We start from the raw sequence: 115,343 nt of genomic DNA, 5'->3' as shown, positions 1-115,343 counted from the left end.
ACAGTCGTAAGCACTCCCAATGACAAAGCCGCTCATGATGAAAAAGAGATCGACCGCCAGATAGCCGTGCTCGATGGCACGCACGTGGCACAGCATTGGAAAGTGTACGAAGACGACAAGCAGCGCAGCAGCGCCGCGCAGGCCATCTAGCGTGGCGTATCTCGATCCCGGCTGGGTACCCTGCATGACTCGTTCCCCTTGCGATTTTCTTATCGCTTGTGCTCGCAAGGGTATCTGCCCTGGGGATGGGGGGTGTGTTCGGTAACGAGCATATCCAGTGGAAACCGGGCTCAACGATTTCCGCCGACTCAGCGCGCATTGGGGTCAGGTATCTATTCGAGCGCGGTCGAACGCATTGAGCCGCGTTACAGACCGCGCCGAAGCATACGCGTGCGTTACTCGCGCACCTTGAACACGGAGACGAGTTCGGCGAGCGCCGCTGCATGATCGTTGAGCGCGGCGGCGGCGCGCTCGGCGTCGCCCACCAGCGCGGCGCTCTGCTGCGTCGCCGCGCCGATCTGCGAAACCGCGATATTGACCTGCTCGATACCGCCCGATTGTTCGCGAGAGGCCACGCTGATCTCGCCGATGATCGAGCGCACTTCATCCACGCGCGCGACGATGCCGCGCATGGTCGTGCTCGCTTCGCCGGCGATCCGGTAGCCCGTTTCGACCGTCGACGACGATTCGGTGATCAGCGCCGAGATTTCCTTCGCGGCCGCCGCGCTGCGCTGCGCGAGCGCGCGCACTTCGCTCGCGACCACCGCGAAGCCCTTGCCGTGCTCGCCCGCACGCGCGGCTTCCACGGCCGCGTTGAGCGCGAGGATGTTGGTCTGGAACGCGATGCCGTCGATCACACCCGTGATCTCGGCAATCTTCTGCGATGCGCGGCTGATGTCGTTCATCGTTTCCACGACGCGGCTCACGGCGCGCCCGCCGTCGAGCGCGGCTTCGGCTGCGCTCGTCACCACAGTGTTGGCGCGCGTCGCGTGATCGGCATTCTGCTGCACGGTGGACGTGAGCTCTTCCATGCTCGCCGCCGTCTCCTCCAGGCTGCTCGCCTGGCTCGCGATGCGCGAAGCGATCTCGCCGCTGCCTTGCGCGATGCGCGAGGTGTCCTCGCTCATCTGCGCGGTGGCGCTGCGCACCTGCGCGACGATCTGCGCGAGGCCCACGCCGATGCCGTCGATGGCGCGCGTGAGGCGGCCGATCTCGTCGGCACCCGCCGTGCCTTGCGCGTGCGCTGCATCGCCTTGTCCGATGCCGTTACGGCTGTCATTGCCGATGCGCACCGTGAGGTCGCCCGCGGCGAGCTGGCCGGCGGCGTGCGCGGCGGCGTCGAGCGGCCGGCTCACGAGGCGGCGCGCCGCGTAGATCGACAGCGCGGCGAACAGCGCGACCAGCACGAGGCCGATGGCCGCGAAGCGGTCGCGCGTGGCGTTCACGTCGGCCATGATTTCGTCGCGCACGGCGACGCCGCCCACGAGCCATTGCCACTGCGGCACGCTCACGAACGAGACGAACTTGGCGCGCGCGTCGCCTTCACCTCGCGTCGAGTCGGCGGAGGTGTAGTCGAGCGTGCCTTCGCGCGTTTCGAGCATGCGCGACCAAGGCGCGTCGGCGTCGTCGTAGTGTTTGCCGACGGCGCGCGGGTGGACGAGGAAGGTACCGCGCGTCGGGCCGTTCGAAGCGTCCATCACGAAGTAGTAGCCGCTCTCGCCGATCTTGAGCTTGGCGATCTCGCTCTTGAGCGCATCGATCTGCGCGCCCACATCCACGCCGACGAACAGCGCGCCGATCACGTGGCCGCTGGCGTCGAGAATCGGCTTGTACTGCGTGATGTACTGCTTGCCGAACAATTGGGCGAGGCCGGTAAAGGTGCGGTTGGCCATCACCGGGCCATACGCCGGGCCCTTGCGGTCGAGCAGCGTGCCGATCGCGCGCGAGCCGTCCTGCTTCTTGAGCGACGTGGTCACGCGCACGAAGTCGTCGCCGCTGCGCGCGAAAACGGTGGCGATTTCGCCGCTGCGCGCGAGAAACTGGTCGGGGATCGTGAAGTCCAGATTCAGCACGTGATCGCCGGACTTGAAGACCGGCGTGGCCTTGCCGGCAATGTCGACCGTTTGCGTGGGGTCGAGCGTGAAGGCGCCGGGCAGGAAGCTCTCGAAGAGCTGCATGGCACGGTCGACTTCGGTTTCGAGCGCGCCGTTGATGAGCGAGATCGACGAGGCGACCGCCTGATCCTTTTCGGCAATGCGCGAGCGCACCTGGTGGCCGACCTGCGTCGCCGCCGAATGCGTGATCGCCCACGTGAAGGCGGCAAATATGGCTGCGACGAGCACGCACGATAGCAAGGCGAGGCGCACGCCGACACTCGCGCGGCTTGATAAGCGTGAAAGCATGGATTCGGTTCCGGAAAGAGCTTGTAAAGAAGGAACCTGCGCCTTCGAGGCGCTGGCATGACGCATTACGGCGCGCGCGCGCGATCCTTTAGGGCTAGAACCGAAAAACCTTACAATCGCGTAAAGATTACCGATGGATTACGCCATTTTCGGTGTGCAGATTGTGGGATATTTCGGAACCCAAAATAACGTCGCCACAAGGAAAGGGCGCATGAAGCGCCCTTTCGTTATGTTTCGCGCGATACGTCGCTCGCGCTGTGCAATCCTCTGCGCGGCCGTCAGCGGCGGGCTCGCCACGTTCTGAGCAAGAGCGCGTTGGTCACGACGCTCACGCTGGAAAACGCCATGGCCGCGCCCGCGAGCATGGGGTTGAGCAGGCCGAAGGCGGCGAGCGGAATCCCGATCAGGTTGTAGAAGAACGCCCAGAACAGGTTCTGCTGGATCTTGCGCCACGTGCGCCGCGAAATATCGATTGCGGCGGCAACGAGCGCGGGGTCGCCGCGCATCAGCGTGATGCCTGCCGCGTGCATGGCGACGTCGGTGCCCGTGGCCATGGCGATGCCGATGTCGGCGGCGGCGAGCGCCGGCGCGTCGTTGATGCCGTCGCCGGCCATCGCGACGATACCGCCGCTCCTGATCTTGAGGTCGCGGATCGTGCGCGCCTTGTCGTCGGGCAGCACCTGCGCATGGACTTCGCGGATACCGAGCTGCGCGGCCACGGCCGCCGCGCTGCCCGCGTTGTCGCCGGTCACGAGCACGCTGCGGATGCCCATCGCCTCGAGGCTCGCAATGGCTTCGCGCGCCGTGGGCTTCACGGTGTCGCCGAAAGCGAGCAGGGCGAGCACCCCGCCGTGCGGCTCGAAGAGCCACGACACCGTATTGCCCGCCTCTTCGAGCGAACGCGCGCGGTCCGCGAGCGCGGGCGGTACGGCGAGCGCCAGTTCGTCGAGCCAGCGGCCGCTGCCGATGGCGAGGCGCCGGCCGTTCACTTCGGCCTCCACGCCGCGCCCCGGCACCGCGCGCGCATGGGCGGCGACAGCCAAAGCGGCTGACGCCTGGGCTTCGGCTTGGGCGTCATACGCCTGCACCACGGCCTTCGCGAGCGGGTGATCGCTGTGCCGCTGCACGGCGGCGGCGAGCGCGAGCGCCTCGCCATGCTCGAGGCCTTCGGCCGCATCGAACGCGGTGAGCGAGGGCTGGCCGAGCGTGAGCGTGCCGGTCTTGTCGAAGGCGACCACGCTCACGTTGTGGGCGGTCTCCAATGCTTCGGCGTCCTTGATGAGCACGCCGTGGCGCGCGGCCACGCCGGTCCCGGCCATGATCGCGGCGGGCGTGGCGAGGCCGAGCGCGCACGGGCAGGCGATCACGAGCACGGCTACAGCGTTGAGGATCGCCGTTTCGGCGCTCGCGCCCGCGAACAGCCAGCCGCCCAGCGTGATGGCCGCGATCACGAGAATCGCCGGCACGAACACGGCGCTCACGCGGTCGACGAGACGCTGGATCGGCGCCTTTTCGGCCTGCGCGCTTTCCACGAGGCGAATGATGCGTGCAAGCGTGGTTTCCGCGCCGATGGCCGTGGTGCGCACGGCGATCGCGCCTTCGCCGTTGATCGAGCCGGCTGTGACGGGATCGTCGGGCGCTTTCGGCACGGGCAGGCTTTCGCCCGTGATGAGCGATTCGTCGATGTGGCTGCGGCCTTCTAGCACGACCCCGTCCACGGGCACACGCTCGCCGGGGCGCACGACCACCACGGTGCCCACGCGAACCTGGGCGAGCGGGACTTCGCGCTCCTCTGCGTTGGCGCCATTTGCGCCATCGACGCGGATGCGCGCGCGATCGGGCCGCAGCGCATTGAGCGCGCGGATTGCGTCGGTGGTCTGGCGCTTCGCGCGCGCTTCGAGCCACTTGCCGAAGCGCACCAGCGTGATGACCACCGCCGAGGCCTCGAAATACAGATGGGCCATGTCGCCGGGGTGCGCGAGCATCGCATAGACGCTCACGCCATACGCGGCCGATGTGCCGAGCGCGACCAGCAGATCCATGTTGCCCGCACCGGCGCGCACGGCCTTCCACGCGGCGCGGTAGAAGCGCGCGCCGAACACGAACTGGACGACGCTCGCCAGCGCCAGCTGTGCCGCGGCGGGCAGCATCCAGTCGAGGCCGAGCCAGTGGCCGAACATCGGCAGCACGAGCGGGGCCGTGAGCACGGCCGAAATCAGCACGGCGCGCCATTCGCGGCGCGCTTCGTCGCTGGCGGCGGCGCCTTTCTGCGGGGCGGCGGCGCCTTCGTCGGCGGCGAGTGGCGTGGCTTCATAGCCGGCCTTTTTGACGGCGGCGACGAGCAGGTCCTGCAATTCGCCCGTGAGCGGCGAGCGGGTGTTGACGGTGGCCTGCTCGGTGGCGAGGTTCACGCTTACGCCAGCCACGCCGGGCACGCGCGCGAGTGCCTTCTCGACGCGGTTCGCGCACGACGCGCAAGTCATCCCGCCGATGGCGAGCGTCGTGGCTTCCGTGGCGACGGGCACGGCTTCATAGCCGGCCTTTTCGACGGCGGCGACGAGCGCGGCGGGCGCGACGCCGCCGCTGGCCTCGACGGTGGCCTTTTCCGTGGCGAGGTTGACCGAGGCGCGCGTGACGCCCGGCACCTTGGCAAGCGCTTTCTCGACGCGCATGGCGCACGAGGCGCACGTCATGCCGTGGACTTCGAGTTCGGCCACGGCGGTATCGGTGCGTTCTGCTACGAGGGGTTCATTCATGATGGGGTGCGAGCACTGGCTGTCATCGATGTTACGCAGTATCTACGTTCCCATCATGGGAAGGTCAAGGGGCGCGACACTACGCCCCTTTCGTTTCAGAGGGAAGTCCTGAGCGCAAGCTCTCTGCCTGTAAGGCAATATTCCACGCCACAGTCTTTTCAGGCCCATGCGCGAGCGATACGATACCAACCGGCGGCATTGGCGCCTTGCCGCGTGCATTTCACTACGGCCCTGGGGGGGCCGCGCGGAGTGGCCAGCCGGTCGACGTCACTTCATGGACCGCCCGCACCGAATACAACCAACAAATGACAACAATACATCGAGCATTCTCTACGTACCGTAGCTGCTCCGCGCTCGCCTGCCTTGCCCTCATTGCCGGATGCGCCTCGGCGCCGGGCGACGTTGCGCCGAAGAGCAACGGCTGGATGAAGGACGAAGTCTCCGACTCCTATGTGTTTGGCTATCCGCTCGTGCTGATGGACGTGGCGCGCGAATCCGCCACCGGCAGCGGGCCCGGCCAGGCCGCGCCGAACACGCTGCGCCACGCGCAGTCGCTGCCGCCCGTCGGGGCCTCGAGCCCGCTCGAACCCAACCTCGACACGCTGACTTCCAGCGGCTGGCTCGACGTATCGAGCGAGCCGGTGCTCGTCACGCTGCCCGACACGCACGGCCGCTACATGGACGCACGCGCGCTCGACATGTGGACGAACGTCGTCTGGTCGACCGCCGGCGCGCAGTCGGGTGAACGTGTCAGCGGACTGAAAGCGCAAACGATTGCATTTGTTCCGGCCGGCTGGAAGGGCACGCTGCCCGCGCGCGTGAAGCGCGTCGACGTGTCGACGCGCTACGTGTGGTTCCTCGCGCGCATCCAGACACGCGGCGGCGCCGACATCGCGGCCGTGCGGCGGCTGCAGCACGGGCTGCAGGTCACAGCGCTTTCCGGGTGGGACGAGCGCGGCGCGCGCGGCAAGGCCGGCGCTCGCGGCGGCCGCGGCAACGAGCCGACCGGCGCCACGCAGAGCGGCGATCCGGTGGCGCCGGGCACACCGTCCGCCCAGGTCGCGGCGCTCGACGCGCACGGTTTCTTCGACCGGCTCGCCCTGGCGCTGGAAGACAACCCGCCCACGGCAGACGACGCGCACGCGCTCAAGATTCTCGGCGACATTGGCGTGCACCCGGGCGACCCGGCGCAGTTGCCCTCGGGCGCGAAGGACGCCGCGGTCATCAAGGCGGGTCTCGCCGATGGCCGCACGCGCGCCGCGACGCCGCCGTCCAACCTGCTGGCGGGCAACGGCTGGCTCTGGGTGGGCGACGACGCAGGCAACTACGGCCCCGACTACTCGCTGCGCGCCTACGCGGCGTACACGTCGCCGGGTCTGCCGACGACCCGCGACGAAGTGCGCGCCCGCGTGAGCCAGGACAGCGACGGGCATGCGCTCAACGGCGCGAACCGCTACACGATTCACTTCACGGCGAAGCAGCTGCCGCCGGTGCGCGGCTTCTGGTCGATCACGGCCTATACCACCGACGGCGCGCTCGACGCCGACGCGCCCGTGCGCGTAGCGTTCGGCGACCGCAGCGGCGCACGGCGCAACCGCGACGGCTCGCTCGACGTGCAGGTGAGCGCCGAGCGGCCGCGCGGCGGCGCGAACTGGGTGCCGGCGCCGCATGGCGACTTCCGGCTCGTGATGCGCCTCTACGCCGCGAAGCCGCAAGCGACCGACGGCAGCTGGCAGCCGCCCGCCGTCGAGCGGCAGTAATCGCTGAACCGGCCTGAACGAAGCGTTGGCGGGGCACGGTCCCGCCAACGTTTTTTTTTGCGCCGTATAAGCCCGTTCGAGCGCGCCACGCCCGGCTTTTCCGCCCGCGTTTTCATGCATCGCGCAATACGCGCGGCGCACATTGCGCAATCGCCGGGCCATCGCCTTTGCGCTGTTACTTCTTGTTGCGCAATACCTGCGCCGCGGGCGGCGTTTTCCCGTCGTCCGATCTTCTATCGGACCTATACTTCCGGCTGTCGGCATCCCCGGATTTCCGACATCAGACCCACATCCCGCGGCGGGCCTGTTGCCGCCTCATCCGCAAGCAAGCATGGCAAGCCTCAACAAAGCGTCGCTCAACTCTTCCTTGCAGTCGGTGCGCGCGGTCGCGCGTGCGCCCCGCACCCGGCACATCCTCACGGGTGTCGTCATCTTTCTGATTGTGTTCGGTCTGGTCGGCTTCTTTGCCGCGCCGCCGATCATTCGCCATGTTGCCGAGCAGCAGTTGAGCAAGCAGCTCGACCGGCCGGTCACGATCGGCCGCATCGCGCTCAATCCGTACACGCTGCGCCTCGAAGCGGACCGTGTGCATATCGGCGAGCGCGGCGGCAACGGCGACTTCTTCGATGTCTCGCGCGCCGTCGTGCAGGCGTCGTGGTCGTCGATCTTTCGCGCGGCTCCCATCGTCGACGAACTGCGGCTCGACTCGCCGCGCGCCACGATCGTGCGGCTCGACGCGCAGCACTTCAACTTCTCGGACCTCATCGAGAAGTTCTCGACGCCCTCGAAACCCGGCAGCAAGCCGACGCAGTTTTCGGTTTCAAACATCCGCATCGAGAACGGCCAGATCACCTTCGACGATCGCCTGCTCAACGAAAAGCACGTGATCGACCGCTGGTCGCTCGGCATTCCGTTCATCGCCACGCTGCCTTCCAAGACCGATATCTTCGTTCAGCCGATGCTGCGCGCGCGCATCGACGGGGCGAGCACGCTTGCCATCGACGGCAGAACCAAGCCCTTTTCCGCGACGCGCGAGTCGGAAGTGGAGGTGCGCCTGACCGACCTCGATGTGCCGAAGCTCCTCACCTACGCGCCGACGAAGCTGCCTGTCACAGTGAAGAGCGGCAAACTCTCGACCAACCTCAAGCTCGATTTCGTGATGTCGGGCGAGAAGCCCACGCTGCGTGTGGCGGGCACGACCGACCTGAACGACTTCGACTCGACCGACAACGCCAATGCGCCGTTCTTCGGCGCGCGCAGTCTGCACGTGGGGGCAGCCTCGCTCGAACCGTTCAGCAACGTCTATCGTTTCGACGACATCCATCTCGACGCGCCCACCATGTGGGTCGCACGTGACAAGCAAGGCGTGCTGAGCATCGAGAAGCTGATGGGCGCGCCGGCCGCGCAAAACGCGCCGGCCGCGAACGAGGCCGCGAACAAGGCCGCGAGCGCCGCGCCGGCCTCGGGCGCCTCGGGTGCCCAGAGCGCGCAGGCGGCGCCCGAGGAAGCGAAGCCCGCGCCGCTCGATGTCTCGATCCGCCAGTTCGCGCTCACGAACGGCACCGTGCACATTGCCGACGATCTGCCCGCGCGGCCGGTGAACGTCGAACTCACGCAGCTTTCCACCACGCTTACGAACTTCTCGACGACTGACAAAGCCGGCGCGCCGTTCACGTTTGCGACGAATGCGACCGACGGCGGCACGATCAAGGCGTCGGGCACGGTGAGCCTCGCGGGCAAGAACGCCGAAGCCAACATCGCGCTCGAGCGCGTGGGTCTGCCGCAAGCGCAGCCGTATATCGACAACCTCAGCAGCGCGCAGATTCTGGACGGCAGGCTCAATCTCGCGTCCACGCTCAAGGCCGACTGGGCGCAGCAGCCTGCCGTCGTGCAGGTCGGCCAGAGCACGCTCGGCCTCGAATCGCTCAAGCTCGCTGCGCGCGGCGCGAAGGCGCCTGCCATCGCGCTCGACCGCGGCACGGTGCAGGTAAGCGGCATCGACCTCAATGCGCGCAAGGCGCAGATTGCATCGGTCGACGTGACCGGCCTCGTGGTGAACGCCGAGCGCCAGAAGGACGGCAAGGTCGACCTGGCGCAACTCGCCTCCACGCAGCAGGCGGTGCCCGAGCGCACGGCGATTCGCGCCGCGCAGAAGTCGGTGCAGGAAGGGCCGGCCTGGCGCTACACGATCGACGCTTTCACGCTGAACAACGGCACGATCAACTTTACGGACAATTCGACGCCGCGGCCGGTAAAGCTCGCCATTACGCCGTTCGACCTGAAGATCCAGCAGATCAGCGACGACCTGAGGCACCCGCTGCCGATCGACCTGAAGGCGACCGTCAACCGTAAGGGCACACTCGCGCTGAGCGGCAAGATCAACCCGACGCCGCTCACGGCGCAGCTGAAAATCGACGCGAACCGGCTCGACGCCGCCGCGTTCGAGCCTTATTTCGGCAATCAGCTCAACGCGGTGATCGCGAGCGCGCTGCTCAACATGAACGGGCAACTTTCTGTGGAGCAGGGCAAGGCGCTCAAGGCGAACTATCGCGGCGATGCGGCGCTCGTGGACGTGCGCATGCTCGACAAGGCCACATCCGGCCCGTTCGCGGGCTGGCGCTCGCTCGCGCTCACGAACCTGAAGGCGAACTACGACGACGCGCGCGGCACCGACGTGGACGCGAGCCGCGTGACGTTCGCAGGCTTCTATGGCCGCGTGCTGCTCGACGCGCAAGGCAAGCTCAATCTCAAGGACGTAGTCGCGCATCAAACGGGCGCCGCGCAGTCGCTCACGCAGGACAAGAGCGGCAAGCCTGGCGAGCGCGAGCCGGTGCCGCTCACGCCGCAGGCGGCGAGCGCGCCCGTGCAGACGGCTTCCGCACCGGCGTCGGCTTCCGCGCCGGCAACGGTCGTGGCCGCGCAGCCGCCGAAGAACCCCGTGCGCCTGCACTTCGGTGAGCTCGTGCTGCAGGACGGCCGCGTGAACTATACCGACAACTTCATCAAGCCGAACTACTCCGCCGATCTCGTGCAGATCCACGGCACGGTGGGCGCGTTCGGCACGCAGTCGACCACGCCTGCGCCCGTGGATGTCTCCGCGAAGCTCGCGGCGAACGGTCCGCTCTCGATCAAGGGCACGGTGAATCCGCTCATCGACAAGCCGTCGCTCGACCTCACGGCCAGCGCGCACGATATCGAGCTCACGAACCTCACGCCGTATTCGGCGAAGTACGCGGGCTACCCGATCACGAAGGGCAAGCTCAACGTCGATCTGCACTACCAGCTCGCGAACGACGAGCTCACGGCGAACAACCATATCTTCATCGACCAGCTCACGTTCGGCGATCACATCGACAACGACACGGCCACCAAGCTGCCGGTGCGGCTCGCGATTTCGCTGCTCAAGAACCGCAGGGGCGAAATCGATGTGAACATCCCGGTGTCAGGCTCGCTCTCCAACCCTGAGTTCAGCCTGGGCGGCCTGATCTGGAAGGCGGTGCTCAACCTCATCGCGAAGGCGGTGACCGCGCCGTTCACGCTGCTCGCCAATGCGTTCGGGGGTGGCGGCGAAGACCTGGGCTATGTCGAGTTCGCGGCCGGCACGGCAACGCTCACCGATGCCGACCAGAAGAAGCTCGACACGATCGTGAAGGCGCTCGACGACAAGCCTTCGATCAAGATCGATCTGATCGGCCGCGTCGATCCGGCCGTGGACACGCCCGCACTGCGCGAGCAATACGTGGATCGCCTCGTGCGGCTCCAGAAGGTGAAGGACACGGTGGGCAACGGCGAGAGCGTCGATACCTCGCAGGTCAAGGTGGACGACAAGGAGTACGAGAAGTACCTCGCCAAGGCCTATAAGGATGCGGACTTCAAGAAGCCGCACAACATGATCGGCCTCACGAAGACGCTGCCCGTGGACGACATGAAGCAGGCGCTGGCCGACCACGCACCCGTTGACGACGCCACCTTGCGCAATCTCGCTCAGGATCGTGCGCAGGCGGTGCAGCAGTACTTCGAAGGCAAGGTCGATCCGAGCCGCGTGTTCATCGTGGCGCCGAAGCTGGACGCCAAGGGCATCGACGACAAGGGCGCGACGACGCGCGTGGATTTCGGGCTGAAATAAGCCGTGGTTTGGCGATTCGATGCAGCGGCGCGTTTCGGTCTAACCGGCGCGCCGCAGCTTTTTCGGGCTCGCGAACGCGTGTTCCTCGATGACCTGCGCGAGCGTCGCAAAGGCCGGCGCGATCTCCTCGTGCGGCACGCACGCATAACCCGTTAGCAATCCTTTGCGGTCCTGGCGCACGCTATAGTAGGCCGCAAGCGGCCGCACGATCACGCCTGCGTCGTAGGCGGCCGCAGCGACGGCGCGGTCGTCGGCATGGTCGGGCAGGCCGAGCACGAAGTGCAGGCCCGCTTCGTCGCCCATAACGGGCAGCGCATCGCCGAAGTGGCGCGTGACCGCGTCGATCAGCAACTGGCGCCGCTCGCCATAGAGCGTGCGCATGCGGCGCACGTGCGAAGTGAGATAGCCATCCATGATGAACTCGGCGAGCACGGCCTGCTGCATGAGCTGGCCTTCGCGATACAGCTCCGCCACGCCCGTGCGGAATGTGGCGGCGAGCCGCTCGGGCACGACCATGTAGCCGATGCGCAGGCCGGGAAACAGCAGCTTGCCAAGGCTGCCCACGTAGATCACGCGGTCCGATTCGTCGAGACCCTGCAACGAGGCGAGCGGCCGGCTGCCGTAGCGGAACTCGCTGTCGTAGTCGTCCTCGATGATCCACACCTTGTGCTGGCGCGCGTATTCGAGCAGCGTGCGGCGGCGCGCGAGGCTCATGACCATGCCGAGCGGATATTGATGCGAAGGCGTGACGAGCGCGATGCGCGGCGGGTCGCGCAGGTCCTGCTCACGCGGATTGAGCCCTTCGTCGTCGACGGGAATCGGTGCGAGCTTCAGTCCCGAGGACTGCAGCACACTGCGCGCGCCCCAGTAGCACGGTTCTTCGACCCACGCCGTGTCGCCGTGGTCGGCGAGCAGCCTCACAGCGAGATCGATGGATTGGTGAATACCCGTAGTGATGATGATCTGGTCCGGCGTGCAGCGCACCGAGCGTGCCACGCGCAGGTAGTCCGAAAGCGCGCGCCGCAGCGGACGGTAGCCGCCGCCGGGAGCGTAGGTAAGCAAACCATGATTCGCCGATTTCCACAGGCGGGCCTGCAGGCGGCTCCACGTGCGCGCCGGAAACTCGGCCACGTCGGGCACGCCCGGCATGAAGGCGCCCCACTGCCTGGCGGACACGCCCGCCTCGTCGATGAGCCGTTGGCCGCGCATCGACATGTCGCCGCGCGGGGAGGCGCCGTTCTCCTCGTCGTCCTCGTCGGCGGGGGCGGCCGCTGGCGTCGGCGTGCTCACGGCGGCCGAGTCGGGGCGCGTGTCGGCGACATAGGTGCCGCTGCCCGTGGTCGAGATCACGTAGCCCTCGGCGCTCAGCTGGTCGTAGACGTGCAGCACGGTGTTGCGCGCCACGCCGAGGTCGACCGCGAGCGTGCGCGAGCTGGGCAGCTTGGTGCCGGGCGCGAGCCGACCCGTCAGGATGGCCTGCTGCATGAGCTGGAGCAGCTGACGGTAGGCGGGCTCGGCGCTTTCCTTGTCGAGTTGCGCAGCGAGCCATTCGGACAGGATGACCATGGCCAAGTGGTTCCATCGATAATAATGAAATGGCTCCATTGAATAGAGCCGGGACCATCTATAGTAATTCGCACGTCAGGTTCGGTTAATGCCTGTGACGTATTTATTTAATCGCGTCAGAAGGCCGGCCGGGAAAAGAGCAAGCAAAGGAGACAGGGCGAATGAAGACCTCGGATGTGATCGTCAGCTTTCGCGGCGTGCGCAAGACCTACGACGGCGAAACACTGGTCGTCAAACAACTTGACCTTGATATCTACCAGGGAGAGTTTCTGACGCTGCTCGGGCCGTCCGGCTCCGGCAAGACCACCTGCCTGATGATGCTCGCCGGCTTCGAGTTTCCCACCGGCGGCGAGATCCGTCTCGAAGGCAAACTGCTCAACAACGTGCCGCCGCACAAGCGCGACATCGGCATGGTGTTCCAGAACTACGCGCTCTTCCCGCATCTCACGGTCGAGCAGAACGTGGCCTATCCGCTGGGCGTGCGCAAGGTGCCGACCGCCGAGCGGGCGCAGCGCGTGAACGACGCGCTCAAGATGGTGCGCATGGAAGGTTTCGCCAGGCGCTATCCCGCGCAGCTCTCGGGCGGCCAGCAGCAGCGCATCGCGCTTGCCCGCGCGCTCGTCTTCCAGCCCAAGCTCGTGCTGATGGACGAACCGCTCGGCGCACTCGACAAGCAGTTGCGTGAACATATGCAGTACGAACTGAAGTCGCTGCACGAGAAGCTTGGCGTCACATTCGTCTACGTCACGCACGATCAGGGCGAGGCGCTCACGATGTCGGACCGCGTGGCGGTGTTCGACAAGGGCATCGTGCAGCAGCTTGACAGCGTGGACCGGCTCTACGAGTCGCCGTGCAACGAGTTCGTGGCGAACTTCATCGGCGACAGCAACCGGCTGCGCGGCACCATTGCCGCCGTGGATGGCGAGTACTGCGAAATGCATCTCGCCGACGGCACGCGCCTGAAGGGCCGCAATGTGGCGGGTGCGCAGGCGGGCGCCTCAGCCATCGCCTGCATTCGCCCCGAGCGCATGAAGCTCGCGAACGGCTCGAGGGGTAACGGTGCGAACGCGCTGGCGGGCGAAGCGCGCGGCCTGATCTATTTCGGCGACCACGTGCGCATGCGCTGTGGCTTGCCCCAGCAGGACGAGTGCTTCGTGAAGGTGCCGCTCGGCACCGAGGCGCTCGACGGTTTCGCGCCCGGTCAGCCGGTCGCACTCGAATTCGCGCCGGAGCATCTGCGCGTGTTCGCTTGAGGCGTGCGGGCGCGGCGCGCAATCTCGCGCGCCGTCGCCTCGCGAAGCAGGCGTCTCGACGATCGGGCCACGTTTCTCGCATCGAAGGGCCCGGCAAGACAAACCACCAAGGAGAAGGGACTCAACCATGAAGCAGATCGGCAACATGCGCGTTGCAGCGGTCGCGGCCGCGCTCGCACTCTCATTCGGCGTGGCGGATGCCGCGGAGCTCACCGTCGTGAACTTTGGCGGCGCCAATGGCAATGCGCAGAAGGCGGCGTTCAACGAGCCGTTCCAGTCGCAGACGGGCAACAAGATCACCGCCGTCGAGTACAACGGCGAGCAGGCCAAGGTGAAGGCCATGGTCGACGCGAAGCACGTGGACTGGGACGTGGTGGAAGTCGAAACCGGCGACATCGCGCGCGGTTGCGACGAAGGTCTCTACGAGAAGCTCGACTGGGCCAAGCTCGGCAACAAGGGCGACTTCATGAAGGCCGCGCAGCAGCCCTGCGGCGCAGGCTTCTTCGTGTGGTCCACGGCGCTCGCCTATAACGCCGACAAGCTCAAGACCGCGCCCACGAACTGGGCCGACTTCTGGGACGTGAAGAAATTCCCGGGCAAGCGCGGCATGCGCAAGGGCGCACGGTACAACATGGAATTCGCCCTGATGGCCGACGGCGTGGCGCCGCAGGACGTCTACAAGGTGCTCTCGACGAAGGCCGGTCAGGACCGCGCGTTCAAGAAGCTCGATGAGCTGAAGCCGAACATCCAGTGGTGGGAAGCCGGCGCGCAGCCACCGCAGTTCCTGGTCGCGGGCGACGTGGTGATGTCCACGGCGTACAACGGCCGTATCGACGCCGCGCAGCGCGAAGGCAAGAACCTCAAGGTAGTGTGGACCGGCAGCATCTACGACCTCGACTACTGGGCGATCCCGAAGGGCGCGCCGAACAAGGCGCTGGCCGAGCAGTACATCGCTTACACGCTTTCGCCGAAACCGCAGCAGGAGTATGCGCAGCACATCGCGTATGGCCCGGTGAACGCGAACGCGATCAAGGCGCTCGATGCGAAGACGCTCGCCAACCTGCCGAATTCGCCGGCCAACGGCAAGAACGCCATCCAGGAGAACCTCACGTTCTGGACCGACCACGGCGACGAACTGGAGCAGCGTTTCTCCTCGTGGGCCGCGAAGTAAGGGTGGACTAGACGCTCCGGCGTGCGAGCGCCGGAGCGTTTTGTAGCATGGCAGGGGGAGACCAGGTGTGACTACGATGACGACCGTGACCAACGTTGCCGGCGCGGCACGCGAGGAGACCGCGCGGCTGAAGCGCGAACTGCGCGTGGCGCAAGCGAAGAAGCGCACGATGGCGCTCATGCTGATCGCGCCGCTCGCGATCTTTCTGCTGCTGATTTTCGTGGTGCCGATCGCGGCACTGCTCACGCGTGCGGTGCAGAACCCCGAAGTGGCGACAGCGCTGCCGCATACCATCGCGGCGCTGCGCGGCTGGGACCGCAAGAGCGCGCCACCCGACGCGGCTTACGCTGCGCTTGCGCAGGACCTAACCGTCGTAAAGGAAGGTGATGCGATGGGCGCGCTGGCGCGCCGCCTGAACGTGGAAATCGCGGGCTTCCGCTCGCTCGTCGCGAAGACGGCGCGCGCCATGCCGCTCGCCGACGACGACGGCAAACCGCTTACGCTCACTCCCGCGCAAACGCGCGCCAAGATCGTCGAACTCGACGACCGCTGGGGCGACGTGACCTACTGGCAAGCCATTGCGAAGAACAGCTCGCGCATCTCGCCGTTCTATCTGCTCGCCTCGCTCGATCATCGTCAGGATGCGTTCGGCCGCATCGTGGCCGCCGATCCCGAGCAGCAGATCTATCTCGACGTGTTCGCGCGCACCTTCGTCATCAGCGTGTTCGTCACGGTGTTCGCGCTGCTGCTCGGTTACCCGCTCGCTTACTGGATCTCGACGCTCTCCGAGCGCCGCGCGAATCTCGTGATGATCCTCGTGCTGATTCCGTTCTGGACGTCGATTCTCGTGCGCGTGGCGGCGTGGATCGTGATCTTGCAGGGCGAGGGCCTCGTCAACAAGGCGCTGATTGGCTCGGGCCTCATTTCGCATCCGCTCGCGCTGCTGTTCAACCGCGTGGGCGTCTACATTTCGATGACGCACATCCTGCTACCGTTCATGGTGCTGCCGCTCTACAGCGTGATGAAGTCGATTCCGCCGACTTACCAGCGCGCGGCCGTGTCGCTCGGCAGCCATCCGTTCGCGGCCTTCTGGCGCGTGTATGTGCCGCAGACGTACCCCGGCGTGGGCGCGGGCGTGCTGCTCGTGTTCATTCTCTCGATCGGCTACTACATCACGCCGGCGCTGCTCGGCGGCCCGGGCGACCAGATGGTCAGCTACTACGTGGCGTACTTCACCAACGTGTCGATCAACTGGGGCATGGCCTGCGCGCTCGGCGCGCTGCTGCTCGCGGCGACCACGGTGCTCTATTTCGTCTACGGGCGCTTCACGCGCACGCAACTGAGTCTTGGCTAAGGGAGGCGCGATCATGAAATTTGCCAAGCCGCTGTTTGCGCCGCATACGTCGGCCGTCGAACGCGTGTGGTACTTCGCGCTGCGCGCGCTCGTCGTGCTCACGCTGCTGTATCTGATCCTGCCCGTGCTCGCGATCGTGCCGCTGTCGTTTTCGTCGAGCACGTTCCTCGTCTACCCGATTCCGGGCTGGTCGCTGCGCTGGTATGAAAACCTCGTGATGTCCGACGAATGGCGCATGGCCGCGAAAAACAGCTTCATCGTGGGCCCCGCCGCCACAGTCGTGGCGACCGTGCTCGGCACACTCGCGGCCATCGGCATCACCAAGGCCGATTTCCGCGGCAAGACACTGCTCATGGCCGTGCTCATTTCGCCGATGATCGTGCCCGTGGTGGTGGTGGGCGTGGGCATGTATCTGTTCTTCGCGCCGCTCGGCCTCGCCAATACGTATCTCGGCCTGATCCTCGCGCACGCGTCGCTGGGCGTGCCGTTCGTCGTGACGACGGTGGCGGCAACGCTGCAGGGGTTCAATCACAATCTCGTGCGTGCGAGCCTTTCGCTCGGGGCCAATCCGGTCACGACGTTCTTCCGCATCACGCTGCCCGTCATCGCGCCGGGCGTAATTTCGGGCGCGCTGTTCGCGTTCGCCACGTCGTTCGACGAAGTCGTCGTGACGCTCTTCCTCGCGGGCGCCGACCAGACCACCTTGCCGCGTCAGATGTTCACGGGCATCCGCGAGAACATCAGCCCGACGATCGCTGCGCTTGCCACGATCCTGATCGTGTTCTCCACGTGTCTGCTGCTCGCGCTCGAATGGCTGCGCGGCAGGAATGCAGCGCGCGCGGTGAAGGCGTGATGGCTTGAGATGTCGATGAAAAAAAGGCAGCGCCGTGGCGCTGCCTTTTTTTGCCTCTGCGCACTACGCCTGCAGCAGCGGCGGCACACGCCGCTTGACCCACTGCGTGGCCTGATCGTACGCGTGGGCGAGTTGCAGCACCGAGAGGTCCGCCTGCGGCTTGCCGATCACCTGCAGCCCCATCGGCAGGCCTTGCGCATTGAAGCCCGCGGGCACGCTAATGACAGGCAGCCCCGCGAGACTGCCGCCGATCACGACTTCCATCCAGCGGTGATAGGTATCCATCGTGTGGCCCCCGATCGACTTCGGCCAATGCTCGCTCGCGTCGATCGGGAAGAGTTGGGCGCTGGGCAGCACGAGATAGTCGTAACGCTCGAACAGCGCTAGCAGCGCGTTGTACCACTGGCTGCGCGTGACCGAGGCGTTCCACACGTCTTCGCCCGAGAGCTTCAGGCCGCCCTCGACTTCCCATTGCGCTTCCGGTTTGAGCAGCGCGCGCTTTTCCGGGTCGCGATAGAGCGCGCCCAGCGTGCCCGCGCACGAGAAATGGCGCAGCGTGAGCCACGTCTGCCACACGCGCTCCATGGCGAAGTCGGGGCGGGCGGCTTCGACCTTGCAGCCTAACGATTCGAAGTCCTTGAGCGCCGTTTCGCAGAGTGCGAGCACGCCGTCTTCCATGGGCAGATAGCCGTCGTAATCGCCGAGCCAACCGATGCGCGCGCAACCAAAGTCGCGCTCGAGCGAGCCCGCGAACTGCGCGGGATCTTCGGCAATGGAAAGCGGCGCGCGCGCGTCGTAGCCCGCCTGGGTAGAAAGCAGCCTCGCGAGGTCGGGCACATTGCGGGCCATCGGTCCCGCGTAGCCGAGCTGGTGAAAGAACAGCTCGTGCGCCGGCACGGAGGGCACGCGGCCCTGCGACGGACGAAAGCCGAACACGTTATTCCAGCCCGCGGGATTGCGCAGCGACCCCATCATGTCGCTGCCGTCCGCCACGGGCAGCATGCGCAGCGCCAACGCCACGGCCGTGCCGCCGCTGCTGCCGCCCGCGCTGCGCGTGGGATCGTAAGCATTGCGCGTGGCACCGAAGACCGTGTTGTAGGTGTTCGAGCCCAGGCCGAACTCCGGCGTATTCGTCTTGCCGATGAAAATTGCGCCCTGTGCGCGCATGCGCGCGGCCATCAGGGAATCCGCTGCGGGCACTTCGTTGCGGAACAACGGCGAGCCTTGCGTGTACGGGATGCCGGCCGTAGGCGTGAGATCCTTCGGCGCTTGCGGCATGCCGTGCATCCAGCCAAGGTACTCGCCTCGCGCGAGCTGGGCGTCGCGTTCGCCTGCTTCAGAGAGCAATGTGGCGCGCTCGCGTAGCGAGACGATGGCGTTCGCCGGCGTATTCACGCGCTCGATATGGTCGAGAAACGCCGTCATCACTTCGCGGCAGGACACCTTGCGCAGGCGTATCCATTCCGAAAGCTCAAGCGCGTCGGCCGCGACGAGATCGTTGGGGGACAGACTTGCGGGGGACAGCGATGCCTGGTTCATACGTGTCTCTCGTTTGCGGATGGAGCAGGGGGAGGGTCATTGTCGCGCAGGCGCGGTGCAAGCGAAAGGAAACGAATGGTTGCCGCCGCGAGTTGATGGTTGCCGCGTGGGGCGGCCAGGTTACCGGACGGTCGCGGCAGGCGCCGATGTGTCGTTGCCTTGCCCTGGCGGCGCGGTGCCGGGGAGCGGGGCGCCACCGAGGGCTTGATAGAGCGCCGCGGTGTCGGTCAGGCGATCCGCATGAACGCGCGAGCGGTCGAGCGTGGTCTGGAGTGCCTGGCGTTGCGCATCGATCAGCGAAAACTCGCTCACGCCGCCTGCGTTGTAGCGCGTTTGTGCGATCGCCGCGTTGGCCTGGGCCTCGCGAGCGGCGTCGTCGCGCGCCTGCAGTTCGGTCGCATCGTTCTGGAGCGCCTGCAGCGAGTCGGCGACCTGCTGCAGCGCCTGCAGAACGGTCTGCCGATAGTCGGCGAAAGCGGCTTCATAGGCGGCTTCTGACGCGCGTTTCTTCGCGCGCAATTCGCCGCCATGGAACAGCGGCTGCGTGAGGCCGAGCCCGACGTTCCAGATGTTCAGTCCGCTGATGACGTCCTCGATACGCGTGCGCTCCGACCCGATACTGGCCGAGAGCGAGATCTGCGGAAAAAGATTCGCCGTCGCTACGCCCACGTTCGCGCCGGCCTGATGCAGCAGCGCCTCGGCGGCGCGTATGTCGGGACGCTCGCGGGCCAGCGTGGAAGGCACAGTGAGCGAAACCGTATCGGGCAGATGCAGCGTATCGAGAGAAAGGGCATCGAGCGGCGCGGCGAACCGCGCGGGCGCGACGCCCAGCAGGGTGGCGAGCTGATGCTCGGCAGCCGCGCGCTGCGTTTCGAGCGGCGGCAGCGAGGCGCGCGTTTGCGCGAGCAGGGTGCGCTGGCTGCGCAGGTCGATCTGCGCCACACCGCCGGCCGCGTAGCGTGCCTGCATGATCGCGAGCTGGCGCGCCTGCGTCTGCGCGAGTTGCGTGGTGAGATCGATCTGGCGTTGCAGCGATGCGCGGCGGATGGCGGTGGACACCACGTTGGCGGCCACCGAAAGTCGCGCAGCCTCCATTTCGTACGCCTGATAATCGACCTGCGCGAACGTGGATTCCAGCGCGCGACGGTTGGCGCCGAACAAGTCGAATACGTACGAGACGCTGACCGAAGCGTTGTAGAGCGTAAACGGCGGCGGATTCGGCACTTGCGTAATGCCGAAAGCGGCGAGATCGACTTTCTGGCGCGTGCCGGAAAGTTTCAGATCGACAGAGGGAAAGTTCGTCGCGCCTGCCTGCGCGTTGTAGTTTTCGCGCACTTCCACGAGCCTGGCGCGCGCCGAGTCGAGCGTGGGACTCGCGCGCAAGGCCTGATCGACGAGTTCATTCAACTGCGCGCTGCCATATTGTTTCCACCAATCGTTTGAGGCGTGTTCCGCGGCCGTGAAGGTCTGCGCGCCGCCGCCGGGGCCGGTGGCGCTGGCGGTGGATGCCGGCACGGGCTCGCGCGTCCAGCCCGTGGCATCGGGCGCGGCAGGCGGGTGGAAATCGGGGCCAACGGTGCAGCCCGCGAGCATGAGCACAAGCAGGAGGGCAACGGTGGCGTCGCGCGTCATGGTCGTGTGCCTCGCGCTAGTCGAGCGTGCGCCGGTAAAAGCGCACGGCGATCGCCATGACCGCGACCGTAAAGACGGCGAGCGGCCAAACCGCCGGCCACAAGTCGGTCCAGCCGTTGCCCTTGAGCAGGATGCCGCGCACGAGCCGGTTGAAATACGTGAGCGGCAGCAGATTGCCGAGCCATTGCGCCCAGCGCGGCATGCCGCCGAACGGGAACATGAAGCCGGAGAGCAGCAGGCTTGGCAGAAAATAGAACATCGTCAGCTGCATGGCCTGCAACTGGTTTTGCGCGAGCGACGACAGCGTGATGCCCACCGTGAGATTCGCGGCGATGAACAGCAGCGCCGAAAGATAGAGCGTGACGAGACCGCCCGCGAACGGCACGTGAAAGACGTAGCGCGCGGCGAGCACAATGATGGTCGCCTGGATCAGCCCGATCGCCACGTACGGAATGATCTTGCCCGTCATCACCTCGATGGGCAGCACAGGCGTCGCGAGCAGGTTCTCCATCGTGCCGCGCTCGCGCTCTCGCGTGATGGCGAGGCCCGTCATCATCACCATTGTCATCGTGAGGATCACGCCCATGAGCCCGGGCACGACGTTGTATTGCGTGATGCCCTCGGGGTTGTAGAGCCGGTGCACCTGCACGTCGAACGCGGCGGGCGTGCCGTTCAGATGCGCGAGCGGGCCGGTGAGGTCCTTCGCAGCCACCGGCGCGACAAGCCCGGGCAGCGCGGCGAGCGCGGTGGTGATGGCGGTGGGATCGCTCGCGTCGGCTTCGACGAGCAGCGAGGGTCGTTCGCCACGCAGCAGGCGCCGCGAGAAATCGACGGGAATGCTGAGCACGAACTGCACCGTGCCGCGCGCGAGCGCATGACGCGCCGAGGCTTCGTCAGGCAGCGTTTCGATCACGTCGAAATAGGCGGAGTTACGCATGCCGGCGACGAAGCTGCGCGCGAACACGCTGTCTTCGCGCACGACGATGGCCGTGGGCAGGTGCTTGGGGTCGGTGTTGATCGCATAGCCGAACAGCGTGAGCTGGATGATCGGCAGGCCCACGATCATCGCGAACGTGATGCGGTCGCGCTTGAGCTGCAGGAACTCCTTGAGCACGATGCTCCACCAGCGCGCCACGGAAAACGGGAACGAGGCGCTCACGACGTGACCCCGTAATTGTCCTGAGCATGGCTCATCAGGTAGATGAAGACATCTTCGAGACCGGTGTCGATGCGTTCCGCGCGCAGCGGCTGGCCTTCTACGGCACGCTCGACCGCCTTGGCGAGCGCTGCGTGATCGCGTCCGCTCGCATGCAGCGCGGAGCCGAACACCACCGTCTGGTCGATTCCCGGCGCGTCGCGCAACTGCGCGGCGAGTGCGCTGAGCCGCTCGCCATGAATCGCCCACGTTTCGAGGTTCTGTTCAGCGATCACCTCGGCCGCGGTGCCTTGCGTGAGCAGCTTGCCGTAGGCGATATAGGCGAGCTTGTGGCAGCGCTCGGCTTCGTCCATGTAATGCGTGCTCACGAGCACCGAAATGCCCCGCGCGGCGAGCCGGTGCAACTCCTCCCAGAAGTCGCGGCGTGCGGTGGGATCGACGCCCGCTGTCGGTTCGTCGAGCAGCAGCAATTCGGGCTCGTGCAGCATGCAGGCCGCGAGCGCGAGCCGCTGCTTCCAGCCGCCCGAAAGCGCACCCGTGAGCTGGCTCGCGCGGCTGGCGAGCCCGAGCGATTCGAGTGCGCGGTCGACGGCTTCGCGCCGGTTCGGCATCTCGTAGATGCGCGCGACGAAGTCGAGGTTCTCGCGGATCGTCAGGTCTTCCCAGTACGAGAATCGCTGCGTCATGTAGCCGACGTGACGTTTGATTTGCGCGCTCTCGCGCAGGATGTCGTAGCCAAGGCAGGTGCCCGAACCCGAGTCGGGCGTGAGCAGCCCGCACATGAGCCGGATCGACGTGGTTTTGCCGCTGCCGTTCGGGCCGAGAAAGCCGAAGATCTCGCCGCGCGCCACACGCAGCGACACGTCGTTGACGACATGCTTGCTGCCGAAACGCTTGTTGAGATTGCGCACGTCGATGGCGTAGTCGCCGGCGGATCGATCAGGTGTGCTCATTGAAGCGTCACCTCGACCGGCTGGCCCGGATGCAGCTTCACGGCGTCTTCTGCGGAAGGCCGCGCCTCGATCATGAAAACGAGCTTCGCGCGGTTCTCGTTGCTGTAGATGACGGGCGGCGTATATTCGGCGGCGTTCGATATCCACGTGATGGTGGCGGGCACCAGGGCGGCGCAGCCGTCGCAGCGCACGTTCACCTTGCGACCGGGCGCGAGCGATCCGACGATCGTTTCCGGCACGAAGAAGCGCACCTTCACGTTCTGAGGCGGCAACATCTGCACGACGGGGTTGCCCGCCTGCACCCACTCGCCTACACGAAATAGCGTGTCGTAGACGAGGCCGCCGCTCGGCACACTCACGCGCTTCTGGTCGAGCCGCCACTGCGCCTGTGCGAGCGAGGCGCGCGCGGCCTCGACGTCGGCTGCCTGGGCGGCGATTTGCGCGCTACGTCCCGGCAGATTCGCCACGCGCACCTGGTTTTGCAACTCGCGCACCTGGGCGGCCGTGGAGGCAGCCTGCGCGCGCGAATCGTCGAGCTGCGCCTGCGCAATACCGCCCGCGCGAAGCTGTGTTTCGTCGCGAGTGAGCTGGAGCGCGGCCTTGCGCGCGTTCGCCTCGGCCTGCGCGAGCTGTGCCTCGGTCACGCGCACTTCGGGCGGACGCTTGCCCGTCTGGAGGTCGGCGAGCTGCTGCTGTGCGGCCGTCAGCCGATGCTGCGCCTCGTCGCGCGCAGCCGCTTCCTCGACGGAGTCGAGCGCGAAGGCGGGCGCATTGGCGGCGACAGTCTGCCCGCGTTGCACTTCGAGGTGTGTGAGCGTGCCCGGCTGCGAAGAAGCGAGATAGACGTACTCGCCTTCGGCATAGCCCTGCCAGCCAGCCGGTCCGTGCCTGGAACACGCGGCGAGCACGAGCAACGCGGTGCATATGACGGCAATGAGGCGCTTCATGACGCGTCCCCCTTGCGGCTCCCCGTCGAGCCCGTCGTGCGGCGCGCGCGCGTGGTCTGCGGCGCGGGCCGCAAGGCCGCGCTCAACAGCGCGCTCACATGGCGATGCAGTGCCTCGCGCTCGATCTTCGGAAAGCCGCGCACACTTTGCCAGAGCTTCGAAGTGGCGAGCGGCAGCATGACGAGCGCGAGAATCGAGATGAACAGCAGCGGAGCTTCCAGTTCGGCGTTGACGCTGCCATCGCGCTGCGCCTCGTTGACGCGCGCGGCAAAACGTTGCAACTGCTCGGTGGGCAGACGCTTGAGCATGCGCTCGCGCAGCAGGCCGCCTTCGTTGACGATTTCGCGCAGCCAGAGCGGCGGCAGCCAGGGCATGCGCGCGGTGACGTCGAAGAGCCGCGCGACTAGTTCTTCCACGAGCGCGTGAGGATCTTGCGAGAGATCACTGTCAGCGCTATCCACACTCTCCCACACGAAGGCAATGGAGCGCGCGATGCGCTCCTCGACCACGGCGTCGAGCAGCTTTTCGCGATTCGTGAAGTAGTAGTGAACCATCGCGGACGTCACGCCGGCGGCCTCGGCGATCTGCGCCATGGTGGTGGCCGCGATGCCTTGCTCGCCGAACAGTTGCGTGGCGCTGGCGAGCAGCCGCTCGCGCATGTCGAGGTCGGCGGCGGCGGGGCGCCGGCCTCGCGGGCGGGCCGCAGCAGCAGCGGTGCGGGTGCGCGTGATCATCGTTCTACTTTAATTCACGCGTTAGTTAAATTCAAACTATGAGAGCAATGGGTTAACCCTGCGACAGTTTCTTGCGGGTTCTTTCAGAACTTTCCTATACACAATTGCCGGCATGTCGTTCAGGCTGTGAGATTCACGCTGAAGGGTCAAACGAATACGCCACCATGGAACAAAAAATGAAACGCGTCGTCGTCATCGACGACCATCCGATCGTGCTGAAGATGCTCGCCAACGTGCTCAATACGGAGTACGAACTGGTCGGCGAGTGCAGCGACGGCGAAGCGGGCCTGCGCCTCGTCCAGCAACTGCATCCCGATCTGGTCATTCTCGACCTCGAGTTGCCGAAGCTCGACGGCCTTTCCGTGATCCGCGGCGTTCGCACGACGCAGCCCGGCGCACGCATTCTCGTGCTCTCTGCGAAGCCCGAGCTGGTCATGGCCAATCACACGCGCGTCGCGGGCGCGAACGGCTATGTCAACAAGAATCGCGGTGTGGAGGAACTGTGCGGTGTGGTCAAGGCGGTCTTGCTCGGCTACGACTGCTTCCCGGCGGGTAGCTGCGGCGGCGGACGCGACGTCGCGCTCAACGGGCTGTCGCCTCGCGAAGTCGAAGTCCTGCAGTATCTAGCGCGCGGTTTGAGCAACAAGGGTATCGCGGCACGGCTTGGGCTTTCCGATAAAACCGTCAGCACCTACAAGACCCGCGTACTGGACAAGCTCGGCGTGTCGTCGCTTGCGGCGCTGATCGAGTTTGCGACGTTGAACAAGCTGATCGAATAGCTCGACCCGGAGCCCAGTCGAAAAAAAAGCCCGACTTGCGTCGGGCTCCAAGTGTGACCGCACCCGTTGCCGGGCGCGGCACCTGCAAAAAACTGCGTACTTACGCCGCGAGCAGCGAGCGCAGCACGAACGGCAGAATACCGCCGTGCTTGTAGTAGTCGACTTCGATCGGCGTGTCGATGCGCAGCAGCACCTGCACGCGCTGGTCCTTGCCGTCCTTGTGGTGGATCACGAGCGTCAGGTCCTGTTGCGGCTTGAAGTCGTCCGTCAGGCCTTCGATGTCGAACGTTTCTTCGCCGGTCAGGCCGAGCGACTGAACGCTGTCCGAACCCTTGAACTGCAGCGGCAGAACGCCCATGCCAACGAGGTTCGAGCGGTGGATACGCTCGAAGCTGCGTGCGACCACGGCCTTCACGCCCAGCAGCTGCGTGCCCTTGGCTGCCCAGTCACGCGACGAACCCGTACCGTACTCTTCGCCTGCGAACACCATGGTCGGCGTGCCGGCGTCGATGTACTTCATCGCTGCGTCATAGATCGAGAGCTGTTCGCCGCTCGGCTGATGGATCGTCAGGCCGCCTTCCACGCGCGTGCCGTCGGCCTTCGCCGGGATCATCAGGTTCTTGATACGCACGTTCGCGAAGGTGCCGCGCATCATCACGTCGTGGTTGCCGCGGCGCGAGCCGTAGCTGTTGAAGTCGGCCTTCTGCACGCCGTTTTCCTTCAGCCACTTGCCTGCGGGCGAGTCTTCCTTGATCGAGCCAGCCGGGCTGATGTGGTCGGTCGTGACCGAATCACCGAAGATGCCCAGTGCGCGCGCGCCCTTGATTTCGGGCACGCCCGAGGACGGCGTCATCGAAAAATCGCTGCCGAAGAACGGCGGCTCGGCGATGTAGGTCGACTTCGGCCAGTCGTAGACCTGACCTTCTTCGCCTTCGATCTTGCTCCACAGGTCGCCCTTCTTCGTGAGCTGGCTGTAGTTCTTCTGGAACGCGTCCGGATCGAGCGCGAACTTGAGCAGCGCGTTGACTTCGTCGCTCGTCGGCCAGATGTCGCCGAGGTAGATGTCACGGCCGCCGTTGCCCTTGCCCACCGGTTCCGTCATCAGGTCGCGCGTGATGTTGCCCGCGATCGCGTATGCGACCACCAGCGGCGGCGAGGCCAGGAAGTTCGCGCGGATGTTCGGGTGGATACGCGCTTCGAAGTTACGGTTGCCCGAGAGCACCGCAGCCGCGACGACGTCGTTCTTGACGATCGATTCGTTCAGTTCGGGCGTCAGGTCGCCGGCGTTGCCGATACAGGTCGTGCAGCCGTATGCCGCGAGTTCGAAGCCGAGCTTCGAGAGGTATGGCAGCAGGCCCGTTTTCGTCAGGTATTCGGTGACGATGCGCGATCCCGGCGCGAGCGACGTCTTGATGTGCGGCGCGACCGTCAGGCCCGCTTCCACGGCCTTCTTCGCGAGCAGACCGGCGGCCAGCAGCACGCTCGGGTTCGACGTGTTCGTGCACGACGTGATCGCGGCGATCAGCACGTCGCCGTTGTGCAGCTTGACCTTGTCGCCCGCCGCGTATTCGGCGGAGAGGTCGGCGGCCTTCTTGTTGAAGCCGTTTTCCGCGACCGGCTTCGAAAACAGGTCCGTGAAGGTCGACTTCACGTTGCCGATTTCGATGCGGTCTTGCGGGCGCTTCGGACCGGCCAGCGACGGTGCGACCGTGCCGAGGTCGAGGACGAGCGTCTTCGTGTAGTCGATGTCGCCGGCCTTCGGCACGCCGAAGAGGTCCTGCGCCTTGAAGTAGTTCGCGAACGCCTCGATTTCGGCTTGCGTGCGGCCCGTGCCCTTGAAGTAGTCGATCGTCTTTTCGTCGACGGGGAAGAAGCCCATCGTCGCGCCGTACTCCGGCGCCATGTTGCCGATCGTCGCGCGGTCGGGCACGCCGATCGACGCCGTGCCTTCGCCGAAGAACTCGACGAACTTGCCGACGACCTTCTCCTTGCGCAGCATTTCGGTGATGGTCAGCACGAGGTCGGTTGCCGTGCAGCCTTCGCGCAGCTTGCCCTTGAGCTCGACGCCCACCACATCAGGCGTGAGGAAGTACACCGGCTGGCCGAGCATGCCGGCTTCCGCTTCGATGCCGCCCACGCCCCAGCCCACCACGCCGATGCCGTTGATCATCGTGGTGTGGCTGTCGGTGCCGACGAGCGTGTCCGGGTAGTAGACGGTATCGCCGCCTTCGGCCTTCTTGTGCACGCCGCGCGCGAGGTATTCCAGGTTCACCTGGTGGACGATGCCGATGCCCGGCGGCACGACCTTGAACGTGTCGAACGCCTGCATGCCCCACTTCATGAACTGGTAACGCTCGTTGTTGCGCTGGAATTCCAGTTTCATGTTCAGGTCGAGCGCGTCTTTCTGGCGGAAGTAGTCGATCTGGACCGAGTGGTCGACGACGAGATCCACCGGCACGAGCGGCTCGATGACCTTCGGGTCCTTTCCGACCTGCTTGGCCACGCCGCGCATGGCGGCGATGTCGGCGAGCAGCGGCACGCCGGTGAAGTCCTGCAACACGACGCGGGCGACCACGAACGGGATCTCGTCGACGCGCGTGGCGTTCGGCTTCCAGTTCGCGAGTTGCTCGATGTGCTCTTCCGCGATCTTCTTGCCGTCGTAGTTACGCAGCACAGACTCGAGCACCAGACGAATCGAGACCGGCAGACGATTGATCTTCACGCCAAGCTGCTTGCCGAGTTGCGGCAGCGAGTAGAACTTGCCTTTGCCGGAACCGCTGTCGAATTCTTTTAGCGTTTTGTGGAGATTGTGGGCCATAGTGTTTTCCTTCGTTTAATCGCGGAAATAACGCTTACTGCTCGTTTGCTGCTGTCACTGATACCTGCCTGATTGCTCAGATCACATACATGTCGACGTACTCGTTGACGGGCAGGGCGCAAAGCCGCGCCTCGTCGAGCGAGACATCGAGAATCGCCTGCTGCTGCTTCGCGGGGAAGCGGCGCGCGAGGTTGATTCGAAACTTCTCGATCAGCAGCGGAATGCCTTCTTCGCGGCGCCGCTTGTGGCCGATCGGGTACTCGACTACGACCTCGTCGAGCGTCGTGCCGTCGATGAGCTCTATGGTGAGCGCATTCGCGATCGAGCGCTTGTCCGGATCGTGATAATCCTTCGTAAATTGCGGGTCTTCCACGCATACCGTCTTCGCGCGCAGCGCGTCGATGCGCGGGTCGCTCGCGACGTCGTCTTCGTAGTCGGAGGCGGTGAGGCGGCCGAAGATCAGCGGCACGGCGACCATGTACTGGATACAGTGGTCGCGATCGGCCGGGTTGGCAAGCGGGCCGCTCTTGTCGATGATGCGGATGGCCGCTTCATGCGTGCGGATGGTGATGCGTTTGATGTCCCCAGCCGTCTTGCCGCGTTGCGCCAGCATGCCGTGCAGCGTCATCGCGGCTTCGGCAGCGGTCTGCGCGTGGAATTCGGCGGGGAACGAAATCTTGAACAGCACGTTTTCCATGACATACGTGCCGTAGGGGCGCTGAAACCTGAACGGCTGTCCCTTGAACGAGACGTCGTAGAAGCCCCACGTTTTTGCCGTGAGCGCCGAGGGATAGCCCATCTCGCCCGTTTTCGCCATGAGCGCTAGGCGCACGGCGCGCGAGGTGGCGTCGCCTGCGGCCCACGACTTGCGCGAGCCCGTATTGGGCGCGTGGCGGTAGGTGCGCAGCGACTGGCCGTCGACCATCGCGAGCGAAACGGCGTTGATCAGCTCGTCGCGCGTGAGCCCGAGCATTTGTCCGACCACGGCGGTGGAGGCGAGCTTCACCAGTAGCACATGGTCGAGACCGACCTGGTTGAACGAGTTTTCCAGCGCAATGCAGCCCTGGATCTCGTGCGCCTTCACCATGCCTTCGAGCACATGCTGCATGGTGAGCGGCGACTTGCCCTGGGCGACGGCGGTGCGCGAGAGCCAGTCGGCGGTCGCGAGGATGCCGCCCAGGTTATCCGACGGATGGCCCCATTCGGCGGCGAGCCAGGTGTCGTTGAAGTCGAGCCAGCGGATCATCGCGCCGATGTTGAACGCGGCCTGAACCGGATCGAGCTGGAATGGCGTGCCGGGCACTTTCGCACCGTGCGGGACGATCGTGCCCGGCACGATCGGTCCCAGCAACTTGGTGCAGGCGGGGTAGGAGAGCGCCTCGAGTCCGCAGCCGAGGGTATCGATCAGGCAATGCCGGGCCGTCGTCAGCGCGAGCGCGCTGTCAACCCCGCCTTTGGCAAACCCGCCCAGCACGTAGTCGACGATATCGACCAGTACCTGGTCCGGCTGCGGCCTGACGTTGGAGATCAGGGCGGACATCGAGGCGATCCTGCGGTCCTTACTGGCCCGCGGCGCCGCTGGCGGCTGCCGGAGCGCGGTTAGCCGGGTTCAGCGCTTGAGCCTGGGTCGGCGCCATTGCGCCCTGCTGCATTGCAACAGTCTTGCACTCGTCGGCCAGACGCGAGCTGTCCTTGTCCGAGAACAGCATGGCCTTCGTCGGGATCACGACGAGGTCGAGGCCGGTAGCGGCGTCGTGGAAGCGGTCGGCGCCCGTGGTCGTGACCTGACGCGGCAGGTTGTAGTTCTTGTTCGCCCAGTGAACGGTGACGATCTGGTCACGCGCCATGTCGCCCTTCAGGTCGAATTGTGCGCCTTCAGCGCAACTCCAGTGCTCCGAGCCTTCCGGGACCGGATCCATCTTCGCTTCCTTGGCCGGGTTGGCCTTGCGCTTGATGATGCGATGCTTCGGAGCCGGCTTCTTGGCGGTCGTGGTCGACGTGCCTTGTGCGGCGGCGTCGGTGGCAGCCAGCATCAGCGTCGAGGACAGCGTGCCGATGACAGCGGCGATCAGCAGTTTCTTCATGAGTGTCAAACCTTTATCTATCTAAAAGCGGTTGATCAGTGCGCGGTTGAACAGGCAACCGCCGTTTGCACTGCGCGCGCCCCGAAAGCGCGCAGCGGACGCTATTTTCACCTATTTATCGCCATGAACTTCAATTTCTCCGGCCCGGTGTTGTTTGCGCCGTGGTTCGCAAGTAACTGCCTGTAACTGTCCGTGACTGCCGTCGCTGCGCCAGGTGGCGCGCGATGCGCCTGTTTGCCTTGGCGCAGTATGTTGAAAACGTTTTCTGCGTCTTCCCGGCGCGCATTCATGCCGACTCCCGCGTCGGCTCCCCGCTCGCGAACAGCGGCGCCGCTTCGGCCGGCACGGCGCGGCCCGTGGCGCGCGCGCGGCGCAGCACGGACCAGTAATAGCGATAGCTCGCGCGGTCGTGCAGCGTGTCGCCGTGGCGTGTCGGACCCCATTGTGCGTGCTGCGCGGCCAGCAGGATTTCGGCGGCCAGCGCGATTTCTTCGTCGCGCGGCGCGAAAGCGGCCACGATTGCGGGAATCTGCGCCGGGTGAATGCTCCACATGCGCGTGTAGCCGAACTCGTTGCGTGCGCGGCGCGCGTCGTTCGCCACCACGTCCATGTCGCGCACTTCCGTACTGACATTGTGCGAGGGCACGCGGCCGAACGCGTGGCACGCGGCCGCTATTTCAAGCTTTGCGCGGCGTACGAGCGGGTGGTCGAACTGGCCGGGCGAGCGCATGGCCGTATCGGGAATCGCGCCGTCGTGCGCGGAGACGAAATCCATCAGCCCGAAGCTCAGCGACTCGACCCCGCGCAGCGCGGCGAGGTCGAACACGCGCGCGAGTGCGCCGTGCGTTTCGACGAGCAATTGAACGGGTATGGGCCTGTCGATGCCCATCTCGACGCGCGTGGCCTCGATGAACGCCGTCATTTCGGCGGCGTCGCCCACGGCGCGGATCTTCGGCACGGTGATGAAGGCCGGCGCGCGCTTCGCGGCGCGCAGGATCATGCGCACGTCGTCGCGCCAGTGCGGGTGATGGAAATCGTGGATGCGCACGCCGACGCGGCCGAAGCGGTCGTGTTCGCCGCCGATGAACGACGCCACGAGTTCGGCGTGTTCGGCTTCGCGGCCCACCTGCGCGCCGTCTTCGCAATCGAGCGTGATGTCGAATACCGGGCCCAACTGCTGCTGCAGCGCGAGCGATTTGAGCATCAGCTTCTCACTGCCCGCGTAGTGGTCGCATGCGGGCAGGATGGCGGGCGGCGCTTCGCCGTCAAACAGCACTTCGGCTGGCAGAATGGCGCGCATCTTCGGCGTCGGGAGTCGAGTTTTGTAGGAGATACCGGATCCGCATGCGCCCTGCCGGCAAGGCGCATGCGGATCGGGTCGAGGCGGGCCGCGGAGGCTGCCCCGCGTGCCATAAAGCAGAACGGAACGGGCGTCAAACGCGCGTTCCGTTCGTCCAGCTGGCTTACTTGCCGAGCAGGTGAGCGACGCCTTCGCGCTCTTCGAGCAGCTCAGCCAGCGTGCCGTCCATCTTCTCGCGCGAGAACGCGTCGATTTCGAGGCCTTCCACGCGCTTGTATTCGCCGTTTTCGCAGGTCACCGGCACGCCGTAGATGATGTCTTCGGGGATGCCGTACGAGCCGTCCGACGGGATACCCATCGTGACCCACTTGCCGTTCGTGCCGAGGACCCAGTCACGCACGTGGTCGATTGCAGCGTTGGCGGCCGAAGCTGCCGACGAGAGGCCGCGCGCTTCGATGATCGCCGCGCCGCGCTTGCCGACCGTCGGGATGAACGTGTTGCGGTTCCATTCGTCGTCGTTGATCAGCTTGGTCAGCGACTGGCCTTCCGCCGTTGCGACACGGAAGTCGGGGTACATCGTCGGCGAGTGGTTGCCCCACACGGCGAGCTTCTCGATCGAAGCGACCGGCTTGCCCGACTTGGCGGCCAGTTGCGAGAGCGCGCGGTTGTGGTCCAGACGCAGCATGGCGGTGAAGTTCTTCTTCGGCAGGTCCGGAGCCGACTTCATGGCGATGTAGGCGTTCGTGTTGGCCGGGTTGCCGACGACCAGCACCTTCACGTCGCGGCTGGCGACGTCGTTCAGCGCCTTGCCCTGAACCGTGAAGATTTCCGCGTTGGCCGAGAGCAGGTCCTTACGCTCCATGCCCTTCGAGCGCGGACGTGCGCCGACCAGCAGGGCGACGTCGGCGTCCTTGAACGCGACCTTCGGGTCGTCGGTGATGACCACGCCCGCGAGCAGCGGGAATGCGCAGTCGTCCAGTTCCATCACGACGCCCTTGACGGCGGCTTGCGCTTGCGGCAGGTCGAGCAGTTGCAGGATGACGGGCTGATCCTTGCCGAGCAGGTCGCCATTCGCAATGCGGAACAGCAGGGAGTAAGCGATCTGACCTGCGGCGCCGGTGACGGCAACGCGCTTTGCGGGCTTAGCCATTGAAAATCTCCAGGAAGATGCGTTAGACGCCAGGGTAAAACGCCATTCTATATGCGCGATACACGAAGCGTAGGTGAAACAGGCGGTCTTGATCGCCGGCGTGCGCGCTTCACTGGAACGACCATGACTGACAAGCCGTGAAGCGTGCGCCGCCGGCACGGACCGCCGTGCCGGTAACCTGTGCAACATGGCAAGAGGTGAACGGGGCGCCCTTCGAGGGACGCCAGACGCTGGCCGCTTCGCGTGTGCCGACTCCTGCAACAGCTCGCTCGGGCTCTCCCACAGACGCGCGGCGCGCAACGACTCACGCGTGCCGGCTGGGCGGATCGAAACCTTTACTGCGTTTACTGCGTGAGGGAACAGCATCGTGCAAGGCGGCTCGCGGCGCATTCGCCACGAGGTGGATGCAGCCGGCGGCGCCTCTTCGTCATGCCGTTTTCATGTCCTGAAATTAGCATGCAGGCCGCCCGCAAACCCTTGCTCGATCGGGAGTGTAGGAGTCGTCAGGGTCAAAGTCAACAGTATCTTATGTCTTATATAAGACATAACTATTGCAGGCAAAATGCTTGATGCGTAGGGGGCTTTATGTTGAAATGCGCGCCATGAGTGCAAACCCGGCCAGCAACGCGAATTCCACCGCTCCCGAGAGCGGGGCTCAAGTGTCTGCGCCCGCGGTTCCGCCGTCCCCGACCTTCAGTCCGCTGTACCAGCAGATCAAGGGGCTCATTACCCAGAGCCTCGAGTCCGGCGAATGGAAGCCCGGCGAAATCATCCCCAGCGAAGTCGAACTGGCCGCCCGTTACAAGGTGAGCCAGGGGACCGTGCGCAAGGCGATCGACGAGCTGGCTGCCGACAATCTGCTGGTGCGCCGCCAGGGCAAGGGCACGTTTGTTGCAACGCACAACGAAGAGCGCGCCCAGTTTCGCTTTCTTAGATTACTCGCCGATGACGGCGCGGAGCACCCGCACGTGAGCAAGCTGCTCGAGTGCCGGCGCTTGCGCGCTTCGGCTGAGATCGCTCGCCAGCTCGACCTCAAGCCCTCGGACCCAGTTGTACTGATCCGGCGTCTCTTGCAGTTCGACGGCGAGAGCACCGTGCTCGACGAAATCTGGCTGCCCGGCGGGGTGTTCCGCGGGCTCACGAGCGAGCGCCTCGCCGAGTACAAAGGCCCGCTCTACGCCATGTTCGAGGCGGAATTCGGCACGCGCATGATTCGTGCAACCGAGAAGATCCGCGCCGTGGCCGCGGAGCCCTCGGTGGCCGATCTTCTCAAGGTGCCCGCAGGTTTTCCTTTGCTGTCGGTCGAGCGCGTGTCCTATACCTATGGAGACCGGCCGGTCGAGGTGCGCCGCGGATGGTATGTCACAACCGGGTACTACTATCAGAACGATTTGAGTTGACGGGCGACCGCGCAAAAGGCGCGGAGCCTTCCCCAGAGTGCCTTTGCTTGCGCGCACCACCAGCCGTACCCGACGTGGATTTCGCTGCAGCGCGATATGAAAAGGCGCTAAAATTGCGAATTAGTGTTAACACATAGTAGGGGTCTAGCATGGCAGAAGCCGCAAAAAAACCGAGGCCGGAATACCGGAACATCGGGCTTGGGCAGATATTGTTCGCATACCGCCTGCCTCTGGCCGGTCGTGTGTCGATCGGCCACCGCGTCAGCGGTGCGTTGTTGTTCCTGTTCCTGCCTTTCATCTTGTTCCTGTTGGACCAGAGCCTCACTTCGGAGCTTAGCTTCGAGGTATTCAAGGGCTTCCTCTCCAATATCATCGTCAAGCTCATCGTGCTGGTCCTCGGGTGGGCGTTCCTGTTTCACTTCTGCGCTGGCGTGCGTCACCTGTGCATGGACTTCAACCATGGCCTCGTGAGCAAGGAAAAAGGCAAGTCGACCTCCCTCGTCGTCGTGATCATCTCCACGGTCCTCACGATCGCCTTTGCGGCAAAACTCTTCGGAGCGTTCTAAAAAATGTCGGCTAATAACGGTATCGGTCCGAAGCGCCTTGTCGTCGGCGCTCACTACGGCATTCGCGACTGGATCGCGCAACGCGCCACCGCCGTGATCATGGCGATCTACACGATCGTGCTGCTCGTGCTGTTCTTCGGCGCGCACGACTTCTCGTATGACGGCTGGGCCTCGATCTTCGCCGCGCAGTGGATGAAGCTCGCGACGTTCGTCACCCTGATCGCGCTGTTCCTGCACGCGTGGGTCGGTGTGCGTGACATCTGGATGGACTACATCAAGCCGGTCGGCCTGCGCATCACGCTGGACGTCCTCACGATCGCATGGCTGCTGGGCAGCCTCGGCTACGCCGCTCAGATTCTCTGGAGAGTGTAAAAGAATGGCTGCAATCAAGAATTCATTGCCGCGTCGCAAGTTCGACGTGGTCATCGTCGGTGCTGGCGGCTCGGGGATGCGCGCTTCGCTGCAACTCGCGCGCGCTGGCCTGTCGGTTTGTGTGCTCTCGAAGGTATTCCCCACGCGTTCGCACACGGTGGCGGCACAGGGCGGCATCGGCGCCTCGCTCGGCAACATGAGCGAAGACAACTGGCACTACCACTTCTACGACACGATCAAGGGTTCCGACTGGCTCGGCGACCAGGACGCGATCGAGTTCATGTGCCGTGAAGCGCCGAACGCCGTGTACGAGCTCGAACACATGGGCATGCCGTTCGACCGTAACGCCGACGGCACGATCTACCAGCGCCCGTTCGGCGGCCACACGGCCAACTACGGCGAGAAGCCGGTTCAGCGCGCCTGTGCTGCTGCTGACCGTACCGGCCACGCGCTGCTGCACACGCTGTACCAGCAGAACGTCGCGGCGAAGACCACGTTCTTCGTCGAATGGATGGCGCTCGACCTGATCCGCGACGCCGACGGCGACGTGCTCGGCGTGACCGCGCTCGAAATGGAAACGGGCGACGTCTACATCCTCGAAGGCAAGACCACGCTGTTCGCCACGGGCGGCGCGGGCCGGATCTTCGCGGCATCGACCAACGCGTTCATCAATACCGGTGACGGCCTCGGCATGGCGGCCCGTTCGGGCATCGCGCTGCAGGACATGGAGTTCTGGCAGTTCCACCCGACCGGCGTGGCCGGCGCGGGCGTGCTGATCACGGAAGGCGTGCGCGGCGAAGGCGGCATTCTGCGTAACTCGAACGGCGAGCGCTTCATGGAGCGTTACGCGCCGACCCTGAAGGACCTGGCGCCGCGCGACTTCGTTTCGCGTTCGATGGACCAGGAAATCAAGGAAGGCCGCGGCGTGGGTCCGCACAAGGACCACGTGCTGCTCGACCTTTCGCACATCGGCGCCGAGACGATCATGAAGCGTCTGCCGTCGATCCGCGAAATCGCGCTCAAGTTCGCGAACGTGGACTGTATCAAGGAGCCGATCCCGGTCGTGCCGACCATCCACTACCAGATGGGCGGTATTCCGACGAACATCAACGGCCAGGTCGTTGGCACGCCCAAGGGTCACGAAGAAGTCGTCAACGGCTTCTACGCCGTGGGCGAATGCTCGTGCGTCTCGGTGCACGGCGCAAACCGTCTCGGCACGAACTCGCTGCTCGACCTCGTGGTGTTTGGCCGTGCGGCTGGCAACCACATCGTCAAGCATGTCAAGGAGCTCAAGGACCACAAGCCGCTGCCGGCCGACGCCGCCGACTTCGCGCTCTCGCGCCTTGCCGAGCTCGACAAGTCGACCTCGGGCGAGTACGCGCAAAGCGTCGCGAACGACATCCGCGGCTCGATGCAGAAGCACGCAGGCGTGTTCCGCACGTCGAAGCTGCTGGCAGACGGCGTGAAGGACATCGCGGAGATCGCTGAGCGCGCGAAGCACATTCACCTGAAGGACAAGTCGAAGGTGTTCAACACGGCGCGCGTGGAAGCGCTCGAAGTGGCGAACCTTATCGAAGTTGCACGCGCAACGATGGTTTCGGCTGAAGCCCGTAAGGAAAGCCGTGGTGCACACGCACAGAGCGACTTCGAACACCGCGACGACGAAAACTGGCTGCGCCATACGCTCTGGTTCAGCGAAGGCGACCGACTCGATTACAAGCCGGTCCACATGCAACCGCTGACCGTCGAGTCCGTGCCGCCGAAGGCGCGTACGTTCTAAGGCACACGCCAGTCAAAAGGAATTGGAAATGGCCAAACGCATTTTTGAAGTCTATCGCTACGACCCGGACAAGGACGCGGCGCCGCGCATGCAAACGTACGAGCTGGAACTCACGCACGAGCGCATGCTGCTCGACGCGCTGGTCAAGCTCAAGGAACTGGACGAGACGCTGTCGTTCCGCCGTTCGTGCCGTGAAGGCGTGTGCGGTTCGGACGCCATGAACATCAACGGCAAGAACGGTCTCGCGTGCCTCACGAACCTGAACGACCTGCCGGCGAAGATCGTGCTGCGTCCGCTGCCGGGCCTGCCCGTCGTGCGCGATCTGATCTGCGACTTCACGCAGTTCTTCAACCAGTACCACTCGATCAAGCCGTACCTGATCAACGACACGCCGCCGCCCGAGAAGGAGCGTCTGCAGTCGCCTGAGCAGCGTGACGAACTCGATGGCCTGTACGAGTGTATTCTGTGCGCAAGCTGCTCGACTTCGTGCCCGAGCTTCTGGTGGAACCCGGACAAGTTCGTCGGCCCGGCAGGTCTGCTGCAGGCTTACCGCTTCATCGCGGACAGCCGCGACGAAGCGACCGGCGAGCGCCTCGACAACCTCGAGGACCCGTACCGTCTGTTCCGCTGCCATACGATCATGAACTGCGTCGACGTTTGCCCGAAGGGCCTGAACCCGACGAAGGCGATCGGCAAGATCAAGGAACTGATGTTCCGCCGCGCGGTTTGATGTTGTTGTTCTGAAATGGAATCGCACCAGTCTGACCCCCATCGCCGCGCGCGCCTTCGCTGGCGCGCGCGGCGCGGCCTGCTCGAAAACGATCTGATTTTTGAGCGGTTTTTCGAGCGCTATGAGCATGAACTCAGCGACGCCGACGTGGGCGCTCTCACGCGCCTGCTCGAGCTGAGCGATAACGACCTGATGGACTTGCTGCTCGCGCGCAAGGAACCAGAAGGCGACCTTGCCGACCCGGACGTGAAGCGGGTGCTGGAGCTGCTTCGGAACGTCTGAGCGCGGCGGCAATATGGAGGCGCCGCGCCCGACGTACAAAACTATCGAATCCCGTGTTTATCTTCGATTGAGGATGTGCTATGACCCCGTCTGATGTAAAAGCCACGCTATCGTTCAGCGACAATTCGCCGAGCGTCGAACTGCCGATCTACAAGGGCACGATGGGCCCGGATGTGATCGACATCCGCAAACTGTACGGTCAGACCGGCAAGTTCACGTATGACCCGGGCTTCATGTCGACGGCCTCGTGCAACTCGGCGATCACGTACATCGACGGGGACAAGGGCGAGCTGCTTTACCGCGGCTACCCGATCGACAACCTCGCGCAAAACGCCGACTTCCTCGAAACCTGCTACCTGCTGTACCGCGGCGAACTGCCGAACGCGGCGCAGAAGGAAGAGTTCGTGAGGACCGTCACGCAGCACACGATGGTTCACGAGCAAATGCAGTTCTTCTTCCGCGGCTTCCGTCGCGACGCGCACCCGATGGCGATTCTGGTCGCCGCAGTCGGCGCGCTGTCGGCGTTCTATCACGACTCGCTCGACATCAATAACCCGAAGCATCGTGAAGTTTCGGCGATCCGTATGATCGCGAAGCTGCCGACGCTCGTCGCCATGGCGTACAAGTACTCGATCGGCCAGCCGTTCGTGTATCCGCAGAACAATCTGTCGTACAGCGCGAACTTCATGCGCATGATGTTCTCGAACCCGTGCGAAGAGTACAAGGTCAACGACGTGCTCGTGCGCGCCCTCGACCGTATCCTCATCCTTCACGCCGACCACGAGCAGAACGCTTCGACGTCTACCGTACGTCTGGCCGGTTCGTCGGGTGCGAATCCGTTCGCGTGTATCGCTGCGGGTATCGCCTGTCTGTGGGGCCCGGCGCACGGTGGTGCGAACGAAGCCGCACTGAACATGCTGGAAGAAATCGGCTCGCCGGACAAGATTCCTGAGTTCATCAAGCAGGTGAAGGACAAGAACTCGGGCGTGAAGCTGATGGGTTTCGGCCACCGCGTGTACAAGAACTACGACCCGCGTGCGAAGCTCATGCGCGAAACGTGCTACGAAGTGCTCAACGAACTGGGCCTGCACGACGATCCGCTCTTCAAGCTCGCCATGCAGCTCGAAAAGATCGCGCTGGAAGACGAATACTTCGTGTCGCGCAAGCTGTACCCGAACGTCGACTTCTACTCGGGTATCGTGCAGCGCGCACTGGGCATCCCGACCTCGATGTTCACGTGTATCTTCGCGATGGCACGTACGGTGGGCTGGATTGCGCAGTGGAACGAAATGATCGCCGACCCCGAGCAGAAGATCGGCCGTCCGCGTCAGCTGTTCATCGGCGAAACGCCGCGCGAAGCGAAGCCGATCTCGCAACGCTAAGCAGTTTCGCTTTGCCACGCCGCGCGCTCGATGGCGCGCCGCGTGCGAGCTCTCATGCAAACGCCCCGACGGGTTATCGCCCGTCGGGGCGTTTTCTATTTGAGGCCGCGGCCGCGCTCAAATCCAGCCGTCGATCTTCAGCCCGCTCGCCGCTTCCGCCTCCTCGCGCGTGACCTCGCGCACCGTCTCGCCGAAGCTCCATACGTGGCCTTCGGGGTCGCACGCCACATAGACGCGGTCGCCGTAGAACTGGTCCGCCGGCTCGCGGATGATCTTTGCCCCGGCGGCGCGGGCGCGTTCGCAATGCGCGTCGAGGCCGCTTTTCAGCTGCACGTGGACCGACTGCGTGTTCCTGCCTTCCAGTTCGGCGGGGCTCGTGTAGGGCATGCCGGGCCAGCCGCCGCAAATCATCACGTAGCCGTCGCCAAAGCGCATTTCCGAGTGACCGAGCTTCCCGTCCGGCGACGTGACGACGAACTGGCGCGTAAAGCCGAACGCCTTTTCGAGCCAGTCGAGCGCGGCGAACGGATCGCGATAGTAGATGGCAGACCCGAAGGCCGGACGCGGCGAGATGTTGCTCATGCTTGTCTCCCAGGCAGTACGTGTGACGAATCTAGCACCAGCGTGGTGCGATTGCGCGCAGCGCGCTCACGCCCGGCCTTTACCTCCCACGTAATCGTCAGCTCGCACGGCATCGACGACGATGTCGCTCATCGGCACACCCCACCCGCAAGGAGCGACGACCATGGCAACTCTCAACGCCCGCCAACCCGGCTACATCCGCATCGACGACGATACCGCGCTGCACTATCGCGACTGGGGCGACGGCGCACCGCTCGTGTTCCTCTCGGGCTGGACGCTCAACGCCGACATGTGGAACTACCAGTGCGCGCCGCTCGCGGCCGCGGGGTTTCGCTGCGTGACCTACGACCGCCGCGGGCATGGCCGCTCGAGCGACCCGGGCCGCGGCTACGACTACGACACGCTCGCCGACGATCTCGAAGCTGTCCTTGCCGCCCGAGGTCTGGAACGCGCCACGCTGGTCGGCCATTCGTTCGCGAGCGGCGAGATCGTGCGCTATTTGAGCCGCTACGGCTCGCGCCGCGTGGCAGGCATTGTGCTGCTTTCGCCGGCGTCGACGCCGTGCTTGCTCAAGACTGCTGACAATCCTGGCGGCCTCGATGCGAGTCTTTTCGAAGCGTCCATCGAAGAGATGCTCACGTCGTTTCCCGACTGGATCTCGCGGCGCGCCGAGGCTTACTTCAGCCCCGGTACATCGCACGCGGTCATTCAGTGGACGGCCGACATGATGCTGAACGCGTCGCTGTACGGCGCGGCGCAGCTGTCGCGCGTGCAGATGGTCACCGACTTTCGCCGCGAACTGGCCGCGATCGACGTGCCGGCGCTCGTGCTGCACGGCGACTGCGATGCCTCGGCGCCGCTCGAGATAACCGGACGTCCCACGGCGGCCGCGCTCGAGCACGCGACGCTGAAGGTCTATGAGGGCGGCACGCACGGCATGTACTTCAACCACGCCGCGCGTGTGAACGACGATATCCGGGAGTTCGTCAAGCGGTGGCAGGCATGAAACGTGACACGGTCAGTTAGCGGAACCACGTCGCGGATACAAGTCGTAATCAGGGCCTGGCCGCTCGCGCCGGGCGCAAAGGAATAGCGCCCCCGCGCCCCTCGTTTTGCAGTTGACATGCGGCCGGCGCGAGCCCGCTCACGCGCCGCGTGCCAGGCGTACCGATGGAGTCTTCACGGCCGAGGCGCACAGCCCGTGCGCTGCGAGGCCGGTCCGTCGAGAGAGGCGACATCATGCGCAAACTTCTCGTCTTCACAGCGCTGGCCTGTCTGGGCGCCTGCACGACACCGGCCACGTCACAGCAGCCTGCGGACGCGTCGTCTTACCCGCCGCCCGACTGCCGCACCGTCACCGGCACTGCCGAGATCGACGGCGCGCCGCAGGTGATCAGCGGTCTCGCCTGCCTGCAGCCCGACGGCACCTGGCAGATCGTACAGGGTAACGACGGCACGCTGGTCTACCCGGTGGCATGGACCGACGCGACGACCTGGTACGCCGGTCCATGGTACGGCTGGTGGCCGCCGGTGTTCGTGGGCGGCTCGTTCGTGTTCGTCGATCACTTCCATCACTTTCATCACATGGATCACGTCTTTCCGGGCGGGCCGCATATGCATCCGGGGCCAGGCATGCACGGCGGATTTCATGGCGGTTTCCACGGTGGTCACGGCGGCGTCTGGAGCGGGGCGGGTGGCATGCATGGCGGCTCGCATCGCTGAAACATACCGCACGGCCTGATTTGCGCTACGGCGAATCCTTTATGATGGTGCGCGCCTTCCCACCCGAGACGCTCCATGTTTTTTGCCGCGCATTCCCTGCATCGCCGCCTGAGCATTGCGATCGGCACGCTCGCGATCCTCGTCGGCGTGCTGGGTGCGCTCGGCACCTTCCTCGTCGTGCGCAGTCTCGCCGCCGAGTTCAACACGACGCTGCGCGATGCTGCCGCGCACGTGCAGACCGGCGTGCCGCATCGCGCGATCGAGCCGCGCGGCGACAGCGACGCCGCCGACAATTTCGTCGTGCAGATCTGGTCCGCCGACGACGGCGAAGGCCCGAGCCGTACGAGCAACGCGCGTGTCGCGCTGCCGCGCGCGCCAAGCGGCTTCTCGTCGGTCGAATACGACGGCGAGTCATGGGACGTGTTCGCACTCGCCGCCGGCGACGAATACATTCAGGTGGCCGAATCGCGCAGCATGCGCAATCGCAACGCCTTGCGCGTGGCGTTCTGGAGTCTGTTGCCGGTGCTCGCGCTGCTGCCACTGCTCGCGCTCACGATCGCGGTGACGGTGCGCGTTTCACTGCGGCCGCTGGAGCGCGTCGGTCGGCGCGCGGCGAAGGTCGATCTGCACGATCTCAAGCCGCTCGAAGTGGGGCAGGCACCCGTCGAGCTGCGGCCCTTCGTCGAGTCGATCAATCGCATGATCGAGCGCCTTTCCGTGCTCGTGAATGCCGAGCGCATGTTCATCGCCGATGCCGCGCACGAACTGCGCTCGCCGATCTCCGCCATGCAGTTGCAGATCGACAACCTGCACAACGCGCCGCCCGAACAGTACCCGGAGCGCTTCGAGGAACTGCGCCGCGGCATCGTGCGCACCGGGGCGCTCGTTTCGCAGCTGCTCGGTCTCGCGCGCGCCGAAATCGGCAGCACGCAACGCGTGCTGGCGGAGGTGCCGCTCGCGCAAGTCGTCACTGACGTGCTGGCCGACCTGCTGCCGCTCGCCGACGCGCGCGGCGTCGATCTGGGCGTGACGCGCCTCGACGACGTGACGATGCGCGCAACCGAAACAGACATGCGCGTGCTCGTGCGCAATCTCGTGGACAACGCGATTCGCTATAGCCACGCAGGCGCGAACGTTGACGTGGCGGTGCGTCGCGAGGACAAAAGTGTCGTCATCGACGTGATCGACAACGGACCCGGCATCGCCGAGGCCGATTTGCCGCGCGTGTTCGACCGGTTTTTTCGCGCGGGTGGTCATCGGGGTGACCCGCGTGGTAAGCACGACTCGCACGGCAGCGGCCTTGGTCTCGCCATCGCGCAGGCGGTAGCGCGCAGCTATCGCGGGTGCGTGACGCTCGCGAACCGGCGCGATGGGCAAAGCGGAATCGTCGCGCGTATCGAATTACCGCGCGAGTTGCCGCGCGCGTGAGCACCGCGTCGATCTAGCGAGCACAGGTCAGGCAAATCCGGGGAAGCATGCGAAACAAGGGACAGACACGATGCGCATTCTGCTGATCGAAGACGATCTGCTGATCGGCCCAGCGTTGCTGCGCGCGTTGAAGGACGCGTCATACAGCGTCGACTGGGTGCGCACGGGCGAGAGCGGTCGCGGCGCCATTCGCGACGGCTCGTATACGGCGGTGCTGCTCGACCTCGGTCTCGGCGATATGAGCGGGCTCGACGTGCTGCGCACGCTGCGCGAGTCGCAGGACGCCACGCCCGTGCTCATCATCACCGCGCGCGACGACGTGGACACGCGCGTGGAAGGCCTCGATCTCGGCGCCGACGACTATCTCGTGAAGCCATTCGAGAGCAAGGAGTTGCTCGCGCGCATCCGCGCCGTGGTGCGACGCAAGTCGGGCTTTGCCTCGCCGACCATGGGCAGCGGCCGCGTCACACTCGACATGAACGCGCGCCGCCTCACGTTCGACGGTCAGTCCGACGATCTCTCCGCGCGCGAATACGCGCTCATGCTCGCGTTGCTCGAGCGGCCGGGCGCGATTCTGTCGCGACAGCAAATCGAGGAGCGGCTCTATGGCTGGGGTGAGGAAGTGGAAAGCAACGCGGTCGACGCCGTAATCTACAGCGTGCGCCGCAAGTTCGGCCACGCGGTGATCCGCAATGTGCGCGGGCTCGGCTGGGCCGTGTGCGTGTGAGCGTCGGCGCAATCGAAGAAAAAAGCGCGCAAAAAGCTGCGCGCTGTAAAAACCGCGGCGGGCGCGGGGCTCGCCGCGTGGCGCGATGCGCGGGGGAAGGTCACGCATCGCGCTCGAACTTACGCCAGCAGGCGCTGCCAGGGTTCCTTCTGCCACGCACGGCTAAGCGAGGCGAGCAGCGCGGCTTCGCTTTCGGCCACGTGCCGGTCCGAATACACGGCCACATGGCACAGATTCAGCACTTCGGCACGCAGCGCGGGATCGTCGAGCTCGCGCATCACCTGCTGTATCACGTCGGAGTCGAGCTTGCACGCATCGCTCCAGTTCAGGTGCGAAGTGGTCTGCAAGTCTTCGCAGAGGCCCTTGAGTATGTCGCCGAATTCGCCGGGCGCAAGGCCGAGCCGGTCGGCCAGGCGCGCGCGATGGACGGCTGCAAGCTCCTCGCTGCTCAGGTGGCCGTCTGCGAGCAGCGCGACGGCGACGATCCGGCCCGCGGCTTGCGGGCTGTTGCAGGTATAGGTACGCATGGTCAGGAATCCTCTTCAAACGTGATGTCGATAAAACGGCAGGCGCAGCAGCGGCTCAGTCGAAGATGTCCTGCAGCCACGACTTGCGACGGTGGCTGTTGCCGCGGTAGCTTTCGTGAGCGCGGCGCGGGGCATAGTCGCCGTGTTGCGCGCTGTGCTTCGAGCCGTGCTGGCGGAATGCCTGTGCATCGCCTTCGTTGCGATAGTGCCGGTTGCCGCTGCGTTCGATCAGCTTGTCGAGTTCGCCGCGATCGAGCCAGACGCCGCGACACTGCGGGCAGTAGTCGAGTTCGACGCCCTGACGCTCAGTGAGCGAGAGGGTGACGTCAGGGCAGTTGGGGCATTTCATGATGCGCTCCGTGATGAGTGACAGGTCATCGAGGCCCGTGCCGTCTTGACTGAAGGGCAGTGCGGCCTCGATGGAAACCATCCTGACAGAGCAAAATGAGCGAAGAATGAGGAGCGGGGCGGCCTGACGCCGGTCAGGCGGCCGGCCACACTAGAACTGGTAATTGATCGAGACGTCGCAAACGCCGCCCGTCTTCGACTGGATGATCGGGCTGTGCGAGGCGCTGCCGAGCAGGCGCTTGATGGCGCCGTCCGCGCTCACGAACCAATGTTTGTTGACGAAGTAGACCATCGTGATGCCGAAGCCGGCCGACTTGAGGCCCGCGCTCGCGTCGTACTGGCGGTAACCCGACGCGGCCGCCTGCTGCGGCGTCACGCCAAACCAGCTCTGCATGTAGTTCGAGTCGGCGAATGTGACCGAGGGGCCGGCGAACCAGTAGAAGTTCTGGTTGCTGCCGGGCAGCGGCATATAGGCGCCGAGATCCGCGGTCCAGCCGTTCGAACCGCCGAAACTGCGCGTGAAGGCGGTGCGGAACACGAGCGGAAAGTCCTTCGAAATCACGTACTCGCCGGCGATCTTCAATTCGGGCGCCGGGTTGATGTTGCCCATGCCGTGCAGCCGCGTCGGGTCGTCCTGGCCGCGACGTCCGAGGTCGTAGGCCCCGGCGACGCTCACGCGCCAGTTCGGGCCCTGCAGAACGTTGACGCCGAAGCCTTCGCCCGTCGAACCGAACAAGATGTCCTTGTAGCGCAGATCGATGCTCGGCCCGACCAGCGTGTGATAGCGGTCCGAGCCGTCGTAGCGCGGTTCGAAGGTGGCGCCCACGCCGAGCCGCGCCTCGAAGTCGGGACGGTTCGGCTGAAACATCTTTTCCAGCGGAATGCCCGCGGAATATTGCCATTCGCCGAGCGGCGAGGGGGTCTGCGCCTCGGCACGCGGGGCGAGCGCGGCGAGAGCGCATGCCGCAGCGGCGAGAGACACACGCTGCGTGGCCCGCGAGCGGCGCGGCGCCGATGGTTTTATTCTGTTTTTTCGTTGTTGCGCAGTGCGGATTGCGAGTGGCATGAAGCCTCCGGGTTTGCCTGGTGAGCCGCGGCGTCGTTCGTTGAGTGCGACGCACTCACAATGGAACTCCGCGCGGCCGGGCTCGTCGAGCAAACCTCGTGCCTGGCTTGTCCATGACCGGGCGGCGTCCGCCCCGGCGACTCGCCGCGCCCCCCGGTGGCGATGGCCGTCGAAAGCGTGAAACGAGTCTTGATAATCAGGAAACCTAATTGAATTGCGAAAGCTCCACGCACCGTTCTGGAGCGCCGCAATCACCCGATTAAACCTTGGCGCCGATTTGCCGTTAGACAGCTATGGACCTCGGCGATGCGGCCCCCCTGTGTCGCGGAACCCGAAGCCCATGTTGCACCGTTCTCACAGCGGTCACCAACTTGCGCCGGTCGTGGTCGGGCCGGCGCATCCTCTTTTTTGTATCCCGAACCCTTTTGACGCACGGCCGAGCGGCGCCCGCTACGGCGTGGCGCCCCTGCGCGCCGACGACGCGCGCGCCGGGTAACGCTGATACAGGTATCGCGACTACCACCCAACTCCCTGTTTTTTATCGCTTTTTTTCGGAAGGGTCCTGTGGTGAGCGGGTTTCGCGTGGCATAATCGATTCACACTGTATTGCCCCGCAGTCAAACATTTCCCCGCACATCATGGCAAAGACGCTCTACGACAAATTGTGGGACACCCATGTGGTCCACACGGAAGACGATGGCACGACGATTCTCTACATCGACCGTCATCTGTTGCACGAAGTCACCAGTCCGCAGGCTTTCGAAGGCCTGAAACTGCACGAGCGCCCGGTGTGGCGCATCAGCGCGAACCTGGCCGTTTCCGACCACAACGTGCCGACCACGGACCGCAGCCACGGCATTGCCGATCCGGTCTCGAAGCTGCAGGTGGACACGCTCGATTCGAACTGCGACGCCTTCGGCATCACGCAGTTCAAGATGGCCGACCAGCGTCAGGGCATCGTGCACATCGTCGGTCCGGAGCAGGGCGCAACGCTGCCCGGCATGACCATCGTCTGCGGCGACTCGCACACGTCCACGCACGGCGCGTTCGGTGCGCTCGCGCACGGCATCGGCACGTCCGAAGTCGAGCACGTGCTGGCCACGCAAACGCTCCTGCAAAAGAAGAGCAAGAACATGCTCGTGAAGGTCGAGGGCCAGCTGCCGCGCGGTTGCACCGCGAAGGACATCGTGCTCGCCATCATCGGCAAGATCGGCACGGCGGGCGGCACGGGCTACGCCATGGAGTTCGGCGGCTCGATGATCCGCAGCCTCACGATGGAAGGCCGCATGACCGTGTGCAACATGGCGATCGAAGGCGGCGCGCGCGCCGGCATGGTCGCCGTGGACGACACCACGATCGAATACCTCAAGGGCCGTCCGTACTCGCCGCAAGGCGCGGAGTGGGATCAGGCCGTCGAGTACTGGAAGAACTTCCGCACCGACGAAGGCGCGCACTTCGACCGCGTGGTCGAACTGAGCGCGGCCGACATCGTGCCGCAGGTCACGTGGGGCACGTCGCCGGAAATGGTCACGGCAGTCGACAGCCGTGTGCCGGACCCCGAGCGCGAGAAGGACCCGGTCAAGCGCGACGCGATGGAACGCGCACTGCAGTACATGGCTCTCGAACCGAATACGCCGATCGAGTCGATCAAGCCGGACAAGATTTTCATCGGCTCGTGCACGAACGCACGCATCGAAGACCTGCGCTCCGCCGCTTACGTCGTGAAGAAGCTCGGCCGCCGCGTGGCGCCGAACATCCGCCTCGCGATGGTCGTGCCGGGCTCGGGTCTCGTGAAGGCGCAAGCCGAGCGCGAAGGCCTCGACAAGGTGTTCACCGAAGCCGGTTTCGAATGGCGCGAGCCGGGCTGCTCGATGTGTCTCGCGATGAACGCCGACCGGCTGGAGCCGGGCGAGCGCTGCGCGTCCACGTCGAACCGCAACTTCGAAGGCCGTCAGGGCGCGGGCGGTCGCACGCACCTCGTGAGCCCGGCCATGGCAGCCGCCGCGGCAATCGAAGGCCATTTCGTCGACATTCGCAAGCTGGGCTGAGCTGAGGCTACACGGATCATGGAAAAATTCATCGTACACACCGGCGTCGTGGCGCCGCTCGATCGCGAGAATGTCGATACCGACGCGATCATTCCCAAGCAGTTCCTCAAGTCGATCAAGCGCACCGGCTTCGGCCCGAACGCCTTCGACGAATGGCGTTACCTCGACCACGGCGAGCCTGGCCAGGACAACTCGAAGCGCCCGCTCAACCCCGACTTCGTGCTGAACCAGCCGCGTTATCAGGGCGCCTCGGTGCTGCTCACGCGCAAGAACTTCGGCTGCGGCAGCTCGCGCGAACACGCGCCGTGGGCGCTCGACCAGTACGGCTTCCGCGCGATCATCGCGCCGAGCTTCGCGGACATCTTCTATAACAACTGCTTCAAGAACGGCCTGCTGCCGATCGTGCTTTCCGAAGCGGATGTGGATCACCTGTTCAACGAGACGTATGCGTTCAACGGCTTCCAGCTCACGGTCGATCTGGACAAGCAGGTCGTGCGCACGACGGACGGCTCGAAGGAATATCCGTTCGAAGTGGCCGCGTTCCGCCGCTACTGTCTGCTGAACGGCTTCGACGACATCGGCCTCACGCTGCGTCACGCCGACAAGATCCGCCAGTACGAAGCCGAGCGCCTCGCGCGCCAGCCGTGGCTGAACAACCGCGTGCTCTGATAACTGCACATACGCACACTGAACAAACAGCGAGGAATCACAGGATGAAGATTGCAGTGCTGCCGGGCGACGGCATCGGTCCCGAGATCGTCAAGGAAGCCGTCAAGGTGCTCAATGCACTCGGCGAAAAGTTCGAGCTGGAAGAGGCGCCGGTTGGCGGCGCGGGCTACGAGGCTAGCGGCCATCCGCTGCCCGAGGCAACGCTCGCGCTGGCGAAGTCGGCCGACGCGATCCTGTTCGGCGCCGTGGGCGACTGGAAGTACGACAAGCTCGAGCGCGCGCTGCGTCCCGAGCAGGCCATTCTCGGCCTGCGCAAGCATCTGGAACTGTTCGCGAACTTCCGCCCGGCGATCTGCTATCCGCAGCTCACGGGAGCGTCGTCGCTGAAGCCGGAAATCGTTTCGGGCCTCGACATCCTGATCGTGCGCGAACTGAACGGCGACATCTATTTCGGCCAGCCGCGCGGTACGCGCGAAGCGCCGGACGGCAACTTCAAGGGCGCGCGCGAAGGCTTCGACACGATGCGCTATGCAGAGCCCGAAGTGCGCCGCATCGCTCACGTGGCGTTCCAGGCGGCGCAAAAGCGCCAGAAGAAGCTCACTTCTGTCGACAAGGCCAACGTGCTCGAAACGTCGCAGTTCTGGAAGGACATCATGATCGATGTCTCGAAGGAATATCCGGACGTCGAGCTGTCGCATATGTACGTCGACAACGCGGCCATGCAGCTCGTGAAGGCGCCGAAGGCGTTCGACGTGGTGGTGACCGGCAACATGTTCGGCGACATTCTCTCGGACGAAGCCGCGATGCTCACGGGCTCGATCGGCATGCTGCCCTCGGCCTCGCTCGACAAGAACAACAAGGGTCTGTACGAGCCGTCGCACGGTTCGGCACCGGATATCGCGGGCAAGGGCATCGCCAATCCGCTCGCCACGATCCTTTCGGCTGCCATGATGCTGCGTTACTCGCTGGGCCGCCCGGAACAGGCGGACCGCATCGAGAGCGCGGTGAAGAAGGTGCTGGAACAAGGCTATCGCACCGCCGACATCGTCACGCCGGACTGCAAGCAGGTCGGCACGGTGGCAATGGGCGATGCGGTGATCGCAGCGCTGTAAAGCCGCACGAAGGGCATGCCGTTTCAGGCGTGCCCTTTTTTGTTTCGCGCGCCTGAACGGGCGTCCAAATAGCGGAAAGCATGGTTTTTCCGCGCAAATTAACTGTTTCGTGTATATTGCTTCGATGGCGAAGATCTCCCAGATCACGACTGTTACGAACATCCACGGCATGAAAGCCCGTGCGATTTCGCTCGCCATCACCACGAAAACGACGATTATCAAAACGATCACCATTCGTTGATCGCTCGTCGTGCCCGCTCATCTTCCCCGCGCGGCCACGCCGGGCGAGCGAAGCGGGGAAGTGTCCATCTCAAGGGTTAGTCATGAACGTAGGTCTCGTAGGTTGGCGCGGCATGGTCGGCAGCGTGCTGATGCAGCGCATGCAGGAAGAACGCGATTTCGACCTGATCGAACCGGTGTTTTTCAGCACCAGCAACGCAGGCGGCGCGGCTCCGTCGTTCGCCAAAAACGAGACGAAGCTCAAGGACGCGAACAGCGTCGACGAGCTCAAGAAGTGCGACATCATCATCACTGCCCAAGGCGGCGACTACACCAACGAGGTGTATCCGAAGCTGCGCGCGGCAGGCTGGAACGGCTACTGGATCGACGCGGCCTCGGCGCTGCGCATGAAGGACGACGCCGTCATCATCCTCGACCCGGTCAACCTCGATGTCATCAAGGACGCGCTGGTCAAGGGTCAGAAGGACTTCGTCGGCGGCAACTGCACGGTCAGCCTCATGCTGATGGCGCTGGGCGGCCTGTTCCGCGAGAACCTCGTCGACTGGATGACGGCCATGACGTACCAGGCCGCTTCGGGCGCGGGCGCGCAGAACATGCGCGAACTGCTCTCGCAGATGGGCGCGCTCAACGCATCGGTTGCGGGCGATCTGGCGAATCCGTCGTCGGCGATCCTCGACATCGACCGCAAGGTGCTGGCCACCATGAACAGCGATGCCATGCCGACCGAACACTTCGGCGTGCCGCTCGCGGGCTCGCTGATCCCGTGGATCGACAAGGATCTCGGCAACGGCATGTCGAAGGAAGAGTGGAAGGGCGGCGCGGAAACCAACAAGATTCTCGGCAAGCCGGCCATGGGCCAGCCGGGCTCGATTCCGGTCGACGGCCTGTGCGTGCGTATCGGCGCGATGCGCTGCCACTCGCAGGCGCTCACGATCAAGCTGAAGAAGGACGTGCCGCTCGACGAGATCGACGGCATCCTCGCTTCGGCCAACGACTGGGTCAAGGTCGTGCCGAATCAGCGCGAGGCGTCGATGCGCGATCTGTCGCCGGCCGTGGTGACGGGCACGCTGTCGGTGCCGGTTGGCCGTCTGCGCAAGCTGGCCATGGGCGGCGAGTATCTGTCGGCCTTCACGGTGGGCGACCAGCTGCTGTGGGGCGCGGCTGAACCGCTGCGCCGCATGCTGCGCATTCTGCTCGACAAGTGAATGAATTAAACTACGCGGCTAATGACGCGTAGACAGGGTGAAAAGCGCCGCGCCAGTCGCGGCGCTTTTTTTTGTTGCATGCTTTTTATTGCATGCATCGATGCAATCGCCCCGAAGCACACACCTATTTGATCGACAGCCGCAAGAGCGGTATGCCAGGGCAACTGATGATCGTTCGATTTGATTCTGTTTCCGCCGCGCCTCGCGCGAAGCGCGCCCAAGGGCGGCGCGCCATCCGCGCCACCGTGGCGGCGGCGAGCTTCCTGTTCTGCGGCCTCGCCGCTGCGCAGGGCGGCGCGAGTGCGGCGCAAGGCGCGGCAGGTGCCAGTGCCCCCAGTGCTGCATCGTCCACCGCGGCGGCGGTGAGCATCGCGGGGCAATACACCGTTCGTCCCGGACAGTCGTTGCATGACGTGGCCGTCGACCTCACGCAGTCGCACGACAAGGGCACGCTCGCACGCATGAGCCACGCGCTCTTCGATGCGAACCCCAGTGCGTTCATCAAGCAGGATCCCAGTCGCATGCGCGTGGGTGCGACGCTGAACGTGCCGGCCACGCCGGACGTTTCGAGTGCGCCGCAGGGCATGACGGCGGCATCGGGTGGGGCTGCAGCTTCGGCTGCCGCCAGCGCTGCCGCCACGGCGGCCGCACCTGCTGCACCTGCCAGCACCCCGGCCGCTGCTTCGAGCGGCGCTGCCGAGGCGGTAGCGGCTGCATCGTCGGCGGCTGCTGCCGCAACGGGCGGCGCGAGTTCGGCAAGTGCTGCCGCGACGACTGCGGGGGCTGCCTCGGCAGTCGCAGCGAGCGGCCCCGAAGCGCCGGCGCCAGGCGCTTCTGGTGCCGCTGCCATGGGCGCCAGCGCCGCGGCGCCGGCGTCGGCGGGCAGCGACTCGCACGTATGGAGCGGTGCGGTTCAGCAGGCCCCGGCCAGCAGCGCATCGGCACAAGGCGCGAAGGCGCCCGTGACCGTCTCCAGCCTGCAGCAGCTCCTCGCACTGAAGAACCGCGTGCTGATGGCGTTGCAGCAGCACGGCATCGGCAAGCCGGCGCAAACGGCGGGCGGCGCGTCCGCGGGTGCGCCTGCTACCCAAGGCGGCGCGCCTGTGCAGAACGGTGCGGCGAACGCCGGCCCGGCCGGCGGTCAACCGGAAGTCTCGCCGATCGCCATGGGTGCCGTGGCGGCGATCGTCGTCGCGCTGCTGGCGTTGTTCGTGCGCCTGCTTACGCGCAAACGCAAGAAACCGCCTGAGCAGGCGCCTGAGGTTTCGCCCGAAGCGCACGAGCCGACACCGTCTGGGTCGGCTGCCGCCGCCGTTGCCGCCGCACCTGAGGCCGAAGAGCCACCGGTATTGCGCGAGCCGATTTCGCACGCCGGGGATGAACCGGGCGTGAACGAAGTCGCGCCTCTCGAGGAAGCGGAGTTTGTGCCGCCGGTTGCGCCGGCTGAACCCGCTGCGAACGAAGTCGCGATCACGCCGGTGCCCACCCCAGCCGTGACTGCCGCGCCGCTCGAACACGACGAAGCGCTGCCGCCGACGCTCACCGACACACTGCACCCGGCCCCTGCGCAAGCGCCTTCGGCAGCGCAGGAAGCTCACGCGGCCCCCGAACTGCCGCACGACGTCGAACCGGCGGAGCCGCAGACGCTTGCCGACGCGACCAACGCGGCCAGCCTCGCCGCAGCGGCGGAGTTGGGCGCGGATGCGCTGCCGCCCGAAAGTCTCGGCGCGCCGCGCACAGCCGAAGACGCCGAAGCGCTGGCGCGCACGCTGGAGGAACCGGCGCACGCCCAAAAGCCTGCTACGCCCGATCTCGCGCTCGACTTCGGCGACGGCGCACCGCAAGCCGCGCAACCGCAGCAAGCCGCGCAGGCGCCGCAGGCCGAATCGCCCGTCGCGACACCGCCCATCACCGAAGCCTTCGAGCGCCCGCCGGCGCCGCTTACCGCACCTGAAATCCCGTCAGCACCCGCAGTCACCGCGAAGGACATGAGCTACGCCGAAGTCCCGATCGCGTTCCCGCAAGATGCAGTAGACGCGCTGGGTGGCCTCGACCTGCCCCTGCCGCCGCGTATCGGGGAGCCGGTCATGCCCACGGCGCCGCTCTCGACCGAGCCGGCCGCCACACCCGAGGCGTCGGCGCGTCTTTCTTCGCCGTTCTTCGACCCGCCTCCGCCGCTGGCGGGCCAGGCCATCGAAGCGGGTACGGCGGGCGCAGGCGCGCTCGCGGGCCTCGGCGCGCCGCGCTTTGGCGCGCTCACGCTCGACTTCGACCTGAACCTGCCGCCCGATTCGGCCGAGCCGCTGCCGGTCTTCACACCCGAGCAGCTCGCACGCATCGCGCGCAACAAGCTCGACCTCGCGCACGAGTACATCGCGCTTGGCGACGTGTCCGGCGCCCGCTCGCTCATCAACGAAGTGATCGAGTCGAACGACCCCGCCACGCGCAGCGACGCGCAGGCGCTGCTGTCGACGCTCGCTCCGCTTTCGTGACGCTGCTGCAAGCCGTATGCGTATCGCGCTAGGAATCCAGTACGACGGCGCCGCGTTCTGCGGCTGGCAGTCGCAGCCGCACGGCAAGACGGTGCAGGACGCGCTCGAACGCGCACTGCGCGAGTTCGCCACCGTGCCGCTGTCCACCATCGTCGCGGGCCGCACCGACACCGGCGTGCACGGCCTCGGCCAGGTGGTGCACTTCGACACCGACCTCGACCGCACCCCGTTCTCCTGGGTGCGCGGCACCAACGCGTTCCTGCCCTCCACGGTGGCGGTGCAGTGGGCCAAGCCGATGCCCGACGCATTCCACGCGCGCTTCGCGGCGTTCGAGCGCACCTACTACTACGTGCTCTACGTGAACCCGGTGCGATCGCCGATGCTGGCGGCCCGCGCGGGCTGGATCCATGCGTCGCTCGACGTCGATGCCATGCGGGAGGCGGCGGCATGCCTCATCGGCGAGCACGATTTTTCGTCGTTCCGCTCGTCGGAATGCCAGGCGAAGACGCCGGTCAAGCATCTGTACCAGATCGACATCCGGCCGCAGGGCGACTTCATCCACTTCCGCTTTCGCGCCAACGCGTTCCTGCACCATATGGTGCGCAACCTCATGGGTTGCCTCGTGGCCGTAGGGCGAGGGCGCTATCCGGCCGCGTGGATGGCCGAGGTGCTGGCGGGCCGCGACCGCACCGTCGCCGCGCCGACTTTCATGCCCGATGGCCTCTATCTCGCCCAGGTAGGCTATCCTGATGAGTTCGCGGTACCCGCGCCGCATACTGCGAGCGTGCCGTGGAGCGCGGTCTGGAGCGACGCGCCCGAAGGCCGTGCCTGAAGCGGCCCGCACCGCGAATCGCCCCAGTCAATCACGTTGCGATCGAAGCATCGAGACCAACACCGCATCCAGAACCATGACGTCAGCCGAGCAACTCGCCCCCGCGCACCGCACCCGCATCAAGCTGTGCGGACTTTCGACGCCCGAGGCGGTTGCGCACGCCATCGACCTGGGCGCCGACGCCGTCGGTTTCGTGTTCTATCCGCCCAGCCCGCGTTCGGTGAGCGTGGCGCAGGCGGTCGAGCTCACGCGCGACCTGCCGCCGTTCGTCTCGGTCGTGGGCCTCTTCGTGAACGCCACGCCGCAGTGGATGAGCGAAGTGGCCAGCAATGTCTCGCTCACCATGCTGCAGTTCCACGGCGACGAAACGCCCGAGCAGTGCGAGTCGCTGGCTTCCGTTGCCGGTTTGCCCTGGTTGCGCGCGCTGCGAGTCGCGGCCGATACTCGGCAGGCCGATTTGATAGAATCGGCTAATCGTTATTCATCAGCCAGCGGCCTGTTGTTCGACACCCATGTCGAAGGTTACGGCGGCGGCGGAAAGGTCTTCGATTGGTCACTTATTCCCGCAGGGCTCGCGCGTCGGGCCGTTTTGAGTGGTGGCTTGAACGCGCAAAACGTCAGTGATGCGATACGCCAGGTGCGTCCGTTCGCTGTCGATGTCTCCAGTGGCATCGAAGTGCCGGGCGCAAAGGGCGTGAAGGATCACGCCCGCATGGCGGCGTTCGTACGCGCGGTGCGCGAAGCGGACGCGGGATGAAATCCGGGGCGCATGCCCCTTTGGCCGGGACGGCCCGCGCAACGCGGGTCCTTCCAAGCCCGGCCGAGCGAGTGACTTATGTACAATTTGCCAGATGAACGCGGCCACTTCGGCCCTTATGGTGGCGTATTCGCTGCCGAAACCCTCATGCAGGCGATCGACGAACTGCGCGACGCCTACGCGAAATTCAAGGACGATCCCGACTTCCGTGCCGAATATGAGCGCGAGTTGAAGCATTTTGTCGGCCGTCCGTCGCCGATTTATCACGCACAGCGGTGGAGCGAGCTGCTGGGCGGCGCGCAGATCTATCTCAAGCGCGAAGACCTGAATCACACCGGCGCGCACAAGGTGAACAACGTGATCGGCCAGGCGCTGCTCGCCAGGCGCATGGGCAAGCCGCGCGTGATCGCCGAAACCGGTGCAGGCCAGCACGGCGTGGCCACCGCAACGATCGCGGCGCGCTTCGGCATGGAGTGCGTGGTCTATATGGGCGCCGAGGACGTGCGCCGTCAGGCCGCCAACGTCTATCGCATGAAGCTGCTGGGCGCCACTGTGGTGCCGGTCGAGTCGGGCTCGCGTACGCTCAAGGACGCGCTCAACGAAGGCATGCGCGACTGGGTCACCAACGTCGAAAACACCTTCTACATCATCGGCACCGTGGCGGGCCCGCACCCGTACCCGATGATGGTGCGCGACTTCCAGCGCGTGATCGGGGACGAATGCCGCGTGCAGATGCCCGAAATGACGGGCCGCCAGCCCGACTCCGTGATCGCCTGCGTGGGCGGCGGATCGAACGCGATGGGGATCTTTTACCCGTATATCGACGACACTTCGGTGCAGTTGATCGGCGTCGAGCCTGCCGGCGACGGCATGGACACGGGCCGTCACGCCGCCTCGCTCGCGGCGGGCACCGTGGGCGTGCTGCACGGCAACCGCACGTACCTGCTGCAAGACGAGAACGGGCAGATCATCGAGACGCATTCGGTTTCGGCGGGCCTCGACTACCCGGGCGTCGGTCCTGAGCACGCGTGGCTCAAGGACAGCGGCCGCGCGCAGTATGTCACCATCGACGACGAGGAAGCGCTCAAGGGCTTCCACGACTGCTGCCGCATCGAAGGCATCATCCCCGCGCTCGAATCGAGCCACGCGCTCGCGTACGCGGCGAAGCTCGCACCGACGTTGCCGAAGGAGAAAATCCTGCTGGTGAACCTGTCGGGCCGCGGCGACAAGGACATGCACACGGTCGCTGAGCGATCGGGCATCCAGTTCTGAGCGCCCGGAGCGACGCAAGCGATGCGTGACGAGTTCGACGAGCCGCAGATGCCGGCGCCCGTGGGCGAGGTGAACGCCGAAGCGGCTGCTCTGGAGGCCGCAGAGGCGGTCGCCAACGCGGCCGCCGAGTTACCCATACTCGCCACGGTGCCGGAGACCATCCGGCTCCTGAACCGCGATTTTCTGACCGATGCAGCCAACCTGCCCGACGCCTCGATCGATCTGATCGTCGCCGACCCGCCCTATGGGCTTGGCAAGGACTACGGCAACGACTCCGACATGCGCTCGGGCGAGAACTTCCTCGCCTGGACGTATGAATGGCTCGACCTGGCGATTCCGAAGCTCAAGCCCACGGGCTCGCTCTACGTGTTCTGCACGTGGCAGTACGCGCCCGAGATCTTCGTCTATCTCAAGTCGAAACTCACGATGATCAACGAGATCGTCTGGGATCGTCGCGTACCCAGCATGGGTGGCACGACGCGCCGCTTTACCTCGGTGCACGACAACATCGGTTTCTTCGCGGTGTCGAAGAATTACTACTTCGATCTCGATCCTGTCCGCATCCCGTATGATGCCGCCACGAAGAAGGCGCGTTCGCGGAAAATATTCGAAGGTAGCAGGTGGCTGGAGCTCGGCTATAACCCCAAGGACGTCTGGTCCGTCTCGCGGCTGCATCGCCAGCACGCGGAGCGCGTGGATCATCCCACCCAGAAGCCCCTGGAGATCGTCGAGCGCATGGTGCTCGCGAGCTGCCCGCCGGGCGGCCGCGTGCTCGACCCGTTCATGGGCAGCGGCACCACGGCAGTCGCTTGCGCACGTCAGCAGCGCGAATTCGTCGGCTATGAAATTAACGAAAGTTACTGCGCGATCGCGCGCGAACGCGTCAGCGCGGCCGCCGCAAGCGCCGTTGCGGCCGGCGCCTGATGCGCCGCCGCCGGACCCACGCGCAGTAACGCCTAAAAGCTGAGGACCCTGAAATGTCCCGTATCAAGACCACGTTCGAGGCGCTTGCCGCCCATGGCCGCAAAGGCCTGATCCCGTTCATGACGGCCGGCGACCCCGACCCCGCGCGCACCGTCGAGTTCATGCATGCGCTGGCCGCAGGCGGCGCCGACGTCATCGAGCTGGGCGTGCCGTTTTCCGACCCGATGGCCGACGGCCCCGTGATCCAGCAATCTTCCGAGCGCGCGCTCGAGAAGGGCGTGACGCTCAAGAGCGTATTCGCCGACGTAAAGCGCTTCCGCGAAACCGACGACAAGACGCCCGTCGTGCTGATGGGCTACGCGAACCCCATCGAGCGCATGGGCGCCGATGCGTTCGCGCAGGCCGCGAAGGAAGCGGGGGTGGACGGCGTGCTCGTGGTGGACTACCCGCCCGAGGAGTCGGTCGAGTTCGCGGCGAAGATGAAGGCCGCCGACATCGATCCGATTTTCCTGCTCGCGCCGACTTCGACCGATGAGCGCATCGCCGAAGTAGGGCGCGCCGCGAGCGGCTATGTTTACTACGTCTCGCTCAAGGGCGTGACGGGCGCCGCGAATCTGGACGTTTCGAGCATCGCGGGTAAAATCCCGGCGATCAAGAAGCATGTCTCGCTGCCCGTGGGCGTGGGCTTCGGCATTCGCGACGCGCAAACGGCCGCTGCCGTCGCGCAGGTTTCGGACGCCGTGGTGATCGGCAGCCGAATCGTTCAACTGCTCGAACAGGCCGCGCCGGAGACGGCCGCCGATACCCTCACGGAGTTCATCACGGGCATTCGGTCGGCGCTGGACGAAGGCTCCGCCGGGTAGAGCTGGCAGGCTAGCGTAGTTGGCTAGATTCGAGACTGCTGTAAAATCCACTTTTCGCCATGCGCGGTCGGGGTCGGAACCCGGTCGGTTTTACCGATCGGGCGATGAAACGGTCCGCCGCGCCCGCGCATCACGAAGGTCAAGGAAGGAACATCAATGAGCTGGCTCGATAAACTGCTGCCGCCCAAGATCAAGCAAACCGATCCGAAGAGCCGCAAGAGCATTCCGGAAGGGTTGTGGATCAAGTGCCCGTCGTGCGAAGCGGTTCTGTACCGCAACGATGTCGAGGCAAATCTCCACGTTTGCCCGAAATGCGATCACCACATGCGCATCAATGCGCGCGAGCGTCTTGACGGCCTGCTCGATCCGGAAGGCCGCTACGAGATTGGCCAGGAGATCCTGCCGGTCGACGCGCTCAAGTTCAAGGACAGCCGCAAGTACCCGGACCGCCTGAAAGAGGCGATGGACGAAACCGGCGAAACCGACGCCATGGTGGTGATGGGCGGCGCGATCCGCACGCTGCCCGTGGTGGTGGCCTGCTTCGAGTTCTCGTTCATGGGCGGCTCGATGGGTTCGGTGGTGGGCGAGCGCTTCGCGCGCGGCGCGCAAAACGCGCTCGAGCAGCAAGTGCCGTTCATCTGCTTCACGGCTTCAGGCGGCGCGCGCATGCAGGAAAGCCTGCTTTCGCTCATGCAAATGGCCAAGACCACGGCCATGCTGACCAGGCTGGCCGAAGCCAAACTGCCGTTCATCTCCGTGCTGACCGACCCGACGATGGGCGGCGTTTCGGCGAGCTTCGCGTTCCTTGGCGACGTGGTCATCGCCGAGCCGAAGGCGCTGATCGGCTTTGCCGGTCCGCGCGTGATCGAGCAGACCGTGCGCGAAAAGCTTCCGGAAGGCTTCCAGCGCGCGGAATTCCTGCTGCAGAAGGGCGCGATCGACATGATCCTGGACCGCCGCAAGCTGCGCGACGAAATCGCGCAAATGCTGGCGCTGCTGCAGCGTCAGCCTGCCGACGCGGTGGCTTGAACCCGGCTTTGAGCGATCTGCGGCGCTGCGTGCGCCGCAAGCCGCAACGCTTTACCCGACGCGCCGCGAGCGAAAGCAAGCGGCGCGTTGTCATTTCCGCGATAATGCCGTTCTTTCGAAGCGGATCATTCGCGTGAACCCTCCGCCGTTGGCGGCGTCTCACGCGCAGCACCTGGCAATTTCTATCCTGATGAGTACCTTTCCCACCCTCGACGCGTGGCTCACGCACCTCGAAACTGCGCATCCGGTCGGCATCGACATGGGGCTGGACCGCATCCGTCAGGTGAAGGACGCGCTGGACCTCAAGTTCGACTGCCCGATCATCACGGTGGGCGGCACGAACGGGAAGGGCTCGACCTGCGCGATTCTCGAAACGATCCTGCTCAAGGCGGGCTATCACGTGGGCTGCCACACCTCGCCGCATCTGCTCGAGTTCAACGAGCGAGCGCGCGTGGACGGCCAGCAGGCCAGCGACGCCGAGCTGCTGCCGCACTTCGAGGCCGTGGAAGCGGCGCGCAATTCGCTCGCCACGCCCGTTACGCTCACGTACTTCGAGTTCACGACGCTCGCGATCATGCATCTGTTCGCCTCGCGCGGGCTCGACGCCGTGATCTTCGAGGTGGGTCTGGGCGGGCGTCTGGACGCCGTCAACGTGCTCGACACCGACTGCGCGATCATCACGAGCATCGACCTCGATCACACCGAATACCTGGGCGACACGCGCGAGAAGATCGCGTTCGAGAAGGCCGGCATCTTCCGTGCGGGCAAGCCTGCGATCTGCGCCGATCCGATGGCGCCGCAGTCGCTCATCGACCATGCCGAGGCGATCGATGCCGAACTTTGGCTCTTCGGCCGCGATTTCCGCTACGAAGGGCAGCCCGGCAACGAGCGCCAGCAGTGGAGCTACGTGGGCCCGACGATGCGGCGCTCGGCGCTCGCCTATCCGGCGCTGCGCGGCGCGAACCAGCTGATCAACACCTCGGCCGCGCTCGCGGGCCTCGAGTCGCTGCGCGACCGCCTGCCGGTTTCCGCGCAGGACATCCGCCTCGGCCTCGCCAACGTCGAACTGCCTGGGCGCTTCCAGGTGCTGCCAGGCAAGCCTTCGATCATCCTCGACGTCGGCCACAACCCGCACGCGGCGGCCGTGCTCGCGCAAAACCTCGGCAGCATGGGCTATTTCCCGTACACCTACGCGGTGTTCGGCGCGATGCGCGACAAGGACATTGCGGGCGTGATCGAGCACCTGAAGGGCGAGATCGACCACTGGTGTGTCACCGACCTGCCGCTGCCGCGGGCGGCCACGGCCGAACAGCTCGAAGAAGTGCTGCGCGATGCGGGCGTGACGGACGGCGCCGACAGCAGCGTCACACGCTATGAAAATCCCGCTGCCGCCTTCCAAGATGCGCTAAAACGTGCAACCGAAAATGATAGAATTATTGTTTTCGGAAGTTTTCTGACGGTTGCCGGGGTGATGGCCTGGCGAAAGTCGCAGCAACACTGACCGCCCGGCACCCGCACGCCGCCCACGTAAGACAGGCCAGGTAGGCCAACAGCAAGCCATACATGGGAATTTTCTCGTTCGGCAAGAAAGATGACGCTGACGCGCCCCGCCGGCGCGGCACCGAGTCCGGCTCCAGCCGGCGCAGCAACCAGAGCACGCGCGTGGAACGGCGCAGCCGCCGGCCGGACCGGTCGGGCGACGCCGAGGCGATGCTGCTCGACCCCACACTCCCTGAAAAGCAACGCGCGCGCCGGCGTCTCGTCGGCGCGATCGCGCTCGTGCTCGCGGCCATCGTGATCCTGCCGATGGTGCTCGATTCGCACCCGAAGCCCGTCACCGACGACATCGCCATCGACATTCCAAGTCGCCCGGTCGACAAGGCCGCCGCGCGCCAGAACGACGCCGAAGACACGCAGGCCGGCGTCGCGCCCGACAATCCCGCAGCCGCTGAAGCGACGCCAGGTGCGTCGGGCCTCGCGGCCGCTTCGGGCGCCGCGGCCACGCAGAGCGCCCAAAGCACGGTCAACACGCCGGCACCGGCTGCCAAAAGGCCCGCACAGGCGGCAGCCGCTCCGGCCCAGTCGACGCAAACCGCCCAAACGCAAAAGCCCGCTGCCAAGCCGGCCGCGTCGGCCAGCGCGACCGTCGCCGCGAACAGCAAGCCAACGACTGCCGCAAACGACGCCGCCGACACCGGCGGCGCAAATGACGCGAAGGCCGAGTCCAGCGCCCCGGCGACGCCCCCGGGCGCGCGTTTCGCGGTGCAGCTCGGCGCGTTCTCGAACGGCACGACGGCGAACAATTGGGTAACGAAGTTGAAAGCGGCGGGAGTACCCGCATATACCGAACAGCGTAAGGAAGCAGACGGCACGACGCGCACGCTGCTGCGCGCGGGCCCGTTCCCGGACCGCGCCTCGGCCACGGCGGCGATTGCCAAGGTGCGTGGCGCCGGCCTGATGGCGGGCTCGAACGCCAACGCGGAATAAGCCGTCGATGTTCACCGCATTCGACTACGCTGTAATGGCGGTGATGGGCCTGTCGGCGCTGCGCGGCGCATGGCGGGGCTTGATCGGCGAGATTTTTGGATTGATTGGCTGGATCGCGGCGTTGCTCGTGGCCTGCCGCTACGTGGATCACGTAGTGCCCTGGATTCCGGCGAACTGGCCGGGCGGGGCGCTGACCCAGTGGCTGATCGCCTTCGCGCTGATCGTCATTGCCGTGGTGCTCGTGGCCGGCGTGGGCAACGCATTGATCGGCCGTCTGGTGCAGGTGAGCGGATTGTCCGGCGTGGACCGTTCGCTCGGGATGATGTTCGGCCTCGTGCGAGGCGTCGTGCTGGTGCTGATCCTCGTCGTCCTCGGCGGGCTGACCGAGCTGCCCCAGCAGGACTTCTGGCGCCACGCGCTGCTTCGGCCTTATGCCGTGCAGGGCGTGCTCGAACTGAAACCGTTGTTGCCCGAGGCGCTCGCGGCCTACGTTCACGTCTGATCAGAAACTGATCGGACGCGATGCGAGGCGCAGCTTCCCGGCAACACTGCCCATTTGCGGCGATCGACCGGTGTGAATGAAGCCGGGTGACCCGCGACCGATTTCGCTTTTTTGAAGGACCTGCCATGTGCGGCATCGTAGGCGTAGTTTCCCGCTCTCCCGTCAACCAGCTCCTCTATGACGCGCTGCTGCTGCTGCAGCACCGCGGTCAGGACGCGGCCGGCATTGCCACCGCGAACGGCAGCACGTTCCACATGCACAAGGCCAACGGCATGGTGCGCGACGTGTTCCGCACGCGCAACATGCGCAGCCTCCCCGGCACCAGCGGCATCGGCCAGGTGCGCTACCCGACGGCCGGCTCGGCGTCGAGCGAAGAAGAAGCCCAGCCGTTCTACGTGAACGCGCCGTTCGGCATCGTCCTCGCTCACAACGGCAATCTCACGAACTGGCAACAGTTGAAGGAAGAGATGTTCCGTGTGGATCGCCGCCACATCAACACGCATTCCGACACCGAAGTGCTGCTCAACGTGCTCGCGCACGAAGTGCAGCTCGCGACCTCGGGCCTCGAGCTCGACCCGGCCGCGCTCTTCAAGGCGGTTGCGGGTGTGCACCGCCGCCTGCGTGGCTCGTACGCGATCGTCTCGCTGATCTCCGGCTACGGCCTGCTCGCGTTCCGCGACCCGTTCGGCATTCGCCCGCTGTGCATCGGCAAGATGGAAACGCCGGAAGGCACCGAATGGATGCTCGCATCGGAATCGGTGGCGCTCGAAGGCATCGGTTTCGAGTTCGTGCGCGACGTTCGCCCGGGCGAAGCGGTGTTCATCGACTTCGACGGCAACCTCTACTCGCAGCAATGCGCCACGGCGCCGACGCTCAACCCCTGCATCTTCGAACTCGTGTATCTCGCGCGTCCGGACTCGGTCCTCGACGGCGTGCCCGTGTACAACGCGCGTCTGCGCATGGGCGACTATCTCGCCGAGAAGATCAAGCGCGAGCTGCCCGACGTGAAGATCGACGTGGTGATGCCGATTCCCGATTCGTCGCGCCCTGCGGCCATGCAGGTCGCGAACAAGCTCGGCGTGGAATATCGCGAAGGCTTCTTCAAGAACCGCTACGTGGGCCGCACCTTCATCATGCCGGGCCAGGCCATGCGCAAGAAGTCGGTGCGCCAGAAGCTCAACGCCATGGGCATCGAGTTCAAGGGCAAGAACGTGCTGATCATCGACGACTCGATCGTGCGCGGCACCACCTCTCAGGAAATCGTGCAGATGGCGCGTGACGCCGGCGCGACCAAGGTGATCTTCGCTTCGGCGGCGCCGCCCGTGAAGTACCCGAACGTCTACGGCATCGACATGCCCACGCGCGGCGAGCTCGTAGCGCACGGCCGCACCGATGACGAAGTGGCGCGCATCATCGGCGCCGATTACCTCGTGTATCAGGACGTGGACTCGCTCAAGCAGGCAGTGCGCGACATCAATCCGGAGTTGAAGCAGTTCGAGGCTTCGTGCTTCGACGGCGACTACATCACCGGCGACATCACCAGCACTTACCTCGACAACATCGAGACCGCGCGCCTCGCGCCCCAGGCGCAATCGGACCGCGACGCCGCGAGCGACGCGATGGACGGCGGCTCCCGCTCGCAATTGCACCTGCAGCTCTCGGTGGAGTGATCCCTTCGGCAAACGCGAGCGTGAGGCTCGCGTTTGCGCCGATTCCGAAAGCCCGCTTTCTGCCGACGCAAAAGCGGGCTTTTTTGCGCCTGCGCGTGCAGGATCGAAGCCTGATTGTTCAGCACACGGAGAACACGAACATCGACGACACCTTGGCTCGCGGACGATCTCGCACGCGGGCTCGATGCGGCGCAGTAAGTAGTTTTAAGCAGGGGTTGTATCATCGTGGGTCGGGCGCTGCCCGGCCCATTTCCTTTTTTCTTTCCCGTGAGTTCACCATGCCCATTGTCCGTGCGTTGTTCGTCTATCCCGTGAAGTCATGCGGCGCGATCGCGCTCGACGATGCGCAGCTCGGCCTGAAGGGCATCGAGTGGGACCGCCATTGGATGGTCGCCGACGAGAACGGCCGGTTCGTCACGCAGCGCCAGTACGCCGCCATGGCGCGCATCGTGCCCGCGTTCGTCGAAGACGGCGTGCGCCTCACCATGGAAGGCATGAGCGAAGCGCTCCATCTGCCGTTCGCGCAGCGCGGCGGCGAGGCGCGCGTGCCGGCGACGGTCTGGGACGACGATTTCGAGGCGCTCGACGAAGGCGATCACGCGGCGCAGTGGTTCACGCAGGCGATAGGCGTGCCGGTGCGGCTGCTGCGCTTCGCGCATGACGTGACGCGTCTCGCGAGCAAGAAGTGGACGAACGGCGAAGACGCGCCCACGCAATTCGCCGACGGCTTTCCGATTCTCGTGACGAGCGAGGCGTCGCTCGCGCAACTCAACGAGCGCCTCGCGGCGAAGGGTGCGCCGCCCGTGCCGATGGCGCGCTTTCGTCCGAACATCGTCGTCGGTGACATTGGCGACGCATTCGAGGAAGACTTCATCGACACGCTCACCATCGAATCGGCTACAGGCGGCGAAGAGGTCGTGCTGCGTTTCGTGAAGCCCTGCGCGCGCTGCCCGATCACGACGATCGATCAGCTATCGGGCGAGCGCGACGCGCAATGGCCCACCGAACCGCTCGACACGCTGGCCGTGTTCCGCGCCGATCCGCGCGTGGACGGCGGCCTCACATTCGGCCAGAACGCGATGGTCGTGACGGGCGCGGGCAAGCACGTGACGGTGGGCGCACGCGCCGAGTGGGAATACCGCTTCGACGATTGAGGGGCGCTTGCGCGCTCAGTGTGACGGCAGCGCGCGCCACTGACCGGGCGCGAGCCCAAAGCGGCGCGTGAATGCGTGCGTGAACGCGCTTTGGTCGCCGAAGCCGACTTCGAGCGCGATGTCGGTGAGCGAGGCGCGCGGGTCGGCGAGCAGCGTGAGCGCCGTGTCGAGCCGCAGCCGCTGTAAATAGCGATGCGGCGTCTCGCCGAACGCTTCGATAAAAAGCTGATGAAAGCGCCGCATGCCGAAGCCGCAATGCGCGGCGAGATCGGCAATACGCAGCGGCTGGGCGAGATGCGCGCGCAGCCACCGGTCGATGCGCGCGAAGTCCAGCCCGGCAGCCGCGCTGAACTGGGCGCTGGCTGCCACGCCGGTTTGTGCAATGAAAGCCGCGCACAGACGCGCCGAGGCGTCCCAGTGAAAGCGGCGCGCGCGCAGGTCGGCACTGTCGCGCGGCGGCGTGGCTGCGGCGGCGCGCTGCGCGATCTGATTCACGAGCTGCGTGAGCGCGGGGTCGAGGCGCACGGCGCGCGCGGTGTCGAACAGCCGTTCGGGCACCGCGAGCGTTGCCGCGGGCAGGTCGAGCACGAGCTGGCGGTTATCGCCAATACCCATGTAGTCATGCCGAGCGCCCGCCGGAATGAGCCACGCGGAACAACTGTCGATGCGCTCGCCCCGGCCGTTCACGGTCATCTCCATTTCGCCGTCGAGACCGAGCACGATCTGGTGAAAATCGTGCAGATCGGTTTCCTCGATCGCGCCGTAGCGGCGCAGTTCGACGCCGGGCGCGGTGACGGGAGCGTGGTGATGCGGATTCATGATGACCGGTTGCGATTGCAAATAAGGCGAGCGCCGTGAAGCGTCAAGCGGGCATCAGACGTCGAGCAGTTCGACTTCGAACACGAGCGTCGCGTTCGGCGGAATCACGCCGCCCGCGCCGCGCACGCCGTAGCCCAGTTGCGGCGGAATCGTCAGCTTGCGCACGCCGCCCACCTTCATGCCCTGCACGCCTTCGTCCCAGCCCTTGATGACCATGCCGCCGCCCAGCACGAACGCGAACGGGTCGTTGCGGTCCTTGCTCGAATCGAACTTCTGGCCGTCCGTCAGCCAGCCGGTGTAGTGCACGCTGACGGTCTGGCCGGCCTTGGCTTCGGCGCCGGTGCCTTCGGTCAGGTCCTCGTACTTGAGGCCGGATTCGGTGGTCACGATAGACATGGAAAAACTCCTGATTCGGATAGGTTGGACCCGTTATTGTAGGCGCTTTGCAGGGCCGGGCGGGCGGCGGCTCGTCGGGCACGCCGGTTGCTCACTACGCGCTGCCTATAATGGGGACCGCTCGCCCGGCTTGTGGCGAAACACGAGGAATCAGATGTCGACTTCGCAAAACCGTACCGAGCGCACGGCGCGCCTGTGCGCCGAAGCAGCGCTGTTCATGCGCGACCACGTGCTCTCGCGCGTCTCGCATGATCTGCGCAGTCCGCTCAATGCAATTCATAGCTGGGCTTACGTGCTCGAACGCAAGATCGACAACGCCGACGCCTCCGCGCAACGTGCGCTCGGCGGCATTCGCACGGGCGTGGAGCAGCAGGTCCGGCTGCTCGAAACGCTCGTCGATACCACGCGCGCGCAGACGCGCAAGCTGCGTATCGAGCGCGCGCCGTTCGCCGTCGCGGCGCTGCTCGGCGAAGCCGCGGATGACGCCCGCGCCGCGCTCGGCGATGCGCGCGGCGTGACATTCGCCGTGCAGGACGCGACAGGCGCGGCGACGCTCGACGGCGACCGGGAGCGCATTGCGCAGGCGCTGTGGCTGATGCTGGTGTTCGCGGCGGAAACGAGTGCTCAGGGAGCCAGCGTGACGCTCGCGGCGAGCGCGAGCGCCACTGCCGCCCAACTCGAAGTGCAATGGCGCGCCACGCGTGCGGCGCTCACCGACGGCGCGCTGGCGCACGTGCTGGAACCGTTCGCGCGCGCCCAGGCGAGCGAGCAGCAGGAAGCGGGTCGCTACGCCTGGGTGCTGGCGCTGTGCCATCGCGTGGCCGAGGCGCATGGCGGACGCTTCGAGGCGCCGGCTCTCGTGGGCGAGGGCGAGGAGATGGTGCTCGTACTGAATGTGCCGCTGAGCGGCGCGTGAGCAGGGTCGAGCCGGATCGCACCTGACCGACTGCCGCGTGAGCGTCGGGCCGGATTGAGCCCGCCGCATCTTTCATCAACCTTGCACCCTTATACTGAGCGCTTCGTCCCTCGGAGCCTTGTGTCTTGATCCAGCTTCTCGCCCTCATCGGGGCGTTCCTGCTCGTTGCCCTCAACGGTTTCTTCGTCGCGGCCGAGTTCGGCCTCGTCAAGCTGCGCGCCACGCGCGTGCAGGCCCTCGCTCAGCAGCACGGCTTGCGCGGCCGCCTGCTCGCCAAGGTTCACGGCCAGCTCGATGCCTATCTTTCCGCGTGCCAGCTCGGCATCACGCTCGCTTCGCTCGGCCTCGGCTGGATCGGCGAGCCGGCGTTCGCGCAGTTGCTCGCGCCGGTGTTCGAACTGCTCGGCGTGCAATCGGCGGAACTCGTGCACGCCATCTCGCTGGTGTTCGCGTTCACGGTCATTTCGTTCCTGCACATCGTGGTGGGCGAGCTTGCGCCGAAATCGCTCGCCATCCGCCAGTCCGAGAAGATTTCGCTGTGGACGGCCATGCCGCTCTACGGCTTCTACTGGACCATGTATCCCGCGATCTGGGTGCTCAATACGAGCGCGAACGCGGTGCTGCGTCTCGCGGGCCTGTCGTCGGAGCACGGCCACGACACGCACTATTCGACCGACGAACTCAAGCTGATCCTGCGCAGCCGCCGCGCCGCCGCCCAGGCCGAGGCCGAGGCGCATGACGCGACGCACGAGCCGCGCGGCGCAAAGAGTGCAAACGGCGCGGTGCCGCTGCTGCCCGCACCCGCCGCGAACGCCTATAGCGCCGACGAATGGAACACGCTTGCCCATTCGCTCGACTTCTCGCGCCTCACCATTTCCGACCTCATGCGGCCGACGCACGAGATGGTGGGCCTGCGCCGCGACCTGTCGCTGCGCGAGAACATGCAGATCGTGGCGCGCCATCGTTTCAGCCGCTACCCGCTGTTCGAAGACGCCGCGGGCGAGCGCGTGGCAGGCCTCATCCACCTGAAGGACCTGCTGCTCGCCCGAGAGGCGGGCAACGCCCTCAGCGATCTCGGCAAGTTCGTGCGCCCCGTGCAATACGTGCGGCCCGAGACGCCCGCACTGGCATTGTTTCGCCGCTTTCGCAAGGGCGCGCCGCATTTCGCGCTGGTGGGGCACAAGAACGCGCGCCCCGTCGGCTTTCTCACGCTCGACAACCTGCTCGGCGCGCTCGTGGGCCAGATTCACGACGAGTTTCACCAGGCCGACACCGACTGGACCCGCATGGACGACGGCACGCTGATGGGCCGCGGCAGCCTGCCGGTGGTGTCGCTGGAGCAGGCGCTCGGCATCGATATCGACGAAGGGCGCGCGGAGTCGGTGGGCGGCCTCGTGATTCATGCGCTCAACGACCTGCCCACCGAAGGGCAGCGCGTCGGGTTCGACCGCTTCGATATCGTCGTGAAGAAAATGAAGGGGCCGCGCATCGTGCTCGTGCGCGTGTATCCGAAAGATCTCGAGGACGAGGGCGGCTGAGCGCGCCTCGCGTGCAGCCTAGCTGCGCGCGAGTGTGGCGAGCACCGCGACGGGCATTGCGCCCAGGATGTCGCGCAGTGCGAGCGTCCCGCCTTCGCGCACCGTGTGCGTGGCGTCGCTGAGCCAGTCGTGCAGCGTGGCTGGCGCGCATCCTTTGGGCAACTCGACGGTCGTATCTTCCCAGCGTTCGGGCGCGACGAGCGGGGTGTCGCCATCCAGCAAGCCCGCCGCGAAGCGTGTGCCGATCACGATGGCCCACGCGTCGCCGTGATGGCGCGCGAAAGCGATCACATGCGAGGCCTGCGCGCCGCTCACCGTAAGCGGCAGATAGTCGCCTTCGCGCAGCAGTTCGGGTGCGCGCGCTCGCAGCGCGAGCAGGCGGTGCACGGTGGCCAGCTTCACCTGGGCGTTGCGCCAGTCCTTCAGCTTCGCGGCGGGCGCCTGCTCATCGAGCGCGGCCGCGCGGGCGGCGTAATCGACGGGCCGCCGGTTATCCGGATCGACGAGGCTGAAGTCCCAGAGTTCGGTGCCCTGATAGAGGTCGGGCACGCCCGGCGAGGTGAGCCGCAGTACCGTTTGCAGCAGCGTATTGAGTGCGCCAGCGGGCGCCACACGCGCGACGAATTCGGCCAGCGCCTGCAGAAAGCCGTCGCGCCGTTGCGGTGCGAGGATATCGAAGAGAAATGCCTGGCACTCCGACTCATAGGTTTCGTCGGGCGAGAGCCAGTTCGTGCGCAGCTTCGCTTCGCGCAACGCCTTGAGCAGCCACGTCGAGACGCGCTCCGCCAGCGCATGCACGCCCGCTTCGTCGCCCGGGTCCAGTTTGGGCGGCCAGCAGCCCACCAGCGTTTGATACAGCATCGCCTCGGCGGCCGGTCCCGGCGACCATGCCGCGCCGGCCGTCCCTTCGTTGCGGCGATGCGTCTGGTTCAGCGTCGACCAGGCGCGCAGCGTGGCACTCCAGTCGAGCGCTATCTCGCTCAATACGGCGAGCCGCGCCCGCACGTCCTCGCCGCGCTTGTGGTCGTGCGTGGCCGTGGCGAGCAGCCCATAAGGACGACGCTGGCGCAGCCGGTTCGTCGCGTGAAAGTCATGCAGCGTGCGCGCGAAATCGTCGGGGTCCGCGCCCACTTCGTTACGCGAGAGCAGGCGGCCGTAGCGATAGAGCGCCGTGTCCTCCGTGGCCTTCGCCGCGAGCGGCGCGGTGAGCTGGGAGAACAGCGCGAGCGCTGTGCGCTGCGCGATGAGCGCGTGGCTGAGCGGCGTATTCCCCTGGTTGCCGCCCGCACCCGCGTTCGCCCCGGCTGGCGCGGCGCGTGGCGTCCTGGCGGCGCTGCCTCCACTGTTGCCGCCGCCGCCGCTGGCGTTGTTCGCGGCAGGTTCGGGGGCGCGACCGCCGAGCCAGCCGTCGACGAGGTCGAGCGCCGCGAGGCTCGCGCGCGGCAGTGCACGGCGCGCGGCGTCGAGCGCAACGTCGAAATAACGGTTGTCGAGCGCGCTGCGCAAACCGTTCGCCGGATAGATCCGGTAGATCGGGAAGTACATGGCCAGATGGGCAGCCACGCGATGCACCGACGCATAGGTGGTGTCGCGCGTGCCCGGGAGTTCGCGCGCGATGCGGTGCAGCGCACGCGTCACGTGGTCGAGTTCCGCGGGCAGATAGGCGGCCAGCATCTCGCGGCGCGCGTCCAGCGCGTAGGCCGCGAACGGCCGGTCGTCGCCGGAGATGGCGGCCCACGCCTCGGCGAGCGGCGCTGCGCCTGCAGGATCGTGCAGCAAGGCGCCCACGTCGTTCATGAAGTCGTAGCCGGTCGTGCCTTGCACGGGCCAGTCGTCGCGCAGCGTTTCGCCTTGCGCGAGGATCTTCTCGACCACGATGTAGGGCGGCGTGGCGCGCAGCGAGGCGAGCCGCTGCCGCAGGCGTTCGCAGTACTCGCGCGGGTCCGCGAGCCCGTCGATATGGTCGATGCGCAGGCCGTCGATCACGCCGTCGGCGTAAAGGCGAAACACGAGCTTGTGCACGGCCTCGAACACGTCGTGACGTTCCACGCGCACGCCGGCGAGCGCGGTGATGTCGAAGAAGCGCCGCCAGTTGATCTCGTCGGTGGCCGTGCGCCACCACGCGAGCCGGAAGTGCTGGCGCTCCAGCAGGCGGTGCAGCCGCTCGCGCGGCACCGGGTCGCCGCTTGCATAGGATTCCAGAACGAAGTCGATGGGGTCCGTGCCGACCCGCTCGACGAACGCGCGCAGCGCGTCGCGACCGGCGCTGGCGCGCGCCTGGTCGTCGGGCTGGGTCGTGAGGCCCTGGAATGGTCCGGCGAGCGTGTTGAGATCGGCGCGGTTCGCGGACTGCAGGAGCGTCGCGTAATCGGTCGGGCAGATCGGGCACACGTGCGGCCCGTACTGCACATAAAAGCGCGCGGCGGCGGGATCGAACTTCAGCTCGATGCGGCCTGCGGCGAGTTCTTCGCCGTACTGGGCGCCGAGAAACGGCATCAGCACCTTGCCGCGCAGGGCGGGGTCGGGCGAGTGCCAGTCCACGTCGAAGTGGCGCGCGTACGCGCTGTGACGTCCCCATTCGAGGATGTCGAGCCACCAGGCGTTGTGGCCGCCGCCCACGCCCATGTGATTCGGCACGAAGTCGGCGATGATGCCCATGCCGCGCTCGTGCACTTTCGCGGCGAAGCGGCGCAGCGCGCCTTCGCCGCCCAATTCCGCGCTCACCGTGCCGTAGTCGACGGTGTCGTAGCCGTGCATCGAGCCGGGCTGCGCGGTCGTGACGGGGGAAAGGTAGAGATGGCTCACGCCGAGCGCGGCGAAGTAGTCGAGCTGCGCGAGCGCGTCGGCGAACGTGAAGCCGTGATGGAGCTGCAGGCGCAGCGTCGCGCGAGGGTGTGTCATGGCGTCGGCTTCTTTTCGGTCGCACCTGGCGCCGAGCTGGCGGTTGAGTTCGCGGTTGAGTTGGCGTCGCTCGCGCCTGCACCGGCGCTCGGCTCGGCGCGCGTGCGCGCAACGGCCTCGCGTGCGCGTACGACGGCTTCGACGCGCGCGGCGACGGCCGGATCGGCGAACAGCGTCTCGACGGGCAGCGGCAGGCGGCGGCGCCAGTTCGGATGCTCGTCGATCGAGCCGGGCAGATTCGGCTGGTCGGACAACGCGAGCAGGTCTTCGAGCGGGCAGGTGACGAGCGGGCTGTGCGTTGCCGCGACATAGGCGAGCGCGGCATTCACGGGCGGCTCGTCGGCCGGCGGCGGTTCGGTGTCGCGCGGCGCGAGCCCGCTGTGCTGCAACGCATGCCAGAGCGCGACGCGATCCGTCGCGCGCCGCGCGCGGTCGAGCGCGACGGGGTCGCGTCCGTCGGCACGCGGGAGCGTCTGGCCGATGCGGTTGCGCCAGTCGATGTCCGCGCCGCTCCACCAGCCCGCGACGGTCGGCAGATCGTGCGTGGTGGTCGTCGCGACGCCATGCGGGTCCCAGCGCGCGGGCGCGAGAAAGCCCTTGCCGTCGTGCTCGAACCACAGCACGCGAATGCCATACAGGCCGTGCGCGGCGAGCCGCTCGCGCAGCCCCGGCGGCACGGTGCCGAGGTCTTCGCCGATCACGATCGCGCGATGCCGCCACGATTCGAGCGCGATGAGCCGCACGAGGTCGTCGAACGGATAGCGCAGATACGCGCCGTGGCGCGCGCTTTCGCCTTCGGGCACGAGCCAGAGCCTGCGCAGCCCGAGAATATGGTCGATGCGCACACCGCCCGCATGGGCGAAGGCCGCGCGCAGCATGTCGATGAACGCGCGGAAGCCGTTGTTGTGCATGGCGCGCGGCGAGAACGTCGTGAGCCCCCAGCTTTGCCCGGCCTGGTTGAAGATGTCGGGCGGCGCGCCGACCGAAACGCGTTGCAGCATGTCCTGCGGCAGCGACCACGCGTGCGAGCCCGCGCCGTCGCAGCCCACGGCGAGATCGGCGACGAGGCCGATCGCCATGCCGGCCTCGTGCGCGCTGCGCTGCGCGCCCGAGAGCCCGAGCGCTGCGAGCCATTGCAGGAAGCGGTGAAAGTCGACTTCGCGCCGGTGCTCCTGCGCAAACGTCGCCACGTCGGCGCTGCGCGGGTCGCGCAGCGGCTCGGGCCAGTCGCGCCAGTGGCGCTCGCCGCCGGGACCATGCAGCATGGCTTCCTGCAGCGCCTCGAAACGCGCGTGGTCTTCGAGCGCCTCGCCGCCCTGCGCACAGAACGCGGCGAAGGCGGCGGCACGCGGCGAGCCGCTCGCGCGCTCGTCGGCGTCGAAGCGCTCGAACAGCGCGCGCAGCACCTTGAGCTTGAGCGGCAACGCACGCTGCCAGTCCACGAGCGGCGCGGCTTCGAGTTCGCGCCACGCGTCGAGCGCATTCGCGGCCGCGCTCGCGTCGTGCGCGGCCTTGGCGCCGAATTCCGCAGCGGGGTCGATGTGCGCGACATTGACCCACAGGCGCGACGACGGCGAATAGGGGCTGAAGTGACCCGGCTCGGCGCTGAACATTGCGTGGGTCGGGCTCACCGCGAGCGCCTGCGCGCCGCGCCGCGCGCTTTGCGCGGCGAGCGCGGCGAGCGCGCTGTAGTCGCCGATGCCGCCGTCGCCGTTGCGTCGGAGTCCGTACAATTGCGCGGCGAGGCCCCACAGCGGCGGCACTGAGCCGCTGTCGCCGTGACGTGCGCGCCAGGCGTCGGCGACGGTATGGCAGTGCGGCGGCGCGACCGCGATCGTCAGGCGATGGTCATTGACGGTGAGCGTGTGATAGCCCGGCTCCGCAAGCGGCGCGAGCAACGCGCTCTCGCCGCGCGGCGAGGTGAAGCGGCCCTCGATATGCTCGCCGCTTTCGAGGTCGATCCGATAGTGGCTCCCCGCGCGTACGGCAGAAGGCGGCAGTTCGATCGCGCTGTCGTATTCGGCGGTGATGAGCGGCGGCAGTCGCCGCGTCGACTGTTCCGCATTGAGTGCGGAGGTGCTCTGCCGGATTTGCGTGGCGTTGGCGCAAGGCAGGCCCGCGCATTCCAGCAGAGCGGAGAGCGTGCTGTCGGGCACGCGCTGCACGGCGCCGTGTGCGTCGGTCCATTCGACCTCGAAGCCCGCGCGTGCGGCGAGTGTCGCGAGCGTGTCGCTGCGGCGCGCCGTGCTCATGCGTTGGGCTCCTCGCGATGCACGATGCGCGCGTCGTGTTCGCTCGAGTACTCGGGCACGTTGCCGGTGAGCCATGCAACGCACGCGCTCTCGGGCAGCAGGCCATTGCCGGCAAGGTCGCGCGCACGTGGCGGCGTTTCGAATATCACCATGCCTTCGGGCCGCGGCTCGAGCGGGACGCCGTCGCGGCCCAGGTTCAGCGCGATCGTGAGCGTTTCGCCATCGTCGAGGCGCCAGCGCGCGACGAGCGCGGCGAGACCGTTCGCAGCGTCGTCGGCGAGCACGGTTGCGCCGAGCGCGCGCGCGTGGCGCAAGCGCGGCATGAGCAGGTGCGCCCGCACGCATAGCGCCGACTTATAGAAGTGCATCCATTCGAGCCGTTCGCCGTCGAGCGGCGCGTCGGCCAGCGGCGACGAATTCACGAAGGTCTGCAGATCGTTCGGATCGGGAATGCGCGCCCGGCTCGCTTCGTCGTTGAACGCGCTGAATGCCTTGAATTCGCTGCGGCGGCCTTCGCGTACCGCATCGGCCAACTGGCCGGTGAAGGCGGTGAAAAACTGGAACGGCTGCGTCGAGCCGTATTCCTCCTCCATGAAGAGCAGCGGAATTTGCGGCGAAAGCAGCAGCATTGCCGTGGCCGCGCGCAGGGCGTCGTCGTCGGCCAGCGTGCGCAGCCGGTCGCCCATTGCGCGGTTGCCGATCTGGTCGTGGTTCTGCAGGAACATCACGAACGCGGTGGGCGGCAGGTGCGCACTCGGTTCGCCGCGCGGCTTGCCCCCGTGCACGGGCGACGGGTCGCCCTGGTACACGAAACCTTCGCCGAGCACGCGCGCGAGTTTGCCGATGGGCGAATCCTCGAAGGCGCGATAGTAGCCTTCCGACTCGCCGGTGAGCAGCACGTGAAAGCAGTGATGCGCGTCGTCGTTCCATTGCGCGCTGAAGTGCGATTCGAGCAGATTGGCTTCGTTGTGCTCGTTTTCGAGCACCAGGTGCACATGGCGGCCGGACTCGACACGCGCCTTCACGTGGTCGGCCAGCTCGCGCAACCAGTCGGTGTTGCCGATCGCATGTGCAGCGTCGATGCGCAGACCGTCGAAGCGATATTCCGTGAGCCAATAGAGCGCGTTGTCGCAGTAGAAGTCGCGCACTTCGAAGCGGTCGAAGTCGAGCGCTTCGCCCCACGGCGTCTTCACGTCCTGGCGGAAAAACGGTTTGGCGTAGAGGCCGAGCCAGTTCCCGTCGGGGCCGAAGTGGTTATACACGACGTCGATGAACATCTGCAGTCCCAGCCCATGCGCGGCATCGACGAGCGCTTTCAGTTCGTCAGGACTGCCATAGGCCGCGTGCGGCGCGTAAGGCAGCACGACGTCGTAGCCCCAGCCGCGCTCGCCCGGATAGTCGTTGAGCGGCATGAGTTCGACGGCCGTCACGCCGAGCGCCGCCAGCGCGGGCAGACGTTTCATTACACCCTGATAGCCGCCCAGCGCGCCCACGTGCAGCTCGTAGATCACGGTCTCTTCCCAGGGGCGTCCTTGCCAGTGCGCATGCTGCCAGGCGTACGCGCGCGGGTCCAGCACTTCGCTCGGCCCATGCACGCCCTGCGGCTGGAAGCGCGATGCGGGGTCGGGTACGCGTTGCTGGCCGTCGAGGCAGTAGCGGTACAGCGTGCCCGGCCCGCACGACGCCTGCGCTTCGAACCAGCCGTTACCGGTCGGCGTCATGTCGAGCGGCGGCGCGTCTCTCACGTTCTCGAACACGACCTGCACCGTTTGACACGACGGCGCCCAGAAACGAAAGCGCGTATGCGGCTGCGAGTGCGCCGCGCCGATCAGCTGCGCGCCGAACGGCAGGCAATGCATGTACTGGCGGGCGTGCGGATCGTGCGAAAGCGGGGACATGGTGGATTCCTGGTTGCGTCCTGTTCCTATCCAGCGGCGGCTTGGTCCGGGCCCGCGGGGGCGCCCGACCCGGAGGCGCCCGGCGTGCGGCGCGGGTCCGGCGTGGCCGCGTCGCCGCGCGTGCCCGCTGGCCGGTGCGTGTCGGCACGCGCCGGACGGGCGCAGAGCACGGCGAGCGCGCGCGCGGCCAGTTCGTACGTCGTGTCGGGCAGCGCGTAGGGCACTGCGTCGGGCCGCGCGGTATCGAGCAGCACCTCCCATGCCATGCGCGGAGCGGGCGCGATGAACGTCACCGCGCCCTGCGAGGCGTTCAGCATCATTAACAATACTTCCATTTGGCCGTGGAGTCCCGCTCCGGCGCGTCGCATGGTGAACGCGCTCGCTTCCGGGTCGTGCCAGGCCTCGGGCGAGAGCGGCTCGCCGCGTTCGTCGAACCAGTCGATGTCGTGCACGCCGGGCATCAGCTCGCGCTCGCCGAACAGAAAGCGCGTTTCGTGCAGCAGCGGATGTTCGCGGCGCAGCGCGATCACGCGCGCGGCGAAACGCGTCATGGCCTTGCCCTGGGGCGTTTCGGCGAGCGCCCAGTCGAACCACGAAATGTCGTTGTCCTGGCAGTACGCGTTGTTGTTGCCGCGTTGGGTGCGGCAAGCCTCGTCGCCCGCGAGCAGCATGGGTGTGCCGAGCGCGATGAGGAGTGTGGCCATCATCGAGCGGCCCACGCGTGCGCGCGTGGCGAGGATTGCGGGGTCGTCGGTCGGGCCTTCCACACCCCAGTTCGCGCTCCAGTTTTCATTGTGGCCGTCGCGGTTCTCTTCGCCGTTCGCTTCGTTGTGCTTGCGCTCGTACGAAACGAGATCGGCGAGCGTGAAGCCGTCGTGCGAGGTGACGAAATTGATCGACGCCCAGGGCCGGCGCTTGCGTTTGTCGAACAGATCCGCGCTGCCGGTCAGCCGCGCCGCGAGGTCGGCGCGCTGGCCCGGCGCGCCGCGCCAGTAGCGCCGCACGCTGTCGCGAAAGCGATCGTTCCATTCGGAAAAGCCGGGCGGGTGGTTGCCAAGCTGATAGCCGCCCGGGCCCACGTCCCACGGCTCGGAAATCAGCTTGCATTGCGAAAGCACGGGGTCCTGGCGCAGCACGTCGAAAAAGCCGCCGTTCGGGTCGAAGCCCGCGGGCTCGCGCCCGAGCGTGACGCCCAGGTCGAAGCGAAAGCCGTCGATGCCATATGACGTGACCCAGTGGCGCAACGAATCGGCGACCATCTGCAGCACGCGCGGATGCGAAAAGTCGAGCGTGTTGCCGCAGCCCGTGTCGTTGATGAAGTGGCGCTCGTCGCCAGGCACGCAGCGGTAATAGCTGGCGTTGTCGAGGCCGCGCCACGAGACGGTGGGGCCCATTTCGCCGCCTTCGCAGGTGTGGTTGTAGACCACGTCGAGAATGACTTCGATACCCGCCGCATGAAGCTGGCGCACGGCAATGCGCATTTCGTCGGTGTCATAGCCCACGAGGTAGCTGGGCTCGGGCGCGAAGAACGCGGCCGAGTTGTATCCCCAGTAGTTGCGCAATCCGCGGTCGATCAGAAAGCGCTCGGAGAGAAACGCGTGTACCGGCAGGATCTCGATGGCCGTCACGCCGAGGTTGTGCAGATGGTCGATGAAACGCGGCGCGGCCAGCCCGGCAAAGGTGCCCCGCATGTGCGTGCGCAAATCGTAACGCTGCATCGACAGACCGCGCAGATGCGCCTCGTAGATGATGGTGTCGCCCCACGGTGTGTTGGGCCGCCGGTCGCGCGACCAGTCGAAGTTGTCGTTCACGACCACGCACTTGGGCATGGCCGGCGCGGAATCGCGCCGGTCGATCGAGAGGTCCACGCGGTTCGAATGCGCGCGGTAGCCATAGAGCGTGTCCGACCAGCGGAACTGCCCGATGAGCTGCTTCGCGTAAGGGTCCAGCAGCAGCTTGTGCGGATTGAAGCGGTGCCCCAGATGCGGCTGATAGGGACCATGCGCGCGCAGGCCATAGACGGTGCCGGGATGCGCGCCCGGCAGATAGCCGTGCCACACCTCATCGGTGCATTCGGGCAAGGTGTAGCGAATGCGCTCCTTGCGGCCGGTGGGGTCGAAGAGGCACAGCTCGATGCGCCACGCGTGGGCCGAGAACACGGCGAAATTTGTGCCGAGTCCGTCCCACGTCGCCCCGAGCGGCCAGGGGGAGCCGGGCAGCAGGCGCTCAGGCGGACCGTTTGCCATGACGATGCTCCATCTGTTGTTCTTCGTTTTGCATCGGGTTCCTGATCAAATCCCGCCGCTGCGCCGCCTTAGCGGCGCAGGCGCAGGATTAGCGTGCCGAGCGGCGGCAGGACGAGTGCGGCCGACTGCGGCTTGCCGTGGCTCACCACGCTCTCCGTGCTGACGAGGCCCCCGTTGCCTATGTTCGAGCCGCCGTACACTTCGGCGTCGGTGTTGAGCGCCTCTTCCCACTGTCCCGGCTGCGGCATGCCGATGCGGTAGCCGTGGCGCGGCACCGGCGTGAAGTTGCAGATCACCACGATCTCGCGGCCCGATCCGTCCACGCGGCGCCACGCGAGCACGCTGTTTTCGCTGTCGTCGGACACCAGCCATTCGAAGCCGCCGGGTTCCGAGTCGAGCGTGTAGAGCGCGGGCTCGCTCGCGTAGAGGTGGTTCAGGTCGCGCACGAGCGTTTGCACGCCGCGGTGCAGCGGATCGTCGAGCAGGTTCCAGTGCGGCGTGCCGTCGTGATCGAATTCGGCCATCTGCCCGAACTCGCCGCCCATGAACAACAGCTTCTTGCCGGGGTGCGCCCACATGAAGCCGAAATACGCGCGCAGGTTCGCGAACTTCTGCCAGCGGTCGCCCGGCATCTTGCCGAGCAGCGACCCCTTGCCGTGCACCACTTCGTCGTGCGACAGCGGCAGCACGAAGCGTTCGGACCACGCGTAGACCATCGCGAACGTCATCAGGTGATGGTGATAGCGGCGATAGACAGGGTCTTCGTGCATATAGTGCAGCGTGTCGTGCATCCAGCCCATGTTCCACTTGAACTGGAAGCCGAGGCCGCCATCCTCGGGGCGCGCCGTGACGCCCGGCCATGCTGTGGATTCCTCAGCAATGGTGATGACGCCGGGGCGTTGCGGAACATATTGCGTTTCGTGATTGAGGCGCTTGAGAAACGCAATCGATTCGAGATTTTCGCGACCGCCGTAGATGTTGGGTACCCATTCGCCTTGCGCACGCGAATAGTCGCGGTAGAGCATCGAGGCGACCGCGTCCACGCGCAGCGCATCTACGTGATAGCGCATGAGCCACGCAAGGCCCGAAGCGACGAGGAACGCGCTCACCTCGCGGCGTCCCAGGTTGTAGATCATCGTGTTCCAGTCGGGGTGATAGCCCTCGCGCGGGTCGGCATGCTCGTAGAGCGCCGTGCCGTCGAAATCGATTAGACCGTGCGCGTCGTTCGGGAAATGCGCGGGCACCCAGTCGAGAATCACGCCCAGCCCCGCTTCGTGCGCGCGGTCGACGAACGCCGCGAAGTCCACCGGCGCGCCAAGGCGCGCAGTGGGCGCGAACTGCGAGAGCGGCTGATAGCCCCACGAGCCGCCAAACGGGTGTTCCGCCACGGGCAGCAATTCGATGTGCGTGAAGCCCATGCCCTGCGCGTAGGGGATCAGGCGCTCGGCGAGCGCGCCCCAGTCGGGCGCGGGGGCATCGGCGCCTTGCGTGGGCAGCCATGAAGGCGCATGGACCTCGTAGACCGACATGGCCGCGCGTGCGTTCTGCCGTTCGGCGCGCATTTGCAGCCACTCGTGATCGCGCCACGCGTAGTGGTCGATCGCCTCGACGGGCGCCACGATCGAAGCCGTGCCCGGCGGGCACTCCGTCTGCAGCGCACAGGGATCGGCCTTGAGCGGCAGGACCGCGCCGCGCGCGCCGAGTATCTCGTACTTGTAACGCGCACCGGCCGCCACACGCGGAATGAACAGCTCCCATACGCCGGCTTCGTGGCGCAGCCGCATGGGGTGACGCCGCCCGTCCCACGCGTTGAAGTCGCCCACCACGGAGACGCGCTTCGCATTCGGCGCCCAGACCGCGAAGCGCACGCCGGGGATGCCGTCGCAGGTCAAGGGCCGCGCGCCAAGGCATTCGAGCACCGCGTAGGGGTCCCCGTCTGCGAGACGCACCAGCGCTTCGTGCGATAGCTGCGGGCCGAATGAATAGGTATCTTCGATTTCCTGGCTCACGCCATGCCAGTCGACCACGAGCCGGTAGGGCACCGCTTCCGCGAGTGGTCCCGCATAGAGGCCTGCCGGATGCACGAGCGAGAGTTCGCCGAGCGTGTGGGCGCGGTCGCGCGCCACCACGCTTGCGCCTGAGGCGTTCGGCAGCCATGCGCGCACGTAAGGGGCGCCGTCCACCCAGTGCAGCCCGAGCACGGAGAAAGGATCGGAGTGGTACGCGCCGGCGAGTGCGTCGGCGTCGTGGAGATTCAGCCCGGCTTGGGCCGCGCGCTCAACCATGGCCACCTCCGCCGGAATGCGATTGCGTGGACTGCGTAGGGGTGAGTCCGAGCACGCGTGCCGCCAGCGCCGCGAGACCGCGTACCGGCAACGCGAGCCAGGTGGGGCGGTTGGCCGCCTCGTAGCGGATCTCGTAAGCCGCTTTCTCGATCAGGAACAGGTCGAGCAGCGCCTGCTCGTGCGAAGCGCTGACGAGCGTGAGCGGTCCTTCTGCCACGGCCGCGCGGTACTGGCTCAGGAATGCTTCGGCCGCATAGCCGCGGAAGCGCTCGAACAGGGCGCGCTTGCGATCGACGACTTGCTGCGGCGCGTTTTCGAGCGTCGATTGCGCGGCGGCGCCCGCATACGAGAGCGAGCGCAACAGGCCCGCCACGTCGCGCAGCGGCGAGGTCTTGGCGCGCCGGTAGTCGAGCGCTCGCGCGGGCTCGCCTTCGAAGTCGATCAAATACGCGTCGCCCTGGGAAAGCAGGACCTGGCCCAGGTGGAAATCGCCGTGGATGCGGATGCGCGCGGCCTTGGTGTCGTCGGGCACGAGTTCGTCGATCTTCGCGACGAGCGCCTTGCGGCGATCGATAAGGCTGCGCGCGAGGTCGCGCGCGTCTTCGTCGAGCGTTTGCTCGTCTTCGCCCGTATGCTGCGCGACGATGTCGAGTGCTTCGTTGAGCATGGTCTTGGTGTCGGCAATCCAGTTGCGCACGTCGTCGGGGGTGGCGGCAACGGGCGCGAAGGCTTCGTCGTCGCTGGGTTGGGAGAGCATCGCGTGCAACTCGCCCAGGCGCTTGCCGATGGCACCGATCACCGCGCAGTAGCCGTGCACGGCTTCCTCCTCGTGCGCCTGGTCGACGCTCGTGTCGTCGTCCACGGCGAGCGCGAGTTCGTCGATCGTGCGGCGCAGATAGTCGAGCGCCCAGTCCCACGCATTGCCCTGATTGTCGATGAAACCCTGCACGATGATGAGCGTATGCGGTACGCCCGCGGGATCGACACGCACCACTTCGCCATAGAGCGGCGCCGTGTTCGCGTAGCCGAGCTTCGTGAGGTAGCGGCTCATTTCCGCTTCGGGGTGCACGCCCGCCATCAGCCGGCGCACGATCTTGAGCACGAGGGTTTCCGCGATCACGAGCGAGCTGTTGCTCTGCTCAGCGGCGAGCCAGCGCACCTCCGGCGTCTCGCCAAGGTCGAGTTCGTCGAGTCGCTCGGTCGGCTCGAAGCGGATCGTGCTCTGCTGCACGGTGGGTACCGTGGCGCGCTCGCGCAGCTTGCGCAGCACGCCATAGGCGAACCACGGCAGCGAGAACGCATCCGTGAGATAGCCCACCGTGCGGCCGCGCCGCACGCGCGAGAGCGCGAGCTGAATATGCAGCGGCGTGGTGATTTCGGTGCCCCAGGTAATCGCGATCGGCAGGACGTAGCGCTCGCTCGTGCCGTCCGCCAGCTCGGCCTCGATTTCTGTGAACGCGAAGCCCGCGCCGTAAATCGTCGTGAGCGCCGCGAGGCGCACGGAGCGCAGCGGCTTGTCCTTGGAGGCGAACCAGCGGCGACGCGAGAGCCACGAAGGCAGCACTTCCGATTCGAGCAGCCGCACGTTTTCGGGCGTCGCACCGGTTTGCCCTTCGCGGATCACCACGGTCACGAACTCGGGCAATTGCTCCGAAGTCGGCTGGCTCCACGAAGGCCGCTGATCGCCGGCGCTCAGGAGGAACCACAGGAAGCCGTAGGGCGGGAAAGTCAGCAGATAAGGCAGTTGCCCGATGGCCGGAAACACGGAGTCGGCCGTCATTTCGACGGGGGACATGCCCGCGAATTCGGAAAGATCGAGTTCCACCGCCTGTGGCGCGCGTGAGAGGTTCGCCACACAGAGGATCGGCGCTTCGCCGGGCATCTCGCGCAGGTACGCGAGAATCTTGCGGTTCGCGGGCCGCAGGAAGCGGATCGTGCCGCGCCCGAACGCCTGCTTTGCGCGGCGCGTGGCGAGCATGCGACGCGTCCAGTTGAGCAGCGAATGCGGATCGCGGCTTTGCGCTTCGACGTTGATGGCGTCGTACCCATAGAGCGAGCCCATGAGCGGCGGCAACACGAGCTGTTCGGGGTCGGCGCGCGAGAAGCCGCCATTGCGGTCCGACGACCACTGCATCGGCGTGCGCACGCCGTCGCGGTCGCCCAGGTGGATGTTGTCGCCCATGCCGAGTTCGTCGCCGTAATAGATCACGGGCGTGCCGGGCATGGAGAGCAGCAGCGAGTTGATGAGTTCGATGCGGCGGCGGTCGCGCTCCATGAGCGGCGCGAGACGCCGGCGAATGCCGAGGTTCAGGCGCGCGCGCCGGTCGCTCGCGTAGGTGTTCCAGAGGTAATCGCGCTCGGAGTCCGTCACCATTTCGAGCGTGAGTTCGTCGTGATTGCGCAGGAAGATCGCCCACTGGCAGCTCGGCAGCAAGTCCGGCGTCTGCTTCATGATGTCGAGAATCGGGAAGCGGTCCTCGCTCGCAATCGCCATGTAGAGGCGCGGCATGAGCGGGAAGTGGAACGCCATGTGGCATTCGTCTTCGTTACCGAAGTACTCCTGCACATCTTCCGGCCACTGGTTCGCTTCGGCCAGCAGCATGCGGTTCGGGTAGTGCTCGTCGATGGCCGCGCGGATCCGTTTGAGAATGCCGTGCGTTTCGGGCAGGTTCTCGTTGTTCGTGCCTTCGCGCTCCACGAGATAGGGCACGGCGTCCAGACGCAGCCCGTCGATACCCATGTCGAGCCAGAAGCGCATGACCTGCAGCACTTCGCGCAGCACGGCCGGATTGTCGAAGTTCAGGTCGGGCTGGTGCGAATAGAAGCGGTGCCAGTAGTACGCGCCGGCCACGGGGTCGTGCGTCCAGTTGGACGGCTCCGTGTCGATGAAGATGATGCGCGTGCCCAGGTACTTCTGGTCGGTGTCGGACCACACGTAGTAGTTGCGATGATTCGAGCCGGGCTTGGCGCGCCGCGCGCGCTGGAACCACGGGTGCTGGTCAGAGGTATGGTTGATGACCAGTTCGGTGATCACGCGCATGCCGCGCGCATGCGCTTCCTGAATGAAGCGGCGCACGTCGGCGAGCTGGCCGTAGTCGGGGTGCACGTTGCGATAGTCGGCGATGTCGTAGCCGTCGTCGCGGCGCGGCGAGGGGTAGAACGGCAGCAGCCAGATCGCCGTGACGCCGAGGCTGGCAATGTAATCGAGTTTCGCGAGCAGGCCAGGGAAGTCGCCCACGCCATCATTGTTCGCGTCGAAGAACGATTTCACGTGCACCTGATAGATGATCGCGTCCTTGTACCAGAGCGGGTCGTCGGACAGCATCGACGCCTTGCCGCGCCGTTGCGTGCCGCGTTCCTCATGGTGTGGATCGTGTGCGGTCGAGTCTCGCGTGACGGTCTGCACGTTCGTTGCGACAGGCTCGTGGGTAGCGGGGTCGCGTTTCATGTCGCTCCTCCGGGCGGGAAGTCCGCGTCCAGTTCGGGATGGCCCTCGATGTGCTCATCGGCGTGTTCAGGCAGCGGTTCTTCGCGCGGCAGGCCCGTCGCGGGCTCGATGCGCCAGATCGCGAACGGGCGCGCATGCGGGTCGAGCCGCACGTGCTGCCAGCGCCCACGCCACTCGAAGCGCTCGCCCGTCGTTTCGTCGATCACATTGAGGGGGGCGTGGTCGTCGAGGTGCCAGCGCTGGAACGTCGCCCACGAAAGTTCGAAGTCGGCGCCCTGCTCGTTGAAGGCATCGAGGTTGATGGCCACGACGAGCACGTTGTCGCGCGCGGGCGTGGCCTTCTCGAAGCAGAGCAGCGAGTCGTTGCGCGCGTCGAGGAACGTGATGCCGAGATGCGTGTGCAGCGCCGGGTTGGCGCGCCGGATGCGGTTGAGCGTGGCGATCTCCGCGACGATGTTGCCGGGGCGATGCCAGTCCCATGCGCGCAGTTGATATTTTTCGGAGTCCAGATATTCCTCCGAATTGGGCATGGCGCGCCCTTCGCACAGCTCGAAGCCGCAGTAAACGCCCCACAGCCCGGAAAGCGTCGCAGCCAGCGCGGCGCGGATCAGGAAGCTCGAACGCGCGCCAGTCTGCAGATGGCGCGGATTGATGTCGGGCGTGTTGACGAAGAAGTTAGGCCGATAGAAGTCGCGCACCTCGGTTTGTGTGAGTTCCGTGAGGTACTCGGTGAAATCGCGTTTCGATTCGCGCCACGTGAAATACGTGTATGACTGCGAGAAGCCGAGCTTGGCGAGCCGGTACATGAGGCGCGGCCGCGTGAAGGCTTCGGAGAGGAAGATCACGTCGGGGTGGCGCGCGCGCACATCGGCGATCATCCATTCCCAGAACGGCAACGGCTTCGTGTGCGGATTGTCCACGCGGAAAATGCGCACGCCCGTGTCCACCCAGAACAGGATCGCGTCGCGCAGCGCGAGCCACAAACCAGGCTTCGCGTCGTGCGCGTAGAACTCGGGGTTCACGATGTCCTGGTACTTCTTCGGCGGATTTTCGGCGTAGCGCAGCGTGCCGTCGGGCCGCCATGCGAACCAGGTGGGATGCGCCTTCAGCCACGGGTGGTCGGGCGAGCATTGAATCGCGAAGTCGAGCGCGATTTCGAGGCCTTGTTCGCGCGCCGCGGCGAGCATGCGGCAGAAGTCCTCGAGCGTGCCCAGTTGCGGATGCACCGCGGTATGGCCGCCTTCGGCCGCGCCGATCGCGTAGGGGCTGCCCACGTCGCCGGGCTGCGCATTGAGCGTGTTGTTGCGCCCCTTGCGGTTGGCGAGGCCGATGGGGTGGATCGGCGGGAAGTACAGCACGTCGAAGCCCATTTCGCGGATGCGCGGCATCTTCGCGATCACGTCGTCGAAGGTGCCGTGGCGCGATTCGTCGTCGCTCATCGAGCGCGGGAAGATCTCGTACCAGCTCGCGAAGTGTGCGGCGCCGCGCTCCGCATCCACGCGATTGACGATTGTGTCGCGCGAGAGAAACGGGCGGTGGCGCGCGGCGCGCACGGCCGCAGCGGTCGCAGGCGCGGCGATGATCGCGCAGCGTGTTTCGGTGTCCGCAGCAATGAAGCGCTTGACGATGGCGTCGAGCGTTTCGTTGTTGCGCTTCTGGTCGTCGTCGCCCGAGCCCGATGTTTCCGCAGTGGCGAGCACGAGCGCGAACAGGCGGCTCGCTTCTTCCAGTTCAAGATCGACGGGCTGGCTCGCCGCGCGCTTCTTGTGCAGATGTTCCGCAAGCGAGGCGAAGTCGTCGCGCCAGGCAATCACGACGTATTCGTAGCGTCCGATGCGATCGAGCGGAATGTGGCCCGCCCACAGGTCGGTGCCCGCGGGCGGCACGGGCGTCATCGGCGACTCGTGCCAGGCGGTTTCGTCGGCGGCGCGCCAGAGCACGGCGGCGTCGATGCGGTCGTGGCCCTCGGCGAAGATGGCCGCGCGCACTTCGCAGCGCTCGCCGACGGTGCGCTTCGCGGCGAAGCGGCCGTGATCGACCGAGGGCTGCGCGCTCTCGATGGCAATACGCGGCGCGGCGATCGCTTCGAGCACGCTCTTGTGTCCACTCGTGTCGGTCTTGCCGCGATCTTCGGGCGGCGCGAGCACTACGAGCGGACTCGCGAGCGCGCGGAACATCCAGCATGCACCCGCGGGCAGCGTGAACGCATCGGGAATAGCGCTCGCGTCGCGCGGCGCGGGCAGGCGTGCGCCGCGCAGCGTTTCGGCGTCGAGCGGCGCGAAGCGCGTGAAGCCGCCGGGCACACCGTCGAGCAGGCGCGCGAGATCCACGCGCACAGGCGCGGCGAGCGCGGGATTGATGAGCGTGAGGATGGCGTCTTGCGCGTCGCGCAGGTCCGCGCGGTCGCCGCGCAAGAGCGCCGCGACGCTGGCGCCAGGGCCACTGAGTGCGCGCAGTTCACCGTTGGTCTGCAGCGCCCACGTTTCGCGTTGCAGCGCGTTGGCGTGCGCGACATCGGCGCTCAGATCGAAGGGCGCGCGGGCTTTCGCTGCTTCCCACGTCTGCGTGCTGTTGCCGCTGTGCGAGGTCGCTTCGTCCACGCCATATTCGAAACCCATCGGCATGAGCCAGCCGGTGCCGAGTGCCGCTGCCGCGCGCAGCATGCGGCGATAGGCGCGCTCGACCGCGCGCGCATCGGCGGCGCCTTCCTGATCGTGCGCGTAGCGCGCACCATAGGGCGCTTCTGGAAACGTTATCGGTGAGCCTACGCGGCGCAATGCGGCATGCTCCTCGACCATCCAGCTCGACGAGAAGTCCCACCAGCGCAGCGAGGAGAAGGCGGCGTCGAAGCCCGCACCTTCGAGGTGCGTGATCGCTTCGCGCGGCAGGCCTGGTGTCGCGGCGAGCCAGCGCGCTTGCGGAAAGCGTGCGCGTACGGCATCGAAGATCGCGCGTAGCACGTGGGGCGGCGTGCGGTGCGGCGAGTCCACGCGAAAGCCGCCGATGCCCGCTTCGACGAGCGCGATGGCGCGCGCCGTCCACCATGCGATGAGCGGCGCGCTCGCGCGCTCGAAATCGGCATAGGCCACGTTGGCTTCGCTATGGCCGTGGCGTGGGTCGAGGCGCGCGTCTTCGGGCTCGAAGGGATGGAACCATTCGGGATGCGCAGCGTAGAGCACGCCGTCAGCGGCGCTGCGGTCGAGCACGAGATCGGCGAGCAGCGTGACGCCGCGCGATTGCGCCGCGAGCGCGAGTTCGCGCACGGCGTCGTCGGCGGAGAGCTGGCTGCCGAAGGCTGCGTTCAGGCGCGCGTGATCGGCGACAATGCGGTCGTCGCCCGACGCGCCCGAGGCGAACAGCGCGCCGATCAGGACGTGATCGAAGCCAAGCGACGCCGCGCGGGCGATGTGCGCCGGCCACGCGTCGAGTGGTCCTGCCAGGACGGAATGGACGAAGTAGATCCGCGGCGCATAGGCGTGGGGGGGTTCCATCGGTCGTATTCCAGGTACGTCAGGCGAAGGGGATGCAAGTCGGGGTTAGCCGAAATGCGATCGCGCCGCCCGGGGGCTGCCGGAGCGTGCCGCGCTGCGCGTGGTGGACAGGCACCTGTTCAGAGTAGTGCAAGAGCAGGCCGGAACCAAACCGCTTGCGCCGCGTGGCGACTTGCGGGGGAGTCGAGCAAGGCACATGCCCATGAGCGACACAGGCGCGCGGCGCCGCGTGCAAGGCGCATGTTCGCAAAGCCTGGGCGCAAAGGCGGCCGAATCGAGCGGAGAACCCGGCGGCGATTGCCGGTATCGGTTGCAGCGGAGAAAAGCGGATCAGCTACCGACCATGCTCGCGGCGATGTTCACGCACAGGCCTAGCACAGAAACGTTGAAATAGAACGACAAAATCGATTGCGCGAGCACGCCGCGCCGCGCGCTGCGCCCGCGCAGGCCGATATCGGCGGTTTGCGACGCGCAGGCGATGGTGAACGAGAAGTACAGAAAGTCCCAGTAATTCGGCGTGAGCTTTTTGTCGGGAAACGCGAGAGCGGGCTCGTTGGGATCGGAACCGTAGTAGAGGCGCGCGTAATGCAGCGTGAAGATAGTGGGAATGAGGAACCACGCCCCGATGAGCGTGAGCCCCGTGAGCAGCGAATGCAGCACTTTCGAGGCCGTGCCGAGATCCTTCGTCGTACCCAGCTCGATGACGATGGCGACGATGCTCGCCACCGTTGCGATGCAGATGAGAAACAGCACGGTCCCCGCGTTTTCGTCTTCGCGGCGGGCGTTCGCGCGCACGCTCTCTTCGTTTGCTAACACCATGTGTAGCCAGATCAGCACGAGGTAGGTCCATACCGTGGCGTCCCAGCCGAGCAGGACGCGCGCGGAAGTATGGATCGAGGCGGGCGAGAGCAAGCCGAGCACAACGCCCACGGCGATGGCGATCATCAAGTGCGGCCGGTTGCGCAGTACCAGCGGTATGAAGTTCATGGCGTGGCCCGGGGTCGCGCGGGTTAGCAATCAATTGCGGCGATTCTACCGTGCGCGGTCCGCCGGAGTGACGCGCTGTTCACTGTTATGCCGGGCATGCAAGCTTTCGGTTTGTCTTATCGGGCCATAAGGGGCTATATTGCTTGCGCAACGCGCAAGCGCGCTCTCGCAGTCAGCGCAACGACGGTGCATATGCATTGATCCGCGTTGAATGACGATAGCAAACGTTTTTCGTATGGCCTGTTTTCAGGCGCCGCCCGCGCCGGCGGCAAGCGTGTTTCGCCCCCAGCCAAGGGGAACCTGGCGGGATCGACGTCATCTGGAGTGCCCATGACAGAGGTGACACAACACGGGATGTCTCAGGCGCCGCACGATCTTCCTGCTGTATTTGAGGGCCTCGGCCGTCCTGGCCGCAGGCGTTTCGTCTCGGGAACGTGCGCAGCGGCGCTGCTCGCCTTCGCGGCTGCCGGGCGCTCGCGCGCGCCTTTCGGCGTGGGCCGCGCTTTCGCGGTCACCTCGGCGAGCGCATCCGGTACCGGCTATGACGCCTTCATCGAGCTATCGCAGCGCCTCACTGGCCGCACGAGCTTCGACGCCGTGCTCGGCAAGCGCGTCTATGCCGCGCTCGGCCACGCGAGCAGTCAGTTCGACGCGAATGTCGCCACGCTCAACACCTGGATTCAAGGTCATGGCGGCGTGCCCTCCGATACCGTGACCGCTGCGCTCAAGCCCGATCAGCCGGAACTCGCATCGATGGTGGGCGACATCATGCGCGCGTGGTATCTCGGTCTCGTGGGCGAGATGCCGAAGGTGCAGGTGGTGGCCTTCGAAAAGGCGTTGATGTTCGACCCCGTCAACGACGTGCTCACGATTCCCTCGTATTGCCGCGACGTGCCGTTCCACTGGAAGCACAAACCCGCAGGCGAATAGCGGAGCAACCGGCACATACATCACGGCCGCGCCAGGCCCCCACAACGAAAGCCAAAGGATGAGGTCGACAATGGCGACAGGACGTTGCGCCGACGTGGTCGTCGTCGGTTCCGGCGTGGCGGGCAGTCTGGTGGCGCACCAGCTCGCCCGGGCCGGCGCTTGCGTGGTGCTGCTCGAAGCGGGGCCGCGCGTTGCGCGCTGGCAGATCGTGGAGAACTTCCGCAATTCGCCCGCCAAGGCCGATTTCGCCACGCCGTATCCGTCTGCGAGCTACGCGCCGCATCCCGAATACGCGCCGCCCAACGAGTATCTCGTGCAGAAGGGCGATTATCCGTACAACTCACAATATTTGCGTCTCGTGGGCGGAACCACGTGGCACTGGGCCGCCGCGGCGTGGCGCTTGCTGCCGGCGGACTTTCGTTTGAAAACGCAGTACGGCGTGGGTCGCGACTGGCCCTATCCCTACGAGACGCTGGAGCCGTGGTATCAGCTCGCGGAAGAGGAACTGGGCGTGTCCGGACCGGACGCGACGTACGATCTCGGCTCGCCGCGGGCAAAGCCGTATCCAATGAGCATGCTGCCGCTTTCCTGGATGGATCAGCGCTTCTCGCAAGTACTGAATGCGAATGGCTTTCACGTGGTGCCCGAGCCGGTCGCGCGCAATAGCCGCCCGTTCGATGCGCGGCCCACCTGCTGCGGCAACAACAACTGCATGCCGATTTGCCCGATCGGTGCGATGTACAACGGCGTGGTTCACGCGGACAAGGCCGAGCGCGCGGGCGCGAAGCTCGTGCCGCAGGCCGTGGTCTATCGCATCGAGGCCGACAACAAAGGGCTCGTTACCGCCGTCCAGTACAAGGATCCAGGCGGCAGAAGCACGCGTGTGACCGGCAAGCTCTTCGTGCTCGCCGCGAACGGCATCGAGACGCCCAAGCTCATGCTGATGTCGAAGAGCGACGCGTTTGCGCACGGCATTGGCAATAGCTCCGGGCAGGTGGGCCGCAATCTCATGGATCATCCGGGCACGGGCATCACGTTCATGGCCAACGAACCACTGTGGCCGGGGCGCGGGCCCATGGAAATGACCTCGGTCGTGAACTTCCGCGACGGTGCGTTCCGCTCCGCGTATGCCGCGAAGAAACTGCATCTGTCGAACGGGGTGCCCACCATGGCCGTGACGGCCGCGCTCATCGCGAATGGCTTGACCGGCGCGGAACTGGACCGGGAGATACGCGAGCGCACGTCGCGCACGCTCACCATCAACAGTTTCCACGAGCATTTGCCCGAGTCGCAGAACCGCGTGCTGCCCTCGAGCGAACACAAGGACGGACTCGGCATTCCACAGCCCGAGATCTATTACTCGATCAACGATTACGTCAAGAAGAGCGCGGCGAACACGCATGAACTCTATGCGCAGATCGCGCAGCTTTTCGGCGGCACGGACATCGCATTCGACGATACCTTCGCGCCCAACAATCACATCATGGGCACGACGATCATGGGCGCGAACGCCGCCGATTCGGTCGTCGATGCCGATTGCCGCACGCACGATCATGCGAATCTGTTCGTCGCCAGCAGCGCGGTGATGCCCTCGGCCGCCTCGGTGAACTGCACGCTGACGATTGCCGCGCTGTCGCTGAAGCTGGCCGACAAGCTGCGCCACGAGCTTTGATACGAGCCAGACGATGAAAACAGCGAAGTCCTCCACAGCGGCCACCACGAATCACGAGCGAGAGCGACGCGCGCGTGCCGCTCTCGCGGCCGCGCTTTTCTGTGCCTTCGCGCTCTATATCGCGTGGCACGCCTCGCACGAGTCGAACTCGCGTCCCGTCGACGAACTGCCGATGTCCACGGCGCGCGGCGACGACACGTCGACGCCCATTGCGGACGCCGACAAGCCCGAGCTCATCAAGCGCGGCGCCCATCTAGCGCGCATTGGCGACTGCGTTGCGTGCCATACCGCCGATCCAGGCCGGCCGTTTGCGGGCGGCCTGCCCATCAGCACGCCGCTTGGAAAAATCTACACGCCGAACATCACGCCGGACCCCGATACCGGCATCGGCCAGTGGAGCGATACCGACTTCATACGCGCGTTGCATGAAGGCATCGGCAAGGGCGGCAAGCGGCTGTATCCCGCATTTCCTTACGTCGAATTCACGCGCATGACAGAGCAGGACATGCTCGCGATCCGCGCCTATCTGAATACGGTCGCGCCGGTGCATTACACGCCGCCCGCGAACGAACTGCGCTTTCCATTCAACCAGCGCTGGCTGATGATCTTGTGGAATCTCTTCAACTTCAACGAAGGCCGCTTCGTGCCGGACCCGAAGCAAAGCGCCGAATTCAACCGCGGCGCCTATCTCGTCGAAGGCCTCGCGCATTGCGAGGAATGCCACACGCCGCGCAACTTCATGCAGGGTCTCAAGACGACGGAGCGTTTCTCGGGCGCGACGCAAGCAGGCTGGCAGGCTTACAACATCACGCCCGACCGCACGAGCGGCATTGGCAACTGGAGCGACGACGCGCTGATCGCCTATCTCTCCACGGGCATTGCCGCGGGTCATGCGAGCGCAGCCGGTCCGATGGCCGACGTGGTCCAGCACTCGACGCAATATCTGACGCATGAGGACCTGCGTTCGATCGTGGCGTATCTGCGCGCGCTGCCGCCGGTTTCGGGCGGCGTGACGCGGCCGCGCGATGCCTGGGGCAAGCCCGCTGTGAACGACATCACCGCGCTGCGCGGCACGACGATCACGACCGTGAACGGCTTGCAGCTTTTCGTGGCGAACTGCGCGAGTTGCCACCACTGGACAGGCGGCGGCGTGGGGGGAAGCGCGCCGGGCGCGTATCCATCGCTCATTCATAACAGCGTTTCAGGCGCGCCGAGCCCGGACAACCTCGCGATGGTGATCCTGCACGGTGTGCGGCGCCAGACGAAGGACAGCGACGTGCTGATGCCGGCATTCGGCGATGCATTGAGCAACGAACAGGTGGCAGCCATTTCCAACTACGTGACGACGCAGTTCGGCGATCTGCGGGCCACGCTCACGGCCGGCGAGGTCGCGGAGCTGCGTGCCCAGCCCCAGTAACTCACCGTAACGCCGGGGCTTTGCGCCGCGCTCGCGGCGGCACTGATAACCGCAAACGCGTATGCTGTGAACGCAGGCACGCCGCTTGCGTGTTGTGTGCTTTGTGACGCGCCTGTCGCAATCGCAACCGATACGATATTTGGCGCTCATATGGCCCACTCACACAGCGCTATGATGAAGTGATGACGCATACACCCGACGCTCTCGTGCAGCACCATGCCGCCAATCTTGCAGGTCGCGACTTCGTAGTAGGCGATTTGCATGGTTGCGTGGAGGCGTTGCGCTATCTTTTGCGCGAAGTCGAGTTCGACACCGCGCGTGACCGGCTGTTTTCTGTGGGCGATCTCGTTGACCGCGGCGAGCGCGAGCAGTGCGAACAGGCGCTCGCGCTGCTCGACAAACCGTGGTTCTACGCCGTGCTCGGCAATCACGAAGACGCACTGTGCGCCGTAGCCGAAGGGAAGATGCCGCGCAACCGCTGGTATGGCATCGGCGGCGGCTGGGCGCAGAGCGTGCCCGACGCCGAACTCGTGCACTACGCGCAACGGCTACGCCAATTGCCGCTCGCGCGCGTGGTGGGCGAGGGCGAAAAGCGATTCAATATCATTCACGCGGAATTTTTCGGCGACGACGCCGCGCTCGACAGCGGCCAGTTCGATTCCGACGTGCGCGAACGCATGCTTTGGGGCCGCGATCTCGTGCTCGGCACGGGCGATCCGGCGCGCCATGCGCTCTCGCTCACGTTCTGCGGGCATACGCCGGTGCGTGAAGTGCGGCAGATCGGCTCGCAGGTGTTCATCGACACCGGAGCGTTCATCACCGAAGGACGCCTCACCATGGTCGAGGCGCTCACATCGCGCATCTTGTCGGTCTCGCAGGTCGAGGCGCTCGCGCACGGCGCGGCCGCGATCGTGCTTCCCTGAGGCCTCGCGCCTGCCGGTCTCCCGTTGGCCGCTCGGCTCATACGATGCGGTTCAACTCGAACACCATGTCGATGGTGTGCCCATTCCAGTTGTATTCCAGATACGCCGCGTGATGGCACGCGCGCAGCAGCGTCGTGCTGAAGGCGGCGAGACATTGGCCGTCCTCGTCGCGAACCGAGGGATACGCAATGCCCGGCGCACGCGCCTCGCGGGCGGCGCGGCCTAGCGCCTGGCCGGCCGTGTAGTCGTCGGGCGAGAGCACGCCCGGGTCGAGCGCGGGGTCGTCGCGCAGATCGATCACCTCGCCATGTGCGATCACCGTATAGAGCCGCATTTGCTGGCGGATGGGCGGCTCGTTCGTGGCCGCGAGAAAAAGCCCCGAGTGATAGCGCGTTTCCGCCACGGCGGTGGCGCGCGAGCGCGCGCAGTAGAACACGCCGTAGGTGCCGTCGGAAAAACGGCTGCCCTGCGGATTCAGATGCGTGAAAGCCGCCATGATCGGCCCGTAGCCGGGGCCGAAGCGGCGCTCCTCGCGCGGCACGAGGTCGAGGTCGCCGGTTTCGGTGCGCAGCCGGTCGTTGGTGAGCGCTTCGAGCGCGTAGAGCGCCTCGAAGTCGTCCGCGGAAGCCACGCGGTCGAACAGGTTCACGGCTGGAAACCGGGTGGGAATCACCCTGAACGCGGGTGACCAGGTGAGATGCGCGCTGCGCCAGCGGTCTTGCCAGTTCGTTTGCGTCACGCCCAGCCGCCTCGCATTGCGTCGAGATACTGGCGCACCGCCACGAGGTCGCTGACGTTGCCGGCCAGCATGCGGTCGAGCGCGCGCCGTCCGCCAAAGGGCGGTGCGCTGTTGGGGCGCTTGATCCAGGTGTCGGCGGAGGTGGGTTGGGGCAGGAGAATCTGCAACGCCTTGTAGATGCCGAGCAGCAGCGAAAGGCGTTCGAGTGTGTCGCGGCCCAGCCGGGCGGTGTGCGGGGACTGCTTCCACTTGAAGAACGTGGATCGGCCCGGCGAGCCGAGCAGAATAATCTGCTCTTCGGCGCTCAGGTCCCAGTCGCGCGCAATGTTGAAGAACGCCCTGAGCCCCGCCGCCGACATTTCGGTGAGCGAGGGTTCGGCGCGGGGGCGTCGCGACGGTGTGACGGAAGCAGTGGCGGGTGACATGGTGGTCGAGTCCTGAATTGAACTTTTAGTAGATATTAGTCCATATATGGATTATTGCAAGTTTTGACTCGGTATAATCCTCGCCGGACATTGGGACGGCTTTGGGGAGAGGCGAGGTGCGGGCAGGCGTATTGATGGCTCACGCCCGGCGAGGCCCACGCGGCAGCCCGCGTGCATCATCCCGCTTCCGGCGCGGCGCCCGCGTCCAAAAGTGCGATTCCCATGCCGCACGCGCTGCCGCCCATCCTGAGCTGAACGCTATCTAGCCCGTGCCGAGCCCCGACGCGAACAGTTGCAGCGTCGCCGCGGTTCGCGGCTCGTGCACCCGCGAGTGAAGCAGGACCTGCGAAACCGGCAGCGCGGGCAAACCGAGCCGAGCGCCGACGTCGATCAGTTCGCGCGGCGCGACCCGGCGCGCCAGCGGCGAAACCGCGAGACCAGCGGCCAGCGCCGCGCCTACCGCGGCGACGCCGCCGCCCACGAACACTTCGGTCCACGCCACGCCCGCGGCGTCGAGCGCGCGAATCGCTGCGGCCCGCACCGCGCATGGCGCGGCGAGCAGCGCGAGTGGCAGCGCCGTGCCGGGCTGCCACTGCCATTGCGGCGCGGCGAGCCAGACGAGCGGCTCCGCGAAGAGCCGACGGGCATCGCCGCGCGGCGCCTCCTCTTCCTCCTGACGGACGATGACGGCATTGAGCCGCCGCTCGTCGAACTGCGCGAGCAGATGCGCCGAGAGCCCCAGATGCAGCTCGATCACGAGTCCCGGATCATGGACGCGAAGCTGGGCGAGCTGGCGGGCGAGGTTGGCGTCCGCAACATGCTCGCTCAGGCCGAGCGCGAGCCGCCGCTCGTCGCCCGCAAGCGCCCCGAGCGCGCGCTCATGCGCGCCCAGCAGGTCGCGCGCGGCGGCGAGGAACGTGAGGCCATCCGCCGAAAGCCGCACGACGCGCGGCGTGCGTTCGAGCAACTGCTTGCCCAGATGCGCCTCGAGGCGCTTGAGCTTGAGGCTCACCGCCGATTGCGTGGTGTCGAGGGCGTCGGCGGCACGCGTGAAGCTGCGCAGCTCGGCGACGAGCACGAAGGCGCGCACGGCGTCGAGATCCAGTGGTTTCATTTCAGATGAAAATGGATGAAATATCTATCTATGCCTGTTTATTATGATAGATCGCACCTAAGCTGATGTCATGTCAAACCCACCGAAGCAGGAGATCGACATGCCGTTCACTCGTATCGCGGTTCGCGCAGGCAAGCCCGCCACGTATCGCAAGGCGCTCACGCAGGGCATTCACCAAGCGCTGATGGAGGTGTTCAAGGCGCCCGAAGACGACATCTTCATGATCATCACCGAGCACGATGCCGATAACTTCGTGTTCGGCCGGCACTATCTCGGGATCGAGCGCAGCGACGATCTGGTGATGATTCAGATCGCCGTGAACAACACGCGCGGGCAGGATCAGAAGAAGGCGCTGTTTGCACAGATTGCCGAAAACCTCGCGCGCGATCCGGGAGTGAGGCGCGAGGACGTGTTCGTGAATCTCGTGGATGTCGCGCGGGAGAACTGGTCGTTCGGCAACGGGGTGGCGCAGTACGCGACCTGAGCGCGGAGCGTGCTGCCTGACGCAGCCGTCAGCCGGCCGCGCGATTGCTCCCGCGCGGCAGCCACGTCACCACTTCTTCTCGTCGAGCAGGCGGTCGAACAGCCGTTCCCGCAGCGCGTCGGGCACGGCCGACAGCCCGAGCAGCGTGCTGAACGCGATGCCGCTCGCGGCGAAGTAGCGTAGCAACGAGAGTTCGAGGTCGCGGGCCTCGACCTGCAGCTGTTCCATCTTGGCCGCGTCCTGGGCCTTCAGGTCTTCGAGCAGCGCCGGGCTTTCGACCAGGGCCGCGAGCACGGCGCGCGCGACGGAGTCCGGCTGGTTGATCGACTCCCTGAAAATCGCGATCTGCGCCGAAAGGACCGGTTCTGCCCGGGCCTGGCCGCCCGCCGCCAGGTGATCTTGCGCGATCTGCTCGAATTGTTCCCGCTGACGATCCAGCAGCGCGCGCAGCACGCCCAGTTTGTTACGGAACTGGTGTAGCAATCCGCCTTTGCTGATGCCGCTTTCGCGCGCGAGCGCATCGAATGTCAGTCCGCCGACCCCGTCGCGGGTCAGGATCGCAAGCGCCGCGTCAATCGCCTTTCTGCGGGAAATCTCGGAACGTGTCTGGTTATCCATGGGCGCGATTGTACCCCTGCATCGTTCCACAAACAAACCGGATAGACGGTTTACATCCTCCGAGACCGATGCTACGCTTCGTCTCGTCGTGGACTCGGCCGGATGCCAGGCGGTATCCGGCAACTTTTAAAAGGATGCCTTCGTGCTCAACAACCGTTTTCTTCACATGTCGTCGGCTTGCGTAGTACTCCTGATGTTGTCGGCGTGTGCGGGCGTGCAGCCCGTGGCCTATAACAGCCTCGCCTCGTCTTCCCAGCTCAAGGAGAACCGGGATCACGACGCCGCGCAGACGCCATTCCGCTATGCGGCGCCGGTGCTCTGGTCGCGCTACTCGCAGGTCATCGTCGATCCGGTCGCGGTGTATCAAGGCGCCGACAATCAGTTCGGCGACCTGTCGGACTCGGACAAGGACGTGCTCGCCGCCTACATGCACAAGACGTTTGCCGACACGCTATCGAAGCGTTTCGACCTGGCGACCCAGCCGTCGCCCGCGACGCTGCGCGTGAAACTCACGTTGACCGGCGCGGAGAAAACGACTGCCCTGATCGGCCAGGCGATGCATTTCGACATCGCGGGCAATCTCTACAACGGCGTTCAGGCGATCCGGGGCGGCAAAGGAGCGTTTAGCGGCTCGGTGTCGTATGCCGTGGAGGTGTACGACAGTGCGTCGGGGCGTCTGCTTCGCGCCTACGTGACAAAGCAATACCCGAACGCGATGAATCTGCCCGCTGCCTTCGGCTCCCTGAGCGCGGCCGAAACCGGCATCGACAAGGGCGCCGATGCGCTCGTCGAGCAGTTGCGCTAACGGCGAAGCCGCCTGAGCGCAAAGGGCGCCGCCGGTCCGAACCCCATCGACTTTCTCGCCAGATCTTCAACGCACCGTGAGTCTCTTCAGCTTCTTTGCATGCGCGGTTGGCCATGCGCTCGCCTTTGCATCCCGATTTGCGAGGCGCGTGTGGCATGTCGTCGTGGGGAAGTTGTGAGTGACCGGCGGTGGTTGCATGCCGCAGTCTGGGCCGCGTGGGTTTTGGCGAACCTGGCTGGCGGCCTGATGCTCGCTCAAGCGCTGTCGCAACGCAGCACCCGTGTAACCGTGAGCTTCGTGTCGGGCGCCGGGCTCGTCGCCGGCAAAACGCCGGTGCGATATCGCGGCGTGGTCGTTGGCCGGCTCGAGCATCTGCGTTTGTCCGCGGATGGTCAGCGCGTGGATGCCGAACTGAGGCTCGATGCGGCCGGACCACACATCGCCATGTGCGGCACGAAATTCTGGGTCGTGCGTCCGCGCATCGACGTGAAGAACATCTCCGGGCTCCTGACCGCCGTATCGGGAACCTGGATCGACGTCGATATCGACATTCATTCGCCCAGGGCGTGCTACACATTCACGGGCTTCGACACGCCGCCGGCCATCACCAGCGACGCAGAGGGCACGCGTTTCGTGATTCGCGCCCCAACGCTCGGCTCGCTGAATGCCGGCTCGCCCGTTTATTTTCGCGGTGTGCAGGTCGGGGAGGTGCTCGGCTATTCGCTGGTGACCAGTGGCGATAACGTCCGTATCGGCGTTTTCGTCAGGAGACCGTTCGATCGTCTGGTCACGTCCGATACGCGCTGGTGGCAATCGAGCGGCGTCGAACTCAAGCTCGATTCCAGCGGCATGCGGCTGGAAACGCCGCCGGCCGCGGCGCTGCTCGCGGGCGGCCTCGCATTCGATACGCCGCGTGGGAGCGTGCGCCCAGTGTCCGCCACGAGCGTCGAGGATTTCCGGCTCGCGGAAAGCCGCACTGACGCGATGCGCGCGAACGAAGGTCCGCCTGCCGTGGTGCGCATGCGCTTCGCGCAGTCGGTGCGAGGGCTGTCCGTTGGCGCGCCAGTCGAATTCCGCGGCGTTGGGTTGGGCACGGTCACGGCAGTCGCTATCGACCTCCAACCCGAAAGCGGACGTTTCGACATGCTGGTCACGCTGAGCCTGTATCCCTCCCGGCTCGGCCGCAACTACCGCGACGCGCTCGGCGACGGTGCGGGAACGGCAGGCAAGAGCCTGCTGCACCAGCTCGTCGCTCAGGGACTGCGCGGCCAGCTACGCACGGGAAGTCTATTGACGGGGCAGAAGTACGTCGCACTCGACATCTTCCCGCACGCACCCGCGGCGCGCGTCGACACGGAGCGCTCGCCGGTCGAATTGCCGACGGTGCCCAACTCACTCGAGGAGCTTCAGGACCAGGTGTCGAATATCGTGCGCCGGCTCGACCGCATGCCGCTTCAGGCGATCGGGCGCAACCTGGACGCGTCGTTGCAGCAGTCGAATGTCCTCTTTGCGCGGCTCGATACGGAGCTCGTACCGCGTGCGCGTTCGACGCTCGAATCGGCGCAACGGGCGTTTCGTTCCGCGCAAGCGATGCTCGACCAGGATTCGCCGTTGCAGAGCGACGCTCATCAGGCGTTGGCCGCGTTGCGGCGTACGCTGGCCAGCCTGAACGCCTTATCCGATTATCTCGAACGCCACCCCGAGGCTTTGATCTGGGGGAAGCGCGCAGACCCGTGAATCGGCAAGGCCGCCTACGGCGCCCGACTCACCAGCAACGGATCGACCACCCCGATCGCCTCTGCGTCCCGGCTCGCATAGGGCAGCTTGTGCAGCACGAATCGCATGGCATTGAGCCGCGCGCGCTTCTTGCAATCGGAGCGAACGACCGTCCACGGCGCATCGGCGGTGTCCGTCTGCGAGAACATGGCCTCTTTCGCCAGGGTGTACGCCTCCCACTTGTCGAGCGAAGCGAGATCGACGGGACTCAGCTTCCATTGCTTGAGCGGATGCACCTTGCGTTCCTTGAAGCGTCGCCGCTGCTCGGCACGGCTCACGGAAAACCAGAACTTGATCAGGTGGATGCCGCTTCGGATCAATTGCCGTTCGAACTCCGGCACCTGCTGCATGAAATCGGCATATTCCTCCGGCGAGCAGAAGCCCATGACATGCTCGACGCCCGCGCGGTTGTACCAGGACCGATCGAACAGCACGATCTCTCCGGCTGAAGGCAGATGCTGCACATAGCGCTGGAAATACCATTGGCCGCGCTCGACTTCGGTGGGCTTTTCAAGCGCGACGACGCGCGCGCCGCGCGGGTTCATATGCTCCATGAAGCGCTTGATCGTCCCGCCCTTGCCGGCCGCGTCGCGGCCCTCGAACAGGATCACGACGCGCTGACCGGTTTCGCGCACCCACGCCTGGAGCTTGAGCAGTTCGACCTGCAGCCGGTACTTCTGGCGCTCGTAGGCGCGGCGCGACATCAGGTTGCGATACGGATAGCCGCCTTCGCGCCAGCCGGAGGCGAGTTCCTCGTCGGGGTGGCGCGAGCGCGAGTTGCGCCAGTCGGCAGGGTTGCCTTCGAGGATCAGACTGCGCAACTGGGCGGCTTCGTCGGGCGACATGCCTTGCATCAATGCTGCGATCGACTCGAGCAGCATGGCGGGCGGATTGTGCCCGGCGCGAGTGCGCGCGACGAGATCATGGACAGCGCCTGCGATCGTCTCGCTCGCGGATTCGACGCCACTGTCGACGGTGCGCAATTCGGCACTGTGGGGCGTGACGAGCGGCAGTCGTGCCGCGGGGCTGGCGGCGTCGGAAGCGGGGTAGGGAATGGATTTGGGCATGGTGTCGGCGGATGCGGGGATGGGAGTGCATGCGGAGTGACTCGCATTCAACGCGGATGCATCGAAGGCGCGCGCGGCAATGGCACGCAGGGAAGTCGTCGGGGCTTGATTGGCAGGGCGGCGCCGAGGCAAAAGCCTGCGCGCCGCTGGCCACCGGCCCGCTTGTCCAGCTAACGGCCAGTGCCGGACGCCGGCTGGCTCAGGCGTTTGCCGCCTTTTTGAGGATGAGGTAGAGCGAGTCCTTCAGTTGAAGCTTTTCCTTTTTTAGCTGCTCGACTTCCATGCCGTGCGAAGCCACGACACCCGCTTCCATGTTCTTGATCTGCTGGTCGAGTTCGTTGTGACGATGAAAAATCCGGGCGAAATGGTCGTCCTGGATCTTGAGGCGCGAAATCAAATCTCTGTACTCAGGGAACACTCAACACTCCTTACAGACAGGCAAAATGGGAGAAATTGGCAGGTCGTTATTTTTCCACCGTCTGGTCGTGGCAGTCTTGACCATCATCAGACTCCGATTGCCCGAAGGGTCAGGGACGTTACCTGGGGCATCGGGGCGCGCTCGCGTGTACCATCGATCGCGTCGTCGCAGTTCCTGGTTCTCCATCCGCTTGCACTGTTCCAAGCCGTCGCCCGACAGAACCCTGGAGCGTTCATGGATCGCGTTCTGGAAATCGTGCTGGATGTCGTGATCCCGGCAGCGCCGGATAGAAAAAACGCAAAAGCCGTCGCCGCCACGGGAGCGGCGTCCAGGGCGCACGCCAGCCCGAAACCTTCGGAGCGGGCCGCCAGCCTCGGCGCGGCATTGCCGATGCTCGTGGCGCTGCCCGACGCGCGCGAGCGCGTGACGACGGTCGCCTTCGACCGCGGCGGGGTCCTTCGGGGGCTCGGCTGGCGCGTGGCGGTCGAATCGCGCGGCGACACGCAGCACGTTGTCGTGTCGAGCCGACGCGTTCATACGCCTGGGGTTACCGTGGTCGCACCGATCTTCGAGGCGGCGCTCGATGCGAACGGCATCGCGCATGCGCTCTTCGACGCCGCGCCCGAGCCGTTTCGCGAGGCGCTGGGCAGCGCGGACGATCTCGCTCCATCGGCCACCCTCGTGGCGATGCGCAGCCGCTGGCAGTGGCCGCGCGATGGCATCGACGTATTGCTTACGCTCGACGAAGACTTGCACGAGCCGTCGGCAGCGCAGCAAGAAATGGTGGCTCGGGACACTCACGGCGCGGATGCGGCGCCCCCGCCCGACTTGGCCGCCTTGCACGAGTTGCGCGTGAGCGCGCCCTGGCCCGAAGGCGAGGACGAGCGGCCTATCGTCGATGCGCTGTTTGCCTGTGCCGGCGACCTGATCGGGGCGCTCCCCGCATTCGTGCGGCTGACCGACGCGCTCGAGCGCGCCAGCGCCGGCAGCGTGACCGGCGACGCCGAAGCCATCAAGGCCGAAGCCGTGGATCTGGCCGGCGCGGCCACCGCCGAGGCCGCGCTCGTGGCGATCGGGCGCAACATCAGCGTGCAGTGGTTCGGCAATGACGCGGGCGTGCGCGACAGCACGAACGGCGAGTTCATCCATCAGATGCGCGTCTCGCAGCGGCGGCTGCGCACCGCCATGCGCATTTTCTCGCGCTGGTGCGACGAGGCGTGGGAGACGCGCATCGAGCCGGAGCTCAAATGGCTCGGCGGCCTGCTCGGCGATGCGCGCGACCGCGATGTCTTCGTCGAATCGACGCTGCCTGCGCTCGCTGCCGCCGACGTCGAGCCGGGGCGCTGGGACGCGATTCGCGACGCGGCAAACGCGCAGCGGCTCGCCGCGCGCGCGCGGCTGCGCGAGGCGCTGGCCTCGCAGCGCTATGCGCTCGCGGCGCTGGCGTGGCTCCAGTGGCTCGACTTGCGCGCGCGACGCGCGCACGACGCCGGCAGCGCCGGGTTTTCGCTGCATCGCCACGCGAAGAAGCGCGTGCGGCGCTACTACGAGCAGCTCGCGAGCACGCAAAAGCTCACGGCCATCGACGAGGCGAGCCGTCATCGCGCGCGCATCAATGCGAAGTATTTGCGCTACACGATCGAATTCTTCGCCACGCTCACGTCGCGCCGCACGCGCATGGAGGTGGCGCGCGCGCTAGCACGGCTGCAGAGCGTGCTCGGCGACGGCAACGACGCCGCGGTGGCCCTGCGCTATCTCGAGCGCATGGACGCCGAGCCGTATCAGCTTGGGTTCGCACGCGGCTGGTGCGAGGCCGTCAAGCGCTATACCGCGAAGGAGGGCGAACGCCTGTTACGCGAACTGGGTGCGCCGAAGGTGGCGCGCGGCGCCTGACGTGCGTCTCTATAATCGCTGGCGCGGATTGGCGGTTTGGCGAGCCGCGCCGAACCATCGTTCGTTCGTCTCGTTTTCGCTTATGTTGCGCATGATGAATCCCACTGACCTGAACTCGCCATCCGCCGGAGCCGGCCAAGCCGACGCCTTCTCCACTGATACATCGACACCCACCGAGGCGCCGGAACTGGGTCTGGGCGGCTCGGTCTGGTTTCAGTCCGGCCAGCAGATGCTTGGCGGCGCGGCGCGCATTGCGCTGCTGGAAGCCATCCATGCAACCGGTTCGATCACAGGCGCCGCGAAAGCGGTCGGCATGAGCTACAAGGGCGCCTGGGACGCCGTCGACGTCATGAACAATCTCGCGGGCGAGGCGCTCGTGGTGCGCGCGACGGGCGGCAAGGGCGGCGGCGGGACGACGCTCACGCCGCGGGCGCTGCGGCTCGTCGAGACGTTTCGCGCTATCGAGCGGGAGCACCAGCGCTTTATCGAGCGTGCGGCGCACGCGCTTGGGGCCGTTTCGGGCGAAGGCGGCGATGCGCACGCTGGCGGGTTCGCGCGCGACCTCGCCGTGCTCGGCCGCTTCGCCATGCGCACGAGCGCGCGCAATCAGCTCTTTGGCACCGTCTCGGGGATCGTGCGTGGTGCGGTGAACGACGAGGTGTCGATCGCGCTGCCCGGCGGCGAGGGCATCGTCGCCACGATCACCCACGAGAGCGCCGAAGCGCTCGGCCTTGCCGCAGGCGCGCCCGTGGTGGCGCTCGTGAAGGCGACGTCGGTCGTGCTGGTCGCAAGCGCGGCAGACGCGGAGCGGCTTTCGGCGCGCAACCGGCTCAGCGGGACGATCGAGGTTGTGCAACGTGGCGCCGTGAACGCCGAAGTGACACTCGCCCTGCCGGGCGGCACCGTGATCGCCGCGATCGTGACCGAAGCGAGCGTGGACGCGCTGGGATTCGTCGCAGGGCAAGCGGCGACGGCCGTGTTCAAGGCTTCGAGCGTGCTGCTAGGCGTGGCCGGTTGAGCGGCGTCGAACGGGGCGCCGCCAATCAGGCGGGTTCAGGCGTGGCGCTGGGCGGGCGGCGTGAGCCCGTTGCGGGTTTGCGAGACGGGAGCGACCGGCGCGCGGTTGGCGCGGTTGGCCTTCCATTTGGCACGCACGTAGGGCCGGTCGTGACCCGAAACCGTGAGCGCGATGTGCGTGACCCAGCGATGCGTGGGCACATGCACGTTGTGCAACGCGACAGTCAGCGCCGCGAGGCTCAGCGCGACGGCCGCCGCTGAAATTCGCCGGGCTTGCGCCTGCCACCAGTAGCGCGCGAACACGAGCGCGGTGAGCGCCCCGACCACGCAGCCCGTGACAGCCTCGGAAGGCGAGTGAGCGTCGAGCACGACGCGCGAGAGCGCGACTGCGAGTCCCACCGCGAGGCCTATGGTCACGCCCGTGGCGCGTACGAAGGACGGCGCGCCTTGCAGCATCAGGAAAAACGCGACGGGATAGACGGCCGTGGACAACATGGCATGGCCGCTGATCCCCGTGAAATCCAGTTCTCTTACCCCCACGCCCCAGCCGAGAAACGCGATCTTGGTGAGCGTCACCAGGCCGATTGCAAGACCGAGCACAAACACCCAGCTCGCCGCCATGCGCCACGAGTAGCCGACTATCAGCCACAGCGCGATAGCCAACGCCAGCGGCAGGGTGAGGCCGGCGCCGCCGAGGTTGGTAATCGAGTACCAAAGGTGAAGGGGCAAATCTGGCATGGTCCGCGCTGCCGGCTGGCTGAAGAGGATCCTGGGGTTGCAGGTGCTTAACCGCTACTTCATAGCGACTTAACGCGCGAGCCGCCTGGCTGGCCGACACGCGCGTGAGACACGCATCCAGTATAGCTGCCTCGCATAGACGAAGGCGTGCCTCGACGAACGAACGCGCGGACAGAACCCAGCCTGTCCGATCTGCAGCGTCATCCAAATGGTGTTATTGTGCGTTGCACAACGACGGATCGCGGCAAAACGCCACGATGTGTCGGACCCTTTTACGAGGCCATAGATGACGAAAAATCTGACGAAGCTATGGGCAGGTGGCATGCGACGTCTGCTCGCCATCCAGACCCGGGCGACCCGCGACGCCCTGAAAGGCGCGGGGATCGATGCACCCAAGCCGCAGGCAATCTGGCGCGCCGCTCAGGCCGCGGCCGAGCAGGCGGCCAGCCGAGTGACGCCGGGGCAGGCGCACAGCGGCGCGCCGGTGCGCGAGTCGCGCGTGGGTCCGCGTGCGGCCGCCTGGGCCGCGGGCGAATGGCGCCGCGCGGATCACCTTGTACCGGCGAACGACCTGCATGCCGGACGTTCCCTGCCTTACGGGCTGTACCTGCCGACGGCGCGCAAGACGCGGGGCATGCCGCTCGTCGTGATGCTGCACGGCTGCAAGCAGTCGATGGATTCCTTCGCCGAAGGCACCCGCATGAATCTGCTCGCCGACCGTCATGGCTTCGCGGTGGTGTATCCCGAGCAGTCGGAACGCGCGCATCCGCATCAATGCTGGCATTGGTACGACTCGCGCGACGCGGCGGGCGGCGGCGAGGCGGCATCCGTCGTTTCGCTGGTCGATGCGCTCGTCGAGGAGCATGGCTTCGACCGCTCGCGCGTCTATCTGGCCGGTTTGTCAGCGGGAGCAGGGCTCGCGATGCTGCTCGCGGTGCGCTCACCCAGCCGTTTCGCCGCCATCGCGCTGCATTCCGGCCCCGCTTTCGGTGAGGCGCGCTCGGGCGTGACGGCGCTCGATGTGATGCGGCGCGGCGTGCACCACGATCCAGTGGCGCTCGTCGATACCCAATTGGGCGAGCGCATCCATCCGGGCATGCCCGCGATCGTCGTGCAGGGCGAGGTGGACGCCGTCGTCGCGCCCGTCAACGCGGAACAGCTCGCGCTGCAACTGTTGCGTTTGAACGGTCTTGCGGATACGCGCGGCGTGCGTCAAGGCGTCGTGTCGCGCGAGACCTTCAAGGACGGTTATCGCGAGCAGGATTACGAGCTCGACGGCGCGAGTGTCGTGCGACTGTGCCGCGTGGCGGGCCTCGACCACGCCTGGAGCGGCGGCGACGACACCGTACCGTTCCACTCCTCGACGGGACCGGACGCGAGCACGTTGATCTGGGACTTTTTCGAGGTTCATCGCCGGGAGGCCTTCGACGAGGCCTACGACGCCGAATTGACACAGGACGTTGGTTAAAAGCGACTACGGGTAATTTAGGTGTTTACCCTTAACAGGGTTTACCCTATAATGGCTTCATTCGATTCGCGGGCACGTGCCCGTCAAAGAAGGGTCAAATCATGTACCTGCTCAGCCGTCTTTTCCTTTTCCTCTCCGAAACTGCAGAAGCTCGCCGCCAGCAGCGCGAGGAAGCGTACCTCGCGCAGTCCGTCGATATCTACGATCTCGAGTTCCGCATGCGCAAGATGGATCGCGAGAAGGCCACGCGCCACCCGTCGTGGATGAACCATTACGGCTAAGCAGGAATGCAGCCCCCGCTAACGGGGCAAAATGAAAACGGCGCCAAAAGGCGCCGTTTTTGCGTTTTGACTTTGAAGGACTACCGCGCCGCCGGTCAGCGTCCCGAGTCCGGCATTTCCGCGGCCTGCTTTTCCTGCACGCCAAAGCAGCCGCGATAGGTCGCGTAGAACGAGCAATAGAGCATCGTCGTCACGATGATGAGCGCGGGCATCAGGATCGCCACCGTGAAGTCGCCGGCGCCGAGCGCGCGCAGCAGCGTCGACAGGCCGATCGATACGACCGTCGAGACGGCGAACCACAGCGCCCCATACACCATGAACGCGCCCTTGTTGCGCCAGCAGCTCACGATGCTGAAGAACAGGGCCTTCACGGGCGGCACGTCGTGCCACGCCGTGAGCACGGGCGCAAACCAGAACAGCATCGACACCGGCACGTAGCAGAGCAGCGAAGCAAGCACCGCGAGCGGCACGTCGCTGTTGGCGAGCGCTTGCGCGTCGAGGTCGCCGCCGATCGTCATCAGCCGCAATAGCGCGCCGCCGTCCACGAACGCAGACGCGGCCAGCACCAGCAACATCGCCCCCACGTAAATCGCCCCGAGCACCAGCAGTTGCTTCGCCACGTTGCTGCCGTACGAACGAAAGCCGTCGATCAGAATGGTCGGGAACACCGGTTTGCCCGCGATCGTGTTGCGGCACGCCGCCATGAAGCCGACGGCCACGCCGGGCACGAACAGCAGTGGCAGCACGCCGCCGATCACGGGAATGGCGGAAATCAGCGTCATCGCCAGCAAATAGGCGAAAAACAGCGTGAGAAACGCGAGCGGATTGCGGCGGAACAGCCAGATACCCTGGCGGAACCAGATGTAGCCCGTCTTCGCGGGGACTTCAATTAGTTGCATGGGCGATGGGGCAAGGCGTGATGGGAACCCGCCTCGCTGCCGGCGAGGCGCTCGCGCAGGATGCGCTCGAAGTGGCCGGGATCGTGCGGCTTGAGCAGTTCGGCCGAGCGCGGCAGGTGGAAATCATACAGGCGCGAGACCCAAAAGCGGTACGCGCCTGCGCGCAGCATGTCCATCCAGTGCCGCGTTTCCTCGGGCGTGAATGGGCGCACGGTCTGGTAGGCGCGCAGGAGCGCGTCGGCGCGCGCCGCGTCGAGCTTGCCGGTGGCGAGGTCGACGCACCAGTCGTTCACGGTCACGGCCACGTCGAAGAGCCACTTGTCGCAGCCGGCGAAATAGAAGTCGAAGAAGCCGCCCAGCCGAACTTCGTGGCCCGGCGCCGGGTGCGAGTGCGCGAACATCGCGTTGTCGCGGAACAGGTCGCAGTGGCACGGACCGCCCGGCAGCGCCGCGTAGTCGGCCGAGCCGAAGAATGCGCGCTGATGGTCGAGTTCGCTCGTGAGGAGGGTGCGCTGGGCGTCGTCCAGAAACGGCAGCACCGTCGGCACCGTTTCTTCCCACCATGAAAGGCTGCGCAGATTCGGCTGGTCGCCGCGGTAGTCGCGGCCCGCCAGGTGCATACGCGCGAGCATCTGGCCCACTTCCGCGCAGTGCTCCACGCCGGGCGCGAGTTCGGGCTTGCCTTCGAGCTTCGAGACGATGGCCGCGGGCTTGCCGTGCAGCAGGCCGAAGAGCGCGCCGTCCTTGCGCGGCATGGGGTCGGGTACCGGCACCCGATGCGAGGCGAGGTGCCGCATCAGGTCGAGGTAGAACGGCAGTTGTTCGGCCGTCAGCTTTTCGAAGATCGTCAGGACGTATTCGCCGCGCGTCGTCGTCAGGAAGAAGTTGCTGTTCTCAATGCCGGACTGGATGCCGCGAAATTCGACGACATCGCCGAGATCGTAGTCGCGCAGCCATTGGGCAAGCTCTTGGTCGGTGACAGCGGTGAAGACGGCCATGCAAGAAGGTCGGTTGATTGGTAATGGCGGGTCGGCGAACGCTGCGAGGTGCTGCCCGAGGGGCTTGCAGGCGTGTCCGGCTCAGGCGCGATGGCCGCGGCCCGGCTCATGGGGCGGCGCACATGGCGTTGGCGCGGGCATGCCCAACAAAGGCATGCGCGCGCCCGGATGGCTCAGTAATGCAGGTTGATCGACGGCAGGCGCGTGCTGGCCTGGCCGTTGTTGCGCACTTGCGGCGAGGTGTCGGGGTTCGCGCTCATCGTGTAGCGCGTGCCGAAGTTCGAATGCACGTTGATCTCGACGGGCTTGCCCTTGTCGCGGAACTCGGTGATTTCGGTGCCGTTCGGGCTCACTTCGTGATAGCTGGGCACGCGCGGCACGTCGTTGATGTCGACCTTCGAGGTGACGCGTGCGGCCGGCTTGTTGTTGATCGCAGCCAGATCGGGCAGGCCCGCGCGTTCGTTCTCCGATTGCGCGGATTGTGCCTCGACGGCGGTCTTTGCGTCGTCGGCCGGCGCGGCCATGGCGACCCCGCTGAAAGCGAGCGTCACCGCGACGGCGGCAAGAAGGTGCGACTTCATGGTCATTCTCCGATGGGATGCCCCAATTCTAGCAAATCCGGGCGCTTTGCCCCATGTCGCTCAAGCGCTGCGGCCCGCGCCCGGCGGGCGGTGCGCGGCGCTCGCAGCGCTGTCGCGGCGGGTGCTCCAAAAGCCCTCGGCGCGGCCAGGTCCGTCGCCAGAAAGTCGCACCTTCCGTGGTAATGTGGACCCATCAAACGGAGAGGCGAACGAAGATGAACAACGATAGCTACCTGCGGCCCCTCATGACGCCGGCGCACGACTTCCCGGACGAGTTTTTCGAAGACGCCGCCGACGCCGTGGCGCGCCTCTCGAGCATCTACGAAGCGAATACGTCGTTCCTGCGCGATGCGTTTGCGCGCTATCGCCGCGGCGAGGCATTCGAGCGCCGTGTGCGCGCGTGCTACCCGTTCGTGCGCATCCGCACCAACGTCAACACGCATATCGACTCGCGCCGCTCGTACGGTTTCGTGGCGGGCCCCGGCGTGTTCGAGACCACGGTGACGCGGCCCGATCTTTTCGGCAATTACTACCGCGAGCAGTTGCGTCTGCTGGCGAAGAACCATCATGTGGGCATCGAAGTGGGCGTGTCGGATCAGCCGATTCCCGTGCACTTCGCGTTCGCCGAAGGCATCCACCTCGAAGGCGATCTCGACCGCGAGCGCCTCTTCGCCATGCGCGACGTGTTCGATACGCCCGATCTCGCGCAGCTCGACGACCGCATCGTGAACGGCACCTTCGAGCCGGAGCCCGGCGAGCCGCATCCGCTTGCGCTCTTCACCGCGCCGCGCGTGGACTTTTCGCTGCATCGGCTCAGGCACTACACGGCCACGTCGCCCACGCACGTGCAGAACTACGTGCTCTACACGAACTACCAGTTCTATATCGACGAGTTCGTGAAGCTCGGCCGCGCGATGATGGCGCATACCGACGACGCGGACCTGCGCAACTATCGCAGCGAATACACCTCGTTCGTCGAGCCCGGCGACGTGGTCACCTACAACGCGAACCTGGGCGAACAGGACGACGAAGGCACGGCGCCCGCGCGCCTGCCGCAAATGCCGGCCTACCACCTCAAGCGTGCGGACGGCAGCGGTATCACGATGATCAACATCGGTGTGGGACCTTCGAACGCGAAGACGATCACCGACCACATTGCCGTGCTGCGTCCGCATGCGTGGATCATGCTTGGCCACTGCGCGGGCTTGCGCAACACGCAGCGTCTGGGCGACTACGTGCTCGCGCACGGCTATGTGCGCGAGGATCACGTGCTCGACGCCGACTTGCCGCTGTGGGTGCCGATTCCGGCGCTCGCCGAAGTGCAACTCGCGCTCGAGCGCGCGGTCGCGGAGGTCACGAAGCTCGACGGTGTGGAACTCAAGCGCGTGATGCGCACGGGGACGGTGGCGAGCGTCGACAACCGCAACTGGGAGCTGCGCGATCATCGCGAGCCGGTGCAACGCCTCTCGCAAAGCCGCGCGATCGCGCTCGACATGGAAAGCGCAACCATTGCCGCGAACGGATTCCGCTTTCGCGTGCCGTATGGCACCTTGCTGTGCGTGTCCGACAAGCCGCTGCACGGCGAACTCAAGCTGCCGGGCATGGCCGATTCGTTCTATCGCGCGCAAGTCGATCAGCATCTGCAGATCGGCGTGAAGGCGATGGAGATCCTGCGCACGAACGGCTTGCACAAGCTCCATAGCCGGAAATTGCGCAGCTTCGCCGAGGTGGCGTTCCAGTAGCCGCTTGATGGCTGGCCGGCGCGCGGTGAGCGCCGGCCAGTCTGTCGAATTGCGCTGTTGCCTTTTATCAATTCGGATGCCGAATCATTCGGCGTCGCTTACTGCCCGAACCCCGTCAGCCCAATCAAACTTCCCGCGCCAAGCAGCCACAGCGGATGAATCTTCGTGCGAAACGCGAGCACGGCGCACACGCCGGTAATCGCCCAGGCGATCCACGATGGATCGGAGGCCCGCGCGATCAGCACGGCGCTCGCGGCCACGAGACCCGCCGTCACCGGCACGAGGCCCTTTTGCGCGATGCGCCGCCACGGGCGGTCCTTGAAGCGATCCCATGCATGCAGCGCGGCGATCGTGACGAGCGACGACGGCCCGAACTTCGCAATCGACGTGACCAGCATGCCTGCCCAGCCGGCCACGTGCCAGCCCACCAGCGTCACGACCATCATGTTCGGGCCCGGGGCGGCCTGGGCAAGCGCGAATAGCGCGCTGAACTCGCTCGCCGGCATCCAGTGGTGGACCTCGACGACCTGACGCTGCATCTCGGGCAGGATCGTGTTGCCGCCGCCGAAAGCGAGCAGCGAGAGCTGGCCGAAGATCGCGGCGAGCGCAACGAGTGTGGCGCTCATCGCGAGCCTCCTTCCTTGCGCGCCGCGCGTGCCGCGAGCGCGATGCCGATTGGCGTGAGCACGAGCATGGTGGGCAAGAGCGGCGTGCGCAGCACGGCAATGGCTACGAAGCCGAACGTAGCGACGACGGCCGCGGCCGGATCGCGCCGCAGCGGCAGCACGATTTTCAGGGCCATCGAAACGAGCAGCCCGGCGGCGGCCGCGGCGAGCCCCACGAACAGATGCCGCACGTGCGGGTCGTCTTGCGTGCGCTCGTAGAGCACGCCGAGCCCGATCACGACGAGCGACGGACCCGCGATCAGGCCGAGGATGCCGGCGAGCGCGCCGCGCCATCCCTGAAAGCGCATGCCGAGCGCGACCGAGAGATTGATGACGTTGCCGCCCGGCAAAAACTGGCAGAGGCCGAGCAGATCGGTGAACTCGCCGGCGGTGAGCCAGCGGCGCTGCTCGACGATGGTGCGGCGCGCCAACGGCAGCGCACCGCCAAACGACGTGAAGCCGAGCCCGAGAAAGCCGAGGAACAGATCGCGTACCGACGGCGTGTGCAGGCCGTCGTCCGCGCCATGTCCGGCTGCGGCGGGCGATGAAATGGGTTGTTTCATGAATGGAAGGGACCTCTGAGGCAAGTTCGGAGATTAAGCCCAATCGCGCGCGCGGCAAAACGATTTCTATGGCGCGCTCTTGTGATCTACACTCACAAGCATGGCACGCTCCCTTCCTCCCTTTCCCGCGCTGCGCGCGTTCGAAGCCGCTGCACGGCACAACAGCTTTTCCGCTGCGGCGGGCGAGCTCAATGTGACTCACGGTGCCATTAGCCGGCAGGTGGCCGCGCTCGAAGCGTGGGTCGGCGTGCAGGTGTTTCACCGGCACGGCAAGCGGGTCGCGCTGACCGAGGACGGGCGGCGCTACCTCGCCGCCGTGCAGTCGGCATTCGACGACATCGCGCGCGCAACCACTCAGCTGCGCGACACGGGCGTGGTGCACGTGCTGCGCGTGAGCGCGCTGCCTACCTTCGCGATGAAATGGCTGCTGCCGCGGCTCTCGCAGTTTCAGCGCCTCGCGCCGAACGTCGAGTTGCGCCTGTCGACTTCGAACGCGCCGGTCGAGACGCTCGAAGGCTTCGACGTGGCCGTGCGGCGCGGTCCGGCCCACTGGCCCGACTGCGAGGCCGGTCATTTTCTCGACGAGATGGAATTGCCGGTATGCAGTCCAGCGCTGCTCAAGCGCGCGCCGATTCATCAGGCGAGCGATCTTGCGCGTCACGTGCTGCTACATTCGGACACGCGGCCCGATGCGTGGCGCACCTGGCTTGCGGCCGCAGGCGTGAAAGCCAAATGCCGCAAGAAGCAGTCGTTCGACCACTTCTATCTGGCTTTGCAGGCTGCCGTGGATGGTCTGGGCGTTGCACTCGGCCCGCTGCCGCTGCTCGACGACGAACTCGCGTCGGGGCGTCTCGTCACGCCGCTCGCGGGGCCGCATCTCGACGCGCGCGGCTACTGGTGGGTGGCGCGCCGCGAGGTGGCACAAGCGCCGCTCGTCTTGCAGTTTTGCCGCTGGCTGGAGGAGCAGGCGAGCGCGCGGGCGCCGCTCGGTGCATCGGGCGTGCCCGCAAGCGCGGAGAAAGCATGAGGCGAGTGATGCGCTGAGGCGCGAGCGGTGCGAAGGCCTACGGAAACGTTATCTGCAGGCCATCCGCACGCTGCGCCGCAAGCGGTGCATCAGAGATAGAACATCCGGTCTTCGTCGGAGTCGCGGTCGCTGCGCGCCGGATGCTCCTTGCCGGTATCTTCGGCGGTGTCCGCATCTTCGTAGAACTTGAGAACGGCTTCGAGCACCTGGTCCGGGTCGTCGATCACCTGCATCAGGTCCAAGTCTTCGGGATTGATGAGACCCATGGGCACGAGCGCCGAGCGGAACCAGTCGAGCAGGCCCTTCCAGAAGTCGGCGCCCACCAGAATGATGGGCACGTGACGCGACTTTTTCGTCTGGATGAGCGTGAGCACTTCGGCCAGTTCGTCGAGCGTGCCGAAGCCGCCGGGCATGACGATCACGGCGTCCGAGTTCTTCACGAACGTGACCTTGCGCGTGAAGAAATGGCGGAAGCGCAGCGAGATGTCCTGCCACTGGTTGCCCGACTGCTCGTGCGGCAATTCGATGTTCAGGCCGACGGAAGGCGACTTGCCCGCATGCGCGCCCTGGTTCGCGGCTTCCATGATGCCGGGGCCGCCGCCGGAGATCACGGCGAAGCCCGCATCGGACACCTTGCGCGCGATGGTGGTGGCGAGCTGAAAGTACTCCGACTCCGGTTTCAGGCGGGCGGAACCGTAGATGCTGACCGCCGGCCGGATCTCGGACAGGTACTCGGTCGCCTCGATAAACTCTGCCATAATCGTGAACATCTGCCACGATGCGCGCGCCTTCTTGGCCGTCGCGCGCTCTTGATCTGCGAGTGAACGCAGACTCGGAATCACTTTTCTCTTGTCCATAATGCCTGAAGAACTACGCGTGGATACAAAGCTGAAGCTACAAAACGGGCTGGAAGGTAAGACCCTGCTGCTGGTCGACGGTTCTAGCTACCTCTATCGGGCCTTCCATGCGATGCCGGATCTGCGCGGTCCTGACGGCGAACCCACGGGCGCGCTATACGGCATCATCAACATGCTGCGTCGCATGCGCAAGGACGTTACGGCAGAGTATAGCGCGTGCGTGTTCGATGCAAAGGGCAAGACGTTCCGCGACGACTGGTACCCCGAGTACAAGGCCAACCGGCCTTCCATGCCCGAGCCGCTCGCTGCACAAATCGAGCCCATTCACACGGCCGTGCGCGCGCTCGGCTGGCCGCTGCTGATGATCGAAGGCGTGGAGGCCGACGACGTGATCGGCACGCTCGCGCATCAGGCCGAGAAGCTCGGCATGAAGGTCATCGTTTCCACCGGCGACAAGGACCTCGCGCAGCTCGTGACAGACCACGTCACGCTCATCAACACGATGACGAATGAAACGCTCGATCGCGAAGGCGTGATCGCCAAGTTCGGCGTGCCGCCGGAGCGCATCATCGATTATCTCTCGCTCATCGGCGACACCGTCGACAACGTGCCGGGCGTGAACAAGTGCGGCCCGAAAACGGCGGTCAAGTGGCTCACGCAATACGACTCGCTCGACGGCGTGATCGCGCATGCGGATGAAATCAAGGGTGCAGTGGGCGGCTATCTGCGCGACGCGCTCGACTTCCTGCCGATGGCGAGAAAGCTCGTCACGGTGGAAACGGCTTGCGATCTCACGCCGCATCTCGAGTCGATCGAAGCGTCGCTCGCCACGCGAGCCGAAGCGCGCGAAGAGCTGCGCGATATTTTCGCGCGCCACGGCTTCAAGACCTGGCTGCGCGAAGTCACCGAAGCGAGTCAGCAGAGCGAGACGGTGCCCGCCGCGACCCAGGGCGACGTGCCCGAAAAAGATGCGATCGTGCAGCCCGCGCTGTTCGTCGATGCCCCGCGCCATTACGAAACGATCCAGACGTGGCCGCAGTTCGACACGTGGCTCAGGCGCATCGAAGCCGCCGAACTCACCGCGTTCGACACCGAGACCACGGCGCTCGACCCGATGGTCGCGAAGCTCGTCGGCATCTCGTTCTCGACGGAACCCGGTGTGGCCGCCTATGTGCCGCTCGCACATCGCGGCCCGGACGCGCCCGATCAACTGCCGCAGGACGAAGTGCTTGCGCGCCTGAAGCCCTGGCTCGAAAGCGGGAAGCACAAGAAAGTCGGCCAGCACATGAAGTACGACGAGCAGGTGCTCGCGAACTACGGTATCGAGCTCAATGGGGTGGAGCATGACACGCTGCTCGAATCGTATGTGCTCGAATCGCATCGCAGCCACGACATGGACAGCCTCGCGCTGCGCCATCTGGGCATCAAGACGATCAAGTACGAAGAGGTAGCGGGCAAGGGCGCGCAGCAGATCGGCTTCGACGACGTCTCGCTCGAAAGGGCCGCCGAATACGCTGCCGAAGACGCCGATGTCACGCTGCAACTGCATCGCGCGCTCTATCCGCAGATCGCGCCCGAGAAGGGCCTCGATCACGTGTATCGCAACATCGAACTGCCCACATCGCGCGTGCTGCGCAAGATCGAGCGCAACGGTGTGCTGATCGACTCCGAGAGGCTCGAAAAGCAGAGCGCGGAAATTGCCGTGCGGCTCATCGCGCTCGAAGAGGAAGCGTATGCGCTCGCGGGCGGCGAATTCAATCTGGGCTCGCCCAAGCAGATCGGCCAGATCTTCTTCGAGAAGCTGCAGCTGCCGGTCGTGAAGAAAACGCCGAGCGGCGCGCCTTCCACCGACGAAGAAGTGCTGCAAAAGCTCGCCGAAGATTACCCGCTGCCCAAGATCCTGCTCGAGCATCGCGGGCTTGCGAAGCTCAAGTCCACGTACACCGACAAGCTGCCGCGCATGGTGAATGCGCAAACGGGCCGCGTGCACACGAACTACGCGCAGGCGGTGGCGGTCACGGGCCGTCTTGCGTCGAACGATCCGAATCTGCAGAACATTCCCGTGCGCACAGGCGAAGGCCGGCGCATTCGCGAGGCGTTCATCGCGCCGCCGGGGCACAAGATCGTTTCCGCCGACTATTCGCAGATCGAACTGCGCATCATGGCGCATATCTCGGGCGACGAGTCGCTGCTCGCGGCGTTCGCGCGCGGCGACGACATTCACCGCGCCACGGCTTCCGAGGTGTTCAGCGTCACGCCGCTCGAAGTGAGCGCGGACCAGCGGCGCATCGCCAAGGTCATCAATTTCGGCCTGATTTACGGCATGAGCGCGTTCGGCCTCGCATCGAATCTCGGCATTACGCGCGACGCGGCGAAGCTTTATATCGACCGCTATTTCGCGCGCTATCCGGGCGTGGCGCGCTATATGGACGAAACGCGCATGGACGCGAAGTCGCGCGGCTATGTCGAGACCGTCTTCGGGCGCCGCCTGTGGCTGCCCGAGATCAACGGCGGCAACGGCCCGCGCCGCCAGGCCGCCGAGCGCGCC

At 65.9% G+C, this 115,343-nt stretch carries 92 protein-coding genes (2 of these 92 cut by a window edge); 50 read left to right on the top strand and 42 right to left on the bottom strand.

Annotation, left to right across the window (positions count from 1 at the left end; genetic code table 11):
• From BFD71_RS00950 to BFD71_RS00940, 3 genes are all read right to left on the bottom strand, one after another.
• Positions 1-186, bottom strand: the beginning of a protein-coding gene (locus BFD71_RS00950) for an acyltransferase family protein (protein WP_069261417.1). Its footprint begins 936 nt before the window's first position; only the first 186 of its 1,122 coding nucleotides appear in the window; the start codon lies at positions 184-186; the stop codon falls past the left edge of the window.
• 209 nt (positions 187-395) lie between these two features.
• Positions 396-2,402 (bottom strand): methyl-accepting chemotaxis protein, encoded by a 2,007-nt coding sequence (locus tag BFD71_RS00945; RefSeq protein WP_069261416.1) that lies wholly within the window; start codon positions 2,400-2,402, stop codon positions 396-398.
• Positions 2,403-2,680: 278 nt separating this feature from the next.
• Entirely contained in the window at positions 2,681-5,158 is a 2,478-nt protein-coding gene (locus tag BFD71_RS00940) for a heavy metal translocating P-type ATPase (protein WP_069261415.1), read from the bottom strand.
• A gap of 305 nt (positions 5,159-5,463) precedes the next feature.
• Between BFD71_RS00940 and BFD71_RS00935 the strand changes: the two genes are divergently transcribed.
• Together BFD71_RS00935 and BFD71_RS00930 are read left to right on the top strand one after the other, a co-directional pair.
• Positions 5,464-6,918, top strand: coding sequence for a DUF1254 domain-containing protein (locus BFD71_RS00935; protein ID WP_069261414.1), 1,455 nt, complete (start codon positions 5,464-5,466; stop codon positions 6,916-6,918).
• A 331-nt stretch (positions 6,919-7,249) separates the two neighbouring features.
• Positions 7,250-11,044, top strand: a complete 3,795-nt coding sequence (locus BFD71_RS00930; RefSeq protein ID WP_069261413.1) for a DUF748 domain-containing protein — start codon at positions 7,250-7,252, stop codon at positions 11,042-11,044.
• A gap of 39 nt (positions 11,045-11,083) precedes the next feature.
• Here the strand turns inward: BFD71_RS00930 and pdxR are convergent, their stop codons facing one another.
• Entirely contained in the window at positions 11,084-12,616 is a 1,533-nt protein-coding gene (gene pdxR, locus BFD71_RS00925; RefSeq protein ID WP_141710535.1) for a MocR-like pyridoxine biosynthesis transcription factor PdxR, read from the bottom strand.
• 155 nt (positions 12,617-12,771) lie between these two features.
• Here pdxR and BFD71_RS00920 point away from each other — a divergent pair, with 155 nt between their 5' ends.
• The 4 genes from BFD71_RS00920 to BFD71_RS00905 all read left to right on the top strand — a co-directional run bounded on the left by BFD71_RS00920 (position 12,772) and on the right by BFD71_RS00905 (position 17,241).
• Positions 12,772-13,863: an ABC transporter ATP-binding protein gene (locus BFD71_RS00920; RefSeq protein WP_069261411.1), complete on the top strand. Its 1,092-nt coding sequence runs from the start codon at positions 12,772-12,774 to the stop codon at positions 13,861-13,863.
• 145 nt (positions 13,864-14,008) lie between these two features.
• Positions 14,009-15,034, top strand: a complete 1,026-nt coding sequence (locus BFD71_RS00915) for an ABC transporter substrate-binding protein (protein ID WP_256094467.1) — start codon at positions 14,009-14,011, stop codon at positions 15,032-15,034.
• Positions 15,035-15,110: 76 nt separating this feature from the next.
• Entirely contained in the window at positions 15,111-16,388 is a 1,278-nt protein-coding gene (locus BFD71_RS00910; protein WP_069261409.1) for an ABC transporter permease, read from the top strand.
• A 13-nt stretch (positions 16,389-16,401) separates the two neighbouring features.
• Positions 16,402-17,241 carry an ABC transporter permease gene (locus BFD71_RS00905; RefSeq protein ID WP_069261408.1) on the top strand — a complete coding sequence of 280 codons (840 nt, stop codon included), beginning with the start codon at positions 16,402-16,404 and terminating at the stop codon, positions 17,239-17,241.
• Positions 17,242-17,304: 63 nt separating this feature from the next.
• Here BFD71_RS00905 and BFD71_RS00900 read toward each other — a convergent pair whose 3' ends face one another.
• The 6 genes from BFD71_RS00900 to BFD71_RS00875 form a co-directional block, all read right to left on the bottom strand.
• Positions 17,305-18,780, bottom strand: a complete 1,476-nt coding sequence (locus tag BFD71_RS00900) for an amidase (protein ID WP_069261407.1) — start codon at positions 18,778-18,780, stop codon at positions 17,305-17,307.
• 120 nt (positions 18,781-18,900) lie between these two features.
• Positions 18,901-20,412, bottom strand: coding sequence for an efflux transporter outer membrane subunit (locus BFD71_RS00895; RefSeq protein ID WP_069261406.1), 1,512 nt, complete (start codon positions 20,410-20,412; stop codon positions 18,901-18,903).
• A 16-nt stretch (positions 20,413-20,428) separates the two neighbouring features.
• On the bottom strand, positions 20,429-21,571 hold the full coding sequence (locus BFD71_RS00890) for an ABC transporter permease (protein ID WP_069261405.1): 1,143 nt from the start codon (positions 21,569-21,571) through the stop codon (positions 20,429-20,431).
• The gene (locus BFD71_RS00885) at positions 21,568-22,521 is read right to left on the bottom strand and encodes an ABC transporter ATP-binding protein (protein WP_069261404.1); all 954 of its coding nucleotides are present in this window, start codon (positions 22,519-22,521) and stop codon (positions 21,568-21,570) included. The genes BFD71_RS00890 and BFD71_RS00885 overlap by 4 nt, the downstream gene beginning before the upstream one ends.
• The gene (locus tag BFD71_RS00880; protein WP_069261403.1) at positions 22,518-23,468 is read right to left on the bottom strand and encodes an HlyD family secretion protein; all 951 of its coding nucleotides are present in this window, start codon (positions 23,466-23,468) and stop codon (positions 22,518-22,520) included. The genes BFD71_RS00885 and BFD71_RS00880 overlap by 4 nt, the downstream gene beginning before the upstream one ends.
• Positions 23,465-24,202, bottom strand: a complete 738-nt coding sequence (locus BFD71_RS00875; RefSeq protein ID WP_069261402.1) for a TetR/AcrR family transcriptional regulator — start codon at positions 24,200-24,202, stop codon at positions 23,465-23,467. The genes BFD71_RS00880 and BFD71_RS00875 overlap by 4 nt, the downstream gene beginning before the upstream one ends.
• Positions 24,203-24,378: 176 nt before the next feature.
• Between BFD71_RS00875 and BFD71_RS00870 the strand changes: the two genes are divergently transcribed.
• A complete protein-coding gene (locus BFD71_RS00870; RefSeq protein ID WP_069261842.1) occupies positions 24,379-24,981 on the top strand; it encodes a response regulator transcription factor in 603 nt (200 codons plus the stop codon).
• Positions 24,982-25,081: 100 nt separating this feature from the next.
• On the opposite strand, the gene acnA is transcribed toward BFD71_RS00870, so the two are convergent.
• The 5 genes from acnA to BFD71_RS00845 form a co-directional block, all read right to left on the bottom strand.
• Complete coding sequence (gene acnA / locus BFD71_RS00865; protein WP_069261401.1) at positions 25,082-27,799, bottom strand: aconitate hydratase AcnA; 2,718 nt, start codon at positions 27,797-27,799, stop codon at positions 25,082-25,084.
• A gap of 76 nt (positions 27,800-27,875) precedes the next feature.
• Complete coding sequence (locus BFD71_RS00860; protein WP_069261400.1) at positions 27,876-29,339, bottom strand: bifunctional 2-methylcitrate dehydratase/aconitate hydratase; 1,464 nt, start codon at positions 29,337-29,339, stop codon at positions 27,876-27,878.
• 19 nt (positions 29,340-29,358) lie between these two features.
• A complete protein-coding gene (locus tag BFD71_RS00855) occupies positions 29,359-29,883 on the bottom strand; it encodes a hypothetical protein (protein WP_069261399.1) in 525 nt (174 codons plus the stop codon).
• Between the two features lie 286 nt (positions 29,884-30,169).
• Positions 30,170-31,183, bottom strand: coding sequence for an HpcH/HpaI aldolase/citrate lyase family protein (locus BFD71_RS00850; protein ID WP_069261398.1), 1,014 nt, complete (start codon positions 31,181-31,183; stop codon positions 30,170-30,172).
• Between the two features lie 163 nt (positions 31,184-31,346).
• Positions 31,347-32,333 carry a malate dehydrogenase gene (locus BFD71_RS00845; RefSeq protein ID WP_069261397.1) on the bottom strand — a complete coding sequence of 329 codons (987 nt, stop codon included), beginning with the start codon at positions 32,331-32,333 and terminating at the stop codon, positions 31,347-31,349.
• A gap of 602 nt (positions 32,334-32,935) precedes the next feature.
• On the opposite strand from BFD71_RS00845, the gene BFD71_RS00840 reads away from it, so the two are divergent.
• The 7 genes from BFD71_RS00840 to gltA all read left to right on the top strand — a co-directional run bounded on the left by BFD71_RS00840 (position 32,936) and on the right by gltA (position 38,845).
• Positions 32,936-33,733 (top strand): GntR family transcriptional regulator, encoded by a 798-nt coding sequence (locus tag BFD71_RS00840; RefSeq protein WP_069261841.1) that lies wholly within the window; start codon positions 32,936-32,938, stop codon positions 33,731-33,733.
• A 149-nt stretch (positions 33,734-33,882) separates the two neighbouring features.
• Positions 33,883-34,299 (top strand): succinate dehydrogenase, cytochrome b556 subunit, encoded by a 417-nt coding sequence (gene sdhC, locus BFD71_RS00835; RefSeq protein WP_069261396.1) that lies wholly within the window; start codon positions 33,883-33,885, stop codon positions 34,297-34,299.
• Between the two features lie 3 nt (positions 34,300-34,302).
• Positions 34,303-34,671, top strand: coding sequence for a succinate dehydrogenase, hydrophobic membrane anchor protein (sdhD, locus tag BFD71_RS00830; RefSeq protein WP_042273220.1), 369 nt, complete (start codon positions 34,303-34,305; stop codon positions 34,669-34,671).
• Positions 34,672-34,675: 4 nt separating this feature from the next.
• A complete protein-coding gene (gene sdhA, locus BFD71_RS00825; protein ID WP_069261395.1) occupies positions 34,676-36,451 on the top strand; it encodes a succinate dehydrogenase flavoprotein subunit in 1,776 nt (591 codons plus the stop codon).
• A 28-nt stretch (positions 36,452-36,479) separates the two neighbouring features.
• The gene (locus BFD71_RS00820) at positions 36,480-37,181 is read left to right on the top strand and encodes a succinate dehydrogenase iron-sulfur subunit (protein WP_069261394.1); all 702 of its coding nucleotides are present in this window, start codon (positions 36,480-36,482) and stop codon (positions 37,179-37,181) included.
• Positions 37,182-37,196: 15 nt separating this feature from the next.
• A complete protein-coding gene (locus BFD71_RS00815) occupies positions 37,197-37,463 on the top strand; it encodes an FAD assembly factor SdhE (RefSeq protein WP_028202905.1) in 267 nt (88 codons plus the stop codon).
• A gap of 80 nt (positions 37,464-37,543) precedes the next feature.
• On the top strand, positions 37,544-38,845 hold the full coding sequence (gene gltA, locus BFD71_RS00810; RefSeq protein ID WP_069261393.1) for a citrate synthase: 1,302 nt from the start codon (positions 37,544-37,546) through the stop codon (positions 38,843-38,845).
• Positions 38,846-38,962: 117 nt separating this feature from the next.
• Here gltA and BFD71_RS00805 read toward each other — a convergent pair whose 3' ends face one another.
• A complete protein-coding gene (locus BFD71_RS00805; RefSeq protein WP_069261392.1) occupies positions 38,963-39,427 on the bottom strand; it encodes a VOC family protein in 465 nt (154 codons plus the stop codon).
• Between the two features lie 163 nt (positions 39,428-39,590).
• On the opposite strand from BFD71_RS00805, the gene BFD71_RS00800 reads away from it, so the two are divergent.
• From BFD71_RS00800 to BFD71_RS00785, 4 genes are all read left to right on the top strand, one after another.
• A complete protein-coding gene (locus BFD71_RS00800) occupies positions 39,591-40,433 on the top strand; it encodes an alpha/beta fold hydrolase (protein ID WP_069261391.1) in 843 nt (280 codons plus the stop codon).
• A 233-nt stretch (positions 40,434-40,666) separates the two neighbouring features.
• Positions 40,667-41,149: a hypothetical protein gene (locus BFD71_RS00795; protein ID WP_069261390.1), complete on the top strand. Its 483-nt coding sequence runs from the start codon at positions 40,667-40,669 to the stop codon at positions 41,147-41,149.
• A 75-nt stretch (positions 41,150-41,224) separates the two neighbouring features.
• The gene (locus BFD71_RS00790; RefSeq protein WP_069261389.1) at positions 41,225-42,577 is read left to right on the top strand and encodes a sensor histidine kinase; all 1,353 of its coding nucleotides are present in this window, start codon (positions 41,225-41,227) and stop codon (positions 42,575-42,577) included.
• 70 nt (positions 42,578-42,647) lie between these two features.
• Positions 42,648-43,304 carry a response regulator transcription factor gene (locus BFD71_RS00785; RefSeq protein ID WP_069261388.1) on the top strand — a complete coding sequence of 219 codons (657 nt, stop codon included), beginning with the start codon at positions 42,648-42,650 and terminating at the stop codon, positions 43,302-43,304.
• Positions 43,305-43,423: 119 nt separating this feature from the next.
• Here BFD71_RS00785 and BFD71_RS00780 read toward each other — a convergent pair whose 3' ends face one another.
• The 3 genes from BFD71_RS00780 to BFD71_RS00770 form a co-directional block, all read right to left on the bottom strand.
• A complete protein-coding gene (locus BFD71_RS00780) occupies positions 43,424-43,831 on the bottom strand; it encodes a TerB family tellurite resistance protein (RefSeq protein ID WP_069261387.1) in 408 nt (135 codons plus the stop codon).
• 55 nt (positions 43,832-43,886) lie between these two features.
• Complete coding sequence (locus BFD71_RS00775; RefSeq protein ID WP_069261840.1) at positions 43,887-44,180, bottom strand: TFIIB-type zinc ribbon-containing protein; 294 nt, start codon at positions 44,178-44,180, stop codon at positions 43,887-43,889.
• A 150-nt stretch (positions 44,181-44,330) separates the two neighbouring features.
• A complete protein-coding gene (locus tag BFD71_RS00770; RefSeq protein ID WP_083244979.1) occupies positions 44,331-45,245 on the bottom strand; it encodes a MipA/OmpV family protein in 915 nt (304 codons plus the stop codon).
• A gap of 638 nt (positions 45,246-45,883) precedes the next feature.
• Between BFD71_RS00770 and leuC the strand changes: the two genes are divergently transcribed.
• From leuC to BFD71_RS00690, 16 genes are all read left to right on the top strand, one after another.
• Positions 45,884-47,293 carry a 3-isopropylmalate dehydratase large subunit gene (leuC, locus tag BFD71_RS00765; protein WP_069261386.1) on the top strand — a complete coding sequence of 470 codons (1,410 nt, stop codon included), beginning with the start codon at positions 45,884-45,886 and terminating at the stop codon, positions 47,291-47,293.
• An 18-nt stretch (positions 47,294-47,311) separates the two neighbouring features.
• Complete coding sequence (leuD, locus tag BFD71_RS00760; protein ID WP_069261385.1) at positions 47,312-47,962, top strand: 3-isopropylmalate dehydratase small subunit; 651 nt, start codon at positions 47,312-47,314, stop codon at positions 47,960-47,962.
• Between the two features lie 44 nt (positions 47,963-48,006).
• Positions 48,007-49,074: a 3-isopropylmalate dehydrogenase gene (gene leuB / locus BFD71_RS00755; protein WP_069261384.1), complete on the top strand. Its 1,068-nt coding sequence runs from the start codon at positions 48,007-48,009 to the stop codon at positions 49,072-49,074.
• A gap of 323 nt (positions 49,075-49,397) precedes the next feature.
• On the top strand, positions 49,398-50,519 hold the full coding sequence (gene asd / locus BFD71_RS00750; protein WP_069261383.1) for an aspartate-semialdehyde dehydrogenase: 1,122 nt from the start codon (positions 49,398-49,400) through the stop codon (positions 50,517-50,519).
• 167 nt (positions 50,520-50,686) lie between these two features.
• On the top strand, positions 50,687-53,011 hold the full coding sequence (locus tag BFD71_RS00745) for a FimV/HubP family polar landmark protein (RefSeq protein WP_069261838.1): 2,325 nt from the start codon (positions 50,687-50,689) through the stop codon (positions 53,009-53,011).
• Positions 53,012-53,027: 16 nt separating this feature from the next.
• Positions 53,028-53,843, top strand: a complete 816-nt coding sequence (truA, locus tag BFD71_RS00740) for a tRNA pseudouridine(38-40) synthase TruA (RefSeq protein WP_069261382.1) — start codon at positions 53,028-53,030, stop codon at positions 53,841-53,843.
• A 76-nt stretch (positions 53,844-53,919) separates the two neighbouring features.
• Entirely contained in the window at positions 53,920-54,600 is a 681-nt protein-coding gene (locus BFD71_RS00735; protein ID WP_069261381.1) for a phosphoribosylanthranilate isomerase, read from the top strand.
• A 78-nt stretch (positions 54,601-54,678) separates the two neighbouring features.
• Positions 54,679-55,872 (top strand): tryptophan synthase subunit beta, encoded by a 1,194-nt coding sequence (gene trpB, locus BFD71_RS00730; RefSeq protein WP_069261380.1) that lies wholly within the window; start codon positions 54,679-54,681, stop codon positions 55,870-55,872.
• A gap of 21 nt (positions 55,873-55,893) precedes the next feature.
• Positions 55,894-56,796: a DNA-methyltransferase gene (locus BFD71_RS00725; RefSeq protein WP_069261379.1), complete on the top strand. Its 903-nt coding sequence runs from the start codon at positions 55,894-55,896 to the stop codon at positions 56,794-56,796.
• A gap of 53 nt (positions 56,797-56,849) precedes the next feature.
• Positions 56,850-57,659 (top strand): tryptophan synthase subunit alpha, encoded by an 810-nt coding sequence (gene trpA / locus BFD71_RS00720; protein ID WP_069261378.1) that lies wholly within the window; start codon positions 56,850-56,852, stop codon positions 57,657-57,659.
• Between the two features lie 156 nt (positions 57,660-57,815).
• Positions 57,816-58,688 (top strand): acetyl-CoA carboxylase, carboxyltransferase subunit beta, encoded by an 873-nt coding sequence (gene accD, locus BFD71_RS00715; protein ID WP_069261377.1) that lies wholly within the window; start codon positions 57,816-57,818, stop codon positions 58,686-58,688.
• A 190-nt stretch (positions 58,689-58,878) separates the two neighbouring features.
• Positions 58,879-60,189, top strand: a complete 1,311-nt coding sequence (gene folC / locus BFD71_RS00710; RefSeq protein WP_069261376.1) for a bifunctional tetrahydrofolate synthase/dihydrofolate synthase — start codon at positions 58,879-58,881, stop codon at positions 60,187-60,189.
• 62 nt (positions 60,190-60,251) lie between these two features.
• On the top strand, positions 60,252-61,175 hold the full coding sequence (locus BFD71_RS00705; protein ID WP_069261375.1) for an SPOR domain-containing protein: 924 nt from the start codon (positions 60,252-60,254) through the stop codon (positions 61,173-61,175).
• A 7-nt stretch (positions 61,176-61,182) separates the two neighbouring features.
• On the top strand, positions 61,183-61,677 hold the full coding sequence (locus BFD71_RS00700) for a CvpA family protein (RefSeq protein WP_069261374.1): 495 nt from the start codon (positions 61,183-61,185) through the stop codon (positions 61,675-61,677).
• A 125-nt stretch (positions 61,678-61,802) separates the two neighbouring features.
• Positions 61,803-63,347, top strand: a complete 1,545-nt coding sequence (purF, locus tag BFD71_RS00695; protein WP_069261373.1) for an amidophosphoribosyltransferase — start codon at positions 61,803-61,805, stop codon at positions 63,345-63,347.
• A 278-nt stretch (positions 63,348-63,625) separates the two neighbouring features.
• Positions 63,626-64,501, top strand: coding sequence for an MOSC domain-containing protein (locus BFD71_RS00690; RefSeq protein WP_069261372.1), 876 nt, complete (start codon positions 63,626-63,628; stop codon positions 64,499-64,501).
• Positions 64,502-64,516: 15 nt separating this feature from the next.
• Here the strand turns inward: BFD71_RS00690 and BFD71_RS00685 are convergent, their stop codons facing one another.
• Positions 64,517-65,320, bottom strand: a complete 804-nt coding sequence (locus tag BFD71_RS00685) for an AraC family transcriptional regulator (protein WP_069261371.1) — start codon at positions 65,318-65,320, stop codon at positions 64,517-64,519.
• A 54-nt stretch (positions 65,321-65,374) separates the two neighbouring features.
• Positions 65,375-65,716 (bottom strand): FKBP-type peptidyl-prolyl cis-trans isomerase, encoded by a 342-nt coding sequence (locus BFD71_RS00680; protein ID WP_028202932.1) that lies wholly within the window; start codon positions 65,714-65,716, stop codon positions 65,375-65,377.
• A gap of 154 nt (positions 65,717-65,870) precedes the next feature.
• On the opposite strand from BFD71_RS00680, the gene BFD71_RS00675 reads away from it, so the two are divergent.
• Together BFD71_RS00675 and BFD71_RS00670 are read left to right on the top strand one after the other, a co-directional pair.
• Positions 65,871-66,632, top strand: coding sequence for a sensor histidine kinase (locus tag BFD71_RS00675; RefSeq protein ID WP_069261370.1), 762 nt, complete (start codon positions 65,871-65,873; stop codon positions 66,630-66,632).
• Between the two features lie 125 nt (positions 66,633-66,757).
• Positions 66,758-68,170, top strand: a complete 1,413-nt coding sequence (locus BFD71_RS00670; protein WP_069261369.1) for a hemolysin family protein — start codon at positions 66,758-66,760, stop codon at positions 68,168-68,170.
• Positions 68,171-68,188: 18 nt separating this feature from the next.
• On the opposite strand, the gene treY is transcribed toward BFD71_RS00670, so the two are convergent.
• The 8 genes from treY to BFD71_RS00630 all read right to left on the bottom strand — a co-directional run bounded on the left by treY (position 68,189) and on the right by BFD71_RS00630 (position 87,678).
• Complete coding sequence (gene treY / locus BFD71_RS00665) at positions 68,189-71,071, bottom strand: malto-oligosyltrehalose synthase (RefSeq protein ID WP_069261368.1); 2,883 nt, start codon at positions 71,069-71,071, stop codon at positions 68,189-68,191.
• A complete protein-coding gene (gene malQ / locus BFD71_RS00660) occupies positions 71,068-73,323 on the bottom strand; it encodes a 4-alpha-glucanotransferase (protein ID WP_069261367.1) in 2,256 nt (751 codons plus the stop codon). Before malQ ends, treY begins: the two co-directional genes overlap by 4 nt.
• Complete coding sequence (treZ, locus tag BFD71_RS00655; RefSeq protein ID WP_069261366.1) at positions 73,320-75,221, bottom strand: malto-oligosyltrehalose trehalohydrolase; 1,902 nt, start codon at positions 75,219-75,221, stop codon at positions 73,320-73,322. The genes malQ and treZ overlap by 4 nt, the downstream gene beginning before the upstream one ends.
• Before the next feature lie 26 nt (positions 75,222-75,247).
• Positions 75,248-77,467, bottom strand: a complete 2,220-nt coding sequence (gene glgX, locus BFD71_RS00650) for a glycogen debranching protein GlgX (RefSeq protein ID WP_083244978.1) — start codon at positions 77,465-77,467, stop codon at positions 75,248-75,250.
• A gap of 68 nt (positions 77,468-77,535) precedes the next feature.
• Complete coding sequence (glgB, locus tag BFD71_RS00645) at positions 77,536-79,752, bottom strand: 1,4-alpha-glucan branching protein GlgB (protein ID WP_069261365.1); 2,217 nt, start codon at positions 79,750-79,752, stop codon at positions 77,536-77,538.
• Entirely contained in the window at positions 79,745-83,077 is a 3,333-nt protein-coding gene (gene treS / locus BFD71_RS00640) for a maltose alpha-D-glucosyltransferase (protein ID WP_256094466.1), read from the bottom strand. The genes glgB and treS overlap by 8 nt, the downstream gene beginning before the upstream one ends.
• A gap of 119 nt (positions 83,078-83,196) precedes the next feature.
• Positions 83,197-86,691 (bottom strand): maltotransferase domain-containing protein, encoded by a 3,495-nt coding sequence (locus tag BFD71_RS00635; protein WP_069261363.1) that lies wholly within the window; start codon positions 86,689-86,691, stop codon positions 83,197-83,199.
• A gap of 330 nt (positions 86,692-87,021) precedes the next feature.
• Positions 87,022-87,678, bottom strand: coding sequence for a DUF1345 domain-containing protein (locus tag BFD71_RS00630; protein WP_069261362.1), 657 nt, complete (start codon positions 87,676-87,678; stop codon positions 87,022-87,024).
• A gap of 354 nt (positions 87,679-88,032) precedes the next feature.
• On the opposite strand from BFD71_RS00630, the gene BFD71_RS00625 reads away from it, so the two are divergent.
• The 4 genes from BFD71_RS00625 to BFD71_RS00610 all read left to right on the top strand — a co-directional run bounded on the left by BFD71_RS00625 (position 88,033) and on the right by BFD71_RS00610 (position 92,620).
• The gene (locus BFD71_RS00625; RefSeq protein ID WP_069261361.1) at positions 88,033-88,608 is read left to right on the top strand and encodes a sugar dehydrogenase complex small subunit; all 576 of its coding nucleotides are present in this window, start codon (positions 88,033-88,035) and stop codon (positions 88,606-88,608) included.
• Between the two features lie 70 nt (positions 88,609-88,678).
• Complete coding sequence (locus BFD71_RS00620) at positions 88,679-90,280, top strand: GMC family oxidoreductase (protein WP_069261360.1); 1,602 nt, start codon at positions 88,679-88,681, stop codon at positions 90,278-90,280.
• 13 nt (positions 90,281-90,293) lie between these two features.
• On the top strand, positions 90,294-91,697 hold the full coding sequence (locus BFD71_RS00615; protein WP_069261359.1) for a cytochrome c: 1,404 nt from the start codon (positions 90,294-90,296) through the stop codon (positions 91,695-91,697).
• A 182-nt stretch (positions 91,698-91,879) separates the two neighbouring features.
• On the top strand, positions 91,880-92,620 hold the full coding sequence (locus tag BFD71_RS00610) for a metallophosphoesterase (RefSeq protein ID WP_069261358.1): 741 nt from the start codon (positions 91,880-91,882) through the stop codon (positions 92,618-92,620).
• Between the two features lie 37 nt (positions 92,621-92,657).
• Here the strand turns inward: BFD71_RS00610 and BFD71_RS00605 are convergent, their stop codons facing one another.
• The 3 genes from BFD71_RS00605 to BFD71_RS00595 all read right to left on the bottom strand — a co-directional run bounded on the left by BFD71_RS00605 (position 92,658) and on the right by BFD71_RS00595 (position 94,898).
• Positions 92,658-93,359: an RES family NAD+ phosphorylase gene (locus BFD71_RS00605; protein ID WP_069261357.1), complete on the bottom strand. Its 702-nt coding sequence runs from the start codon at positions 93,357-93,359 to the stop codon at positions 92,658-92,660.
• Positions 93,356-93,784 (bottom strand): antitoxin Xre/MbcA/ParS toxin-binding domain-containing protein, encoded by a 429-nt coding sequence (locus tag BFD71_RS00600; protein WP_069261356.1) that lies wholly within the window; start codon positions 93,782-93,784, stop codon positions 93,356-93,358. The genes BFD71_RS00605 and BFD71_RS00600 overlap by 4 nt, the downstream gene beginning before the upstream one ends.
• Positions 93,785-94,046: 262 nt before the next feature.
• The gene (locus tag BFD71_RS00595) at positions 94,047-94,898 is read right to left on the bottom strand and encodes a LysR family transcriptional regulator (protein WP_069261355.1); all 852 of its coding nucleotides are present in this window, start codon (positions 94,896-94,898) and stop codon (positions 94,047-94,049) included.
• Positions 94,899-94,998: 100 nt separating this feature from the next.
• On the opposite strand from BFD71_RS00595, the gene BFD71_RS00590 reads away from it, so the two are divergent.
• Entirely contained in the window at positions 94,999-95,382 is a 384-nt protein-coding gene (locus BFD71_RS00590) for a tautomerase family protein (RefSeq protein ID WP_069261354.1), read from the top strand.
• Between the two features lie 66 nt (positions 95,383-95,448).
• Here BFD71_RS00590 and BFD71_RS00585 read toward each other — a convergent pair whose 3' ends face one another.
• Positions 95,449-96,000: a TetR/AcrR family transcriptional regulator gene (locus BFD71_RS00585; RefSeq protein WP_069261353.1), complete on the bottom strand. Its 552-nt coding sequence runs from the start codon at positions 95,998-96,000 to the stop codon at positions 95,449-95,451.
• Between the two features lie 166 nt (positions 96,001-96,166).
• Between BFD71_RS00585 and BFD71_RS00580 the strand changes: the two genes are divergently transcribed.
• Positions 96,167-96,805, top strand: coding sequence for a DUF3313 domain-containing protein (locus BFD71_RS00580; RefSeq protein WP_069261837.1), 639 nt, complete (start codon positions 96,167-96,169; stop codon positions 96,803-96,805).
• A gap of 246 nt (positions 96,806-97,051) precedes the next feature.
• Entirely contained in the window at positions 97,052-98,542 is a 1,491-nt protein-coding gene (locus tag BFD71_RS00575; protein WP_256094441.1) for a PqiB family protein, read from the top strand.
• A 14-nt stretch (positions 98,543-98,556) separates the two neighbouring features.
• Here BFD71_RS00575 and ppk2 read toward each other — a convergent pair whose 3' ends face one another.
• The gene (gene ppk2 / locus BFD71_RS00570; RefSeq protein WP_069261351.1) at positions 98,557-99,648 is read right to left on the bottom strand and encodes a polyphosphate kinase 2; all 1,092 of its coding nucleotides are present in this window, start codon (positions 99,646-99,648) and stop codon (positions 98,557-98,559) included.
• A gap of 199 nt (positions 99,649-99,847) precedes the next feature.
• Positions 99,848-100,066: a YdcH family protein gene (locus BFD71_RS00565; RefSeq protein ID WP_028202952.1), complete on the bottom strand. Its 219-nt coding sequence runs from the start codon at positions 100,064-100,066 to the stop codon at positions 99,848-99,850.
• Positions 100,067-100,300: 234 nt separating this feature from the next.
• Here BFD71_RS00565 and BFD71_RS00560 point away from each other — a divergent pair, with 234 nt between their 5' ends.
• Positions 100,301-101,959 carry a CHAD domain-containing protein gene (locus BFD71_RS00560; RefSeq protein WP_069261350.1) on the top strand — a complete coding sequence of 553 codons (1,659 nt, stop codon included), beginning with the start codon at positions 100,301-100,303 and terminating at the stop codon, positions 101,957-101,959.
• 94 nt (positions 101,960-102,053) lie between these two features.
• On the top strand, positions 102,054-102,977 hold the full coding sequence (locus BFD71_RS00555) for a TOBE domain-containing protein (protein ID WP_370684240.1): 924 nt from the start codon (positions 102,054-102,056) through the stop codon (positions 102,975-102,977).
• 35 nt (positions 102,978-103,012) lie between these two features.
• Here the strand turns inward: BFD71_RS00555 and BFD71_RS00550 are convergent, their stop codons facing one another.
• On the bottom strand, positions 103,013-103,714 hold the full coding sequence (locus tag BFD71_RS00550) for a phosphatase PAP2 family protein (protein ID WP_069261349.1): 702 nt from the start codon (positions 103,712-103,714) through the stop codon (positions 103,013-103,015).
• A gap of 286 nt (positions 103,715-104,000) precedes the next feature.
• Between BFD71_RS00550 and BFD71_RS00545 the strand changes: the two genes are divergently transcribed.
• Entirely contained in the window at positions 104,001-105,182 is a 1,182-nt protein-coding gene (locus BFD71_RS00545; RefSeq protein WP_069261348.1) for an extracellular catalytic domain type 1 short-chain-length polyhydroxyalkanoate depolymerase, read from the top strand.
• Positions 105,183-105,283: 101 nt separating this feature from the next.
• The gene (locus BFD71_RS00540) at positions 105,284-105,463 is read left to right on the top strand and encodes a DUF3563 family protein (protein WP_042269847.1); all 180 of its coding nucleotides are present in this window, start codon (positions 105,284-105,286) and stop codon (positions 105,461-105,463) included.
• Positions 105,464-105,558: 95 nt separating this feature from the next.
• On the opposite strand, the gene BFD71_RS00535 is transcribed toward BFD71_RS00540, so the two are convergent.
• From BFD71_RS00535 to BFD71_RS00525, 3 genes are all read right to left on the bottom strand, one after another.
• Positions 105,559-106,362 carry a BPSS1780 family membrane protein gene (locus BFD71_RS00535; protein WP_069261347.1) on the bottom strand — a complete coding sequence of 268 codons (804 nt, stop codon included), beginning with the start codon at positions 106,360-106,362 and terminating at the stop codon, positions 105,559-105,561.
• Positions 106,353-107,360, bottom strand: a complete 1,008-nt coding sequence (locus BFD71_RS00530) for a homoserine kinase (protein ID WP_069261346.1) — start codon at positions 107,358-107,360, stop codon at positions 106,353-106,355. Before BFD71_RS00530 ends, BFD71_RS00535 begins: the two co-directional genes overlap by 10 nt.
• 173 nt (positions 107,361-107,533) lie before the next feature.
• Entirely contained in the window at positions 107,534-107,941 is a 408-nt protein-coding gene (locus tag BFD71_RS00525) for a hypothetical protein (protein WP_069261345.1), read from the bottom strand.
• A 245-nt stretch (positions 107,942-108,186) separates the two neighbouring features.
• On the opposite strand from BFD71_RS00525, the gene BFD71_RS00520 reads away from it, so the two are divergent.
• Positions 108,187-109,683 (top strand): AMP nucleosidase, encoded by a 1,497-nt coding sequence (locus BFD71_RS00520; RefSeq protein WP_370684239.1) that lies wholly within the window; start codon positions 108,187-108,189, stop codon positions 109,681-109,683.
• Between the two features lie 98 nt (positions 109,684-109,781).
• Here BFD71_RS00520 and BFD71_RS00515 read toward each other — a convergent pair whose 3' ends face one another.
• On the bottom strand, positions 109,782-110,309 hold the full coding sequence (locus BFD71_RS00515; protein WP_069261343.1) for a chromate transporter: 528 nt from the start codon (positions 110,307-110,309) through the stop codon (positions 109,782-109,784).
• A complete protein-coding gene (locus tag BFD71_RS00510) occupies positions 110,306-110,911 on the bottom strand; it encodes a chromate transporter (RefSeq protein ID WP_083244975.1) in 606 nt (201 codons plus the stop codon). The genes BFD71_RS00515 and BFD71_RS00510 overlap by 4 nt, the downstream gene beginning before the upstream one ends.
• 100 nt (positions 110,912-111,011) lie before the next feature.
• On the opposite strand from BFD71_RS00510, the gene BFD71_RS00505 reads away from it, so the two are divergent.
• Positions 111,012-111,938, top strand: coding sequence for a transcriptional regulator GcvA (locus BFD71_RS00505; protein ID WP_069261342.1), 927 nt, complete (start codon positions 111,012-111,014; stop codon positions 111,936-111,938).
• A gap of 89 nt (positions 111,939-112,027) precedes the next feature.
• Here BFD71_RS00505 and BFD71_RS00500 read toward each other — a convergent pair whose 3' ends face one another.
• On the bottom strand, positions 112,028-112,795 hold the full coding sequence (locus BFD71_RS00500) for a TIGR00730 family Rossman fold protein (protein WP_069261341.1): 768 nt from the start codon (positions 112,793-112,795) through the stop codon (positions 112,028-112,030).
• A gap of 1 nt (position 112,796) precedes the next feature.
• Here BFD71_RS00500 and polA point away from each other — a divergent pair, with 1 nt between their 5' ends.
• Positions 112,797-115,343, top strand: the 5' portion of a protein-coding gene (gene polA / locus BFD71_RS00495) for a DNA polymerase I (RefSeq protein ID WP_069261340.1). It continues 261 nt past the right edge of the window; only the first 2,547 of its 2,808 coding nucleotides appear in the window; it begins with the start codon at positions 112,797-112,799; its stop codon lies beyond the right edge, outside the window.

Source organism: Paraburkholderia nodosa, assembly GCF_001718195.1.
GTDB classification, from domain to species: Bacteria; Pseudomonadota; Gammaproteobacteria; order Burkholderiales; family Burkholderiaceae; genus Paraburkholderia; species Paraburkholderia nodosa_A.
The sequence above is the reverse complement of the archived record's forward strand: the minus strand, read 5'-3'. Positions and strand labels throughout refer to the sequence as shown.

Excerpts from the sequence above, each read along its gene's own strand:
- BFD71_RS00945 (WP_069261416.1), bottom strand. The coding sequence starts at position 2,402 with ATGCTTTCACGCTTATCAAGCCGCGCGAGTGTCGGCGTGCGCCTCGCC.
- BFD71_RS00940 (WP_069261415.1), bottom strand. The coding sequence starts at position 5,158 with ATGAATGAACCCCTCGTAGCAGAACGCACCGATACCGCCGTGGCCGAA.
- BFD71_RS00935 (WP_069261414.1), top strand. The coding sequence starts at position 5,464 with ATGACAACAATACATCGAGCATTCTCTACGTACCGTAGCTGCTCCGCG.
- BFD71_RS00930 (WP_069261413.1), top strand. The coding sequence starts at position 7,250 with ATGGCAAGCCTCAACAAAGCGTCGCTCAACTCTTCCTTGCAGTCGGTG.
- BFD71_RS00920 (WP_069261411.1), top strand. The coding sequence starts at position 12,772 with ATGAAGACCTCGGATGTGATCGTCAGCTTTCGCGGCGTGCGCAAGACC.
- BFD71_RS00915 (WP_256094467.1), top strand. The coding sequence starts at position 14,009 with ATGCGCGTTGCAGCGGTCGCGGCCGCGCTCGCACTCTCATTCGGCGTG.
- BFD71_RS00910 (WP_069261409.1), top strand. The coding sequence starts at position 15,111 with ATGACGACCGTGACCAACGTTGCCGGCGCGGCACGCGAGGAGACCGCG.
- BFD71_RS00905 (WP_069261408.1), top strand. The coding sequence starts at position 16,402 with ATGAAATTTGCCAAGCCGCTGTTTGCGCCGCATACGTCGGCCGTCGAA.
- BFD71_RS00900 (WP_069261407.1), bottom strand. The coding sequence starts at position 18,780 with ATGAACCAGGCATCGCTGTCCCCCGCAAGTCTGTCCCCCAACGATCTC.
- BFD71_RS00895 (WP_069261406.1), bottom strand. The coding sequence starts at position 20,412 with ATGACGCGCGACGCCACCGTTGCCCTCCTGCTTGTGCTCATGCTCGCG.
- BFD71_RS00885 (WP_069261404.1), bottom strand. The coding sequence starts at position 22,521 with ATGAGCACACCTGATCGATCCGCCGGCGACTACGCCATCGACGTGCGC.
- BFD71_RS00880 (WP_069261403.1), bottom strand. The coding sequence starts at position 23,468 with ATGAAGCGCCTCATTGCCGTCATATGCACCGCGTTGCTCGTGCTCGCC.
- BFD71_RS00875 (WP_069261402.1), bottom strand. The coding sequence starts at position 24,202 with ATGATCACGCGCACCCGCACCGCTGCTGCTGCGGCCCGCCCGCGAGGC.
- BFD71_RS00870 (WP_069261842.1), top strand. The coding sequence starts at position 24,379 with ATGAAACGCGTCGTCGTCATCGACGACCATCCGATCGTGCTGAAGATG.
- acnA (WP_069261401.1), bottom strand. The coding sequence starts at position 27,799 with ATGGCCCACAATCTCCACAAAACGCTAAAAGAATTCGACAGCGGTTCC.
- BFD71_RS00860 (WP_069261400.1), bottom strand. The coding sequence starts at position 29,339 with ATGTCCGCCCTGATCTCCAACGTCAGGCCGCAGCCGGACCAGGTACTG.
- BFD71_RS00855 (WP_069261399.1), bottom strand. The coding sequence starts at position 29,883 with ATGAAGAAACTGCTGATCGCCGCTGTCATCGGCACGCTGTCCTCGACG.
- BFD71_RS00850 (WP_069261398.1), bottom strand. The coding sequence starts at position 31,183 with ATGCGCGCCATTCTGCCAGCCGAAGTGCTGTTTGACGGCGAAGCGCCG.
- BFD71_RS00845 (WP_069261397.1), bottom strand. The coding sequence starts at position 32,333 with ATGGCTAAGCCCGCAAAGCGCGTTGCCGTCACCGGCGCCGCAGGTCAG.
- BFD71_RS00840 (WP_069261841.1), top strand. The coding sequence starts at position 32,936 with ATGAGTGCAAACCCGGCCAGCAACGCGAATTCCACCGCTCCCGAGAGC.
- sdhC (WP_069261396.1), top strand. The coding sequence starts at position 33,883 with ATGGCAGAAGCCGCAAAAAAACCGAGGCCGGAATACCGGAACATCGGG.
- sdhD (WP_042273220.1), top strand. The coding sequence starts at position 34,303 with ATGTCGGCTAATAACGGTATCGGTCCGAAGCGCCTTGTCGTCGGCGCT.
- sdhA (WP_069261395.1), top strand. The coding sequence starts at position 34,676 with ATGGCTGCAATCAAGAATTCATTGCCGCGTCGCAAGTTCGACGTGGTC.
- BFD71_RS00820 (WP_069261394.1), top strand. The coding sequence starts at position 36,480 with ATGGCCAAACGCATTTTTGAAGTCTATCGCTACGACCCGGACAAGGAC.
- BFD71_RS00815 (WP_028202905.1), top strand. The coding sequence starts at position 37,197 with ATGGAATCGCACCAGTCTGACCCCCATCGCCGCGCGCGCCTTCGCTGG.
- gltA (WP_069261393.1), top strand. The coding sequence starts at position 37,544 with ATGACCCCGTCTGATGTAAAAGCCACGCTATCGTTCAGCGACAATTCG.
- BFD71_RS00805 (WP_069261392.1), bottom strand. The coding sequence starts at position 39,427 with ATGAGCAACATCTCGCCGCGTCCGGCCTTCGGGTCTGCCATCTACTAT.
- BFD71_RS00800 (WP_069261391.1), top strand. The coding sequence starts at position 39,591 with ATGGCAACTCTCAACGCCCGCCAACCCGGCTACATCCGCATCGACGAC.
- BFD71_RS00795 (WP_069261390.1), top strand. The coding sequence starts at position 40,667 with ATGCGCAAACTTCTCGTCTTCACAGCGCTGGCCTGTCTGGGCGCCTGC.
- BFD71_RS00790 (WP_069261389.1), top strand. The coding sequence starts at position 41,225 with ATGTTTTTTGCCGCGCATTCCCTGCATCGCCGCCTGAGCATTGCGATC.
- BFD71_RS00785 (WP_069261388.1), top strand. The coding sequence starts at position 42,648 with ATGCGCATTCTGCTGATCGAAGACGATCTGCTGATCGGCCCAGCGTTG.
- BFD71_RS00780 (WP_069261387.1), bottom strand. The coding sequence starts at position 43,831 with ATGCGTACCTATACCTGCAACAGCCCGCAAGCCGCGGGCCGGATCGTC.
- BFD71_RS00775 (WP_069261840.1), bottom strand. The coding sequence starts at position 44,180 with ATGAAATGCCCCAACTGCCCTGACGTCACCCTCTCGCTCACTGAGCGT.
- BFD71_RS00770 (WP_083244979.1), bottom strand. The coding sequence starts at position 45,245 with ATGCCACTCGCAATCCGCACTGCGCAACAACGAAAAAACAGAATAAAA.
- leuC (WP_069261386.1), top strand. The coding sequence starts at position 45,884 with ATGGCAAAGACGCTCTACGACAAATTGTGGGACACCCATGTGGTCCAC.
- leuD (WP_069261385.1), top strand. The coding sequence starts at position 47,312 with ATGGAAAAATTCATCGTACACACCGGCGTCGTGGCGCCGCTCGATCGC.
- leuB (WP_069261384.1), top strand. The coding sequence starts at position 48,007 with ATGAAGATTGCAGTGCTGCCGGGCGACGGCATCGGTCCCGAGATCGTC.
- asd (WP_069261383.1), top strand. The coding sequence starts at position 49,398 with ATGAACGTAGGTCTCGTAGGTTGGCGCGGCATGGTCGGCAGCGTGCTG.
- BFD71_RS00745 (WP_069261838.1), top strand. The coding sequence starts at position 50,687 with ATGATCGTTCGATTTGATTCTGTTTCCGCCGCGCCTCGCGCGAAGCGC.
- truA (WP_069261382.1), top strand. The coding sequence starts at position 53,028 with ATGCGTATCGCGCTAGGAATCCAGTACGACGGCGCCGCGTTCTGCGGC.
- BFD71_RS00735 (WP_069261381.1), top strand. The coding sequence starts at position 53,920 with ATGACGTCAGCCGAGCAACTCGCCCCCGCGCACCGCACCCGCATCAAG.
- trpB (WP_069261380.1), top strand. The coding sequence starts at position 54,679 with ATGTACAATTTGCCAGATGAACGCGGCCACTTCGGCCCTTATGGTGGC.
- BFD71_RS00725 (WP_069261379.1), top strand. The coding sequence starts at position 55,894 with ATGCGTGACGAGTTCGACGAGCCGCAGATGCCGGCGCCCGTGGGCGAG.
- trpA (WP_069261378.1), top strand. The coding sequence starts at position 56,850 with ATGTCCCGTATCAAGACCACGTTCGAGGCGCTTGCCGCCCATGGCCGC.
- accD (WP_069261377.1), top strand. The coding sequence starts at position 57,816 with ATGAGCTGGCTCGATAAACTGCTGCCGCCCAAGATCAAGCAAACCGAT.
- folC (WP_069261376.1), top strand. The coding sequence starts at position 58,879 with ATGAGTACCTTTCCCACCCTCGACGCGTGGCTCACGCACCTCGAAACT.
- BFD71_RS00705 (WP_069261375.1), top strand. The coding sequence starts at position 60,252 with ATGGGAATTTTCTCGTTCGGCAAGAAAGATGACGCTGACGCGCCCCGC.
- BFD71_RS00700 (WP_069261374.1), top strand. The coding sequence starts at position 61,183 with ATGTTCACCGCATTCGACTACGCTGTAATGGCGGTGATGGGCCTGTCG.
- purF (WP_069261373.1), top strand. The coding sequence starts at position 61,803 with ATGTGCGGCATCGTAGGCGTAGTTTCCCGCTCTCCCGTCAACCAGCTC.
- BFD71_RS00690 (WP_069261372.1), top strand. The coding sequence starts at position 63,626 with ATGCCCATTGTCCGTGCGTTGTTCGTCTATCCCGTGAAGTCATGCGGC.
- BFD71_RS00685 (WP_069261371.1), bottom strand. The coding sequence starts at position 65,320 with ATGAATCCGCATCACCACGCTCCCGTCACCGCGCCCGGCGTCGAACTG.
- BFD71_RS00680 (WP_028202932.1), bottom strand. The coding sequence starts at position 65,716 with ATGTCTATCGTGACCACCGAATCCGGCCTCAAGTACGAGGACCTGACC.
- BFD71_RS00675 (WP_069261370.1), top strand. The coding sequence starts at position 65,871 with ATGTCGACTTCGCAAAACCGTACCGAGCGCACGGCGCGCCTGTGCGCC.
- treY (WP_069261368.1), bottom strand. The coding sequence starts at position 71,071 with ATGACACACCCTCGCGCGACGCTGCGCCTGCAGCTCCATCACGGCTTC.
- malQ (WP_069261367.1), bottom strand. The coding sequence starts at position 73,323 with ATGAGCACGGCGCGCCGCAGCGACACGCTCGCGACACTCGCCGCACGC.
- treZ (WP_069261366.1), bottom strand. The coding sequence starts at position 75,221 with ATGTCCCCGCTTTCGCACGATCCGCACGCCCGCCAGTACATGCATTGC.
- glgX (WP_083244978.1), bottom strand. The coding sequence starts at position 77,467 with ATGGCAAACGGTCCGCCTGAGCGCCTGCTGCCCGGCTCCCCCTGGCCG.
- glgB (WP_069261365.1), bottom strand. The coding sequence starts at position 79,752 with ATGGTTGAGCGCGCGGCCCAAGCCGGGCTGAATCTCCACGACGCCGAC.
- treS (WP_256094466.1), bottom strand. The coding sequence starts at position 83,077 with ATGCTGTCCGACGACCCGCTCTGGTACAAGGACGCGATCATCTATCAG.
- BFD71_RS00635 (WP_069261363.1), bottom strand. The coding sequence starts at position 86,691 with ATGGAACCCCCCCACGCCTATGCGCCGCGGATCTACTTCGTCCATTCC.
- BFD71_RS00630 (WP_069261362.1), bottom strand. The coding sequence starts at position 87,678 with ATGAACTTCATACCGCTGGTACTGCGCAACCGGCCGCACTTGATGATC.
- BFD71_RS00625 (WP_069261361.1), top strand. The coding sequence starts at position 88,033 with ATGTCTCAGGCGCCGCACGATCTTCCTGCTGTATTTGAGGGCCTCGGC.
- BFD71_RS00620 (WP_069261360.1), top strand. The coding sequence starts at position 88,679 with ATGGCGACAGGACGTTGCGCCGACGTGGTCGTCGTCGGTTCCGGCGTG.
- BFD71_RS00615 (WP_069261359.1), top strand. The coding sequence starts at position 90,294 with ATGAAAACAGCGAAGTCCTCCACAGCGGCCACCACGAATCACGAGCGA.
- BFD71_RS00610 (WP_069261358.1), top strand. The coding sequence starts at position 91,880 with ATGACGCATACACCCGACGCTCTCGTGCAGCACCATGCCGCCAATCTT.
- BFD71_RS00600 (WP_069261356.1), bottom strand. The coding sequence starts at position 93,784 with ATGTCACCCGCCACTGCTTCCGTCACACCGTCGCGACGCCCCCGCGCC.
- BFD71_RS00595 (WP_069261355.1), bottom strand. The coding sequence starts at position 94,898 with ATGAAACCACTGGATCTCGACGCCGTGCGCGCCTTCGTGCTCGTCGCC.
- BFD71_RS00590 (WP_069261354.1), top strand. The coding sequence starts at position 94,999 with ATGCCGTTCACTCGTATCGCGGTTCGCGCAGGCAAGCCCGCCACGTAT.
- BFD71_RS00585 (WP_069261353.1), bottom strand. The coding sequence starts at position 96,000 with ATGGATAACCAGACACGTTCCGAGATTTCCCGCAGAAAGGCGATTGAC.
- BFD71_RS00580 (WP_069261837.1), top strand. The coding sequence starts at position 96,167 with ATGTCGTCGGCTTGCGTAGTACTCCTGATGTTGTCGGCGTGTGCGGGC.
- BFD71_RS00575 (WP_256094441.1), top strand. The coding sequence starts at position 97,052 with ATGCTCGCTCAAGCGCTGTCGCAACGCAGCACCCGTGTAACCGTGAGC.
- ppk2 (WP_069261351.1), bottom strand. The coding sequence starts at position 99,648 with ATGCCCAAATCCATTCCCTACCCCGCTTCCGACGCCGCCAGCCCCGCG.
- BFD71_RS00560 (WP_069261350.1), top strand. The coding sequence starts at position 100,301 with ATGGATCGCGTTCTGGAAATCGTGCTGGATGTCGTGATCCCGGCAGCG.
- BFD71_RS00555 (WP_370684240.1), top strand. The coding sequence starts at position 102,054 with ATGAATCCCACTGACCTGAACTCGCCATCCGCCGGAGCCGGCCAAGCC.
- BFD71_RS00550 (WP_069261349.1), bottom strand. The coding sequence starts at position 103,714 with ATGCCAGATTTGCCCCTTCACCTTTGGTACTCGATTACCAACCTCGGC.
- BFD71_RS00545 (WP_069261348.1), top strand. The coding sequence starts at position 104,001 with ATGACGAAAAATCTGACGAAGCTATGGGCAGGTGGCATGCGACGTCTG.
- BFD71_RS00540 (WP_042269847.1), top strand. The coding sequence starts at position 105,284 with ATGTACCTGCTCAGCCGTCTTTTCCTTTTCCTCTCCGAAACTGCAGAA.
- BFD71_RS00535 (WP_069261347.1), bottom strand. The coding sequence starts at position 106,362 with ATGCAACTAATTGAAGTCCCCGCGAAGACGGGCTACATCTGGTTCCGC.
- BFD71_RS00530 (WP_069261346.1), bottom strand. The coding sequence starts at position 107,360 with ATGGCCGTCTTCACCGCTGTCACCGACCAAGAGCTTGCCCAATGGCTG.
- BFD71_RS00525 (WP_069261345.1), bottom strand. The coding sequence starts at position 107,941 with ATGAAGTCGCACCTTCTTGCCGCCGTCGCGGTGACGCTCGCTTTCAGC.
- BFD71_RS00520 (WP_370684239.1), top strand. The coding sequence starts at position 108,187 with ATGACGCCGGCGCACGACTTCCCGGACGAGTTTTTCGAAGACGCCGCC.
- BFD71_RS00515 (WP_069261343.1), bottom strand. The coding sequence starts at position 110,309 with ATGAGCGCCACACTCGTTGCGCTCGCCGCGATCTTCGGCCAGCTCTCG.
- BFD71_RS00510 (WP_083244975.1), bottom strand. The coding sequence starts at position 110,911 with ATGAAACAACCCATTTCATCGCCCGCCGCAGCCGGACATGGCGCGGAC.
- BFD71_RS00505 (WP_069261342.1), top strand. The coding sequence starts at position 111,012 with ATGGCACGCTCCCTTCCTCCCTTTCCCGCGCTGCGCGCGTTCGAAGCC.
- BFD71_RS00500 (WP_069261341.1), bottom strand. The coding sequence starts at position 112,795 with ATGGACAAGAGAAAAGTGATTCCGAGTCTGCGTTCACTCGCAGATCAA.